At 61.3% G+C, this 114,867-nt stretch carries 109 protein-coding genes and 3 pseudogenes (2 of these 112 cut by a window edge); 74 read left to right on the forward strand and 38 right to left on the reverse strand.

Annotated elements, in window-relative coordinates; genetic code table 11:
- Both B5527_RS10250 and B5527_RS47585 read right to left on the reverse strand, forming a co-directional pair.
- Positions 1-1,002 carry the 5' end (the start) of an efflux RND transporter permease subunit gene (locus B5527_RS10250; protein ID WP_079601180.1) on the reverse strand. Its footprint begins 2,196 nt before the window's first position, so only the first 1,002 of its 3,198 coding nucleotides appear in the window; it begins with the start codon at positions 1,000-1,002; its stop codon lies beyond the left edge, outside the window.
- 1,223 nt (positions 1,003-2,225) lie between these two features.
- Positions 2,226-2,564, reverse strand: a complete 339-nt coding sequence (locus B5527_RS47585; protein WP_079601181.1) for a DUF3551 domain-containing protein — start codon at positions 2,562-2,564, stop codon at positions 2,226-2,228.
- 436 nt (positions 2,565-3,000) lie between these two features.
- On the opposite strand from B5527_RS47585, the pseudogene B5527_RS45270 reads away from it, so the two are divergent.
- Positions 3,001-3,418, forward strand: a pseudogene (locus B5527_RS45270) (hypothetical protein); the annotation flags it as partial.
- Between the two features lie 248 nt (positions 3,419-3,666).
- On the opposite strand, the gene B5527_RS10265 reads toward B5527_RS45270, so the two are convergent.
- Complete coding sequence (locus tag B5527_RS10265) at positions 3,667-3,906, reverse strand: hypothetical protein (protein ID WP_154072139.1); 240 nt, start codon at positions 3,904-3,906, stop codon at positions 3,667-3,669.
- 313 nt (positions 3,907-4,219) lie between these two features.
- Entirely contained in the window at positions 4,220-4,492 is a 273-nt protein-coding gene (locus B5527_RS43680) for a hypothetical protein (RefSeq protein ID WP_154072140.1), read from the reverse strand.
- A gap of 347 nt (positions 4,493-4,839) precedes the next feature.
- On the opposite strand from B5527_RS43680, the gene B5527_RS10270 reads away from it, so the two are divergent.
- Positions 4,840-6,432 carry a porin gene (locus B5527_RS10270; protein ID WP_079601184.1) on the forward strand — a complete coding sequence of 531 codons (1,593 nt, stop codon included), beginning with the start codon at positions 4,840-4,842 and terminating at the stop codon, positions 6,430-6,432.
- 1,693 nt (positions 6,433-8,125) lie between these two features.
- Here B5527_RS10270 and B5527_RS10275 read toward each other — a convergent pair.
- On the reverse strand, positions 8,126-8,500 hold the full coding sequence (locus B5527_RS10275) for a hypothetical protein (protein ID WP_154072141.1): 375 nt from the start codon (positions 8,498-8,500) through the stop codon (positions 8,126-8,128).
- A 325-nt stretch (positions 8,501-8,825) separates the two neighbouring features.
- On the opposite strand from B5527_RS10275, the gene B5527_RS10280 reads away from it, so the two are divergent.
- The 7 genes from B5527_RS10280 to B5527_RS43685 all read left to right on the forward strand — a co-directional run bounded on the left by B5527_RS10280 (position 8,826) and on the right by B5527_RS43685 (position 18,546).
- Positions 8,826-9,416 (forward strand): sigma-70 family RNA polymerase sigma factor, encoded by a 591-nt coding sequence (locus tag B5527_RS10280; RefSeq protein WP_245332568.1) that lies wholly within the window; start codon positions 8,826-8,828, stop codon positions 9,414-9,416.
- A gap of 458 nt (positions 9,417-9,874) precedes the next feature.
- Complete coding sequence (locus B5527_RS10285) at positions 9,875-10,861, forward strand: winged helix-turn-helix domain-containing protein (protein WP_079601187.1); 987 nt, start codon at positions 9,875-9,877, stop codon at positions 10,859-10,861.
- Positions 10,862-11,287: 426 nt separating this feature from the next.
- The gene (locus B5527_RS10290; RefSeq protein WP_079601188.1) at positions 11,288-14,470 is read left to right on the forward strand and encodes an efflux RND transporter permease subunit; all 3,183 of its coding nucleotides are present in this window, start codon (positions 11,288-11,290) and stop codon (positions 14,468-14,470) included.
- A complete protein-coding gene (locus B5527_RS10295) occupies positions 14,467-15,741 on the forward strand; it encodes an efflux RND transporter periplasmic adaptor subunit (RefSeq protein ID WP_245332569.1) in 1,275 nt (424 codons plus the stop codon). The genes B5527_RS10290 and B5527_RS10295 overlap by 4 nt, the downstream gene beginning before the upstream one ends.
- 65 nt (positions 15,742-15,806) lie before the next feature.
- Positions 15,807-17,327 carry an efflux transporter outer membrane subunit gene (locus tag B5527_RS10300; protein ID WP_172842533.1) on the forward strand — a complete coding sequence of 507 codons (1,521 nt, stop codon included), beginning with the start codon at positions 15,807-15,809 and terminating at the stop codon, positions 17,325-17,327.
- A 63-nt stretch (positions 17,328-17,390) separates the two neighbouring features.
- Positions 17,391-17,873: a MarR family winged helix-turn-helix transcriptional regulator gene (locus tag B5527_RS10305; RefSeq protein WP_172842829.1), complete on the forward strand. Its 483-nt coding sequence runs from the start codon at positions 17,391-17,393 to the stop codon at positions 17,871-17,873.
- A 469-nt stretch (positions 17,874-18,342) separates the two neighbouring features.
- Complete coding sequence (locus B5527_RS43685; RefSeq protein WP_154072143.1) at positions 18,343-18,546, forward strand: hypothetical protein; 204 nt, start codon at positions 18,343-18,345, stop codon at positions 18,544-18,546.
- Between the two features lie 595 nt (positions 18,547-19,141).
- Here the strand turns inward: B5527_RS43685 and B5527_RS10310 are convergent.
- Positions 19,142-20,380, reverse strand: coding sequence for an FAD-binding oxidoreductase (locus tag B5527_RS10310; RefSeq protein WP_425305094.1), 1,239 nt, complete (start codon positions 20,378-20,380; stop codon positions 19,142-19,144).
- 211 nt (positions 20,381-20,591) lie between these two features.
- On the opposite strand from B5527_RS10310, the gene B5527_RS10315 reads away from it, so the two are divergent.
- The 3 genes from B5527_RS10315 to B5527_RS10325 all read left to right on the forward strand — a co-directional run bounded on the left by B5527_RS10315 (position 20,592) and on the right by B5527_RS10325 (position 23,707).
- Positions 20,592-20,777, forward strand: coding sequence for a DUF4242 domain-containing protein (locus B5527_RS10315; protein WP_245332570.1), 186 nt, complete (start codon positions 20,592-20,594; stop codon positions 20,775-20,777).
- Between the two features lie 301 nt (positions 20,778-21,078).
- Entirely contained in the window at positions 21,079-21,969 is an 891-nt protein-coding gene (locus tag B5527_RS10320) for an MBL fold metallo-hydrolase (protein ID WP_079601191.1), read from the forward strand.
- 373 nt (positions 21,970-22,342) lie between these two features.
- Complete coding sequence (locus tag B5527_RS10325) at positions 22,343-23,707, forward strand: MFS transporter (RefSeq protein WP_172842534.1); 1,365 nt, start codon at positions 22,343-22,345, stop codon at positions 23,705-23,707.
- A gap of 177 nt (positions 23,708-23,884) precedes the next feature.
- On the opposite strand, the gene B5527_RS10330 is transcribed toward B5527_RS10325, so the two are convergent.
- A complete protein-coding gene (locus B5527_RS10330) occupies positions 23,885-24,634 on the reverse strand; it encodes a thermonuclease family protein (RefSeq protein WP_079607197.1) in 750 nt (249 codons plus the stop codon).
- A gap of 121 nt (positions 24,635-24,755) precedes the next feature.
- Positions 24,756-25,637, reverse strand: a complete 882-nt coding sequence (locus B5527_RS10335) for a LysR family transcriptional regulator (RefSeq protein WP_079601193.1) — start codon at positions 25,635-25,637, stop codon at positions 24,756-24,758.
- 612 nt (positions 25,638-26,249) lie between these two features.
- Here B5527_RS10335 and B5527_RS10340 point away from each other — a divergent pair.
- From B5527_RS10340 to B5527_RS10455, 24 genes are all read left to right on the forward strand, one after another.
- On the forward strand, positions 26,250-27,080 hold the full coding sequence (locus B5527_RS10340) for an aspartate dehydrogenase (protein ID WP_079601194.1): 831 nt from the start codon (positions 26,250-26,252) through the stop codon (positions 27,078-27,080).
- A 234-nt stretch (positions 27,081-27,314) separates the two neighbouring features.
- Positions 27,315-28,487, forward strand: a complete 1,173-nt coding sequence (locus B5527_RS10345; protein ID WP_154072852.1) for an ABC transporter substrate-binding protein — start codon at positions 27,315-27,317, stop codon at positions 28,485-28,487.
- A 34-nt stretch (positions 28,488-28,521) separates the two neighbouring features.
- Positions 28,522-29,388, forward strand: coding sequence for a branched-chain amino acid ABC transporter permease (locus B5527_RS10350; RefSeq protein ID WP_079607198.1), 867 nt, complete (start codon positions 28,522-28,524; stop codon positions 29,386-29,388).
- Entirely contained in the window at positions 29,385-30,320 is a 936-nt protein-coding gene (locus tag B5527_RS10355) for a branched-chain amino acid ABC transporter permease (RefSeq protein ID WP_079601196.1), read from the forward strand. Before B5527_RS10350 ends, B5527_RS10355 begins: the two co-directional genes overlap by 4 nt.
- A complete protein-coding gene (locus tag B5527_RS10360) occupies positions 30,313-31,062 on the forward strand; it encodes an ABC transporter ATP-binding protein (RefSeq protein WP_079601197.1) in 750 nt (249 codons plus the stop codon). The genes B5527_RS10355 and B5527_RS10360 overlap by 8 nt, the downstream gene beginning before the upstream one ends.
- Positions 31,034-31,786 (forward strand): ABC transporter ATP-binding protein, encoded by a 753-nt coding sequence (locus B5527_RS10365; protein ID WP_079601198.1) that lies wholly within the window; start codon positions 31,034-31,036, stop codon positions 31,784-31,786. The genes B5527_RS10360 and B5527_RS10365 overlap by 29 nt, the downstream gene beginning before the upstream one ends.
- A gap of 38 nt (positions 31,787-31,824) precedes the next feature.
- Positions 31,825-32,580, forward strand: a complete 756-nt coding sequence (gene cnbZ / locus B5527_RS10370) for a 2-amino-5-chloromuconate deaminase CnbZ (protein WP_079601199.1) — start codon at positions 31,825-31,827, stop codon at positions 32,578-32,580.
- Between the two features lie 178 nt (positions 32,581-32,758).
- Positions 32,759-33,706, forward strand: coding sequence for a metallophosphoesterase family protein (locus B5527_RS10375; protein ID WP_079601200.1), 948 nt, complete (start codon positions 32,759-32,761; stop codon positions 33,704-33,706).
- Between the two features lie 114 nt (positions 33,707-33,820).
- Complete coding sequence (locus B5527_RS10380) at positions 33,821-34,102, forward strand: cupredoxin domain-containing protein (RefSeq protein WP_154072853.1); 282 nt, start codon at positions 33,821-33,823, stop codon at positions 34,100-34,102.
- Between the two features lie 177 nt (positions 34,103-34,279).
- Positions 34,280-34,798, forward strand: a complete 519-nt coding sequence (locus B5527_RS10385; RefSeq protein WP_276329324.1) for a sigma-70 family RNA polymerase sigma factor — start codon at positions 34,280-34,282, stop codon at positions 34,796-34,798.
- Between the two features lie 3 nt (positions 34,799-34,801).
- Positions 34,802-35,611 (forward strand): anti-sigma factor family protein, encoded by an 810-nt coding sequence (locus B5527_RS10390; RefSeq protein WP_079601203.1) that lies wholly within the window; start codon positions 34,802-34,804, stop codon positions 35,609-35,611.
- Between the two features lie 279 nt (positions 35,612-35,890).
- Positions 35,891-36,547: an HAD family hydrolase gene (locus B5527_RS10395; protein ID WP_079601204.1), complete on the forward strand. Its 657-nt coding sequence runs from the start codon at positions 35,891-35,893 to the stop codon at positions 36,545-36,547.
- Positions 36,548-36,553: 6 nt separating this feature from the next.
- Entirely contained in the window at positions 36,554-37,507 is a 954-nt protein-coding gene (locus tag B5527_RS10400; RefSeq protein WP_079601205.1) for a sugar-binding transcriptional regulator, read from the forward strand.
- A gap of 181 nt (positions 37,508-37,688) precedes the next feature.
- Positions 37,689-39,002, forward strand: a complete 1,314-nt coding sequence (locus B5527_RS10405; RefSeq protein WP_079601206.1) for an ABC transporter substrate-binding protein — start codon at positions 37,689-37,691, stop codon at positions 39,000-39,002.
- A gap of 124 nt (positions 39,003-39,126) precedes the next feature.
- On the forward strand, positions 39,127-39,999 hold the full coding sequence (locus tag B5527_RS10410) for a carbohydrate ABC transporter permease (RefSeq protein ID WP_079601207.1): 873 nt from the start codon (positions 39,127-39,129) through the stop codon (positions 39,997-39,999).
- Positions 40,000-40,002: 3 nt separating this feature from the next.
- Positions 40,003-40,833, forward strand: coding sequence for a carbohydrate ABC transporter permease (locus tag B5527_RS10415; protein ID WP_079601208.1), 831 nt, complete (start codon positions 40,003-40,005; stop codon positions 40,831-40,833).
- Between the two features lie 22 nt (positions 40,834-40,855).
- On the forward strand, positions 40,856-41,860 hold the full coding sequence (locus tag B5527_RS10420) for an ABC transporter ATP-binding protein (RefSeq protein WP_079601209.1): 1,005 nt from the start codon (positions 40,856-40,858) through the stop codon (positions 41,858-41,860).
- Positions 41,861-41,929: 69 nt separating this feature from the next.
- Positions 41,930-42,703 carry an SDR family NAD(P)-dependent oxidoreductase gene (locus tag B5527_RS10425; RefSeq protein ID WP_079601210.1) on the forward strand — a complete coding sequence of 258 codons (774 nt, stop codon included), beginning with the start codon at positions 41,930-41,932 and terminating at the stop codon, positions 42,701-42,703.
- Between the two features lie 28 nt (positions 42,704-42,731).
- A complete protein-coding gene (locus tag B5527_RS10430; protein ID WP_079601211.1) occupies positions 42,732-44,369 on the forward strand; it encodes an FGGY-family carbohydrate kinase in 1,638 nt (545 codons plus the stop codon).
- A gap of 29 nt (positions 44,370-44,398) precedes the next feature.
- Positions 44,399-45,352: a carbohydrate kinase family protein gene (locus tag B5527_RS10435; RefSeq protein ID WP_079601212.1), complete on the forward strand. Its 954-nt coding sequence runs from the start codon at positions 44,399-44,401 to the stop codon at positions 45,350-45,352.
- A gap of 172 nt (positions 45,353-45,524) precedes the next feature.
- Positions 45,525-46,592: a quinone oxidoreductase family protein gene (locus B5527_RS10440; RefSeq protein WP_079601213.1), complete on the forward strand. Its 1,068-nt coding sequence runs from the start codon at positions 45,525-45,527 to the stop codon at positions 46,590-46,592.
- Positions 46,593-46,728: 136 nt separating this feature from the next.
- Positions 46,729-47,766, forward strand: coding sequence for a S1C family serine protease (locus B5527_RS10445; protein ID WP_079601214.1), 1,038 nt, complete (start codon positions 46,729-46,731; stop codon positions 47,764-47,766).
- A 194-nt stretch (positions 47,767-47,960) separates the two neighbouring features.
- Entirely contained in the window at positions 47,961-48,278 is a 318-nt protein-coding gene (locus tag B5527_RS10450; RefSeq protein WP_154072144.1) for a hypothetical protein, read from the forward strand.
- A gap of 54 nt (positions 48,279-48,332) precedes the next feature.
- Entirely contained in the window at positions 48,333-48,785 is a 453-nt protein-coding gene (locus tag B5527_RS10455) for a helix-turn-helix domain-containing protein (protein ID WP_079601216.1), read from the forward strand.
- Between the two features lie 47 nt (positions 48,786-48,832).
- On the opposite strand, the gene B5527_RS10460 is transcribed toward B5527_RS10455, so the two are convergent.
- Positions 48,833-49,381, reverse strand: a complete 549-nt coding sequence (locus tag B5527_RS10460) for a hypothetical protein (protein WP_079601217.1) — start codon at positions 49,379-49,381, stop codon at positions 48,833-48,835.
- 303 nt (positions 49,382-49,684) lie between these two features.
- The gene (locus B5527_RS10465; protein ID WP_079601218.1) at positions 49,685-50,239 is read right to left on the reverse strand and encodes a hypothetical protein; all 555 of its coding nucleotides are present in this window, start codon (positions 50,237-50,239) and stop codon (positions 49,685-49,687) included.
- Positions 50,240-50,320: 81 nt separating this feature from the next.
- Here B5527_RS10465 and B5527_RS10470 point away from each other — a divergent pair, with 81 nt between their 5' ends.
- The 4 genes from B5527_RS10470 (at position 50,321) to B5527_RS10485 (ending at position 55,385) form a co-directional block, all read left to right on the forward strand.
- On the forward strand, positions 50,321-51,346 hold the full coding sequence (locus B5527_RS10470) for a YcaO-like family protein (protein WP_079601219.1): 1,026 nt from the start codon (positions 50,321-50,323) through the stop codon (positions 51,344-51,346).
- A gap of 51 nt (positions 51,347-51,397) precedes the next feature.
- A complete protein-coding gene (locus B5527_RS10475) occupies positions 51,398-52,522 on the forward strand; it encodes an IS110 family transposase (protein WP_079601220.1) in 1,125 nt (374 codons plus the stop codon).
- 300 nt (positions 52,523-52,822) lie between these two features.
- Entirely contained in the window at positions 52,823-53,209 is a 387-nt protein-coding gene (locus B5527_RS10480) for a YcaO-like family protein (protein WP_276329325.1), read from the forward strand.
- Between the two features lie 37 nt (positions 53,210-53,246).
- Positions 53,247-55,385 carry a BTAD domain-containing putative transcriptional regulator gene (locus B5527_RS10485; RefSeq protein ID WP_172842535.1) on the forward strand — a complete coding sequence of 713 codons (2,139 nt, stop codon included), beginning with the start codon at positions 53,247-53,249 and terminating at the stop codon, positions 55,383-55,385.
- Here B5527_RS10485 and B5527_RS10490 read toward each other — a convergent pair.
- Both B5527_RS10490 and B5527_RS10495 read right to left on the reverse strand, forming a co-directional pair.
- The gene (locus B5527_RS10490; protein WP_154072145.1) at positions 55,369-55,779 is read right to left on the reverse strand and encodes a hypothetical protein; all 411 of its coding nucleotides are present in this window, start codon (positions 55,777-55,779) and stop codon (positions 55,369-55,371) included. The genes B5527_RS10485 and B5527_RS10490 overlap by 17 nt on opposite strands.
- 42 nt (positions 55,780-55,821) lie before the next feature.
- Positions 55,822-56,922, reverse strand: a complete 1,101-nt coding sequence (locus tag B5527_RS10495; RefSeq protein WP_210199311.1) for a hypothetical protein — start codon at positions 56,920-56,922, stop codon at positions 55,822-55,824.
- On the opposite strand from B5527_RS10495, the gene B5527_RS45905 reads away from it, so the two are divergent.
- Entirely contained in the window at positions 56,896-57,345 is a 450-nt protein-coding gene (locus B5527_RS45905; protein WP_210199312.1) for a hypothetical protein, read from the forward strand. The two genes, B5527_RS10495 and B5527_RS45905, sit on opposite strands and share 27 nt — an antisense overlap.
- A gap of 540 nt (positions 57,346-57,885) precedes the next feature.
- Here B5527_RS45905 and B5527_RS10500 read toward each other — a convergent pair.
- Positions 57,886-59,369: pseudogene (locus B5527_RS10500) on the reverse strand (amino acid permease).
- Positions 59,370-59,637: 268 nt separating this feature from the next.
- Here B5527_RS10500 and B5527_RS10505 point away from each other — a divergent pair.
- Positions 59,638-60,270 (forward strand): NUDIX hydrolase, encoded by a 633-nt coding sequence (locus B5527_RS10505; RefSeq protein ID WP_079601225.1) that lies wholly within the window; start codon positions 59,638-59,640, stop codon positions 60,268-60,270.
- 9 nt (positions 60,271-60,279) lie between these two features.
- On the opposite strand, the gene B5527_RS10510 is transcribed toward B5527_RS10505, so the two are convergent.
- Together B5527_RS10510 and B5527_RS10515 are read right to left on the reverse strand one after the other, a co-directional pair.
- A complete protein-coding gene (locus B5527_RS10510; RefSeq protein ID WP_079601226.1) occupies positions 60,280-61,902 on the reverse strand; it encodes an MDR family MFS transporter in 1,623 nt (540 codons plus the stop codon).
- 4 nt (positions 61,903-61,906) lie between these two features.
- Positions 61,907-63,127, reverse strand: a complete 1,221-nt coding sequence (locus tag B5527_RS10515; protein ID WP_079601227.1) for an HlyD family secretion protein — start codon at positions 63,125-63,127, stop codon at positions 61,907-61,909.
- A gap of 99 nt (positions 63,128-63,226) precedes the next feature.
- On the opposite strand from B5527_RS10515, the gene B5527_RS10520 reads away from it, so the two are divergent.
- Complete coding sequence (locus tag B5527_RS10520) at positions 63,227-63,907, forward strand: TetR/AcrR family transcriptional regulator (protein ID WP_079601228.1); 681 nt, start codon at positions 63,227-63,229, stop codon at positions 63,905-63,907.
- Positions 63,908-63,913: 6 nt separating this feature from the next.
- Here B5527_RS10520 and B5527_RS10525 read toward each other — a convergent pair whose 3' ends face one another.
- From B5527_RS10525 to B5527_RS10535, 3 genes are read right to left on the reverse strand one after another with little or no spacing between them, the layout of a single operon-like run.
- Positions 63,914-64,630 (reverse strand): DUF1045 domain-containing protein, encoded by a 717-nt coding sequence (locus B5527_RS10525; RefSeq protein WP_079601229.1) that lies wholly within the window; start codon positions 64,628-64,630, stop codon positions 63,914-63,916.
- A gap of 20 nt (positions 64,631-64,650) precedes the next feature.
- A complete protein-coding gene (locus B5527_RS10530) occupies positions 64,651-65,844 on the reverse strand; it encodes an alpha-D-ribose 1-methylphosphonate 5-triphosphate diphosphatase (RefSeq protein ID WP_079601230.1) in 1,194 nt (397 codons plus the stop codon).
- On the reverse strand, positions 65,841-66,506 hold the full coding sequence (locus B5527_RS10535) for a chloramphenicol acetyltransferase (protein WP_079607199.1): 666 nt from the start codon (positions 66,504-66,506) through the stop codon (positions 65,841-65,843). The genes B5527_RS10530 and B5527_RS10535 overlap by 4 nt, the downstream gene beginning before the upstream one ends.
- A 188-nt stretch (positions 66,507-66,694) precedes the next feature.
- Here B5527_RS10535 and phnC point away from each other — a divergent pair, with 188 nt between their 5' ends.
- The 4 genes from phnC (at position 66,695) to phnE (B5527_RS10555) (ending at position 70,287) form a co-directional block, all read left to right on the forward strand.
- Positions 66,695-67,510: a phosphonate ABC transporter ATP-binding protein gene (gene phnC / locus B5527_RS10540; RefSeq protein ID WP_079601231.1), complete on the forward strand. Its 816-nt coding sequence runs from the start codon at positions 66,695-66,697 to the stop codon at positions 67,508-67,510.
- Positions 67,511-67,575: 65 nt separating this feature from the next.
- Positions 67,576-68,487 (forward strand): phosphonate ABC transporter substrate-binding protein, encoded by a 912-nt coding sequence (gene phnD, locus B5527_RS10545; RefSeq protein WP_079601232.1) that lies wholly within the window; start codon positions 67,576-67,578, stop codon positions 68,485-68,487.
- A 61-nt stretch (positions 68,488-68,548) separates the two neighbouring features.
- Positions 68,549-69,433: a phosphonate ABC transporter, permease protein PhnE gene (phnE, locus tag B5527_RS10550; RefSeq protein WP_079601233.1), complete on the forward strand. Its 885-nt coding sequence runs from the start codon at positions 68,549-68,551 to the stop codon at positions 69,431-69,433.
- Positions 69,430-70,287, forward strand: a complete 858-nt coding sequence (gene phnE, locus B5527_RS10555; RefSeq protein ID WP_425305067.1) for a phosphonate ABC transporter, permease protein PhnE — start codon at positions 69,430-69,432, stop codon at positions 70,285-70,287. The genes phnE (B5527_RS10550) and phnE (B5527_RS10555) overlap by 4 nt, the downstream gene beginning before the upstream one ends.
- A gap of 7 nt (positions 70,288-70,294) precedes the next feature.
- On the opposite strand, the gene phnF is transcribed toward phnE (B5527_RS10555), so the two are convergent.
- On the reverse strand, positions 70,295-71,023 hold the full coding sequence (gene phnF, locus B5527_RS10560; protein WP_079601234.1) for a phosphonate metabolism transcriptional regulator PhnF: 729 nt from the start codon (positions 71,021-71,023) through the stop codon (positions 70,295-70,297).
- A 118-nt stretch (positions 71,024-71,141) separates the two neighbouring features.
- Between phnF and phnG the strand changes: the two genes are divergently transcribed.
- Genes phnG through B5527_RS10605 form a run of 9 tightly spaced genes read left to right on the forward strand, consistent with a single transcriptional unit; the run spans position 71,142 to position 78,110 of the window.
- Entirely contained in the window at positions 71,142-71,600 is a 459-nt protein-coding gene (gene phnG, locus B5527_RS10565; RefSeq protein WP_245332714.1) for a phosphonate C-P lyase system protein PhnG, read from the forward strand.
- A 3-nt stretch (positions 71,601-71,603) separates the two neighbouring features.
- Positions 71,604-72,212, forward strand: a complete 609-nt coding sequence (gene phnH, locus B5527_RS10570; RefSeq protein ID WP_079601236.1) for a phosphonate C-P lyase system protein PhnH — start codon at positions 71,604-71,606, stop codon at positions 72,210-72,212.
- A 2-nt stretch (positions 72,213-72,214) separates the two neighbouring features.
- Positions 72,215-73,321, forward strand: coding sequence for a carbon-phosphorus lyase complex subunit PhnI (locus tag B5527_RS10575; protein WP_079601237.1), 1,107 nt, complete (start codon positions 72,215-72,217; stop codon positions 73,319-73,321).
- On the forward strand, positions 73,318-74,202 hold the full coding sequence (locus B5527_RS10580) for an alpha-D-ribose 1-methylphosphonate 5-phosphate C-P-lyase PhnJ (protein WP_079601238.1): 885 nt from the start codon (positions 73,318-73,320) through the stop codon (positions 74,200-74,202). The genes B5527_RS10575 and B5527_RS10580 overlap by 4 nt, the downstream gene beginning before the upstream one ends.
- The gene (gene phnK / locus B5527_RS10585) at positions 74,195-74,995 is read left to right on the forward strand and encodes a phosphonate C-P lyase system protein PhnK (protein WP_079601239.1); all 801 of its coding nucleotides are present in this window, start codon (positions 74,195-74,197) and stop codon (positions 74,993-74,995) included. The genes B5527_RS10580 and phnK overlap by 8 nt, the downstream gene beginning before the upstream one ends.
- 8 nt (positions 74,996-75,003) lie before the next feature.
- The gene (phnL, locus tag B5527_RS10590; protein ID WP_079607201.1) at positions 75,004-75,702 is read left to right on the forward strand and encodes a phosphonate C-P lyase system protein PhnL; all 699 of its coding nucleotides are present in this window, start codon (positions 75,004-75,006) and stop codon (positions 75,700-75,702) included.
- A 15-nt stretch (positions 75,703-75,717) separates the two neighbouring features.
- Positions 75,718-76,875, forward strand: coding sequence for an alpha-D-ribose 1-methylphosphonate 5-triphosphate diphosphatase (locus tag B5527_RS10595; protein ID WP_079601240.1), 1,158 nt, complete (start codon positions 75,718-75,720; stop codon positions 76,873-76,875).
- Complete coding sequence (phnN, locus tag B5527_RS10600) at positions 76,872-77,450, forward strand: phosphonate metabolism protein/1,5-bisphosphokinase (PRPP-forming) PhnN (RefSeq protein WP_079601241.1); 579 nt, start codon at positions 76,872-76,874, stop codon at positions 77,448-77,450. The genes B5527_RS10595 and phnN overlap by 4 nt, the downstream gene beginning before the upstream one ends.
- 48 nt (positions 77,451-77,498) lie before the next feature.
- Positions 77,499-78,110 (forward strand): pyridoxamine 5'-phosphate oxidase family protein, encoded by a 612-nt coding sequence (locus B5527_RS10605; protein ID WP_079601242.1) that lies wholly within the window; start codon positions 77,499-77,501, stop codon positions 78,108-78,110.
- 25 nt (positions 78,111-78,135) lie between these two features.
- On the opposite strand, the gene B5527_RS10610 is transcribed toward B5527_RS10605, so the two are convergent.
- Positions 78,136-78,357 carry a hypothetical protein gene (locus B5527_RS10610; protein WP_079601243.1) on the reverse strand — a complete coding sequence of 74 codons (222 nt, stop codon included), beginning with the start codon at positions 78,355-78,357 and terminating at the stop codon, positions 78,136-78,138.
- Between the two features lie 227 nt (positions 78,358-78,584).
- On the opposite strand from B5527_RS10610, the gene B5527_RS10615 reads away from it, so the two are divergent.
- A complete protein-coding gene (locus tag B5527_RS10615; protein ID WP_154072148.1) occupies positions 78,585-79,568 on the forward strand; it encodes a lysylphosphatidylglycerol synthase domain-containing protein in 984 nt (327 codons plus the stop codon).
- A gap of 14 nt (positions 79,569-79,582) precedes the next feature.
- Here B5527_RS10615 and sugE read toward each other — a convergent pair whose 3' ends face one another.
- A complete protein-coding gene (gene sugE / locus B5527_RS10620) occupies positions 79,583-79,906 on the reverse strand; it encodes a quaternary ammonium compound efflux SMR transporter SugE (protein WP_079601244.1) in 324 nt (107 codons plus the stop codon).
- Complete coding sequence (locus B5527_RS10625) at positions 79,903-80,607, reverse strand: class I SAM-dependent methyltransferase (RefSeq protein WP_079601245.1); 705 nt, start codon at positions 80,605-80,607, stop codon at positions 79,903-79,905. Before B5527_RS10625 ends, sugE begins: the two co-directional genes overlap by 4 nt.
- 201 nt (positions 80,608-80,808) lie before the next feature.
- Here B5527_RS10625 and B5527_RS10630 point away from each other — a divergent pair, with 201 nt between their 5' ends.
- The 3 genes from B5527_RS10630 to B5527_RS10640 all read left to right on the forward strand — a co-directional run bounded on the left by B5527_RS10630 (position 80,809) and on the right by B5527_RS10640 (position 82,767).
- Positions 80,809-82,014 carry a DUF3419 family protein gene (locus B5527_RS10630; RefSeq protein WP_079601246.1) on the forward strand — a complete coding sequence of 402 codons (1,206 nt, stop codon included), beginning with the start codon at positions 80,809-80,811 and terminating at the stop codon, positions 82,012-82,014.
- A 127-nt stretch (positions 82,015-82,141) separates the two neighbouring features.
- Entirely contained in the window at positions 82,142-82,369 is a 228-nt protein-coding gene (locus B5527_RS10635; protein WP_154072149.1) for a hypothetical protein, read from the forward strand.
- Between the two features lie 101 nt (positions 82,370-82,470).
- On the forward strand, positions 82,471-82,767 hold the full coding sequence (locus tag B5527_RS10640) for a hypothetical protein (protein WP_079607203.1): 297 nt from the start codon (positions 82,471-82,473) through the stop codon (positions 82,765-82,767).
- A 9-nt stretch (positions 82,768-82,776) separates the two neighbouring features.
- On the opposite strand, the pseudogene B5527_RS10645 reads toward B5527_RS10640, so the two are convergent.
- The 3 genes and pseudogenes from B5527_RS10645 to kynU all read right to left on the reverse strand — a co-directional run bounded on the left by B5527_RS10645 (position 82,777) and on the right by kynU (position 85,833).
- Positions 82,777-83,501 (reverse strand): annotated as a pseudogene (locus B5527_RS10645) (DUF72 domain-containing protein).
- Positions 83,502-83,552: 51 nt separating this feature from the next.
- Positions 83,553-84,443, reverse strand: coding sequence for an SDR family oxidoreductase (locus B5527_RS10650; protein ID WP_079601248.1), 891 nt, complete (start codon positions 84,441-84,443; stop codon positions 83,553-83,555).
- A 139-nt stretch (positions 84,444-84,582) separates the two neighbouring features.
- Positions 84,583-85,833: a kynureninase gene (kynU, locus tag B5527_RS10655; protein ID WP_079601249.1), complete on the reverse strand. Its 1,251-nt coding sequence runs from the start codon at positions 85,831-85,833 to the stop codon at positions 84,583-84,585.
- 221 nt (positions 85,834-86,054) lie between these two features.
- Between kynU and kynA the strand changes: the two genes are divergently transcribed.
- Positions 86,055-86,852: a tryptophan 2,3-dioxygenase gene (gene kynA, locus B5527_RS10660; protein WP_079601250.1), complete on the forward strand. Its 798-nt coding sequence runs from the start codon at positions 86,055-86,057 to the stop codon at positions 86,850-86,852.
- Entirely contained in the window at positions 86,852-87,472 is a 621-nt protein-coding gene (gene kynB / locus B5527_RS10665) for an arylformamidase (RefSeq protein ID WP_079601251.1), read from the forward strand. Before kynA ends, kynB begins: the two co-directional genes overlap by 1 nt.
- A 30-nt stretch (positions 87,473-87,502) precedes the next feature.
- Here kynB and B5527_RS10670 read toward each other — a convergent pair whose 3' ends face one another.
- From B5527_RS10670 to B5527_RS10685, 4 genes are all read right to left on the reverse strand, one after another.
- The gene (locus B5527_RS10670; RefSeq protein ID WP_079601252.1) at positions 87,503-88,840 is read right to left on the reverse strand and encodes an amidase; all 1,338 of its coding nucleotides are present in this window, start codon (positions 88,838-88,840) and stop codon (positions 87,503-87,505) included.
- 81 nt (positions 88,841-88,921) lie between these two features.
- Positions 88,922-89,890 (reverse strand): ABC transporter substrate-binding protein, encoded by a 969-nt coding sequence (locus tag B5527_RS10675; protein ID WP_079601253.1) that lies wholly within the window; start codon positions 89,888-89,890, stop codon positions 88,922-88,924.
- A gap of 30 nt (positions 89,891-89,920) precedes the next feature.
- Positions 89,921-90,775 (reverse strand): ABC transporter permease, encoded by an 855-nt coding sequence (locus B5527_RS10680; protein ID WP_245332571.1) that lies wholly within the window; start codon positions 90,773-90,775, stop codon positions 89,921-89,923.
- Positions 90,772-91,554, reverse strand: a complete 783-nt coding sequence (locus tag B5527_RS10685; RefSeq protein WP_079601254.1) for an ABC transporter ATP-binding protein — start codon at positions 91,552-91,554, stop codon at positions 90,772-90,774. Before B5527_RS10685 ends, B5527_RS10680 begins: the two co-directional genes overlap by 4 nt.
- A 547-nt stretch (positions 91,555-92,101) precedes the next feature.
- On the opposite strand from B5527_RS10685, the gene B5527_RS10690 reads away from it, so the two are divergent.
- The 9 genes from B5527_RS10690 (at position 92,102) to B5527_RS10730 (ending at position 103,854) form a co-directional block, all read left to right on the forward strand.
- Positions 92,102-93,358, forward strand: coding sequence for an ABC transporter substrate-binding protein (locus B5527_RS10690; protein ID WP_079601255.1), 1,257 nt, complete (start codon positions 92,102-92,104; stop codon positions 93,356-93,358).
- Positions 93,359-93,451: 93 nt separating this feature from the next.
- A complete protein-coding gene (locus tag B5527_RS10695; protein WP_079601256.1) occupies positions 93,452-94,327 on the forward strand; it encodes a branched-chain amino acid ABC transporter permease in 876 nt (291 codons plus the stop codon).
- Positions 94,328-94,329: 2 nt separating this feature from the next.
- On the forward strand, positions 94,330-95,256 hold the full coding sequence (locus B5527_RS10700) for a branched-chain amino acid ABC transporter permease (protein ID WP_079601257.1): 927 nt from the start codon (positions 94,330-94,332) through the stop codon (positions 95,254-95,256).
- Positions 95,256-96,734: an ATP-binding cassette domain-containing protein gene (locus B5527_RS10705; protein ID WP_079601258.1), complete on the forward strand. Its 1,479-nt coding sequence runs from the start codon at positions 95,256-95,258 to the stop codon at positions 96,732-96,734. Before B5527_RS10700 ends, B5527_RS10705 begins: the two co-directional genes overlap by 1 nt.
- 134 nt (positions 96,735-96,868) lie before the next feature.
- Complete coding sequence (locus B5527_RS10710) at positions 96,869-98,464, forward strand: NAD(P)/FAD-dependent oxidoreductase (protein WP_079601259.1); 1,596 nt, start codon at positions 96,869-96,871, stop codon at positions 98,462-98,464.
- A gap of 43 nt (positions 98,465-98,507) precedes the next feature.
- Complete coding sequence (locus B5527_RS10715; RefSeq protein ID WP_172842536.1) at positions 98,508-98,942, forward strand: c-type cytochrome; 435 nt, start codon at positions 98,508-98,510, stop codon at positions 98,940-98,942.
- Between the two features lie 98 nt (positions 98,943-99,040).
- A complete protein-coding gene (locus B5527_RS10720; protein ID WP_079607206.1) occupies positions 99,041-100,495 on the forward strand; it encodes a M20/M25/M40 family metallo-hydrolase in 1,455 nt (484 codons plus the stop codon).
- A 967-nt stretch (positions 100,496-101,462) separates the two neighbouring features.
- Positions 101,463-102,179 (forward strand): cysteine hydrolase family protein, encoded by a 717-nt coding sequence (locus B5527_RS10725; RefSeq protein WP_079601260.1) that lies wholly within the window; start codon positions 101,463-101,465, stop codon positions 102,177-102,179.
- 16 nt (positions 102,180-102,195) lie between these two features.
- Complete coding sequence (locus B5527_RS10730) at positions 102,196-103,854, forward strand: regulator (RefSeq protein WP_079601261.1); 1,659 nt, start codon at positions 102,196-102,198, stop codon at positions 103,852-103,854.
- Between the two features lie 14 nt (positions 103,855-103,868).
- Here B5527_RS10730 and soxA read toward each other — a convergent pair whose 3' ends face one another.
- From soxA to B5527_RS10770, 8 genes are all read right to left on the reverse strand, one after another.
- Positions 103,869-104,660 carry a sulfur oxidation c-type cytochrome SoxA gene (gene soxA / locus B5527_RS10735; protein WP_245332573.1) on the reverse strand — a complete coding sequence of 264 codons (792 nt, stop codon included), beginning with the start codon at positions 104,658-104,660 and terminating at the stop codon, positions 103,869-103,871.
- The gene (gene soxZ, locus B5527_RS10740) at positions 104,657-104,977 is read right to left on the reverse strand and encodes a thiosulfate oxidation carrier complex protein SoxZ (protein ID WP_079601263.1); all 321 of its coding nucleotides are present in this window, start codon (positions 104,975-104,977) and stop codon (positions 104,657-104,659) included. Before soxZ ends, soxA begins: the two co-directional genes overlap by 4 nt.
- A complete protein-coding gene (locus tag B5527_RS10745; RefSeq protein ID WP_079601264.1) occupies positions 104,977-105,456 on the reverse strand; it encodes a SoxY-related AACIE arm protein in 480 nt (159 codons plus the stop codon). Before B5527_RS10745 ends, soxZ begins: the two co-directional genes overlap by 1 nt.
- A 15-nt stretch (positions 105,457-105,471) precedes the next feature.
- On the reverse strand, positions 105,472-105,909 hold the full coding sequence (soxX, locus tag B5527_RS10750) for a sulfur oxidation c-type cytochrome SoxX (protein ID WP_154072151.1): 438 nt from the start codon (positions 105,907-105,909) through the stop codon (positions 105,472-105,474).
- A gap of 13 nt (positions 105,910-105,922) precedes the next feature.
- Entirely contained in the window at positions 105,923-107,203 is a 1,281-nt protein-coding gene (locus tag B5527_RS10755) for an NAD(P)/FAD-dependent oxidoreductase (RefSeq protein ID WP_079601266.1), read from the reverse strand.
- Between the two features lie 50 nt (positions 107,204-107,253).
- The gene (locus B5527_RS10760) at positions 107,254-109,434 is read right to left on the reverse strand and encodes a xanthine dehydrogenase family protein molybdopterin-binding subunit (RefSeq protein ID WP_079601267.1); all 2,181 of its coding nucleotides are present in this window, start codon (positions 109,432-109,434) and stop codon (positions 107,254-107,256) included.
- Positions 109,435-109,444: 10 nt separating this feature from the next.
- Positions 109,445-109,894 (reverse strand): (2Fe-2S)-binding protein, encoded by a 450-nt coding sequence (locus B5527_RS10765; protein WP_079607207.1) that lies wholly within the window; start codon positions 109,892-109,894, stop codon positions 109,445-109,447.
- An 844-nt stretch (positions 109,895-110,738) separates the two neighbouring features.
- Positions 110,739-111,458, reverse strand: coding sequence for an alpha/beta hydrolase (locus tag B5527_RS10770; RefSeq protein ID WP_079601268.1), 720 nt, complete (start codon positions 111,456-111,458; stop codon positions 110,739-110,741).
- 132 nt (positions 111,459-111,590) lie between these two features.
- Here B5527_RS10770 and B5527_RS10775 point away from each other — a divergent pair, with 132 nt between their 5' ends.
- The 3 genes from B5527_RS10775 (at position 111,591) to B5527_RS10785 (ending at position 113,962) form a co-directional block, all read left to right on the forward strand.
- Entirely contained in the window at positions 111,591-112,079 is a 489-nt protein-coding gene (locus tag B5527_RS10775; RefSeq protein ID WP_079601269.1) for a LysR family transcriptional regulator, read from the forward strand.
- Positions 112,076-112,549 carry a LysR substrate-binding domain-containing protein gene (locus B5527_RS10780; protein ID WP_245332575.1) on the forward strand — a complete coding sequence of 158 codons (474 nt, stop codon included), beginning with the start codon at positions 112,076-112,078 and terminating at the stop codon, positions 112,547-112,549. Before B5527_RS10775 ends, B5527_RS10780 begins: the two co-directional genes overlap by 4 nt.
- A gap of 309 nt (positions 112,550-112,858) precedes the next feature.
- Positions 112,859-113,962, forward strand: a complete 1,104-nt coding sequence (locus B5527_RS10785; protein ID WP_079601271.1) for a class I SAM-dependent methyltransferase — start codon at positions 112,859-112,861, stop codon at positions 113,960-113,962.
- A 156-nt stretch (positions 113,963-114,118) separates the two neighbouring features.
- Here the strand turns inward: B5527_RS10785 and B5527_RS10790 are convergent, their stop codons facing one another.
- On the reverse strand, positions 114,119-114,867 hold the 3' end of the coding sequence (locus B5527_RS10790) for an adenylate/guanylate cyclase domain-containing protein (RefSeq protein ID WP_172842538.1). Its footprint extends 985 nt past the window's final position; the window shows 749 of its 1,734 coding nt (coding positions 986-1,734); its start codon lies beyond the right edge, outside the window; its stop codon occupies positions 114,119-114,121.

The raw sequence follows: 114,867 nt of genomic DNA on the forward strand, positions 1-114,867 counted from the left end.
CACGCCGGAGACGGCGGCCCTGATGAAGGGCGATTGATCTCCCACCATCTGCAGGTCAAGTCCGGGCGGCATGCCCGCCTCGATCCTGGGCAGTCGCGCCTTGATGCCGGCGATAATGTCCAGGGTCGAGGCCGACCCGGCATTCAGGATCGACATCAGCACGGCCCTCGCGCCATTGACGCGGACGATATTGGTCTGCGGCGGCGCGCCGTCATGCGCATAGGCGACATCGCGGATATGAATGACTGTGCCGTCGACCTTTTTCAGCGGGAGGTCGTTAATGTGATCCAGCAGGGTGGGACTTGCATTGAGATTGACGTTCCACTCGAACTTGCCGATTTTCTCGGTACCAGCCGGAAGAACCAGGTTCTGCGCGGAGATCGCGTTGACGACATCTTCGGCAGATACATTGTGCGTTTGCATCGCCTGCTGATCCAGGTCGACCTGCGCCTGGAGAATTTTGCCGCCATAGGGCGAAGGCAGGGCAGCGCCGTTGACAGTTGCGAGCTGCGGGCGAATGAAGTTTTGGCCAAGATCGAATAGCTTATCCTGGGGAAGTTTCTTGCTCGAGAGCGCAAGATTGAGGATCGGAACGCTCGATGCGTTGTAGCTGAGCACATAGGGTGGAGTGATGCCGGCCGGCAGAAGTTTCAGCACGGTCTGCGAGACGGCTGTCACCTGAGCGAGCGCGGCCCCGATGTCGACGCCTTTCTGGAAAAAGATCTTGACGACGCCGTAGCCGCTCAGAGACTGCGACTCCATGTGCTGGATGCCGTTGACCTGCGAGGTCAGCTGGCGCTCATAATAGTAGATGACCCGGTCGGACATGTCCTTCGGCAGCAGCCCGGAATAAGTCCAGACGACGCTGACGACAGGAATATTGATTTTGGGAAATATGTCAGTCGGCGTTCGCAGCGCCGACAAAGAACCGAAGATTGCAATGAGAAATGCCAACACGATGAACGTGTAGGGCCGCCTGAGGGCTAACTGAACAATCCACATTCGAAAAGCCCCCTCTGGACCGCGGAACGATTGCTCTTTCTGTATGGTATATTCTTGAGAGCGAAATTGCCCTGCAAAAAGTGCATTAAAGTGGGCAGTCCACCGTCCAACCGACGCCTGGATCGCGTGATGTCGCCTCGGTGGATGATCTAGATCACGGTTCTAGTTGCACCATTAAATAGTGGTTTAGGATTGCTCACGTTGTTCTTACTGGTCGTGGGACCAAGCCCGTTATTCTCGCTCCTGGCCATTTCTACCAGTCGGCGTTCGGGGTCATTTCTGCTCGTTGGTTGCCCCGGCGAACTGTGGATCGGTACGAAATGGAATCGCCGTCGACCCGGCACGATCGCACGTTGGGCATTGCGCAATGTCGGCACCATCCGCAAAGTTTGCTGTGGGAGCTCGCTTAAACGTTGTTAGGCCACGATGCTGCACGTGCGGCTCGACTCTGCGGGGAGGTAGCGCATGCAGAGCTTTCCCGGAGTCCAAACCGGCGTGAGGCAATGGTCCGTTTCGGCGCTGACATCCCTGCTGTGCCCGGCGCCATTGAGGCGATCGCTCTCGCCGGTCGAGACCGGCAATTTGGAGTGCTTAATCGTCGCTCTTCTCGAAGGCCAACGGACGGGCGGACTATACGTCGGGCCATTCAAGTTGGTTTTGGGATGTCTGTGTTAGTTCCCGGAGTCGGCAATAGAGCGAACGTCGCGATACTTCCCATTCGTGCCAGAAGCGGCCATCAGCAGCCTCGCTGGAAGGCGCGCCGTTTGTAGTGAAAGAGATCGTCAATCGAGGGGTCCCGGCAGCACGATCTTTTTCCGCAACACTCGATCGGAACAAGCGGCAGCCCTCAGATGGGGGTAGGGGAGGCCAGCAGGGAAGGATCCACGGCAGGATATCGATGCGCGGCAATCGATACCTGCGCGTCGTGGCCTCATCGACTTAAGGCGCTTAAATCGCCACCAATGGCGATGATGCCACCAACCGTAGCGATGGCCGCCGCCTCGGCCGCGTGGAGGTTTGGAACCTCATCAGCCCATCCGAGCAAACGCGGTTGAGCCGCCGCGATCGCCAGGCGAGCTGATATCTGCAACGCAGAACCGTCGAGTAGCTGTGTCGACGATGCCGCGTGCACGTAGGAGCAGTTTGCCCTCACAATTCCGCCGCGGGCCGCACTAGCGAGGCCCGCGGGTCGATAAACCGGAAGTGCTTCAGGATCACATTTTTTAGTACATCCTGCTCAACTGCTCTCCAGACTGATTGTTAGACTTCGCCTCGGGACGGCCTGGATTATTCGGGAAGAGTAAACGCGGATTCAATTCGCATCCGCCGATGCCCGATGCTGTCGACTGACATTGCTGATGCGTCGTATAGGCGCAATCGAGGGAGCCTTCCCGCGACATGCACCACGGAAACTCGCGAGCGGAAGCAGCGCCAGGGGACAAAGAGCCAGCGATACCCAATGAGAGCGCTGCAAGAGACGAAAGTCGCGCCTTCCTGCCGAAGCGATTTTGCGCCTGTAGATTGAATACGAGTTTGCCCCATGTTTCGCGCATCGATGGCATTACGTAGTTAAAGAGACGACTTGCTGGGAGACGGTGCTGTTTCAACTTTTGTCACTCCTGGTTTGACCTGCTTGACTCGCAACAGGCGGCTACGCGTCAGAATCCATTTGTGCTTCGCGCGTGCGCGTTGCCGTTACTGCTGCCATAGATCATGGGCTCGCCGCATTCGCTGGGCCCGTGGTCCGTCATGCAGGCGGCACTCCAGGGCGGAGCTACGCTCTCGTGGCCTTCGGTGCTGTATGCGTGTCCTCGGGTGGTGCCGCTTTTTGTGGGGGGATTGCTGAGTTGTCGTTGATGTCGCGAGTGACAGCACGAGCAATAGCGCGGCCGGATGGTATGTGATCGTCATCGTTCTGTTCCCCCGCGCCAGCGGAGGCGCCCCCAAATTCGCGTTAGGACGCATGTCCGTCTGTGATTGGAAGACTCAGGTTGAGGTCTGAATATTCCCGAGCATGCAAAGAGTGGCATCGAGCCGTTGCCACCGAGCAAGCCAAGGGGAGCGCTGCGACGGACGGGGCTGAACGAAATATTCCGGGTTTTGCGAGCAGGCGCCATGGCGGCCGCAGCGCTATGGCCCGTATACGACGGTCGGTTCAATCGCCGGCGCAGGCAGGCGCGTTTGGGGTCGCCCGATGGATGCGGTCACGGCGGCGCATGAGGCCCGTCGAAATCGGGCCGGGCCGACGATATTCCCTACGGCAGGGCCATTTACCGAAGTGCAACCTGATCGAACGCCTCTACAATAGGATCAAGGAATTTCGCCGCATCGCGACCCGATACGATGGCCGCGGAGAAACGCGCGTTGCCATGATAAAGCAACAAGGCGTTGGCTTCGTGCTTGTGAGTCAGCAGCCCAGCGCTTAAGCCCACCCACGACCCCAACACGGGCATCTTCACACCCATCGTCAAACAAATCCCGCCGAAAATCGGCGGGATTTGTCAGCGGTCCGAGACAAGCCATTTCTTACGTAGAATGGAGTCATGCTTATTAGTGCAATGGCGAATGCCATCATACCCGAAGAAAGCACGCATCCGCTTGCACGCATACGCTAAATTGCACCGCCCGTCCGCGCTGGACGCGATCGATCTAATTCCAGTCCTGTCACATCTTGTGATGCTTGACGCGCGGCTTCGCCAAGATGTGCTTTGCCGGCATCGCCGCGTACGAATCGCCGTGTGCCGACGCCATAGCACTCGTCGGCCCGTTATCATGGGATCCGACGCCCAAGCTCTGGTAAAAAGCCTGTGCGCCCGGTTCTTGGACAGCTTGCTGTGCAATTACAGGGGTTGCGACCGCCGATGACAAAATCGCGGCTACTGCAAGAAGTTTGAATTTGGTCATCTTCCAATCCTTCCAGGTTGTTGACCCCGTGCGCAGGTGCATGGGCCACCTGACCGAAGGACTCGCTTCTGATTGGCGATATTCCCGAGGATGCAAATAATTCTGGCGATATTCCCGCGGACGCCAATAATTTTATAAAAACGCGAGCCACGGGTTATGAGCGAACCGCTGCGTGGGTGCTCATAAATTATCTTCATACATTGTTAATCCTCGCGAGATCGGGAATTTTCGAAATCGCGCGCGAGTCTCCCCGGCAGGAGTCGTCATCCGAGGCTCCGTTATAGGCGCGCAGGTGCGGATGTCGCCGTCAGCACTAAACTCTCGAGACCTCTGGACTGGACCGCAAATTTTGAGGCGCCGTCCACCGGATGTTGACGCTCTGGCGCCAATCGTCAGGTTGAATTCCCGACGGCCAGGGATTGGCCGTGCCAAAGGGATTCTGATCTTTCGGCCAAAGAACATCCGGAACCCTTTTGATCGCGTACGTTTTGTGGTGTCGGGTGATGTGCTGGGCCGCCATGGCTGCATTTGCCATCGACGCGACAATCAAAGTCAAGCCAAGCAAGCCAAGGATTGTCTTTCGCATTATCTTTCTCCCTCGATCTCCGTCATTTGTCATGATGCCGCAAGCTCAGGCCACGCGAAGAAAATATGGCGACGTTCAAGTCGGGGCGTAAGGAAATAAAAGTAAATTTAGACTCCTTGGCCTAAGCCGATAGTCGACGATACACGTCCTCAAAACGCTTGCTGAAATTGATCTGTTGGCATCCCGCAGCAAGGACACTGCTGGCGCAAGCGCGTGTGTGAGCAGAAGCAGCGATCCCCAGTTTCAATTTTGTCGGTAGTTGCAGAACCATCACAGGATTTTGATGGTGCCGCGGATTACACGAGGGCCCGTCGGTCGACCGGCATTCATCCTAAGGGGTTTTTCTCATGCGCAAGAAGTATCTACCCGCGGCTCTGGTTGCTGCGGGATTCATGGCTTTGCCGATTGGTGCGGCATACGCCGACGAGGTTTCGAACCTCAAGGCCGAGGCCAAGACACTCCAGCAGCAAAATGACGCGCTAGCCAAGCGCCTCGCTGTCATCGAAAAGCGCCAGAAGGCCATCGAGACCAACACCACGCAGCGTTTCATGAACGCGCAGGCAGCCGACTTGCCGATGCCGGTCAAGGCCCATCCCGCCGCGGCGGTCGACGATGGGTTGTGCTGGAAACGCGTCTGCCTCTACGGCATCATCGATGGCGGCTTTGGCTGGCAGTCGCATGGTCAGCCGTTCAACGGCGCCTTCCCCACGGGTGCGCAGTATCTGGTGAGCGCGGGCAGCAACCGGGCGATGTGGACCGCCTCGCCCAACGCCATGTCGCAGTCGACTATCGGCTTGAGGGGTGCGTTCGAAGTACTTCCCGACCTGGATGCCATCTTCAAGGTTGAAACCGGCTTCAATCCGATGGCCGGCCAGCTCGCCAACGGCGAAGGATCAATGGTGCAGAACAACGGCATTCCGCTGAATTTACGCTCGGCGAACGGCGATTCGAGCCGCAACGGCCAGGCCCTCAACGGCCAGGCCTATGTCGGTCTGTCGTCTCCGACCTACGGCACCCTGACCATTGGCCGCAACAACGCGCTGACGCTCGATCAGATCCTTGGCTATGACCCGATGGGCGGGTCTTACGCGTTTTCGCCGATCGGATTCTCGGGTACGTGGGCGGGCGGCGGCTCGACCGAGGATGGTCGGCTCGACCAGTCGCTCAAATACACCTGGAGCCAGGGCCCGGTTCATGCCGGCGTGATCTACCAGGTCGGCAATTACGGCGGCGGCGACACGACGTCCTGGGTGCACGACGACCTCCAGGGCAACATCGGCTTCAACTACCTGGGGTTCAGCGTCGACGGCACGGCCGCCAAGATCCGCGGCATGGTGTCGGCGTCGCCTCTAAGCCCCAGCCCGCTGAATATCGGTGCGACTGGACTGGCGGCAACGATCTCCGACAACGTCGAGTGGATGCTTACCGCGAAGTACAAGTGGGACAGGTTCGAGGTGTTGGGCGGCTACGAGAACATCGACTTCGCCAATCCGTCCAATCCCGTGCCGGTGGGCTTCGCCAACAACTACGACTACACCTTCAGCACGGTGAGCAACACCGCGTTCCCGACGGACAAGGTCCTCCAGATGATGTGGATCGGCGGCAAGTGGCAGGCGACCGAGCATCTGACCCTGATCGCTGCTTACTATCATGAAATCCAGAATGCGTTCGGCACGGCACCTGCCGTCGCCGGATGCGCCACGACGATTTCGTCCATGTGCAGCGGAACGCTCGATGCCGTGTCGTTCGTGGCGGACTACGTCTTCAACAAGCACCTCGACGTCTATGCCGGCGTGGAGTACTCGCAGATGACGAACGGCCTGGCGGCTGGCTCCGTCCAGACCTCGGTCCTCAGCGCGACCGGTGCCGTGATTGGGACTAATGGCAAGTCGACAGCGTCGAACATCGATCCGACGTTCGGCGTGCGCTACTCCTTCTGAGCGCATCGGCGCGGTGATCCAGACACCGCGCCGAACTCATTAACTGTGCCCGGCACTGTTGCCGCAGTCCTGGGGCGCAATCCAAAAAGCCCCGTCCCCTCATAACGGACGGGGCTTTCCCTTGACCGCGATGACCGAGGCTACCCGCTGGTCCCAGCGATAAAGCAGAACACGCAAGATCGCCGTTCCCCATCCAGACCGGCGCTCGCATAGATGACTTCTACCCTCCGCACTATCGCGCTCGTGTTCTTCCCTCTGCTGTCAGGCTACCCTAGCGAAAGCTGTCTGTAGGCACCAATACCGACATGACGTGCTGATCTGCTAGACTAGGGCCTGTCCTCAATTGAGAATGACAGTAGCTGCCAAGTGGACCGCGGCGAGGAAATATCTAGCGTCCTGTCGTAACGGGATAGCGGCAACACCATCTCTCAACGACCTGAACATTGCATTTCAGATAGGAACTATTCGCTGCCGGACCGTCTATTTTATTCCCCGTGTTCGGATTACGTTTTGTTAAGGTGAGAGGCTAAATAGATTCCCGCATCAGGACCCCGATGTGGATGGCGCACACACACCGCGGCACCCCGAGTTGTGGCAGACATTGGTCTGGGCTTGCGGTCCGACGAGCGGGGCCAAGCCCTTAGAGTCGAAAAGATAGCGAACAATCCGATTCGATCAGGAGACTGAGCCGGGGATAGATTTATCTCCGTAAGCGTCAGCTCGTTGGGGTGCGGAAATAATACGGACAATCTAACCATTCACGAGAGATCACAATTCATCGACCGAATTGTTACTCTGTTCGTGAGTTTAGATGAGCACCCACGGCGCGCGTGAAGCCCTCATTTCAAACTGATGTTTATCTGTCCAGCATCGCTGCCGCGGTTTCCTTCCCGAAGCTGAGGCCGTTTTGTTTTGAGGGGATTCGCGGCCGCCGACGAACCGCACCTTCGGCCCATTTCTGTTCAAGAGTTATTTGTACGCTGGGCAGGGAAGTGCTGGGTCAGTCCTATTGCAACCAAAGTGATCGGGGGCTTGGGAATATCTGAAAAGACGGGCGAGTCTCTCTAACAGAAGGAAAGGAGGCGCCTCGCACCAATAGATCCCAGAGTTTTGAATCCGCCGGCGACCTTCGGCTGGCTTGACCTCCAAGAAGTGTCTCAGTCATGCCCGGCTGAGACACTATTTTGAGTTTTGACCGATGCCTACGCCCCTCTCAACAATCAAAATAATGTGCAGGAGTGCAGGAATTTGAATCACACCACTGTGAGGCGTCTGTGAGTGGCGGTGCGCGGATGCCAATCGCGGGAGAAGCAGATGCCTATCACCCGTTCTCTGTGCCGGGACAGCGATGATCCAACCGCTCCAGCAGATGGCTTCGACTGAAACAACGAGAGTAGCTTTGATGGTCTGCGACTGGGTTGAGAGCAATACTGCGTGTCGTACTGCACATCGGGAATAAACATCACTCAAACCGGAGTCTTTACTGTCAATGACCTTAAACGAGACGAGCTAGCAGGCAGGAGCTCTGGGAGCGATGAGCAACGAACTAGCAGGAACTCTGGGAGCGATGAGCAACGAAACACGGCGCTCAGCTGGTAGGTATGATTGGGGTACCCTCGCTGTAGACGCCCTGGAGCTTGCGCGCCTGATGCCTCCTGGTCCGGAACGCAACGAGGCACTCAAATTGGCAAGTCTACTTCGGTGCGTTGCCGACGCGCACGGGTTGGTCTTCGCAAAGCGGGGCAGGCCGCCAAAATAAACCTTCGGCGTTTGCGCGGTTGTAGAACGCATCCGTGTGAAGGTTATGCGCACGCAGCCAGGCATGCCGCCATTTGCAAGCCACGTGAGTCGAGTAGTTCATGCCGATGATCAGATAACGAGAGTGCGAAATGTATTCGTGCACGGAAGTTTTGTCGCGAGCCGCGCGCAGCGGTGCCTCGCGCCGAGCGGATGCACGTTTCAAGATTAAGAGAAGTTCATCTGAATCACTGGATCTTGCGCCCGCGTTTGGACCTTGCGTCGGGAAGAACGGCGCGTGGTTGAGAGGAGTAAACGCGGTGCAGCTCATCACGCTCGCCGGTCGAACATAGTCCCGACACCGAGTCGAAGTTCGACCACAAACACGCCACGATATTTTCAGTCCGAATCGAAACCGCACTCCGAGCATGTTGCAGCAGCGCAAGACGCAAAGTGTTTTGACGCGCATAAATCTCCGTGCGGTCTCTGCAAAGACCGCAGAATCGCAGAGGATGACCAATGGATAAATAATTGAGATGAGGCGATTTTTCAGGGTACTTGCTGTTCAGAACAATGGGAGCGGCGGTCCATTGAAGCGATAGGCATTCCAGCTATCAGAGCGAACGGTTTGGACTGGTCTATCGTTCGGAGGCTGCATGTCTTCCTTCTTCGCTCGCGCTGGGCGTTCGTCCGGTGCGCTACAAAAAAACACAATGGTGAGCAAACCGAGCCCACAGGATGACAATCACGCGCGGTTTTCCAAGCTGGTGTTGCCTCATCTCGCGGATGCCTACGCGCTAGCTTACCGGATCACGGGAAGTCACGCCGATGCCGACGACGCTTTGCAGGAAGCCTGCCTGCGTGCATTCCGTGCTGTCGGCGACGTTGCGGACAATAGCGCGCGCCCATGGGTAATGGCGATCATGCGCAATACCGCGTATACGTGGATACGCAAGAACCGTCCGACGGCCGTGTTCGGGGTTGATGATCTCGAAGGTATCGAGGTCGCGCAGACAGAGCCGGCCGCCCCGGATTCCGAGAAGACGGTGATCGCCAAATCCGACATGGAGACGGTTATTGCTGCTTTGCCCGATCCGTTCCGGGAGATGGTAATATTGCGCGATATCCACGGGCTGTCTTATCGCGAGATTTCTGCGCGAACGAAGGTGCCGATCGGCACTGTAATGTCGCGGCTCGCCCGAGCGCGTAGCCGTCTTACCACGATCTTGGCGAATGGTGCGGCATGACGAAATTGATGTCGCTCGACTCCCGAGCAATTGCCTGGCGCGAGATTACGGCGCGAACTCATAAAGGCCGCTTACAACGGCGTGCCAAAAGCAGCTTTGGAGCTGAAAGCGTTTGGCCTCGCTGGAGGATCGTTCCGAAATGGGGGGCGTCGACGCTGGCGTTTGTTGCGTCCCCGCTTGGTAAGAAGCTCATGATCGGGAGGAAATTGTTGAAATGCCGGCCTCGATTTACTGTGGCCTGCGTGTAACGGGATCTATGTGCGTCCTCCGATATATGATGAAGCGAAAGCTCATCATTCTGGGCTCCGTGTTCTGGGCTCCATGTGATCTCGGTGGACCTCGCGGATAGTTTGATTGTGATTTGCAGTGACTTCTGCTGAATGAACTATCCACCTGCGGTTCGAAGCTCGTGATCGTTACTCGCGCCGCGCCGAATCCATAGACGTTACTGAGCAATCATGCAGCAAACTGAACTACCTCTTCGAAATCTGAAGTTTGGAGTTTTCGAGGCTGATCTTCGAACTGGCGAACTGACAAAGCTTGGCAGGCGCGTCAGATTGCAAGAGCAACCATTTCAATTGCTGGCCATGCTGCTGGAAAAGCCAGGAGTGCTGGTAACTCGGGAGGAACTGCACGTTAAACTTTGGCCCGAAACGACGGTGGACTTCGATCACGGCGTCAACAAAGCAATAAGCAAGATCCGTGAAGCATTGGGAGATTCAGCTGAAAATCCCCGCTTCATCGAGACCGTCGCTCGCCGTGGCTACAGGTTTCTCGCCGACGTTACGGTCGCAGTCGGCGAGCAAACGGAAACTGTAACCGGCGATGACGCCGTGCAGGAGGACTCAGGTCCTGTAAGTCTCAGTGACGTCGGCACACCACCTCGGCGCAAGCTGCGTTCGTTTACCTGGCGGCTCTTTGGCATGGTGCCTGTGCTTGCCATCTCCCTTTCCTGGATTTTAGTCCCCTGGAAGCAGCCCGCACCCGCAATCCACTCGATCGTGGTGCTGCCACTGCAAAACCTTTCCAACGACGTGTCGCAGCAATACTTCGCTGACGGCATGACCGACGAAATAGTGACGAACCTGACGCAGATCAAACGGCTACGGGTAATCTCATCGGCCTTGTCGATTGGTTACAAGAATCCGCGCCAACCTCTCGGAGAGATCGCGCGAAACCTGCACGTTGACGCTGTTGTTAGAGGAAGCGTGCTGCTTTCCGGCGATCATGTTCGGATTAACGCGCGGCTGATCGAGATGCCGACAGAGAGGGACATCTGGGCTCAAAGCTATGAAGGAGATATTCACGACACGCTTAAGCTCCAAAGTGAGATAGCCCGCGTGATCGCTCAGCAGCTTCGGGGCATCCTGGATCGGCAGGAACAAGCGCCGCTCAATCGGGGCGTGGCCGAAGATCCGCACGCTTATCAGGCTTATCTCAAGTGACGTTATCTCCGTAGCGGGAAAACCGGAGCGGGATTGAGGGTGGACGTTATGGCACTGATACGGAGTGCGCCGAAGAATATTCCGGCTGTCTTACACCTGCGCTCACTCTGAACAGTCGCCTCGGCGAAGAGGCCCCGACGAACTCATCGAATTTGCTTCAGCGTGGTCTTCTCGCAAGTCCCCGCAGGCGTCTCTCCCGAGGTGTTGTAGAAGTCTCAATATCCAGGAGTTGGGGAATATCAGGAGCGTCAGCAGAGTCAAAGTCTTAGAAGCGCTTATGCGCAACGAGAACTGGACGGAGATGCGCGATGACTGGATCCATGCTTCTTGCGGCAATTATGTTGATGGGGATTTTCGTAGCATCCGATCTTCGCGTGGCGCTTCGGACGCGGTCAGCGTTGTAACCTTCAACGCCGAAAGTTCTCAATGTGGTTCGCAGCATTCGCGCTAAAGCGTCCCTATACAATCGTCGCATCTCTGATTCTCATCTGCCTCATGGGCGTTGGAGCTGCACTGCGCATGCCGATCGATATTTTTCCGGAAATCGACATCCCAGTTGTTAGCGTCGTCTGGACCTACAGCGGTATGAGCGCGCGGGATATCCGCGATCGCATTTTGACCTTGCATGAGCGACAACTCGCTTCGCTGGTTGATGACATCAGCCGGATCGAGGCGACCAGTTATGCGGGCGTCGGCGTCGAGAAAGTGTACCTCCACGAAGGCGCCAACGTGACGCGCGCCATCTCGCAATTGGCGAGCAGCGCGCTTGTCGTTCTTAAATATATGCCGCCCAATATCACGCCGCCGCTTGTGTTGCGCTACGGCGCTACGGACGTGCCGATCATACAGCTTAGCCTTTCCAGCAGTTCGCTTCCCGACTCCAAGTTGAACGATCTGGGTCAGAACATCATCCGCCCCGATCTTGCGGTCGTCCATGGAGCGGAAGTTCCCTATCCCTATGGTGGCAAGCCCCGCGTCATTATGGTCGATCTTGATCAGCACGCCCTTGCGTCGCGCGGATTGTCACCCGCGGACGTGGCCACAGCGATTCAGCAACAGAACGTCATCCTTCCCTCCGGCGACGTCAAAATCGGTCCTAAAGACTATGCGCTCGCGATGAACAACAGTCCGGACGCGATCGCCGCCATCAACCAATTTCCGGTCAAGCAGGTGACAGGCCAGACCGTGTTCGTGCGCGACGTCGCCCATGTTCATGATGGCTTTCAGGTCCAAACCAATTCGGTCACTGTCGACGGTCGGCCGGGCGCCCTGATGACGGTGCGCAAAACAGGCGGTGTCTCAACTCTCGCAGTGATCGACGGCGTCAAGCAAGCGCTGCCGGATGTCGCAAGGCTTATGCCGCGCGGGGTCAACATCAAGGCGATTTTCGATCAGTCTGTTTTCGTCAAGGCTTCGCTAAACAGCGTGCTGATGGGCGGCTTGATCGCGGCCGGATTGACGGGGTTGATGATTTTGCTGTTTCTCGGCAATTGGCGATTGACGCTCATTATTCTTGCCACGATTCCCATCGCGATCATCACCGCCATTCTCGTGATCTTTATAGATGGTCAGACCTTGAACACGATGACGCTCGGCGGCTTTGCGCTCGCTGTCGGTATCCTCGTCGACAACAGTACGGTCGTCATTGAAAATATCGAGCGCCACGTCAAAGACGGCGATTCGCTGCAACACGCCATCGTTCACGGCTCCGGAGAAGTCGCGCTTCCCACGGCGCTTTCGACGCTATGTATTTGCATTGTCTTCGTGCCGGTGTTCCTTCTGCAAGGCACGGCCAAATATCTGTTCTCTCCCTTGTCGCTGTCCGTCTGCGTGTCGCTGATCGCCAGCCTTGCGCTGTCCTTCACGCTGGTGCCTGTCCTGTTCGCGTTTCTCATGCGTTCTTCGCTTGAGGGTCATGCGGGGCATTCCCCGCAGGCCGCGTCACCACGCTCGCGGTTCAATGTGTTTGGCGCGATTCACCACGGATTCGAGGAGGGCTTCAACCGGCTGCGCGAAGGCTATCGTAACATCGTCGCCCTTTGCGTTCAGCGGGCGGGTGTCACCAGCGTTTTTTTCCTTCTGTTGATGGCATGCTCGTTAGTTCTTTTTCCGCAGCTTGGTAGAGACTTTTTCCCTCAAGTGGACGCCGGCCAGATGAGGCTTCACGTTCGCGCGCCGGCCGGCAGCCGCCTTGAGGAGACCCAGCGCTATTTCGCCGAAGTCGAGAACGCGATCTACGAGATTGTCGGTCGGGACCAGGTCAGCGTCATCCTGGATAATATTGGCCTGCCGTACAGCGGTATCAATATCGCGTTGAGCGATTCGGCGACCGTCGGTCCGATGGACGGGGAAATTCTGATTTCCTTAAAGCAGAAGCATAACCCGACGGCTGCTCATGTCGCCGCCTTACGGCATGATCTGCCGAGACGTTTTCCCGGATTGCAGTTTTTCTTCCAACCCGCAGATATCGTCAATCAGGTACTCAATTTCGGTCAGCCCGCGCCTATTGATGTCAGGATTTCCGGGCCAAAGAGCGGCGAGGCCTACGCGCTCGCGCAGAAGATTACGCGTAGCTTGGATGCCATTCCCGGTGTGGTGGACGCGCATGTGTTTCAGGTTCCCGACGCTCCCGGCTTGACCATCGACGTCGATCGCACACTAGCCGAGCAGGTTGGCGTGAATGACGACGAAATCGCGAAGAATGTCCTGGTAAGCGCCAATTCAAGCGCTCAAACCTCCCCCAATTTCTGGATCGACCCGAAGAATAGCGTGAGCTATCCGCTGGTTGTTCAGATGCCGACCTATCGCGTGAATTCGACGCAGGATTTGGCCGGTGTGCCGATCAGCGCGGGCGGTGGCAAGTCGAACCAAATGCTGATGAATGTCGCCCAATTCGGACGCAAGAACGTCCCGCTCGTGGCTTCACAGCTCAACATCCGGCCGGTTTTCGACGTCAATGCCGACGTTCAGGGCCGAGACCTCGCGTCCGCCGCGGACGCGATCGATAAGGTATTGGATGAAGAGCGCTCCGCCTCCGCTTCTCCCGCGACCATAACGCTTAGCGGACAGGTCGAAACCATGCGCGAAAGTTTTGACGGGCTGTTCTCCGGCATGGCCATGGCGGTGGTGCTCGTCTACCTCGTTCTCGTCATTAATTTTCAAAGCTGGGTGGATCCACTGATTGTCCTGGCGGCTGTCCCGTTCACATTGGGCGGAGTGATGTGGATGTTGTTTCTGACCCAAACGCATCTGAGCATCCCCGCCTTGATGGGCTCGTTGATGTGTATCGGCCTGACGGCTGCCAACAGCATTCTTGTCGTCACTTTCGCCAATCAGCGAATGGAAGCGGGCGACGACAAAGCGACCGCCGCGATCGTCGCGGGCTACACCCGGTTACGGCCCGTATTGATGACCGCCGCCGCCATGATTCTCGGCATGATCCCGATGGCTTTGGGCGTGGGCGAGGGAGGCGAGCAGAATGCGCCCTTGGCGCGCGCGGTCATTGGCGGACTTTTGTTCGCCACGGCGGCAACCATGATCTTCGTGCCCGTGGTTTACCGAATTCTTCGCCGGGATACCGAGCTATGCTTCAGACAGGAATTGAAATGACGCCTCTGACGAAAGACCTCAATCCAAACGCCTCAGAACCCGACGAAGTCAGCCAGATGACGCGCGTCACGCGTGGGACAGGGGCAAGGATCTTGCGCCTCATCGCTGTGATCGCGATGGTGTTGGGCGTCGGCTTTGTTCTCGTTTCTCGCGGGAAAAACGCGGCGGAAGCGCGATTGGCAGATGCGACTAGCAAGGACGAGGCAGAGGCGCCCGCCGTCGATGTGTTTACCGTCGGTCGGTCGCTTGGAAAGCAGCCACTTAAGCTTCCCGGAGAGACAGCCGCCTGGAACGAGACCGCGATCTATGCACGGGTGAACGGTTATGTCACCAAATGGTTTGTCGATATCGGCGACAACGTGACAGCGGGCCAGACGCTCGCGATAATCGATACGCCGGAACTTGACGCTGAACTCCTCGCCGCAAAGGCCAAGCTCAACGCCAGCATCGCACAAGTAGCGGTCAAGCAGGCCCGGGCCGATTTTGCAGCGACGACCGATGAGCGTTGGCGCGAATCCCCGAAAGGCGTCGTGTCCGATCAGGAGCGTGAGTCCAAGAAGGCTGGCAGCGCCGAAGCAATCGCCGAGCTGAATGCAGCGCGCGCGCAAGTGATGCTGGAACAAGCCGACATAGATCGTCTTTCGGCGCTCACCCAGTTCAAGGAGGTCAAGGCCCCCTTTGACGGCACCATCGTTCAGCGTCACATCGACATTGGAAATCTTGTAACGGCGGGAAGCGCCGCTAATACGACGTCGCTCTATCAGCTTTCCCAAAACAATCCGATGCGCATCTTCGTCCATGCCCCTCAGAGCGTCGCGGCGCAGCTCATGAGGCCGGGCGCGACCGCTGTGATCACCAGCAGTAGCCAGCCCAATTTGCATATTGAAGGTAAAGTTGCACGGACCGCGAAAGCGATTGATCCGGGATCACGAACGATTCGGGTCGAAATTGACATCCCGAATCCCGACCGTTCGCTCGTTCCCGGCATGTACGTGCAGGCAGATTTCGAACTCACGGGGGGCGCCTCGATCCAGATTCCCGCGGCCGCTCTGCTGTATCGATCCGGCGGCCCGCAAGTCGCCGTCGTCGACGAAACAGGCGCAGTGGCCTTCAGGGACGTCATGATCGCCAGCGACGATGGCAACGTCGTCGCCATTGATTCCGACCTCGCGGTTGGCGACAAAATCGCCCTCAATCTCAGCAGTCAGATTGCTGCCGGCGAAAAAGTTAAAACAAGCTCAGGCGATACAAAAAGCGCGTCGGTCCAATAAAGAAAATACTGATGTGCCTTCAGCCGCGCCGCCTTACGTTGGTCAGCTCTGCCGTGATTTATGGGATGAAAAATTGGATCCGCGTGGGTCCGCTGGCGATCGTCGCTTTAGCTGGCTGCTCCGTCGGACCCGATTATCAAACGCCTGCCACGCTCTTGCCAGTCCAGTATCTCCCGCATGCAAGGGAGACAGCGGCGCAATTGACTGCGAGCGTCGACCTTACCCAGTGGTGGCGGACCCTTCATGATCGGGAGCTGGATTCGCTTGTTGCTCGCGCTCGCGAATCCAATCTCGATCTCGCAGTCGCTCTGGACAGGCTCCAGGAAGCGCGAACGCTGGTGACGATCGCTGTCAGTCAGGGGCTTCCGGTTGTCGGGGCGACTGGCGGCGGTGGCGTCGGAACAGGGTCGGACGAAACCAAGGGCCGGGTGTCGCAGGCGCTGCGGTCGGCGGAGAACGCGCGAAATCTTAACAATATTAACGAAGCGGGTGGCCTCGACGCCAACTGGGAACTTGATCTTATAGGCAAGTTCCGGCGGGAGATCGAGGCGCAGACCGCTGATGCTGAGGCCTTTGAGGACGCACACGACTGGGCGCTCGTGACGGTCGCCGCCGACGTCGCGCAGTCCTATCTCGACATGCGCGCGCAGCAGAGCCAGCTGGTTGTCCTCGGTCAAAATATTGCTGCCGCGCGCGGCAACGTGGATCTCGCGCAAGGGCGCCTCGACCGCGGATTGACCAACGCGATCGACGTAAGCCTGGCACAGCGTGAATTGGCGACGCTGCAAGCCGATCAGGCGCCACTCGCCGCGCAAATCGATGCAAGTCGCCATGTAATTTCGGTCCTGCTGGGCCGCTTTCCCGAGGACCTCGCCGAAGAACTGGCAAAACCCGGTGCTATCCCGGCGCTGCCGACTAAAATGCCCGTCGGGCAGCCCGTCGACCTGTTGCGACGACGCCCGGATATCCGTGAGGCAGAGCGTCGCCTCGCCGCGGCGAATGCTCGCATTGGCGTGGCGACGGCGGATCTCTTTCCGACCGTGGTCCTCAGCGGCGCGGTTGGCGCTCAAGGCGGCGTACGTTCGTCATCTGCCGCTCCCATCACATGGATTGGATCGATTGGCCCGTCGCTCTATTTGCCCTTGCTCGATTTCGGGGCGCTCGATGCGCAAATAGAAATCGCCGACCTGCAAACGCACGAGGCTCTTGTCGCCTACAAGCAGGCGATATTGGTGGCGGTCCGGCAAGTGGACGACGCCAGCACTTCCTACCGGGCGCAACTCGAACGGCTCAAAAGCCTTGATCGCGCCCTGGTTGCGGCGCGCGAGGCAACGCAGATCGCTACGCAGCGATACGATCGCGGCCTTACAGATTTTCTGAACGTCCTTGACGCCGAGCGCCAGCAATTCGATCTCGAAGCACGCCATGTCGCGACGCGCCAATTGGCGGCCGACGACCTCGTCGCCCTCTACAAGGCGCTCGGAGGCGGCTGGTCGTTGAATGAACCTATTCCACCGATTCGTACTCCGCTGCCCGCCGCGATCGCCGCCGCGAAACTTATGCTGGCGCCGGCGCAAGTCCATTGAGGAGATACGATGTCCACGATGAAGGAATTTTCGATGGATGAACAGAAACCGAGCAGGGTCCCTATGAATGAGTCCGCCGAGAATAACTGGTATGGCATTCGACGATTTCCCTGGGAGATCGCATCGATCAGTGTGCACCTGGAGCAGCTAAGCCACTTCTGGGCCAAGACCCTCGGCATCAGCGGATCACAATGGAGGATGATCCTCGCCTTGGCCGATCTCGACCAGGGCGAGGGCGCAGCGGTCAACGCGGTTTCGAAGAGGCTGCACGTCGATCCGTCGTTCGTCACGACCCAATCGAAACTTCTCGAGAAAAAGGGCTTCATCCGCCGCCAGGCCTCGAGCGAGGACGCCCGGGTCGTCAAGATGTCGCTGACAGACAAGACCTATAAGCATTTGGCAAGCCTGGCTTCGCAACAGGAGAGCCTGAACGAATTCATCTTCGCGGAATTCAGCGCCGGCGAGATGGACGAACTGAACGGCAAACTCGCGTCGCTCAAAAAGCGGCTGGAGAAAGCCTGCCTTAAAGTCGCGGTCGATTTCTAGGCTTGTCGAATTTCCGGAACGCTTGAACTTCCAGAAAGATTAGCCTTCCAGTTGTCTTGGGGCTGATCAAAATAGTTTCGTGAACAGAAACTCGCGGGGCGCTATTTTCGCAAGCAACTCTTCACCACTACAGAAAATACTGCTGTCTTTTTCTCTCGGAATTCCGAGCGGCTGTTGAGCACGGTCGCCGCGTTCGACTCGGTGCTTGCTGCCGAAAAAGTCTTTTGTGCGGTTTGGATCACCGAGGGTCCGAGCGTTTCAACGCTTTTCCACCGCCTCTATTTCCGTCGGCTCGTGATCGGGTTCGACGTTCCTATTTGGCGAAATGCAAAGCCGATAAATCCGAGCACGACCAAGATAGCTCCACGCACACATTCGGGAAACATACTCCGGGAACCAAGTCGCGTTACAGCATCGTAAGTTGGCCTCGATGAGAAGGTGGGTAGACTGAGTAACGACTGGAAAGTGCATGTATTCAAGAAAACAATTCGCAGCGTTGGAGGCCATGTGCCGTGAGCAAGCTGCGCTTGCCAGAAAAGAAATGGAATACTCGCTGATGAAATATTGGTTGGCGGAAGCAGAGGAATGGAAGCAACTCAGGCAGTCTGCCCCAAAGAGAATTGCGTATCGCTCCAGCGAGCTGGCAAGGTCCAGCAAACAAAGAGTCAAATGACACGCGATGGAAGACGATTGCTGGAACATTGAGGCTCTACGAGATGTGAACTGCTTTGCGGCCTATCGCGCTAAAGAATCTTTTAATTGAATGATGAAACAGACTTACCATGTTCTTCTTTGTCTAAACGAGAAGGACAAGACCATGAAACTTACGACAATCGCACTGGCAATTGCATTCGCTCTACCGAGCTCCTTTGCATTTGCGCGAGGCGGAATCAGCATTGGTAGTCACGTCGATCGCCCCTACACAGGCGTCACGGTCGGCTCGTCACACCGGATCGCGACGAGGCCAAGGAACTTTTCCGGTAATACTCTCGGCCCCATCATGCATGATCCAAGCGGGTCAACACTGACTGGCTCGGCCATCAACCGAGGCGCTTAAGAAAGAAAAGCCCCGCATCTTCGCGGGGCTTCTTTTTACGCGCTCTTCTTGGGAAGCGCGGGTGATGACGATAGCTCTGGCTCCGCCGCCATACCCCGGGTGGGACGCCCGCAATTGCGAACGCTCTTCAGTGATTTCAGGTCGAGTAACTTAGCCGCCCGCCCGATGGAGCCGCGCGCTCCGCGCAAAATACTGCGCAGATCGCTCGGGGTCAGGCCATGGGGCGGACGTTCTGGTTCACCCGGAACAGGTTGCCCGGGTCGTATTTCTTTTTCAGCTTGCCGAGACGCTGGTAATTGTCGCCGTAGGTCGCTTTGATGCGTGCCTCGCCTTCGTCATCCTTCATGAAGTTCGGGTAGGCGCCGCCGAGGTCGAACGGATGAATCGCCTCCCAATAGTTCTTTGCCCATTGCTTCAAGGCCGGCGCCTGACCCGGATCGGAGCCGATTCCGGCGATCACCATCGACCAGGTGGCATCGCGGCAGTTCCATGCCGTTTCGCCTTCCGCCTTGCGATGGACCGAACCATCGATTGGATAGAGATGCATTAAAGAGGCGTCACTAGGTACCCTCGCAGCCTGCTCGATATGGACGTCGATCGCAGCGTCGGGCAGCGTCTTGACGAAGTCGCCCTTCCAGTACCAATGCAGGCCTTTCGGATAAAGTCCGTCGAACATGTCTTGCAGCGCCAAATAAGGGATCGGGCCCGCAAAATCGATGATCGGCTCAGGAAGTGCCGCGCGGACGGCGTTGACGGCCTTTTCGGCGTCAGCTGCCACCCCGTTGTGCGAGACGAGCAGCACGCAGATCTTTTTGCCCCAATGCTCCCTGGGGAAGGGATCGCCGGACGGAACCGTCTGCAGCCCTAGGAAGGCATAGAACTCGTCCGGCGCACTTGCCTGAAAGTCCCGGTACCATCGCATGATCCGCGCAGCGTCCTTCAACTCCCAGAAGATCGGGCCGGCGTAGACCGTGGTCGCGGGGTGCGCCTCGAAAAGGAAACTGGTGACGACGCCAAAATTGCCGCCGCCGCCGCGCAGCGCCCAGAGCAGATCGGGGCTGTCCGTCGTGTTCGCGACAACAAATGTGCCGTCCGTCAGAACCACATCGGCCTCTATCAGATTGTCGATGGCGAGTCCGTATTGACGGCCAAGATAACCGTGGCCGCCGCTGAGTGTCAGGCCGGCAACGCCTGTTGTCGAGACGACGCCAAAAGGGATAGCGAGACCGAAGGCATGGGTCGCGTGGTCAACATCGCCGGTCGTGCAACCGGCGCCCACCCGCACGGTCCGTTTCGCCGGATCGACGCGCACGCCCCTCATCATCGACAGATCAATGACCAGCCCATCATCAACGCTGCCGAATCCGGGTCCGTTATGGCCGCCGCCGCGGATGGCGATGGCCAACCTGTTGTCACGGCCAAAATTTACGGCGGCAATCACATCCGCCACATCGGCGCAGCGTGCGATCAACAGCGGCCGTTTGTCGATCGTGGCGTTGTAGAGCCGCTTGAAGAAGAGATTGCAGCCGACCTTGCATTAGGTTTGGCTCGTGCTTTGCGTCAACACGGTGAGAACAGAGTCTCCTCATGCCACGCTACGTTGTAGAAAGAGAGTTTGCGGAACAACTCGACCTCACCAAGGACGGGGTTGAAAAGTCAATTTGATCAATGATCAGCCAGGCGTGCAGTGGACCTTCTCTTTCCTCAGCGCCGACAAGAAAGAAACCTATTGCCTCTATGAGGCGCCTAATCCTGAAGCTATTCGGGCCGCGGCACGAAGAAACAACATTCCCGCCGATGTGATCATTGAAATTGGCGGGGAAATTGGGCCGAACATGTTCGCGTAGCCATTCGGCAGGCCGCGGGCGTCGGAATTCTCTCGCTCGAGCCAGGCAGCCCGGTGCGCAGAGCAACTGCTCCTGACACTCGCATAAAGGCCCGCTAATAGCGGGCTTTTGCGAATTGCCACCAGTCTCCAAGCTCCGATTTCCGGCATACGCGAGCGATAGCAGGGTTGCTGAGGGTCGTGTTAAACGATAGTGGTCCAGATTCATGATGCCGAGCGACAGGCTCGTTATTAAGAAGTTGTGACCTGTTCAACCAGCTTAAAATCGCTGAAAACGAATGAGGAAGAGAATGTCGGCTCCAATGCAAGGCGAGATGCAGCCGGCGATTTATCGCTTACGACTTGGCAGCTTCGAAGTTGCAAGCATTCTGGACAGCAAAATCATCCGTGAGGGATTAAGCCCGAGCCATGGCGGCGAAGCGTTATCCGCCGAAGTGCGAGCGCTGGCGCGTGCGAACAGGATTGACCCGCATCGTTACGAGCATCCGTTCATTCCCAGCCTGGTCAATACCGGTAAGGAGCTTGTCCTGTTCGACACCGGTAACGGTGCGTTGCAGCTCGAGCACGAACAGCTTCGAGGTAGGCTCCCGGAGGGGCTTCTGGTCGCGCGGGTGCGCCAGGCGGGCTATGAACCGCAGGACGTTGACGTGGTCGTAATTACGCACGGCCATCCCGACCATATCGGCGGGCTGATGACGGGCGGAGAACCGGTATTTCCCAATGCGCGGTATGTGTTCGGGGCAGCTGAATTCGATTTCTGGAGGCGCGGTAACGTGCGCGATGCACGAAAATTCAATCGCGAGCTATTCATGAAGATCGCGGTGCCGTTTGCCGATCGAGCCAGTTTCATCAAAGCGGGCGACGAGGTCGTGCCCGGGATCCGGGCCGTCGACGCGGCGGGTCATTCGCCGGGAATGATGGCTTACTTGATCGAGAGTGAAGGCAAGCGACTGCTCAACTGGGCCGACACCTGCGGTCATTATGTGGTGTCACTGCAGAGACCGGACATCCATCTCGACGTCGATGACGATAAGGAGATGGCGGCGGCAACCCGCAAGCGCATTCTGGACATGGTTGCGACCGACGAGATCTTCGTCCTTGGTTTTCATATGCCGTTTCCTGGCATTGGTTTTGTGGAGCCGGCGCATGGCGGTTACCGCTGGGTCCCTCATGGCTATCAGCTGAATTTGTGAATTGCTTTGCGTCGTTTCTACAGGGGTCGTGTATCGGTGGTCACTTTTGCGCACGATGCGTGCGCAAAAAGGTGCAGTTTCGGTGCCTTTCGCGCAAATGTTGCGTTTGTTCTCGGCTAAGGTGTTCAAAGGCTCAGTTCCATCAACGGGAGGGGCGTTGCCCTTTCCCGGCAACCCGTGCGGCGGAAACCATTCGTGAGGCTGAACGTAAACGATGTGCTGAAGTCATCCGACGTTTGGCGGAGCCGGAGACGGCTCAAATCGCTGGCAGGGGCGGGGACGCCGTAGAAGCTGGGAATGAAAGACTTGGATTAACAAGACATCTTGACGAACGCAGATTCGCTCAAGCCAAAAAAGTAAAATGGGGGGAGCCGTGACGGATCATACCAAGGTGGATGTCGCCGCCGTTATCAATGACAGTGAAATCAGTCGTTTTCAGTACATAATATTCACATTATGCATTTTGATCATGATGTGCGACGGCTTCGATACGCAGGCGCTCGCCTATGTGGCGCCGAGTATCGCATCTGAGTGGAAACTGTCTCCCGGTATCTTCGGTCCGGTATTCGCGGCGGTGCTGCTGGGGAGCATGGTGGGGGCGTTCGGTTTCGGATATCTGGCGGACAGGTTCGGCCGCAAGCGTACGCTGGTGCTCTGTATGATCTTGTTCGGCGCGCTGAACATCGGCTCCGCCTATGCGACCTCGATCGAATCCTTCACCCTTCTTCGATTTCTCTGCGGCATCGGGCTTGGCGGCGTCATTCCCAACGTGATGGCGCTGGTCTCGGAATATGCGCCGGCTCGAAGGCGCGCGACACTTGTCGCAATTACCTGGTGCGGATTCTCGCTTGGGGCCGTTCTCGGCGGATTGATTAGTGTGCCGCTGATCTCTCACTTCGGCTGGAAGTCGGTATTCGTCTTTGGCGGGATTCTTCCGCTATGCCTGGTCGCCATCGTTGTTTTTGCGCTTCCGGAATCGATCAAATTCCTGATTTTGGCGCGTGGTAAGGGTGTCGAACTGGTAGCCGTCCTCAGGAAGCTCAACCCCGGCCGGCACTTTGACGATAGCAGCGCGTTTGTGCTCGACGAACCTCGCCTCGGCAGAGGATCAATATCGGCGCTATTTCGGGACGGCCTCGCGATCGGCAGTGTGTTTCTCTGTCTCGCATTCTTCATGAGTCTGATGCTCGTCTACCTCTTCATTAACTGGATTCCATTGTTGCTGCGCCAGGCTGGATTGCCTCTCCAGGACGCGATGATGGGAACGATCATCTTTAATCTGTCGGGAATCTTCGGCAGCGTGTTCTGCACGCAGTTCATCGATCGGAAAATCCTGCCGCCTATGTTCATCCTGATTTTCGCATATTTTGTCGGTGCCGCGGCCGTGTTCGCCATCGGCTTCGCTGGGACCTCGTTCTGGCCGATCATGGGCACGATCTTTCTTGGCGGCTTCTTCATCATAGGTGCTCAGCTTTCGCTCAACGCGCTCATCACCAACTACTATCCGACTGCAATCCGGGGCACCGGGGTCGGCTGGTCGCAAGTGGTCGGGCGAACGGGGTCCCTGCTCGGACCGCTGATGGGCGGGGCATTGGTTTCGCAAGGCATGTCGCCCAGTCAGTTGTTCCAGGTCAGCAGCATCGCGCCGCTTCTTGCCTGTGCATGTTTGCTGGTTTTCATGAAATTCTCGTCCTCGGCAATGATGACCCGGTCCGTCACGGTGGACGTGACGCCATGATTTCTCGCGCCGAGAAGGGAGCTTGCTTCGGAGAACGGGGAATGCAGACTGACCGGGCCGGCTTCATCGCCGCAGGGCTGATCGATGACAATGCGTGATTGCTGGCTTGGCCAGGGAGGGCCGGCGTAGACATCCGCCGAGGCTAAAATTCATCTGTCCTCGACTTCGGTGCGGGTGTTACTTTCGAGCAGTACTTGCCCGGCAATTATAAGCCCTGCGGAAACCCGCAGCCTGCGCATCTTCTTCCGAGCAGAACCATCGGTCCGGCTTGGTCAGAGGCGCGTAACTGCGGCACCCCTGCATGTGGTAGATGCCCACCTTGCCGGTCAGACGTGCGCGTACCGCAAATTTCGCCTTGATGGCGCACCCGGGCGGCATGGCGGGTTCGTCCGGAAACAAGGCTGCGCGCAACTCGCGGTCTTTATCGCTTCTACAGGATGCGCCCAACAGAGGGGCCGTGTTTTCCCGGTGCCGAAACGCTTGCGGAGCCACGAAACAGCCCCGCCACAGGCCCAGACTTTTGTTCTTGGCATTGGACTCGTCGTCGTTGAAACGACCGTTGGCGGTGGGTTCGACATCCAGCGCATACCCTTGACGTACCAGCAGCTTGTTCAGACTGTCGGTTTCGCCGGCGGCGCTGCAAACTCCAACGTGCCATCGGCTGAACGTTTTGTCCGTCCCGAGATCCTTGCAATGGACCTCCCGGCCGCCGATCAGTTTTGCCAGCTGATCGCGCGCCTCCACGCCGCAAGCCCAGAGATCCGCATGCTCGTCAATGCACATCTGGTCAAACTCAGGAGCATCGATGCCGTCAAGCCGGTAGGTGACGCCGGCGACCTGCAAGGTATCTCCGTCCCTTACGATCGCGTCGGCGGCCCAACCCGAGCCCGCCGATAGAAACGCCAGAGCCGCTATCAAAAAACGCATCGATTTCACCCGAGGTCCGCTGCGAAACTACTTGCATCAATAGCGTTTGAGCAAGGGGCGAAGCCCATCCACCGAGCGACCGGACTGATGCTGACCGAAGGGATTGCGGGACGATCTTGGGTTACCGAACCCCAAGTTTCCCGAAAAACGCCTTTTCCACCTGGCTGGCGTAGCGTTCCTTGTGCCTCAAGGCGAAGAACGCGCGTTTCGGCAGATCGATCTTGACGTGGTGGAGCGTTTTGGCCGCGACCGAGTGGGCTACGACGAGATTTGAAATAGCAGTTGCCGACTGACCTGCTTCAACGGCGGCGCGAATGGCCTCGTTGGAGGGAAGCTCCAGCGTGATGCGCAACTCGGATAGTCGGATGCCGTACTTCCGCAGCGCGGCCTCGAAGATCGATCGCGTTCCGGACCCCGGCTCGCGCAGAACCCAGCCCGTGGTTCGGAAATCATCAGCGGTGATACGCGCATGTGTGGCCCAGCGGTGGTGTTTGCCGACCACGACGACGAGCGTGTCGCCGTCGATCTTGCGTATCGCCAGCGATGGATCGTCGACCTCGCCCTCGACCAGACCTACATCGGCGCTTCCTTCATGGACGGCCTGGGCGACCCGCTCGGTGTTGGCAATCATGATGTGAAGATCGATGTCGGGATAAGCCGCCTGAAATTCCTGGACGCGGGGCGGCAGCCAATAGTTTGCCACCGTCTGGCTGGCGGCGATCGTCAACGAGCCACGTTGGAGACCGGCCAGATCGCTGAGAACCTGCGCCGCCGCTTTGGCGCGGCCGACCACGCCGCGGGCTTCGCCGAGAAAATCGCGGCCGATCTGGGTCAGTTGAATGCCGCGGCCGACACGATCGAACAGCTTGATACCGTACCGCGATTCCAGCGCCGCGATGGCGGCACTGGTCGCCGATTGCGTCAGGTTCAACTCGGTGGCGGCCCGCGTCATGTGCTGTTTTTCCGCAACCGCGATGAAGATGCGAAGCTGTTCCAGCGTCATCGATTGTCATCCCATCAGTTTGATCAGCGTCGGGCTGAAGCCGGTATTGAACAGGCAGGCCGGCGCCCCGAGCATGGCCGGACGAAAGCCTTTCGCGGTCATTTTCGCATGTCGGTCTCGAGGCCCATCGCCGCAAGGGCTACCGACACTCAGCCGGAATCGCGAGGAGGCTGTTGGTCCCGGCCAGCGGCCACGACACCGGGTACGAACCACGGCATCGGCGGGCGTGCGGCCGCCGTACCGGAATCGTTCCGCCTGGAGTCGCGCGCCGACAGTGGCCCGAGCACGATCCCCCATCGGAGACGGCAACATGACGGGGACAGCTTTGGCGATTGAATGCTTCTTGGTGCTTCGAATTCGCTGGTTGATAAAGGGTCACGAGCAGCCTCCATTGGCAGGTCTACCCGATGTCAGTCGTCTCAATTAATCAATCCAATGGATAATAGCTTCACAATCAATCGATTTTGTAATTTAATAAACGAACCCGATCAAGCCCGAAAAGCAGGGCGCATCGTGATCGACGAGGCTTTGCCGGCGACCGAACCAGCTAATATGGTCCTCAGGGAATCCGCAGCCGTTACGGCGCAGTCACAGAGGATCGGCAAGCCATCAATGGGAAATTTAGTGAAGAGCCAACCAAGTGAATTGCGCGTTGCAATTGCCGGGCTGGGGTCCATCGGAACGAAAGTAGCGGAGGCGCTCGACCGGGGAATAGACGGACTGACCCTCGCGGCCGTCTCGGTGCAAAACCCTGACAAGCACCAAAGCTGGCTCGGCAATTTAACGAGAGCGCCGGCCGTCTTGCCGATCGAAGCGCTCTGCGATGCCGCCGATATCGTCATCGAGTGCGCACCCAGCAAGCTCCTGAGATCGATCGTTGCTCCCTTTGTAGCAAGCGGAAAAACCGCGATCGTTCTGAGCGCAGGCGCGCTTCTCGATAACGAGGACCTGATCGAGCTTGCCAGGCAAAACGGCGGTCAGATCGTGGTGCCGACCGGTGCGCTGATCGGCCTCGACGCCGTGACCGCGGCAGCGGCCGGCACGATCCATTCGGTCCGGATGGTGACGCGAAAGCCGGTCGGGGGGCTAGCCGGCGCGCCTTATATCGCCGAAAACAACATCGACATCGAGCGAATTACCGAACCGCTCAGGATATTCGACGGTACCGCCCGGGAGGCGGCCAGAGGATTTCCGGCCAATCTGAACGTCGCCGTCGCACTGTCGCTCGCCGGGATCGGTCCCGACCGGACCAAGCTGGAGATTTGGGCCGATCCCACGGTGACGCGCAACATGCATCGGATCGAGGTGGAATCCGACTCCGCCCGCTTTTCGATGTCGATCGAGAATATCCCGTCGGAAAATCCGAAGACGGGCCGCATCACCGCGCTATCCGTCATTGCGTACCTTCGCAAGCAGCGTGCGCCGCTTCGCGTCGGGACCTGAACGGTCGTCCCGGAAAAATTCGATCGCCTCGGCGCCCGGTGCGATGATGCAACCGCAGCCGGCGGGGCACGTTGGCGGACTGCTCAGGTATAAAGCAGCAGGCAGCTGATTTCCGTGCTTTTATTCGCGCTTCGGATTTGCCATGCTTCAGAAGGCCGCGACCAGGGTCCATGATGGGAGTTACGAATGTTGTATTCAAAGTTAGCGCGCTTCTCGACGATCGCCGGAGCGGCGATGGTCGCTGTCGTTTGCTGGGGCGCGTCCGGATCATTGGCCGTAGCTGACGACGTCGTGCGCTTCGGCGCGCCGCTGCCGCTGACGGGACCGTTGGCGCCGGAGGGAATCAAGCAGCAACAGGGCTACGACCTCTGGGCCGAGCAGGCCAACAAGGCGGGCGGAATTTCGGTCGGCGGCAAAAAGTACAAGGTCGAGATGGTCTATGCCGATTACCAATCCAACACCCCGCGCGCGGTACAGACCACCGAGCAGATGATCACCCAGGACAACATCAACTTCCTCTTTGGGGCGTTCGGCTCCGGCGCCGCGAAGGCGGCGAGCACGGTCTCGGAAAAATACAAGGTGCCTACGATTGCCGCCGCGGCATCCTCATCGCAGGTCTACGACCAGGGCTATAAATACCTGTTTGGTACATTTACGCCGAACGACACCCTGACGACGCCGTTGACCCAGATGATCAAATCGCAGGCCCCGGATGTGAAAAAGGTAGCGATTTTGGCGCGCAACGATTTGTTTCCGCTGGCGATCGCCCAGGAAATGGAGAAATCGGCCAAGGCGAACGGCTTTGAGGTGGTCTATTTCGAGAAGTATGCGATCGGCACGCTCGATCACTCGGCGACCTTGTCGCAAATGAAGTCGCTGGCGCCGCAATGGATATTCGTCACCGGCTACATCAACGATCTCCTGCTGGTGCGCAAGCAGATGGTCGATCAGCAGATGAAGGCCCCCGTGGTGACGATGATTGCCGGACCGGCCTATCAGGATTTCATCGAATCCGCCGGGCAGAGTGCGGAGAACATTACCAGCGCTTCGTGGTGGCACCCCGCTGAAGAGTATGCCGGCAAGGACATTTTCGGGTCGACCAGCAATTTCGTGAAATTGTTCAAGGACAAATACAAGAGCGAGCCGGACTACGGGCAGGCGTCAGCGGCTCTTTGCGGGGCGCTGTTCCAGATCGCGATCGAGCGCGCCGGTTCGCTGGATCGCGAAAAAGTACGCGACGAGTTGGCGAAGATGGACATCGTGACCTTCTTCGGCCCGGTGAAGTTCGGGCCAAATGGCCAGATCAATTCGCTCGAGCCGCCGGTGTTCCAGATTCAGGGCGCCAAGCCGATTGTGCTGTTCCCGCAAGCCATCAAGCAGGGCGAGCTCAAGCTTGGGGTAAACTGACGAAAACCGTCGCGACCACGAGCAGGTGTCGAGCGTGCTGGTAGCCCAGGTCCTGATCAACGCCCTGGTGCTGGGCTGCCTTTACGCGTGTATTGCGATCGGCTTCTCTCTGGTGTGGGGCGTTCTGAATGTCATCAACCTGATCCACGGATCGTTCATCGTTCTCGGCGCCTATCTTGCCTGGGGGATATATCAGTCGCTGGCGATCCCGCCCTGGTACGTGCTGGTCGTTGCGGCGCCGTTGTTTTTCATTCTCGGCTATCTGCTGCAGCGGCTGCTGCTCAATCGCGTCATATCGGCGCCGGTGCTGGTGACGCTGACGCTGACATTCGGGCTCGATCTGATCCTGAACAACGCGATGATCTATTTTTTCAAGGCGGACTACCGGAAGCTCACTCTGAGCCCGCCGATTGGTTCGATCTCGCTGTTCGACGTGGTGGTCCCGGTCGATCGGCTGATTGCCACGGCAGCCGCACTGGCGCTGACCGGGGTGCTTTATCTGGTACTGCGGCGCTCGCGGGTCGGCCGCGCCATCGTTGCCGTCAGACTCGATCGCGACGCCGCGGTGCTGATGGGCGTCGATGTCAAATCGATCTACGCCATCGCGTTCGGCCTCGGTGCCGCGCTGGCGGGATGCGCCGGTGTGTTGATGGCGCTGATTTTCCCGATCTCGCCGCTGACCTCGTCGACGTTTCTCGGCAAGGCCTTCGTGGTCTGCGTGCTCGGCGGTCTCGGCAGCGTTTCGGGCGCACTGGCCGGCGGCCTGCTGCTGGCGCTGGTCGAGGGCGTCGGTTCGGTAGCCATCGGACCATCGCATGCGACCACGCTTTCCTTTGTGCTGTTGATCGTGTTCCTGATCGTCAGACCGCAGGGGCTGCTCGGCCGGAAGGGTTTCGAATGACCCGGCTCAATCTGGCGCTTTTGCTGCTCATCGGCTGCATCGCGGCGCTGCCCTTGTTCGGCGGGCCTTACGCTCTGCGGCTCGGCACCATCGCCTGCATGTACGCCATCCTCGCGCTGTCCTGGAATGTCGTCGGCGGCTTCGCCGGCTATCCGTCGTTCGCGACCGCGGCGTTTTTTGGGTTCGGCGCCTATACGACCGGAGTGCTGCTCAATGATGGATTGTCGCTGACGCTGTCGATCATGGCGACGCTGGCCGCGTCGTTCCTGTTGGCGGGCCTGCTTGGCGTCGTGCTGTTGCGGTTGCGCGGCCACTACTTCGCGATCGCCAGCCTCTCGCTGGTCGAAGTGCTGCGCGAACTCGTCAACAACGCCACCGATCTCACCGGCGGGGGCATGGGCCTGAACATCCCGCTGGCCTCCGGTTCAGGTATTCTGGCAGACGCCACCTTCTTCTTCTATGCGATGTGGGGATTGCTGCTGGCGACCGCGCTGATGGTGATCGCCGTTTCGATGTCGAGGCTCGGATTCGGGCTTGCCTGCATCCGGCAGAACGAGACCGCCTCCGACATGGTCGGCCTGAACTCCACGCTCTACAAGAGCGTCGCGTTCGGCCTGTCGGCCTGCTTCGTCGGCGCCGCCGGCGGCCTCTATGCCGCCTGGGTCCATTACATCGATCCCTCCGACGTGTTCGACATTCTCTACTCGGTAAAGCCCATCGTGATGGCGCTGATGGGCGGGCTTGGATCGCCGCTCGGCGTGGTCAGCGGCGCCTTTCTTTATCTCGGGCTCGAGGAGGTGGTCTGGCGCAACTACATCCAGATCCACAGCGGCGTGCTCGGCGTGTTGATCGTCATGCTGTTGTTGTTCCTGCCCCGCGGCCTGATTTCGCTGCGCTGGAGCATGTTGTGGCGGAAGGCGAAGCATGTCTGAGATCCTTCGCCTCGACGCCGTATCCAAGCGCTTCAGCGGTTTGCAGGCGCTTCGCGACGTGACGCTTTGCATCAACAAAGGTGAGGTGCTGGGACTGATCGGCCCGAACGGCGCCGGCAAGACCACGCTGGTCAATACTGTCTGTGGCGTGACGCCTGCCAGCTCCGGCCGCGTCACCTTCATGGGAAAGGACATCACGGCGATCAAGACCTATCAGGCGGCGCGGCTCGGGTTGTCGCGCACATTCCAGATCGTGCAGCCATTCGCCGAATTCACCGCGCTCGACAATGTCGCGGCTGCGGCGCTGTTCTCGCAGCGAGGTGAGAGCGTGAAGTCCGCACGCGAGGAAGCTCGCGCGCATCTCGCATTCGTGGGGCTGGATGCCCAGGCCGGGCAATCGGCGGCGACGCTGACGCTGGCGATGCGCAAGCGGCTGGAACTGGCCAAGGCGCTGGCGATGAAGCCGAAGCTGCTGTTCCTTGACGAGGTCAATGCCGGACTGAACAGCGCCGAGGTGGAGCGGGCGACGAAACTCATTCATCAACTGGCGGCAGACGGCATCACCATCGTGATGATAGAACATCTCATGAAAGTCGTGCTCAACGTCTGCACCCGCATCGCCGTGCTGCACGACGGGCAATTGATCGCCGACGGTCAGCCGCGCGATGTCATCAAAAATCCCGCGGTGGTCGAGGCCTATCTCGGGCAGCAATATGCGCAAAGGAGTGCCGGTCGTGGCTAGCTCCCTGATCCTCGAACTGCAGGGTCTGCGCGCCGGCTATGGCGAGATCCAGGTGCTGTGGGGCATCGACATGGCCCTGCGGCGGGGCGAGATCACCGCACTGATCGGTTCAAACGGCGCGGGCAAGACCACCTTGATGCGCGCACTGTCGGGCCTCATTCCGATCCAGGGCGGCTATTATTCTTCCGAAGGCAGGGATCTCACCGGGGATACATCAGCTGAAATTCTTGGCCATGGCATCGTCCACGTCCCGGAGGGACGACGGCTGTTCGGCGCGATGAGCGTTGAGGACAATCTTCTGATGGGGGCCTATTCGAGAAAGGTAAGCCGCGGCGAACTCGGCCGAAACCTCGATTCCGTCTACGCCACATTCCCGAAATTGCGCGAGCGCCGCAATCAGGCGGCTGCGACGCTGTCCGGCGGCGAGCAGCAGATGTGTGCCATCGGCCGCGGCCTGATGAGCGCGCCGCGGCTTCTGATGATCGACGAATTGTCGCTTGGGTTATCGCCGCTGCTGGTCGAACAACTGGTCGCGGCATTGCGGGCGTTGAATGCCCAGGGGATGTCGATTTTGCTGGTCGAGCAGGACGTCACGACCGCGCTCGATCTTTGCCATTCGGCCTACGTCATGGACATGGGCCGCATCGTGCGCTCCGGGCTCGGCCAGGAATTGCTGGCCGATCCCATCATTCGCGACGCGTATCTCGGTGTCCTCCAAGATTAACCGCGCAAACGCTTCACTGCAAGTTGAAGGAGATTCCTATGATCGAGACCATCGAGGCTGACAACAGCGGATACCGATTCATACCGGGCGTCAGCCAGTATTCGTGCGGCATTGGTGCGCTTCCCGGCTTCACCATCGAGCGCGTGCGTTTCTCGAACGTGGTTCCGCTCAAGCGGGGCTTTGAAAAAATTGCAGAGATCATCAAGGCTGCCGGCCGGCCCCTGGCGGCGTTCGGCGCCTGCGAACTTCGCTCGCCCGCGCCGTTCACCGAAGAAGGTTTTAGGGCCTTCAACGAAGTCTATATCAAGACGTTGATCGAATGGGGGGTGATGAAGAACGGGGTCAATCCGGTCGCACGAAGCAATGTCTGTCCGAAGCTCGATCCGCCCCCGGAGCCGGGCTTTCACGCCTTCTGTTTTACGACCGCCGCGCCGAACGCGCCGGCGTCGTTCGTTATTGCCGGCAGCGGCGAGTCGGTCGAGGGCAAAGCCAACTATCGCGACTATACGGTTCGCCTCGGTGACACCAGCCCGGAAGCGATGCTGGAGAAGGCGAAATGGGTGCTCGACGAGATGGAGCGGCGCATGAGCGCGTTCGCCGGCGACTGGCGCCAGACCACCGCGGTGCAGCTCTACACGATTCGCGACGTGTTTCCGTTTTTGGAGCGCGAACTCGGCAAGCGCGGCGTGCTGCGCCCGGGTCTGACCTGGCACTTCAATCGTCCGCCCGTGGTCGATCTGGAATATGAGATGGATTGCCGTCGTGTCCATATTGAGCGCGTGATCGAAGTTTGAGCCGTCGTCGTCATAACCCGGCGAGCCAGGCGTTTAACCGGTTGCGATTGCAGCGGGAATTCCACGAAGGGAGGAATCCTGAATTTTTTGTGAATAAAGCCCGAGACGACCGAGTCTCCTGTTTAGCGGCGCAATTCGGCGCCGGTTGGAGCCGTTGGGCTCCCGCAGGAGATGTGACATGGGCAAAAAAGTCTTTGAGGATCGTGGACAGGGATTGGGCCGCCGGGAAGTGCTGGAGTGCATGGTCTGGGCCGGTACCGGCGTGTTGTGGGCGGTCAGCGGCGGTGTCCCCCATTCGGTGGGATTGATCGGCGATGCGCTCGCCGCGGAACCCACCGGCTTCACCTTTCTGCAGATGAGCGACAGCCATATCGGCTTCGACAAGGCGGCGAACCCGGATGCGCTGGGCACGCTGCGCGAAGCCGTCGCCAAGGTAAAGGCGATGCCGATCAAGCCGTCCTTCATCATTCACACCGGCGACATCACCCATCTTTCCAAGCCTGCCGAATTCGACAATGCCGACAAGGTGTTCGGTGAGACCGGTGTGCAAATTCACTATGTGCCGGGGGAACACGATCTTATCGATGAAGAACGCGGCAAGGCCTATCTGGAGCGCTACGGCAAGGGCTCCAAGGGGGCAGGCTGGTACAGCTACGACGATCACGGCATCCACTTCATCGGTCTCGTCAATGTCGTCGATCTCAAGGGCGGCGGTCTCGGCAACCTCGGCGCCGAGCAGCTCGCATGGCTGGAGGCCGACCTGAAGGACAAATCCAGCAGCACGCCGATCGTGGTGTTCGCACATATCCCGCTGCAGGTGATCTACCGGGAATGGGGTTGGGGTACCGAGGACGGCACGCAGGCGCTTAACCTGCTCAAGCGCTTTGGTTCGGTCACCGTGCTGAACGGACACATTCATCAGCTGGCCCAGAAGGTCGAAGGCAACATGACCTTCCACACCGCTCTGTCGACGGCTTTCCCTCAACCGGCGCCAGGCAGCGCGCCCTCGCCAGGCCCGATGCTTGTGCCCGCCGACAAGCTTCGCACCATGCTCGGGTTGTCCAGCGTCACGGTGGCGCAGGGTAACAAGCCGCTCGCGATCATCGACAAGACGCTGGCCGGCTAAACCTGAGGATTGAATATGCAAAGTCTGATCCGCCATCTCCGCTTCACCGCGGGCCGGCTTGCCATTGGCCGCGCCCTGGTCGTTGCAATCCTCCTGGGGCCGGTCGCCGGTGCGATGCTGGCATTTGCCGCGGTAGCGGCGCAGGACCCCACCAACGTTGTCACCATCGACAACTTCACCTTCTCGCCCAAGGACCTGACGGTCGCCGTGGGAACGACGGTGAAGTGGGTCAATCACGACGACATTCCGCACACGGTGGTCGAGAAGAGTACGACCTTCCGGTCGAAGGCGCTCGATACCGATGATTCTTATTCCTTTACGTTCACAACCGCCGGCAGCTTCGACTATTTCTGTGGCCTGCATCCGCATATGGTCGGAAAAGTCATCGTCCAGTGACGGCATGACGGTGCTTGTGTGCCAAATATGACGACACCCTCATCGGCAGGCCGGTCGAATTTCCGGCGTGCCGAACTTGACCCGGCTGTGCTAAGAGAACGGCCGGAAGGCTCAGATCGTTTTTCTGGCCAGCAGCAGGCGTCGGTCCCGATTGTGCAGAACAAGGACGAGCGCGCAGTGTTCGATGAAGTCTTTCTGCCGCACATGGCCGAAGCCTATCGTCTTGCGCAATGGCTCACCGGCAATGCCTCCGACGCCGAAGACGTTGTGCAGGACGCCGCGTTGCGCGCGTTTCGCGGCATCAAGAGATTCGGTGCCGTCAACGCTCGCGCGTGGTCCCTGACCATCGTGCGCAATACCGCCTACAGCTGGCTGATGAAGAACCGGCCAAAGGCGGTGGTTTTTACCGACGATCTAAGCGCCGCTGAGCAGCAGGAACTCGAGCATGGCGGCCTGCAGGCGACGAGGATCGAGACACCGGAGGAGATCGCTCTTTTCAAAGCCGATGCCGAAGACGTTCAGCGCGCCATGGCGCAGCTGCCGGCGCAGCTTCGCGAGGTGATTGTACTGCGGGAGATCAATCAATTGAATTATCGCGATATCGCTGAGATCACCAACATCCCGATCGGCACGGTAATGTCGCGTCTGTCCCGCGCCAGGCAACTTCTGATCGCTCTTCTCGGAGACCGAAAGTAAATCATGAGTGCATTGATCAGGGAAAACGACGAACTGCAGATGAACGCCTATTGCGACGGTGAGCTCGATCCGGCTTCCGCGATCGCGTTCGAGCGCCGGCTGGCGGATGATGCATCCTTGAAGTCCCGATATAACCGGTTGCTGTCGTTGCGTCGCGCCGTTCGTTCGCTTCCGCAATACGAACTGCCGCCGGGTCTGCAGGCCCGCATCAACTCGGCATTGGATGCCGATCGGTCGACCCAGGTGGGACTGCCAGATGAGCCGGCGCGTGTGATTCAGGCGAGGCGTCTGCGTCAACGCAGTTGGTCGCTTCAGGCGCTGGCCGCCGCAGCGGTGTTGGGCGCGGTGATCGCAAGCACCGTGATGCTGACGATCGAGCGCTACGATCTGCACGAGAATGTTGCTCGCGAAGTCGTCGCTGGTCATATCCGGGGCTTGATGGCGCCGCAGCCGTTCGACATTGCGTCTTCCGACCGTCATACGGTGAAACCATGGTTCACATCGCGCCTGCCGGAATCGCCGCAGGTGCCGGACCTCGCGGCGCAAGGCTTTGTGCTGGTGGGCGGCCGCGTCGATGTGATCGGCCACGATCCGGTGGCAACGATCGTCTACAAGCATGCCGCGCATACCGTTAGCCTGACGACGCTGCCATCAGGTCAACCCGTCTCCGATCAGGCGATCGCGGGCTACAACGTCCTGAGCTGGAGCGATGGCGAGTTCACCTACATTGCGGTTTCGGACTTGCCGAGCGCCGATCTCGCCGCATTCCAGCGCGCATTTGCGGCGGCGTCGCCGGCGCCGGAAGTCAAATAGACCAGTGAGACCGTCTGGTCCTCGGCCAGGAATTCCTGCACTGAACACCGTCGAGGCCTCTTGAGGGCCGTCACGCAAGTCGCGGCATCGCCTCTTCCCGGAAACTCCGTATCCCGACAGGTCTGGGCTCGCACTGCTCCTTCGAAAGAACCCGCTGCAGGGCGCGGACGCAGAGCAACATCGGGCCGTTCACCATGCCCGCAGCATATTATACCGCTTCCTTGGGTTATTGCTCATTTGGAGAGTATATGTTCTTATTCTATAGGCGGACCGAATGCGATGACCCATCCCGATCTCATCATTTTCGACTGCGATGGCGTGTTGATCGACAGCGAGGTACTGAGTTGCCGTTGCCTTTCGGAGGTTTTGGCAGGCTACGGCATCGACCTTGGTCTGGATCAGGCGCTCGAGCTGTTCCTTGGGCGAAGCACGACGGCGGTCCTCGATCACTACGAAGCGCTGGGGCGCCCGATCCCGAAGCAGTTCTCGGCCGAACTGAGCGCGGGGGTGCGTGCCGCGTTCCTTTCCGCGCTCTGCCCGATTGAAGGCGTGAGTGCGGTACTGGAGGGATTGCAGATCCCGCACTGCGTTGCCTCGTCCAGCGATTTCGACCGGGTATCCTTTTCCCTTTCCTTGACCGGTCTCGCGCCGCATTTCGACAGTCGGCTCTATACCGCGCAGATGGTGGAACGCGGCAAACCGGCGCCCGATCTCTTCCTTTACGCAGCCGAAAGGATGCAAGCCGATCCGCGCCGCACGCTCGTGATCGAGGACAGCATCAGTGGCGTACTGGCAGGCAAGGCGGCAGGCATGACGGTCTGGGGATTTGTCGGAGGCAGCCACTATCAATCGCGTGACGGCAAAGCCATCCTCTGTGACGCGGGCGCCGATCGCGTTTTCGGGCGAATGACGGACTTTTGGCCAACGGATCGGTAGAATTTGATGGCAGCATCCGACAACGAGAAATCGCGCCTGGACGAAGCCGCGCGCGCCGGCTGGCTCTATTTTATCGCCGGTCATACCCAGGATGAAATCGCCAGGATGCTCCAGATTTCGCGCGCCTCGGCCCAGCGTCTGGTTTCCCTGTGCCTCGCCGAGCGCCTGATCACCTTCCGGCTGGAGCACCCGATTGCGGCGTGCATGGAGTTGGCCGCGCGTTTGAAGGACTTGTTTCATCTGGTCTACTGCGAGGTGGTGCCAGCCGATCCCGCCGCGCCACTCGCGGCCGCCGGAATCGCCGAGCGCGCCGCGAATGTCCTGGAATCGATGTTGCGCACCGAGAAGCCCACGATCGTGGCCCTGGGCACCGGGCGAGCGGTGCGAGCCGCGGTCGAGCGCGTCTCGCCGATCGACTGTCCCACTCACCAGATCGTGTCGCTGGTCGGAAATATCTCGGCTGACGGTTCGGCGAGCTCCTTCGATACTGTCGGACGGCTCGCCGATCGGACCAAGGCGCGCCACTATCCGATGCCGTTGCCGTTTCTGATGTCGACTGCTGGCGAACGCGACCAGATGCTCAAGATTGATCCTATTGCCAAGGTGAGGGCCGTCGCAGCCAGGGCCGACTTGCGGCTTGTCGGGATCGGGCAGATGGATCAGCTCGCACAAGTCCATGTTGATGGCTTCGTCTCGCGCGAGGAACTGCTCGAAATGATGCGGCTGGGCGCGGTCGGCGAACTGACCGGTTGGGCGTTCGACGCCGACGGCCGCATCATCAGCGGCGGGACCAACGATCGCCTGACCAGCATCCCACCGCAGGTCCCCGCGGAGGCCCTCACCATCGGAGCCGCCGTCGGCCCTGCCAAGGTTTCGGCGATCAGGGCGGCGCTGAAGGGGCGCCTGATCAACGGGTTGATCACTGACGAGGCGACGGCAAGCGCCATCCTGAAGCAGTAGCGAAGTAACCACGCCGTAGGCCTCGGCCATCGCAAGGAACCGGCAGTAGTCGTAACGTCGTCGGCCGCTCGCCCCAAACTGGGGCCGATCAGCTCATCTTGTCCTTGACAAGCTTATTTCGCGGTGTGAACATAATTGCAATGCGTGGGCATATGCTCAAACGCAACATAGGGAGGTTACCGTGAAACACGTCCTCGGCGCCCTGCTGGGCGCGGTTACCCTGTTAGGCTCAGCCCCCTCGATTGCACAGACGACGCTGACGATCGCCACCGTGAACAACGGCGACATGATCCGCATGCAGGCGTTGACGAACGACTTTACCGCCAAGAATCCCGACGTGACCGTGAAATGGGTGACGCTCGAAGAGAACGTCCTGCGCCAGCGCGTCACCACCGATATCGCGACCAAGGGCGGTCAGTTCGACGTGCTGACCATTGGTACGTACGAGATCCCGATCTGGGCGAAGAAGAACTGGCTCATTCCGCTCGACAATCTCGGCGCCGACTATGACGCGGCCGATCTGCTTCCCAAAATCCGCGATGCGGTGTCGGTGTCGGGCAAACTGTACGCCGCGCCGTTCTATGGCGAGAGTTCGATGGTCATGTATCGCACCGACCTTTTCCAGAAGGCCGGATTGACGATGCCTGAAAAGCCGACCTGGGATTTCGTGGTCGATGCGGCGAAGAAGCTCACCGACAAAACGGCCGGCGTCTACGGCATCTGTCTGCGGGGCAAAGCGGGCTGGGGTGAAAACATGGCGTTGCTGACGGCAATGTCGAATTCCTTCGGCGCGCGCTGGTTCGACGAGAAATGGCAGCCGCAATTCGACAAGCCGGAATGGAAGAAGACCCTGTCGACCTATGTCGATCTGATGAAGGCTGCCGGCCCTCCCGGGGCAAGCTCGAACGGCTTCAATGAAAACTTGGCGCTGTTCGACGCCGGCAAATGCGCGATCTGGATCGACGCCACGGTTGCGGCGTCCTTTGTGACCAATCCGACGGATTCGAACGTTGCCGACAAGGTCGGCTTCGCGCTGGCGCCGAATGCGGGATTGGGCAAGAACGCCAACTGGCTCTGGGCGTGGAATCTTGCGATTCCGGCAGGCTCTAAAAAGGTCGCCGCCGCGGAGAAATTCATCGCCTGGGCAACCAGCAAGGATTACATCAAGCTCGTCGCCGCGAGAGAGGGGTGGGCCAACGTGCCGCCAGGCACGCGGACTTCGCTCTATCAGAATCCAGAGTATTTGAAGGTCGCTCCGTTCGCGAAGCTGACGCTGGCCTCGATCGACGCGGCCGATCCGAACAAGCCGACCGTGCAGCCGGTGCCTTACGTCGGGGTGCAATATGCCGCGATCCCGGAATTCCAGGGCATCGGCACCACCGTCGGCCAGCAATTTTCGGCGGCACTATCGGGGGCATCGACCGTCGATGCCGCGCTCGCAGCCGCGCAGTCGGCGACGGAGCGTGAAATGAAGCGCGCCGGTTACATCAAGTAGAGCGATTGCGTCGATCCCTGCGGCGATTCCTTCCGACGCACCGCAAAAACTGGCTGCCGTCCAAGCTGACACCGACCGGACGGCGGCCCTCATCGAGTTTCTCCGGATACAGGAGGCGGCGGCGATGGCAACTCAGCAAACGCAGGTTCTCGGACGGGCCCTGCTGACGCCCGCTGTCGCATTGTTGTTCATCTGGATGATCGTCCCGCTGGCGATGACGATCTACTTTTCAACGCTTCATTACAGCCTGCTGGACCCGGACACGGAGAGCTTCGTCGGGCTGGAGAATTTTCGATATTTTCTGACCGATCCCGCCTTTCTGACGTCGCTGCGGAACACGCTGGTGCTGGTCGGTTCGGTCCTGGCGATGACGATCCTTCTCGGCACCCCGCTGGCGCTGCTTCTCGACCAGCCGGTGATCGGGCGCAGCATCGTCCGGTTGATGGTGATAGCGCCGTTTTTCGTGATGCCGACCGTCAGCGCCCTGGTCTGGAAAAACCTCCTCATGCATCCGGTGTCGGGGCTGTTTGCCTGGGTCGCGAGGTTATTTGGCGCGACGCCGATCGATTGGTTCAACGATGCGCCGTTGCTGGCGGTGATCCTGATCGTCGCCTGGCAATGGCTGCCCTTTGCCACGCTCATCCTGCTCACGGCGCTGCAATCCCAGGACGAGGAGCAGAAGGAAGCAGCCGAGATGGACGGCGCGAGCGCCCTTTCGACGTTCATCTACCTCACGCTGCCGCACCTCGCGCGGCCGATCACGGTGGTCATCCTGATTGAAACGATATTCCTGCTGACCGTGTTCGCCGAGATCTTCGTGACGACCGGCGGCGGCCCGGGCCTGCAGACCACCAATATCGCGTTCCTGATCTACTCGCAGGCGCTGATCCAGTTCGACGTCGGAAACGCTTCCGCCGGCGGACTGGTCGCGGTCGTGATCGCCAATATCGTGGCCTTCTTCCTGGTGCGGATCATCGGACGGAATCTGGAGGCGTAAGCGATGGCACGCAAGGTAACTTCAGAACGCGTGTGGGTATCGACCGTCGCGGCGTGGTTCTTCGGATTTTTGATTTTTCTGCCGATCCTGTGGATGTTCCTGACGAGCTTCAAGACTGAGCTTGAGGCGTTCGCCATGCCGCCCACGTTCCTGTTTTTCCACTGGACCACCGAGAACTATGCGACGGTGCAGGGCCGCAGCGACTACGTTCATCACGCGCTCAATTCGATCATCATTGCGGGCGGATCGACGCTGATCGCCATGCTCATCGCTGTTCCGGCGGCCTGGTCGATGGCGTTTGCGCCGACCAAGCGGACCAAGGATATGCTTCTCTGGATGCTCTCGACCAAGATGATGCCGCCCGTCGGCGTGCTTGTTCCGATTTATCTGATCTACCGGGATTTCGGGCTGCTCGACACGCGCGCCGGTCTCATCCTGATCCTGTGCCTCGGCAATTTGCCGATCGTGATCTGGATGCTCTTCACTTATTTCAAGGAAATCCCGAAGGATATCCTCGAGGCGGCGCGGATGGACGGGGCGACCATCGGGCGCGAACTCGTCTATGTGCTGACGCCGATGGCCATTCCCGGCCTTGCCTCGACGCTTCTTCTCAACCTCATTCTGGCCTGGAACGAGGCATTCTGGACGCTGAACCTTTCGACATCGGACGCAGCGCCGCTCACGGTGTTTATCGCATCCTATTCAAGTCCCGAGGGCCTGTTCTGGGCGAGGCTGTCGGCTGCGTCGACGCTCGCGATTGCCCCGATCATCATACTCGGATGGTTCAGCCAGCGGCAGCTGGTCCGCGGGCTGACGTTCGGCGCCGTCAAGTAGGTCACGGAAAGGGCTAGATATCATGGGCCAGATCACGCTGCAGAGAGTCCGCAAGTCGTTCGGGCCGGTCAACATCATCAAGAATGCGAATCTGGATATCGAGAACGGATCCTTCGTTGTTTTCGTGGGGCCTTCGGGTTGCGGCAAGACCACGCTGCTGCGCCTGATCGCCGGACTTGAGGACGTCACCGGCGGCCAAATCCTGATCGACGGCCACAACGTGGTGGACGTGCCGCCAGCCAAGCGCGGTCTGTCGATGGTGTTCCAGTCATATGCGCTCTATCCGCACATGAGCGTTCGCGGCAACATCGCGTTCGGCCTGAAGATGGCGGGCCTGCCGCGCCCGGAGATCGACCGCAAGGTGGAAGCCGCCGCCGCCACGCTGAACCTCACGCCCTATCTCGACCGAAAACCACGCGAACTTTCAGGCGGACAGCGACAGCGCGTCGCGATCGGCCGGGCTATCGTGCGCGAGCCGAAGGCATTTCTGTTCGACGAGCCCTTGTCGAATCTCGATGCCGCACTCCGCGTCCAGATGCGTCTGGAAGTCACCAAGCTGCAAAAACAGCTCGGGACCACGGCGGTCTACGTCACGCACGATCAGGTCGAAGCCATGACGATGGCCGACAAGATCGTGGTGCTCAACGCCGGCCAGATCGAACAATATGGCACGCCGCTCGAATTGTATGAACGGCCGGCTAACCTTTTCGTGGCCGGCTTCATCGGTTCGCCGAAGATGAACTTCGTGTCCGGAGAGGAAGCGGGCCGGCACGGCGCTGCCACCATCGGCATCAGGCCCGAGCACCTGAAAATCGGCAAGGACGCAGAAGGCTGGCCCGGGACGGTATCGGTCGCCGAGCACCTGGGCAGCGACACCTTCCTCTATGTCGACGCCGGGAAGCTCGGAATGCTCACGGCGCGCGGCATCGGAGAGTTCGATCTGAAAGCCGGCGATCACGTGTGGCTTTCGCCGGATCCGGCGCGCCTGCACCGCTTTGACAAGGACGGTGGGATCGTTCGGACGTGAGCGATGGCCAGGCCTTCTGCCGGTGGTCGACCTGTAAATAGGAACAGGAAAGCAAGCAGGACAAGAGAGATGTATCTGGAAAAATTCAAACTTGATGGCCGCACCGCTGTGGTCACGGGCGCCGGGCAGGGAATCGGGTTAGCATGCGCGGAGGCGCTCGCGGAGGCCGGGGCGAAAGTCATCATTGCCGATCACGATCCGAAAGCGGCCGAGACCGGTTGCGCCAGGCTGAGGGCGGGCGGTTATTCTGCCGAAATCGCCATCATGGATGTGACGGATTCCGTGCGCGTCGCCGAAATTGCGGATCAACTCGCGGCACGGCACGGAAAGATCGATATCCTTGTCAATAATGCCGGTATCGCGCGAAGTGAAACACCGGCGGAAAAGGTCACCGACGAACACTGGCTCAACGTCGTTGACGTCAACCTCAATGGCACCTTCTGGTGTTGCCGCGCCTTCGGCAAGCACATGCTGGACGCGAAGTCAGGTTCCATCGTTAACATCGGCTCGATGTCCGGCTTCATCGTCAACAAACCGCAGGAACAATGCTACTACAACGCCTCGAAGGCCGCGGTGCACCACCTCACCAGGTCGCTCGCAGCCGAGTGGGGCGCCCGCGGCGTGCGCGTCAACGCCGTGGCGCCGACTTACATCACCACCCCGCTCAACGCATTCGTCAAGAGCAACAAGCAGATGTATGATGCCTGGATCGGCGGTACGCCGATGGCCCGGATGGGGGAGGTCGACGAAGTTGCATCCGTCGTCCTGTTTCTGGCATCTGATGCCGCAAGCCTGATGACCGGGAGTGTCGTTCTGGTCGATGGAGGCTATACGTGCTGGTAGGCTCGCGCGGACCTTGAACGGAATTGGAATGAGGCAGGCCTTCATCGGTGTCGACGTTGGAACATCGAGCGCGCGCGCCGGCGTGTTCGACGAAAACGGGACCCTGTTGGCGACAGCCAGGCATCCGATCACCGTTTGGCATGAAGCAGGCGGCGTCGTCGAACAGTCGTCGTCCGAAATTTGGGCAGCCTGCGCCGCCGCTGTCCGAACCGCTGTCGTGGAGGCGGCAATTGCGCCTTCGGCCGTCAAGGGCCTGGGTTTCGATGCCACTTGTTCGCTCGTGGTGCTCGACGGCGCCGCCAATCCGCTGACGGTCAGTTCGTCGGGCGACGACCGACGAAATGTCATCGTCTGGATGGACCATCGCGCGCTGGCTGAAGCCCGTCTGGTCAATGATACGCATGACGACGTACTGCGCTATGTCGGCGGCTCGATCTCGCCCGAGATGGAAATTCCCAAGCTTCTTTGGCTGAAGCGGCATCTGCCGTCGACGTATCGATCGGCGGGTCACTTCTTCGATCTCGCCGACTATTTGTCGTTTCGCGCGACCGGATCGACAACACGTTCAATCTGCACGCTTGCCTGCAAATGGAATTTTCTGGCCCACGAACTCCGCTGGAGCGGCAGCTATTTCGAGCGCGTCGGTCTCGGAGATCTCGCCTCGGATAATTACGCGAAAATCGGAAAGGAGATCGTTCCGCCCGGGACGCCGCTGGGTGCCGGCCTGACCGAATCTGCCGCGCGCGATTTCGGCCTGCACGCGGGGACGCCGGTCGGCGCGTCGTTGATCGACGCCCATGCCGGGGGCGTTGGTACGATCGGAGGCCGCGAGAAATCAGGTCGGTCGGTCGATGTGTGCCGTCGTCTGGCCTACATCATGGGAACCTCCGCCTGTATCATGGCGACAACATCCGAACCCTGCTTCGTCCCGGGCGTCTGGGGCCCGTACTATTCGGGAATGGTTCCTGGATTCTGGCTCAACGAGGGCGGTCAGTCTGCCGCGGGCGCGGCCATCGATCATCTCATAAGGTCACACCCGGCCTATAGCGAGGCCGTCGGGACGGCGCATGCCGGCGGTACGGAAATTCTGGAATTTCTCGAGCGGCGCATTCTCTCGCGCTCGCAAAATCCGGGCGAGGCGGCTTTGCTTGCCCGCGACATCCATGTTCTACCCGAGTTTCTCGGCAACCGTTCGCCGTTCGCCGATCCGGATTCGCGGGCGATCGTCGCAGGAATGGATCTCGACGTCGACATCGGCTCGATGGAGCGGCTGTTCGTGGCGGGACTGTGCGGCCTCGCCTACGGCCTTGCGGATGTCGTCGATGCCTTTCGTTCGCACGGTGTCGACAGCGACCTGATGGTGATCGGCGGCGGTGCCGGTCGGAGTTCGCTTGTCCGCCAGATCATGGCGGATACCACGGGGCTGACCGTCGCGCTTCCAGAGACGCAGGAACCGGTGCTGCTCGGAGCGGCCATGCTGGGCGCCGTCGCGGGCGGATCTTGCGGATCGATCAGCAAGGCGATGACCTCGATGTCGGCGATTGGCTGGTTGAGCGAACCGACGACGTCGGGGATGGCCGACTTCCACCGGTCGAAGCGGCGGGTCCATGGATTGATGCGAAAAATGGACCGGGAAAGTCGCGACGCGATGCGTGGATCGAATTAATCGCAGATCCTGGTACGAGTACCCAGAAAATGCTGCTGAGTTGCGGAGACGCCTTAATCGATTTCCTGCCCGTCAAATCCGTGGACGGGCGCGACGCCTTGGTCCCGGTGGTCGGCGGTGCTTGCCTCAATATCGCGGTCGGCATGGCGCGTCTTGGCGCGCCGACAGGGTTCGTGGGTGGCATCTCGACCGATCTGTTCGGTCGCATGATCGTCGACCACGCTCTCGCCTCCCAGGTTGAACTTCGCCATGCGACGCGCAGCGATCACCAGACTACGCTGGCGTTCGTGCGTACCGTCGCCGGCGAGCCCCAATACGCCTTCTATGACGAGCAGACCGCGTCGCGAAACTGGACCTATCGGCGCGGCTCCATTCCCTTCGGCGAAATCGAAGCAATCCATGTCGGATCGACGACGCTCGCCGGCGACGACGGGGCGGCCCAGGCGCTTGCCATGGTCGAGGATGCGCGCGGATCAGTCACCATCTCCTTTGATCCGAATTGCAGGCCCAATCTGGTCAAGCACAAGGCTCGCTACGTCGATCGGATGAATGCGTTTGCCGCGGCCGCCGGGATCGTGCGGATGTCGGATGTCGACTTTGAATTTCTGTACGGCGGTAGCGATTATCCGGGAAGGGCCAAGTCGCTCATTGAGGAGGGTGCAAGCCTGGTCGTCGTGACGCGCGGAGTTCGAGGCGCACTGGCGTGGCATCGAGAAGCGGGGGCCGTGGAGGTCCAAGCGCCGGCGGTACGTGTTGTGGATACCGTCGGGGCTGGCGATAGTTTTCAAGCCGCCCTGCTGTTTGCTTTGCGCGCCATCGGTAGGATCGGACCGGAAGCGCTGGCGCGGATGAATTCCGAGGAGCTTGGTCGCACGCTGTCATTTGCAGCAAGCTGCGCGGCCTTCACATGCGGGCGCGCAGGTGCCGATCCTCCGCGACAATCTGACGTCGGCGCTGAATTGTCCCGACTTTTCGCACAATAGCCCGGCGAAGCGCATCGTAACGCCGAAAATGACGTGTGCGGGCGGCAGTTTTGGGGGGATGACCACCTGTCCGAATACGAACGGGTCTGTTCGTGCAGTCGTGCATGGCCGGTATCGCGCACGACCCGGCGCCGGTGTGATAACAATCGAATCTCAATCACAGGAAGCTCACATGAAAGCCTGGCAGCTCGAACGGCTCGGCGGAGAACTCCGCTTCGCTGATGTGCGCGTGCCAGAGCCGCGGCCCGGCAGCGTGCTGGTGAGGATCGAGGCTTCATCTCTGATGTCCTATTTGAAGCCATATGTGGAGGGCAAATTGCCGTTCTATGACCCGCCCCCGGGCCCGTTCACCATCGGGACCAATGGAGTGGGTGTCGTCGAGGCGGTTGGCCGCGATGTCTGGCATCTCAAGCCGGGGCAGCGCGTGGTGCTGTCATCGCACTTCGTTGCGCCGGAGAATGTCGACGACCCCGCGCAGATTCTCATCGGCCTGACGGCCGGCGCCGGCGCAGAGGCGGTCATGGCGGACTGGCCTGACGGAACCCTCGCTGAGTACGCGCTGATGCCTGTCGAAGCCGTCACACCTGTCGAGGGTCTGGATCATATCGAGGCGGCACAGCTTGCGGCCATCGGGCGCTGCATCATCCCGTACGGCGGCCTGCTGCGAGGCCGGCTCGCCGCGGGTGAGACCCTGGTCGTGAACGGAGCCACGGGCGCCTACGGCACGGCGGCGGTATTGCTCGGGGTCGCCATGGGAGCCGCGCGCGTGATCGCCGCGGGCCGCAATTCGGCGGCGCTGGAGGCGGTGGCACGCGCAAGCGGCCCGCGGGTTTCGACCGTCACGCTGGCAGGCGATGTGCAAGCTGACGCCGGCGCGCTCCGCTCTGCCTCCGGCGGCGGTGCGCATATCGCATTCGATATGGTGGGGCAGGCGCGCGATCCCAACTCGACGCTGGCGGCACTTCACAGCCTGCGTCGCGGCGGCAGGCTGGTGCTGATGGGAAGCATGACGACGGAGCTGCCGATTCCCTACACCACCGTGATGATGAACAGTTGGGAGATCCTCGGCCAGTTCATGTACCCGGCCAGCGCGTATCGGCGGCTGCTCGATCTGTTGCGGTGCGGGCTGCTCGACATCAAACCTATTCGTCCGCGCGTGTACCCGCTGGCCGCATTGCCGGAAGCCATGGATGCCGCGGCCGAGGCAGGCAATCTCGAGTATATCGTCATGCGGCCCTAGCGCTTCCTTGCCGGCCTCGGCAGCCGAAACGCCTGCGTTTTTCGCAAGCCTGGCAGCCACTTGGCCGGTGACCGCCGTTTCGGGCTCTTGCGGGGGCCGAACGGGGTCACCATCTGGCATGCGAAGGAATTCCCCCATGTTGAATTTGACCCACGAAACGTTCGATGAGGTCCCCTCATCGCAGACGGCTAAACCAACCGCCAGCAACGACGACGCCCTGCTCGACGCCTATTCCAATGCCGTGATCGGCGTGACAGAGCGGGTCGGACCCGCCGTGGTCCGCGTTGAAACGGGCTCGAAAGTGCGGGATGCACGCGAGCGCGGCGGCCTTGGCTCCGGAATCGTCATCTCTCCGGACGGGCTGGTCCTGACCAACAATCACGTGGTTGGGTCGTCGAAGCAGATCAGGCTGCGGGACAATGAGGGCATTGTCACCGACGCGCGGGTGCTCGGCGTCGATCCCGACACCGATCTGGCACTGCTGCGTGCCGACGGCGTACGGGATCTGCGCTACGCCTCACTCGGCAATTCCAGGAGCTTGCGCCGCGGGCAGTTGGTGGTTGCGATCGGCAATCCCCTGGGCTTTGAGTCGACCGTGACGGCGGGCGTGGTGTCGGCGCTCGGCCGCTCGATCCGCTCGGTGAGCGGCCGGACCATCGAAGACGTCATTCAGACCGACGCCGCGCTCAATCCGGGCAACTCCGGCGGCCCCCTGGTGTCCTCTGGCGCCGAGGTGATTGGCATCAACACAGCGATCATCAGCGGCGCACAGGGTATTTGCTTCGCGGTCGCCAGCAACACCGCGCAGTTTGTTTTGTCGGAAATCATCCGGCATGGCTATGTCAGGCGCGCTTATATCGGCGTGTCCGGCCAGACTGCGCCAATCCCGAGACGGCATGCCGTGGTCGCGGGTGTCGAAAACAAGATGGGCGCCCTGCTGGCCCAGATCGAACCGGACGGTCCGGCGGCACGAGCCGGGTTATTGCCCGGCGACGTCGTGATCAAGCTCGACGGCGTTGATGTGAACGGCGTCGACGATCTGATCCGTGTGCTCGATCGCGACCGGATCGATCGCGCGCTTGAGATGGATGTACTGCGCATGGGCCGGTTGCGGGCCATCGACATTCACCCGATCGAACGCAAGCCATCGGCTCGGCAGGGTTCAGCCCCGTAGAGTTGCGGCTTGTGGTCGTGTTTGCGGCCCCGACCGTGCCCTGATGCCCTAAAAAAGCTGCGAAATCCCCGACAACGCGATCGAAACAGTCGGTTCCAAACCGGTTCCCTTGCGATCACGCTGAAATCACGGTGCCGCGGGCAGATTCCCAGGTGGCGGGGTTGAGCGAGCATCTTCGACGCATCGGGGGGAAAATGAGCGCGATCATTTACAACTTTGATCGCTCAACTGAGAGTAACTCGGTTGACGAAACCGAAAGACTTTTCTCGGCTTTGGGACGGTACACAATCGCCGAACTTCTCGAATTGCTGTACGTCGGGGAGGAGCCGGGGTTCTTTGAACTGATGCGCGGGCTTTTTGGACTCTCCGATGAGAGCAGGCTGATCCTTCAAAAATTTCTTGCGGCTGCGCCCAGCCAGACAATCACTGTTGCGATCGATCCGGAGGGAAGGTGCGTGCTGACGCAAGGGACTTTCGAACGGGAAAAACCGATCAAGGGGATTGCACATTAGCTCGGCCAACGCCTATAGTTGTGGTGAGGTCTGCCAGCAATTGGAGGTCTTGCCATGTTGGCCAAAACGCCCGACCCACTCGACCTTATGGTGGGCGCCAAAATTCGCATCTTTCGTACCCATTGCGGAATGAGCCAGGGTGACCTCGCCGGGAAAATCGGGGTCGCTTTTCAGCAAGTGCAGAAATACGAGAAGGGAATCAACCGGGTAGGCGCCAGCCGGCTATCGCGGATCGCTTCTGTGCTGGGCATTTCGATCGGCGAACTATTTGAATCCTCCGAGGAAAAATCCGCCGGACCGAAATCGCCTTTTCGACTGCTTGCCGAGCGGGATGCATTGCGGGTTCTCACGGCTTTTGCGCGGACGACCGATCCCCGTGTGCGGCGTGCTATCGCCCGGCTGGTTAAAAGTGTCGCCGACCAACAGCCTCGAGTGAAATCTTCAATCCCGCGTCCCGCCGCCGCCAAACGTCGCGAGCGCCGGCGCCGAATTCAGCCGCGGGCATAGACCCGACGCAACCTGTGGCGGGCCGCGCCCGCATGCCGCGATGAGGGTCACCCGGCCGCACGAATGGCATGCTTTTCCTGCAACAAGGATTCCGAGATGAACTCGCCGATCCAGCTGCAGCGCTTCGCCTCGATGTGCCATGCCATCGCCTCCGTGGAGGAAGGCGCGGGATCGGGAACGTCCTTGCGTATCTCTCTGCCATCGAGCCACCCGCGGCTGTGCGAATAGCGGGCTTTGGCGACCAGGCTGATGGTCTCGCGCTGCTGCAGCAACGCGTATCCGTCTGCCGGAAAGAAAGTGCCGGCCAGCTCGATCTGAATGGGCAACTGGCGTACCAGCAAAAAAGTGCTGGCGACGTCCGTCTCCGACACCAGCACGCCAAACAGGCTGTGGATGGGGGCAATGGCGTCAGGCGCCATCAGCCCACCGGGATCCAAAATCGCGCCAGCGGTCGCGATCGAAAGGTACTCGCCGTCGGGTCCCCAGCGGCAGGCGATCAGCCATTCCCGGCTGTGGCTGCGGATAAGGGTCGGCTTAGCGTAATCCGACCGGGCAATATCGGCAGCCATGGCGACGACAAAGGATCTCGCGAGCATATTTTCCTCCGAAGCAAGAATCCAAATGCCCCCGTTCGCCCGACTGTGTCCGTCAGGCGTGAGGCCACCGTGAACCGCAAGGGCGCGATACCGAAGCCGCTGGCGCGTGCGGCTTCGTTGTTACGGGGTGAACGACCGGCAGACAGCGGTGATCGCCACGTCCGGCCTCTGCTGGAGGCGCCTGGCTAATTTGGCGGTTTGTCTGGCATCAGATGAAGCCGCATCAATGACGTGCCGAAGCATCGTGCTGGACGCTGCATTTGTCGTCGCGGAAAACCCGGTGCACCGATGATTCCGCGATGGTCATCCGGTAGCGCGTATCGCCCGCCGTGCCTGCACCAGTGGCCTGGAGATGAACTCGCCGATCCAATTGCAGCGCTTTGCCTCGATATGCCATGCCATCGCCTCCGCTGAGGACGGCGCCGGGTCGGGAATATCCTTGCGGATCTCTTTGCCATCCAGCCAGCCGCAGCTGTGCGAATAGCGGGTTTTGGAGATCAGGCTGATAGTGTCGCGCTGCTGCAGCAACACGTAGCCGTCGGCAGGAAAGAAAGTGCCCGCAAGCTCGATCGGACCGGGCAATTGGCGCACCAGCAGAAAAGTGCTGGCGGCTTCCGTTTCGGATTCTGAGACCAGCACGCCGACAAGGCTGTGGATGGGGGCAATCGCATCGGGCGCTGCAAGCCCACGGGGATCCAAAATGGCGCCAGCTGTCGCAATCGACAGGTATTCGCCATCGGGCCCCCAGCGGCAGGCGATCAGCCATTCACGGCTGCGGCTGCGGATGACCGCTGGCTTTGCGTAGTCCGAGCGGGCAATATCGGCCGCCATGGCGACGACAAAGGATTTCGCGAGCATGGGTTTCTCCGGAGCGACGCTGAGTCTCCACGCGCCCGACTGTAGGGAGCAGGCGTGAGGCCATCGTGAACAGGAGATCGGATGTCGAATTTGTTTGCGCGTGCCGCTTTATTGTTGCTCGGCGACGACTCGGAAAAAACCGATAACCCGGAAGCCCGGCTGCTGCTGGAGTCGCTTGGATATGCGGCAGCCGAATTCAAGGGAGCCGAATCCTGTTCGGAGACGCACCACCGGTCTGCCCTGCTCAAAGCGGCGTCGCGGTTTGTGCGCGTATTCGAGTTGGCCGCGCCCGACGCTCCCGGTTTGGTTTGCTTCGGAGCCGAATTCGATCCTGGCCTTGCCGACTCCTTGCAAGCGGGCAGTCCCATCGTCGGTGTTTCCGGCGTCGGTGTCTCGCTGCAGGAAGCGTTTCAGGGATGTATCGGGGAAGGTATCGAATATCTTTCCCAATTGCAGACCGGAAATGACGAACTCGAGCGGGCTCGTCTTGGCGACCCGACCGCGAAGCTCGGTGCGCAAGGAAGGGATTTCCTTGCCGCTTTCTCGGCGCGCCGCCTGCGCCTCGACGCTGCGCTTTCGTGGCACCGCGCGACGCGGCTGATCGACGGCCAAGAGGTCTTGTTGCCGGCGGATCTGTGTCTGCGGCGGCCACCGGCCCAGCAAGAGGTGAAGCCGTCATTTCCACTGAGCACCGGATCGGCCGCCGGCAAATCCTGGGACGCCGCCGCCTTGCACGGCCTGCTCGAACTGATCGAGCGCGACGCAGCCAGCCTTTGGTGGCAGGGCGGCAACCGCGGCAAATCGATCCCGCCCGGGCATGAGGCCCAGATCATGGCCGCGACCCTGTTGGCGCAGTTGCGGCAAAACGCTTCGGCGCGGCATAGCTGGTTGCTCGATATCACGACGGATATCGGGGTGCCCTGCGTTGCGGCGGTTTCCTGCCGCGCGGACGGCTTCGGTTTTGCGCTCGGCCTTGCTGCCCGGCCAACACTGAAGGCCGCGGCCCGATCTGCCATTCTGGAAATGTGTCAGATCGAACTCGCCCACGCTGTGGTCGAAGACCGTATGTCCTTCCCTGACCGAGGCAACTCGCCCTCAATGCTGTAGCGAGGGTTACCCGGATAGGCCGGGTAGAGCCTCAGGCAAGGAGGACGAGTCATGGCGGATTGTAGCGAAGTTTTCGTTGGTCTTGATACCTCGAAGTTGCGCAATGCAGTGGCAATTGCGGAGGGCGGGCGGAACGGCGAGGTGCGGTATCTCGGCGAGATTGAGAACACGGAGGCGGCGACGTGCAAGCTGGTGAAGAAGCTTGCGGCGCAGCATCGGCGACTGACGTTCTGCTATGAGGCCGGGCCGACCGGGTATGATCTGCACCGGTTGATCAAAACCCTCGGCCACGAGTGTGTGGTAGTGGCGCCATCGCTGATCCCGAAGAAGCCGGGCGATCGGGTGAAGACCAATCGGCGTGACGCGCTCAATCTGGCCAAGCTGTTGCGCGCGGGCGAACTGACCGCGGTCTGGGTTCCGGATGCGCGGCACGAGGCGATGCGGGACCTGGTGCGGGCGCGCGAGGCTGCTGTCGCCGACCTCAAATCCAAACGCCAGCAGGTTTTGTCGTTGCTGCTGCGGCTCGGCCGGCATTATACGGGCAAGAGAACCTGGACTAGGGCCCATATGAACTGGCTGGTGAGCCAGAAGCTCGCCCACCGCGAACAACGCATCGCATTCGAGGAGATGCTGTTGGCGGTCCGGCAAGCCGACGAGCGCGTGATCCGGCTCGAGCGGGCGATCGCCGCAGCAGTGACGGACTGGTCGCTTGCAGAGGTGGTGAGGGCACTGATGGCCGTGCGCGGTCTCGATCTCATTTCGGCTACGATTTTTCTCGCCGAGATCGGCGACCTGTCGCGCTTTGCAACCCCGCGCCAATTGATGGCCTATCTTGGCTTGGTGCCGGGCGAAGAGTCGACTGGTGACAGGGTCTGGCGCGGCGGCATCACCAAGGCCGGCAACCACCGGGCGCGGCGCATTCTGGTGGAGTGCTCCTGGAGCTACCGCCATCCCCCACGCGTCGGCAAGAAGAAGCTTGGCAAGGTGGAAGCCGCACCGCCCGCCGTCCAGGAGATCGCTTGGAAGGCGCAGGCGCGCCTGACCGCGCGCTACCGCGCATTGGCACGGCGTGGCAAACGGCCGACCCTCGTGGTGACCGCGATTGCGCGTGAGCTGTCGGGCTTCATTTGGGCAGTCAGTCGCGCCATCGGCGCGCCGACGACGCCGGCGATGTGAGCGCAGCGACAGACCTGACAAGGAGCCAGCGCCGGGCGCAATCCGGACAAATATCGTGCAACGGCGGGGGCGAAGCCACGGCAGGGGAATTCCCGATTTCGCTTTGTGGCCGATCAAACGATCGACGCCCGCGCGTAGACAAGGGACAGCCCCGGACGAAATCTCGGAACTGCGGTTTAAACCCGCGTATCAGAGCTTGATCACCGACGTCTTCAGGCTTCGCCTCCACCCTTGCACGATCATCATTATCGCGCACTCCAGCGAAAATCGCAGGGAGACGATATCTCGCGTTCAAACCACTTGACGAAGGACATCAGAGCGAAATGCAGCGAGCGTGGGGAAGCCGCGCTCAACGAGCGGGACCGGGTTCATCGACGGCGCGCTACCATGGTCGACGCCGGTCGATGTCTGTTGCTGCAGCCGCTGCCGGAGCCTGCCGAACACTTCGCGGTCGACAGCACCGATCCGAACACGGTGCTGCGGATCATTGTCCGCCGCCTCGGCCAATTCGGCATCGAAACCTTCGGCCTCGACCTGACCCGCCCGCGCTTTGGAATTCCGGTGGCCCGGGTTATCGCGCCCGGCCTCCAGCTTAACCCGTCCGAAATCACTACGTCGCGGTTGGCAGATATGATTGCGCGAACAGGCGGGGGGGTGACCTATACCGACGGCATCGCCTTGATATAGGCTTCCGAAACGGCAACCCGGAATGGAAAATCTTCGGATGCGACAGAGTGCGGTCACTCACCGGTTGGCGGCAAGGGAATCCGAAGCGAACCCCGAAACCGCCGCGCGTCTTTCGATCTCGCTGGTGGGACGCCCCACCATCATGTTTGCAGGCCGCCTGGTCGAACTCCGAACCCAGAAGGCAAGTGCCGTTCTCAGCTATCTCGCCCTTACCGAGGCCAAACACGAAAGCCGCGAGCGGCTTGTCGGCTTGTTGTGGAGCCGTTCGGACGAAGAAAAAGCCCGCGCTTCGCTGCGCCAGGTCGTGCGCGAACTACGCGCCGCGTTTGAGGATGCGGGATATGGCGGATTTTCTGCGGGAAGACTCTCGATCCATCTCAGCCCCGAGAAGGTCGAGGTCGATATCGAAAGCGTCATCCGGCTGGCGGAAAGCGGCAGCGTCCATCCCCTGCTGCTCAATACCCCAGATCTCGGCGAGCGGATTCTCGAGGGCATGGACGACCTCGACCCGTCATTCCGGATCTGGGTTCTTGCGAAGCGTCAGACCATCAATGACAGGCTGATGCGAAGCCTAGGTGCCGGTTTGGTCGCGAAGGATATCGACGCCGACGTCAAGACCGAAATCGCAACAGCCATCGTCAATCTCGACCCTACCCACGAAGAGGCCTGCTGCCATCTCATGCGCGTGCATGCGGAGCAGGGCGACCTGGCGGGTGCGCTGCGCATTTACAAAGCGCTCTGGGACTTGCTGGATCGCGATTACGGCATGGAGCCGTCGGCGATAACGGAAGAACTCGTCGCCGACATCAAGCTCGGCGCCTTCGCACGGCCGGCAGGCCGGTCTGACGTTCGGCTCGAATCAGGCGGAAGCGCGGTACGTACAAGTCACGGACCGTCTGACCGCCTGATCGTGCCGGCCGCCAGGCACTCCGGGGCCGCGGCCAAAATTCTCCTTGTCCTGCAACCTTTTCAAATGCATGGCATCGACAGCGACCATGCCCACCTGGTGCAGGGGTTCAGCCTGCATCTTGCGGCGTGCCTGGTGCGTTTCCGCGAATGGAGCGTCATCGATCGCCCGCCGGCCGCGGCGGCCTTTCCGCCGCCGGATTCGGCGCCGCAATACTGCATCGAAACGACGGCGTATCAGGCGGGTACGGAAATCAACATGGTGATGGTGCTGCGCGATGAAGCGACCGGCATCTACATTTGGAGCGAAAGCCTCCGGCTCAGCCTCGACAACTGGTTCGAGACGCAGCAGCGCATCATCCGCCGGATCGCGACCTCGCTGAATGTGCAGCTATCAGCCGAACGGCTGAAGCGGCTTGCAGGCGAACCCGACGTTTCGCTCGATGCCCACGATCGCTGGCTGCGCGGGCAGAGTTTGCATTTCAAATACGATGCGGAAAGCTGGCAGCGCGCGGTCACCATCTTCCGCGATACCATCCGGGAAAATCCCACGTTCTCGCCTTGCTACAGCAGCCTCGTGCAAATGAACAATAACGAGCTTTTTGTTCACCCTGGCTTGTTCCGCGAACTCGGCAAGGCACAGGCAACGCTTGAACTCGCCAAGCGTGCCGTTCAACTGGATCCGGTGGATTCCAGAGCGCATCTGTGCTGCGGCTGGTCTTATGTGATGGCGTTCCGGGAGGCCGAGGCGGCGCCGCACATGGAACTCGCCTGCGAGCTGAACGACAACGACCCGTGGACCTTATTGTCCTCTGCGCACTATTACGCTTTCTGCGGATCGATCGAGCAGGCTCGGCTGCGGGCCGAGCAGTCGCTGGCCCTTTCGCCAGCGCCCCCATATCTCGGATGGGGTTACCATGGCATCATCCGGTTCCTGTGCGGCGATTACGCCGGCGCTGTCGAGGCCATCGATCGCGCGCAGGGTGTTGTAAAGATACTGCCCGCGTGGCGCACGGCGGCGCTGATTCATCTCGGGCAACCGGATATGGCGCGGGAAGAGGCTCAACGCTACCTCAACGGAATACGTTCGTTTTGGGTTGGATCACTAGCCCCGACCGACGAGGCCGTGGTCCGCTGGACGCTGCAAGCCCATCCGATCAGTGTAAGGGCGCGATGGGAAGCCCTGCGCGACGGATTGCGTGGCGCAGGACTTCCAGTCGAAGGTATTGCCCAGCCGTTCCAATCAGGTAGTTTCAGGAACAGAGGCTAATCGTATAATCGCCGATACGCTCGGCATGCACGCGGAATTTCTCATTCTCGGGAATCACCGGATCCATGCCGTTGAACAGGCGCTTGTAGAACGGCGGAAGCGGATAAGTTGCGCCGGGCTGGCTCAGCCGTTCCTCCGAATCCGCGATCATCACCTTTGGCGGCAATCGTACCACGATCGTATCCTGTTCCTGTGTCACGAACTTGATCTGCTTGAAGCGATCCGGCACGGTCATGAACACCTGTGCCTTGGCGAGCTGCTCCTTGAATGCTTCGACGGTTTCCGGGATCGGATACTCGTTGTCGTCGTCGAGATAGTTTTTGCCGGTCGACCAAGTCTTGACCAGGTTGCCCCAACGCTCATGGTTCGTCACCACCATTCTTTCGATAGCCATCTGTTCAGTCCTCCGGGTTGCGTGAGGCGGAAGGAGTCCGACTCACAGAAATGCGGGTACGGCCTGTCGCAGACCAGCGATCTCGGCGATAAACTCCGCCAGCTGATCCATGCGTTCAATTTCGGGTACTTCTTCAAAGACATTTGTCGGGTAATATTCAGCGGAAACTTCAGCGAGCGCTTCGGTCAGCGAAGCTGAACTGTTGCCGGCAGGAAGCTCATCGTTCGCGAGGGCGCCGAAGATCACTTCCGACACGATGATCGAACCCAGCGGTCCAAGATGCATGCCCTCCGAGTGCGGCTGCTGCATCGCCTCGAACAAGATGAAGAAAGGCAGCGGCGGGTCGTTCGCAAGGGTCTCGATGTCCTCGGTAGTGAGCCCGCCATAGTTCGGTACAGAGGGCAGCCAATTGCGGAGTTCGCGGACCCGGTACGGACGATCGGCGAGCAACCGTGAAATGCCGATGAAGTGCGGTCGCCGGACGGCAATCTCGGCAATCAGCGCATCCACCGACCATAGGCCGGCGAGCGCTGAGCCCAGAAGATCCCGATAGAGCAGGCCGACCCTATTGGTTTGATCGACAGCGGGAAAGAACTGGTCATTGCCGAGCCCGTCGCTGAGAAACGGGCCGATACGCCGGCTGAAATTGGGCCTCGATCCCTTGATTTCGAAGAAGTACGACCAGCGCACGATCCATGTCGCATCGAGCGGCATGTTGACGGGGTCGTTCGCCGAGTTCTTTTCCAGGGTGTTGTTCAGATCGTGGGTGGCGAGATCATTGATGACGTATTCGGGCCGCACCATGGCGTGGCCGAACCGGAATGCGCCGTGGGAGAATTCAAGGGGGATTTGCCAGCCGCCATGCTCTCGGATGCCGCGACTTGTCGCTCCACTGTTGGAAGGTGCAGGCCGATCGATGAAGTCTGGATTCGTACCGGCGTAGGCCGCGTAGATCTCCGGGTGGATCACTCGCCGCATCAAGTCCTTCCGGACGATGTTGCGATAGATCAGCGTCAATGCGTCGCGCGCGCACAGGAACCGTTTGTAGGCGGCACCCAGGCTGGCATTGGGGCCGGTGGCGGGCTCGCCGCGGCGAACGACGTCGACCAGGCCGTTGTGCAGCAGCGCGAACAGCGCGGTCAATTGCGACATGATGGCGTGGTCGTCGTTGCGGGGATCGGCGATCAGCGCTTCCGTGAGAGCAACGCGCTTTCCCGCAATGCTGCGGTCTATCCCGGTGACGTTTTCCGCCGGAGTCCGCGCGATATCACGGAACGGGCAGCCGGCCTCCACGCCCTTATCTTTCCAGCGCATCCGGCCAAGCCGCAGCTTGGTGCGTCGCTCGTCGTTCGGCGCGTCGAGCGCATACACGGAAGGAGATCCGACGGGGCCGCCGCCAAACAGCGTTTCGAGCTTGAGGGCGGAGCGGCGGGCATTCGCGGTATCGGCATCAAGGACCCCCGCAACCGAAAGCGGTATGGCGGAGTGGACGAGATCATGGGCTACAAACTGCAGCAGATAAGTGTAGCCCGACGGGATACCGGGATTTTCCCAGCGCTCGATTGACGTATCGCTGTGAGCGGGCCAAGGCAATTCGGCATCCATCCGCCGCGACAATCGGTTCATCAGCCCTCGTACCCTTGGCAGATGTGCCGGCGTCGCCAACGGGTCGATCCCATACACCGTGAACCGCTGCGACGGCCGGGGCGAGCCAAGAAAATGTCGGAAGCCGCGAGGCGTTCCAGAAGTGGGAACAAGATCATCGGCCGCAGTAGTTTCCGAAATCCGGAGCGCAGATGCCTCGATCCCCTCATGCACCGCCATTGAAACGTTCTCCGTTCAGGGCGCGAGACTGTCGGCGTGGCCGTGAAATTATCGTGATCTGGAGATCGAGCAGCGTGGCGTCTGTTGCCAGCGCAGTGTGCGGCAGGGCCAAGAGATCGCCTGACGCCATGTGTGCCCACAGGGCTAACGTCTCGCGCGCACACGGGAATTGATCCCGCGCGAATGCCAAGCCGGCACGAAAATAATTCGACTCTTGACGAGGGAAGCAGCAGCGAAAACATCCGGTGATGATGTAGCCGCGGCGAAGCGAAACTGCTCCGGCTATGTGTGGGCCGTGATCCGGCTGTGCCGCGCCCCATAGGCAAAGTAGATCACCAGTCCGATCGCGAGCCAGACCGCCAGCCTGATCCACGTGTCGACCGGGAGACCGAACATCAGAAATATCGAGGTCGCGGCGCCGGCGGGTGCGACGATCCAGATCGCCGGCGCTTTGAACGGGCGACTGAGCTTCGGCTGGGTGATGCGCAACGCCAGGACTCCGATCGATACGACGGCGAATGCAAACAGCGTCCCTATACTGACGAGCTCGCCGACGAGGCCGATCGGCAACAGCGCTGCGAGAACGGCCACCACTGCGCCCGTCGCGATGGTCGACACGTAGGGGGTGCGAAGGCGCGGATGTATCTTCGCGGCCATCGGGGGAAGCAAACCGTCATGCGCCATCGCCCGAAAAATCCTCGGCTGCGCCAGCAGCATCACGAGAATGACCGAGGTCAGGCCGAAGATGATTCCGAGCTTTATAAACGGAGAAAGCCAGCCGACCCCGGCCGCATCGATACCAACCGCGATCGGGTCGGGAACGTTCAGCCTGTCGAAAGGCACGATTCCCGTGAGAATAAAACCAACCACGACGTAAAGCACCGTGCAGATCACCAGCGAGCCCAGAATGCCGATCGGCATGTCCGCTTCGGATTTTTGGCCTCCTGTGCTGCGGTCGAGACGGCATCGAATCCGATATAGGCGAAAAACACCACAGCCGCGCCGCGCAGCAGGCCCGACCAGCCATAAATCCCGACACCTGCGTTGGGCGGGATAAAAGCCCCGGCAGGATTGCCCGGCGCAATCCAGTTCGTTGTGCTGAAGGCGGGTACGGCGCACACGATAAACAGCGCGATCACGATAAGCTTGACCGCCACAATAAAATTGTTGAACCGCGCCGTCTCCCGTATGCCTGCGACCAGCAGCGCTGTGATGACGACAACTATCACTGCCGCCGGGATGTTCAGAACAGCGCCGGTCAGCGACCACGCGTGTTTGGCGGCGTCGTAGGTAAGCGGAGACGATACATATCGTGCCGGGAGATTCAGACCGAGATCCCTGGCCAGGCTGACGACATATCCTGACCAGCCTATGGCGACCGTGATCGCACCCACGGCGTATTCGAGGATCAGGTCCCAGCCGATAATCCACGCCATCAGCTCACCAAGGGTGGCATAGGCGTAAGTATAGGCGCTGCCGCTGATCGGCACCGTCGACGACATTTCGGCGTAGCACAGTCCGGCGAACGCGCACGCAACCGCGCCAAGGAGGAATGAGAGCGAGACCGCGGGCCCCGCATTTGCTGCGGCAGCGTGTCCGGTCAGGACGAAAATTCCCGCGCCGATGATGCCGCCGACCCCGATTGCGACCAGGTTAAGCGCGGACAATGTCCGCCGCAAAGGCCGCGTCTGTCCGTCCGCACCGTCGCTTTCGGCGGCCTCGTTCAACAACACCGCAGCGGATTTGCGAGCCCAGATATTTGCCATTGAGGGCTGACGACCTGTGCAGGAAATGATGTCTCGAACTATAGCGTGCAAGATGCGCTTGTCAGCGATCGAGTTTAATCCGGCTATGTACCGGGAAGTTCCGAGCCGGATCGAAGTCGACGCGCTCGGGGGCGGTCTCGATGCTGCCCCAGGCCGTCCGCTCAGTTTTCGCTCCCCACCACCGGCGTCAATCTCGATTTCGCCATCGGACGGCGGTATGCAACGGCGATCGAACCGCGATTGAAAATCGCAAACCTTGGGACGTGAGATGACGCGAGTGCCTGTTCTGGCGGCGGGAGGCATCGTGCTGCGGCAGGAGGAAACTCCGCTGATCGCGGTGGTGCGGCTGCGCAAGCGCAACGAATGGGTGCTTCCCAAGGGCAAGCTCGATGATGGCGAAACACCGCGCGGCGCCGCCGAGCGCGAAGTCATGGAGGAAACCGGGCATGACGTCGCCGTGCACGATTTTCTGGGAACGCTGGTCTATGAGTCCGGCGGACGGTCCAAGGTCGTCCACTACTGGCGAATGGAGGCTAGCGGCGAGCAGGCTTACGAGCTGATGTATGATGTGAGGGCCGTCGATTGGCTGCCGCTCGATGCCGCAATCGAGCGGCTGTCGCGCGGCTATGAACGCGCTTTTCTCGCCAATGTGGGTCCGCTCGCGGTTGAAGCGGCAGCACTTGCCCAACTCGCGCGGCGACCGAAGGCACCGATATCGAGTCCGCCGCAGCGAGATCTGCCTTCTATGCAATTTGTCGAACCAGGTTCCAGAGCGCCAAAAACGGCGCCTGAATCCGGTGAAGAGACGGGTATAACAGCTCGTATTCCCCGCAGAAACCTGCCGCGGAAGCTGTGGGATTGGCTGCGGCGTGCCACAGCACCAATCGACACGTCCATTTGAACTGCGATCTTAGTGCGCTCCGGCCCCGCTTGCTTTCACCTTGCGGGTGAATGCCACCGCGGTGGCGGCGAGCACCAGTACAAAGCCGATCACTGCAAAGGTATCGCTGAAGCCCATTACCAGCGCCTGGCGCTTCACCGCGTTGCCGAGCGCGATGATGGCCTGCTGATGCGCCGCCGCCGGGTCAGGCACGCCGTGGGCCATGAAGAAGTCCGTCATCTGCGCAATCCGGTTGCGCACTTCCTCGCGGCCGAGCGTCACCGACTGGCCGATGATGTTGGAGTGGAACTGCTCGCGCTTGGTGATCACGGTGGCAAGCACCGCGGTGCCGATCGCGCCGCCGAGGTTGCGGAACATGTTGCTGATGCCGGACGCCGCCGCCGCATCCTGCGGAGCGGTATCGCCTGTTGTCACCGAGGTCAGCGGGGTCAGCACCATGGCCTGGCCGATGGCGCGCACGATGTTGGGAATCCAGAGCTGGTCGCCGGCATAGTCCGGCGACATCGCCGTATTCATGAAGCAGCTATAGGCGAAGATCATCAGCCCGGTGAAGGCGATATAGCGGGCATCGAAGCGCTGCATCAGCTTCGGCACCAGCGGAATCAGGAGGAGCTGGGGCAGGCCAGTCCATGCCAGCACCTCGCCGATCTGTTCCGCATTGTAGCCTTGCGCCTGACCGAGATAGGCCGGCAGGATGTAGACCGATCCGAACAGCGCGAAGCCGAGCAGCGTCATGGCGATGGTGCCGACGCCGAAGTTGCGGCGGGTCAAGAGCCGCAGCCGGATCAGCGGCTTTTCGATCGAAAGCTCGATCCAGGCGAACAGCGACAGGCTCACCAGCGCGACGACCGCGAGGCGCAGGATGAAGGGTGAGGCGAACCAGTCATCCTTGTTGCCCTCCTCGAGCACGGTCTGGAAGGCCGACAGCCCGATCGCCATGGTGGCGATGCCGGCCCAGTCGCCTTCTTTCAAGAGCTTGAGCTGCATCGGTTGGCGCTCGAGCGTCAGATAAAGCGCCGTTACCATCACGATGGTCGGCAGCACGTTGACGAAGAAAATGGTCCGCCAGCCGTAATTTTCGGTGAGATAGCCGCCGATGGTGGGGCCGATCGCCGGGGCGAAGGTGACGGAAAGCGCAAACACGGCGAGCCCGATCGGCTGTTGCGGCTTAGGCAGCTTGGTCAGCACCAGCGTGAACGCCATCGGGATCAGCACGCCGCCGGCAAAGCCCTGCAGGCCGCGCATCGCGATCATGGAGGGCAGATCGTGGGTGAAGGCACAGGCGACCGAGAACGCCGCGAAAAGCGTCGCGCTTGCGAGCATGTAGCGGCGGAACGAGAACACCCGGCTGAGATAGTCGGTGAGCGGAATCACCACGATCTCGCCGATCAGGTATGAGGTCGAGATCCACGATCCGTTGTCGACGCCGGTGCCGATGCCGCCTTCGATGTTGAGCAGCGAGGCGTTGGTGATCTGGATGTTGAGGATCGCCATGAACGAGCCGATCATGGCGGCGAGGACGGCGATCCAGGTCGTGACGCTGGCGCGGTTCGGATCGATGGTTGCGCGCCCGGATCCTGCGTAAGAGGAAGGAAGCGAGGGTAGCGCGGCTGACAGGACAGGATTTGACATGGCACTATCCTCCGGAAACCTTGCCTGACAATTTGGATGCGGCAACCGCCCGACGATCGCGGGCTTGCGACTTGGTCTCGATGGTCGGAATCACCGACATGCCCGGACGTAGTTCGACCAAGGAGTCATTGTCGCGGTCGAGTGCGATCTTGACCGGTATGCGCTGCACCACCTTGGTGAAGTTGCCGGTGGCGTTGTCCGGCGGCAGCAGCGCGAATTCCTGGCCGCTGGCGGGCGCAATGCTGTCGACGCGGCCGTGCACGATGTGGCCGGGGAACATGTCGACGGCGATATCGACCGCCTGTCCCTGGCGCACATCCGTGAGCTGGGTTTCCTTGTAATTCGCGACCACATAGGCGCCGGTGGCGGGTACCACCGACATCAGTTGCGTCCCGGCCTGCACGAACTGGCCGACGCGCAAGCTGCGGTTGCCGACGATGCCGTCGATCGGCGCGACGACGGAGGTGTAACCGAGATTGAGTTCGGCCTGGTTCTGCGCCGCATTTGCCCGAGCCAGCGACGCGGTCGCCTGGGCGATTTCGGCCTTGAGCAGATCGACCTGTTTCAGGGCCGATGCGAGATTGGCGGTGTCGCGCTGAACCGCGGCCTGTGCGCCCGCGATGCGCGATTGCGCCTGCTGTGCGTTCTGCACGCTGCCATAACCGGTGCTGGCCAGATCGGTGTAGCGCTTGTTCTCCTGGGCGGCGAAGGTAACGGTCGCCTTGTCGACGTCGACGGTTGCCCTTGCGGCGTCGATCACCGTCTGTTGAACGCCGAGCTGGGCCTGTTTGCTCGCGATGGCGGCTTGCGCCGCACCGACGTCGGATCTGGCCTGGTCGAGCGCCACCTGGAAATCGCGCTCGTCGATCCGCGCCAGCACCTGGCCGGCCCTGACCCGTTCATTGTCGCCCACCAGCACCTCCCGCAGATATCCGGAGACTTTTGGGGCTATGGTGGTGTTGTCGGCCTTCACATAGGCGTCGTCGGTCGAAACCAGATATTGGCCGACGGTCCAGTAATCCCAGCCGTACCAGGCCGCGCCGGCAAGCGCCGCCAACGCAACGCCGGTCATTAATGCCTTGCGAAAATTGAACTTTTTCCGAGGTGCGGGAACGGGAGCTTCACTGGCGCGGCCCACACCATATGAGCCTGGCAGCAGATCCTCGGCGGCCTGACTGGCTGGAACCGGACGCTCGATCTCGAATGCGGTGGTATGGCGGGTCATGGCGGTCGCTCCCGGGTGGCTTATTTAGGAAACTTGATATTTTCCAAAATAGACCCTATATTGGGACTGTCAATGGAATGACAGGCATCATGTAAAAGCATGGCTGAGATCGACACCACCCAGGCCAAGACCCAGGACAAGCGCTGCCGCGGTCGTCCACAGGTCCGTCCCGACGATGAAACACGCGGGGTCATCTACGAGGCCGCGCGACATGAATTCGCCGCCAGCGGCTACGCCGCGACCAGCATGGAGACCGTGGCGCGCCGCGCCGGGGTGTCCACCAAGACGCTGTATCGCCTGATTCCCAACAAGGCGTCGCTGTTCGAGGGCATGGTGTCGGACCGGCTCGACCGCTTCCTCTCTGTCGTCAACCTCCACGCCGCGGATCACACCGACATCGAACAGGCCCTGTTTGCGGCGCTGATGGCGTGCGCGGATCTTGCGCTCGACGAGGAAGTGATCGCGGTTCAGCGCATGGTGCTGCAGGAGGCCGGCAAGTTCTGCGGTATCGCGGGGACGTTCTACAAGAACGCGATCGAGCGTACTGCCATGGCGCTGGCGGACTGGTTGCGGGTGCAGCAGGCGCGCGGCTTGATTGCGCTCGACGACGTCGACGAGGCCGCCGGCATGCTGCTCGGCATGGTTACCTCGGCGCCGCGGCGCGCCGCGATGTTCGGCGGCGTGCCGCTGCCGTCGCGTCCGCAGATCGAAGCGCGGGTAGGCAATTGCGTGGCGCTGTTCTTGCGGGGTTGCCAGGTGCAGGGCGTTCGCAGCCGCTGACGCAGATCAATTTTGGCGGCCGTCAGCGGCGCGCAGCTTCCAATGATTGACGATGCGGAATCGGCAATCGGTATTGTCCTGACGGAACAGCGCCATCCTGTCGATCGCGAGCGTGTTCAGACCGAGCGCGGAAAAACGATTTCGCAGCATCCTCAACACGGGTTCGCGCCGCTCGGCACCAAGCCGGCCTGTCAGCGTCATGTGGAAGCGGAATTCTTCGAAGACGTAAGGATACCCCCAGCGATCGAGATATTCGCGTTGCCTCGGCGTCAGCTGTGATGGATTTCGTCGTTCACGATCATCTGCTGTCAGCGGGGCTCTGAACGAATCGAGCGCGCTGACGCAATCCGCCGCAAGCCGTTCCAGTTCTGCTACCGGTTCGCGCGGCACCACCGCGATAAAGCCGCTGATCGAATCGACGACCGGCGCGATGATCGGAATTGCCCGGGACGCGCCGGCGAACGATTCGCAGGCGGTCAGCAGCTCAGCCTCGGTCCTCCCTTGTGCCAGTGACAGCGGCGCCTTCAGCGTGGCATGAAAACCGTATTTGCGCGGATCCCGCGTCAGGTCATGCCAGTCCGGCACTAACGGCAAAATCCCGTCCGGGAAGGGCAGGTCCTCGCCGCTGAAGGCGTCATAGCCGAGCAGTTGCGCACCGAAGCGATCGAGATCGCTGCCGGGCGCAGACACGTAATAGATCGCATAACGGGGAAAGGTCGCCATCTCAGCAGAATAGAGCGGCGTCAGGCGGCTGCAACCGCCTTGCCTTGGGCGTGAGACGAATGGATCAGGCGGCTCGCGTCCGTCAGATGAACCAAGCGCCCGGCGGCGATGACAGCGATGATGCGCGGCCGCAGCGGCACATCATCGTCGACCAGGATGAGGTCGGCCCGGCGCCCTTCCGCCAGAATGCCGCGATCGGTGAGACCTGCGGCCCGGGCCGGGGCCGCCGAAATCAAATTCCACGCTTCGGCAAGCGGCAACACGCCATCGGCAACAAGGCGGAACGCGGCCAGCAACGGCGCCGGATAGTAATAGTCGGAGGCCAAGACCGAGCATAAGCCCTTGGCGATCATGTCGGCCGCCTTGGTCCATCCGGTATGGCTGCCGCCGCGCACCACATTGGGCGCGCCGAACACGATGGCATCGCCGGCCCCGGCCGCCTCGCGCGCGGTTTCCTCGTTGACCGGAAATTCAGCGATGCCGACACCTTGCGCGCGAAATTCCTTTCGCGCGGCGGGGCTTTCATCGTCGTGCGAGAGCATCCGCACCCCGGCTGAACGCGCTGTTTCAGCCAGCCCCGCGATCGAGCCTGGGACTTCGGAGCCGCGCGCCACCACGCGCGTGACCAGCCGATCGAACTCCTCGCTGGAAAGGCCGCAACGCTCCACCATACGCGCCCGCTTCTGCGGCTTGGCGAGGCTGGCGACCGTGGAATCCATGTGGTCGTTGAACGCGAACAGGTCGATACGTCCGTCGGATAGCCACTGCTTGATCTCGGATTCGGCCTCGAGATTGTAGGTCTCATGGCGCAGGTGGAAGCGGGTGTCGGCGGCGAGTTGCGGCCGCAAGGTCTCGATTGCCTCGAGTAACTGCCTCGCATTGTCGCCGCTGCGAAGGCCGGGCTCCCAGGACCAGGTCGTGGCGTGATAGACGGTGGTGATTCCATTGGCGATCGCCTGCCGGTCGCTGTCGGCCAGCGCCACGTCGATCGGAAAATCGACGCCGGGGCGGGGCATCATTTGCCGCTCGAACGCGTCGCCATGCAGATCGACGATCCCAGGCAGCACCAGGAGATCCCGGGCATCGAGCCCAAATGAGCCGCGTCTGCGGTCCGAATCAACTTCGCTGATCTTGCCTCCGGCGATCTGCAGCGAGGATTCAGAAAATTCTCTGCCGAACAGGGTCCGGCCGCGGTCGATGAAAATGTCGGTCACGATGCTGCACTTCGTTTGGGGTTACGCGGGCGACTGGAACTGACCGCCGCCTCGTATTTTGCGAGAAAGTCCTCGACAGCGAGTTTTCGAAAATCGGGCAGGGCCCTGCGCAGGGTTTCGTGGTCCCAGTCCCACCACGCAAGCGCCGCCAGCCGGTTGGTAGTCTCTTCCGGAAACCGCAGTCTGATCGTCCGCGCCGGATTTCCGGCGACGATGGTGTAGGCCGGCACGTCCTTGGTCACGATGGCGCCGGCCGCGACAACGGCGCCGGTGCCGACGCTGCGGCCCGGCAACACGATCGCGCCATGCCCGATCCAGACGTCATGACCGATGTGAACGCGATGGCCGCGCCGCCATTCGAAAAACTCCGGCTCGTCGCTCTCGCCCGGGAAATAAGCGCTGGCGCGATAGGTGAAGTGCGCCTGCGAAGCCCGCTGCATCGGATGATTCCCGGGGTTGATTCGCGTCATCGCCGCGATCGAGCAGAACCTTCCGATCGTGGCATAGGTGATCTGCGCGTCGTTCACGACGTAGGAATAATCGTCCATGACGACGTCGTGCAGGATAGTTCGGGCGCCGACCTCGCAATAGGCGCCAAGCCTGGCATCGTGCAGTTTCGCCGACGGATCGACGGTCGGTTCCGAAAGTATTTTGCCGGCCATGCGAATTTCCACGAGTGATGCGTAACGACCCAAGGCTGCACGTCATCGATGCGCATGATGACAGTATCATGACAGATGGATGACGCCCCACTGGGGTGTGGACCGCGGGTGCCGCGTAGCGCGACTGTCACACAACTGTCGAATCCAGACGCTAGCGATGGTCAAGGCTTGGGGGTCTGGAGCAATGCATGCTGGTGGTTGAAGGTTTGACGTGCCGTTTCGGCACAAAGGCCGCTGTCGACAATGCATCGTTCTCGATAGCTCCCGGTGGCTTTGTCGGTGTGATCGGCCGTTCCGGCGCCGGCAAGTCGACGCTGCTGCGGATGATCAATCGTCTCGCGGAGCCGAGCTCCGGACGCATTGTTTTCGACGGCGTTGACGTCACCGCGCTGAAGGGTCGCGAGCTGCGGAAGTGGCGCGCCCGTTCGGCCATGATCTTCCAGCAGTTCAATTTGATCGGCCGTCTCGATGTCCTGACTAACGTGCTGATGGGCCGTTTGGCGACGGTCTCGCCGGCGAGGGCATTGCTGAAACTATGGCCGGATGCCGACAAGGCGATCGCATTGGCCGCACTCGAGGAGTTTGATATCGCATCGCTTGCGGTGCAGCGCGCGGATCAGCTTTCCGGCGGTCAGCAGCAGCGCGTCGCGATCGCTCGCGCATTGGTCCAGGAACCGGACATTATTCTCGCGGACGAGCCGATCGCCTCGCTCGATCCGCACAACACCAAAGTGGTGATGGACTCGCTGCAGCGTATCAACAGGGATTTTGGGATCACCGTGATCTGCAACCTTCATTCCCTCGAACTGGCGCGCGGCTATTGCGATCGCTTGATCGGCATGGCGGCCGGTCAGGTGGTGTTCGACGGGACGCCTGAACAACTGACGGAATTGGAAGCGCAGCGTCTTTATGGCCTCGAATCCGACGCAAGGGCCACCTCGTCGGCAAGACCGAACGCCTTCCCCGTTGAAGGCTCCATTCTAGGCGTACCTGCTATCGCGTAGCCGCTGACTGCCGCGACCCTCGCGCCGACAAGAAACTGCCTCACCCACCCGACAGGAGAAGACATATGCTGAACCGCCGCCATTTTGTATCCGCAGGCGCGATTGCGCTGGCCTTTACCACGAGCGTTGCTCATGCCGATGACTGGAAATCGAAATACAAGGAACTGACCTTCGCCGTAATACCGGCCGAAAATGCGTCGGGCGTCAACGACCGCTACGCTCCCTTCATGGCCTATCTCTCGAAAGAACTCGGCGTTCCTGTCAAGCTGCGCATCGCCAACGACTATGCTGCTGTCATCGAGGGCCAGCGCGCCGGCAATATTCAGGTGGCCTATTACGGCCCAGCCTCGTATTCGACGGCCTATATGACCGGCGTCAAGATCGAACCATTCGTCACCACCAGGAACAATGACGGCACGGTCGGCTACTATTCGGTGATCTACGTCAAGGCCAACAGTCCTTACAAGGATATCAAGGATCTCAAGGGCAAGACCATTGGCTTCGTCGATCCGAATTCGACCTCCGGCTACAATGCGCCGCGATTCTTCCTGCACAAGAACGGTATCGATGCTGATGCCTTCTTCAGCAAGTCGATCATCACCGGAAGCCACGAGAACGGCGTGATTGCGCTCGACAAGGGCACGGTCGATTGCGCCGCTGACTGGTGGAATTCGGATACCGACTCGAACCTCACGCGCATGGTCGCGAAAGGAATGGCCAAGAAGGAAGATTTCCGGGTCATCTTCAAGTCCGGACTCCTGGCCGGTTCGCCCTATGCGTACCTCTCCGATCTCCCAACCGATCTCAAGCAGAGCATCGTAAAGGCTTTCATGGAGGCTCCCACCAAGGACAAGGCCGCCTTCGACCGCTTGTCCGACGGCAAGGACAAGGAGTTTGTGCCGGTGACCCACAAAGACTATCAGGACACCGTGGACATGATTCAGTACGTCAACGACATGCGCAAAAAGCGCTCCTGAAGAGCCCGGGGAGCGGCGAGCTTTCGCCGCTCCCCTTTTTTCTGATCCACGCGGGCCGGTCATGACCTCCAGCATCCTGAGCGTACCGCAGGCGCGCCTCGAGGTGCTGCTCGCCGACTACCAGCGTGAAGTCGGACGCCGCCGCCGGCAATCATTGCTGGTACTGGGGATCCTGGCCATCCTGATAGCCATCGCCGGGCGTTTCGGCGAAGTCGATGTCAACTATCTTTTCCAGCACATATCGAACTTCACCAGTTATTTTGGCCGGATTGTTCCCAAGCTCGGCATTGCGCATTTTGATGCGGACGTCGCGGACTGGTACTGGAATTTCACGGGCTGGCTGAAGCTCCTGCTCGATACCGTACTGATCGCCTATCTCGGCACATTGATCGGCGCCAGCGGTGCATTCACGATTGCCTTCTTCGCCGCGGCCAATCTTGCTCCAAGCAATGTGCTGCGATGGAGCATCAAGCGCATTTTCGAATTCTGCCGCACGGTTCCTGACCTGGTATTCGCATTGATGTTTGTCAGCGCCTTCGGCCTCGGACCCCTGGCAGGAATCCTCGCGATCGCAATTCATACCTTCGGGACGCTCGGCAAGCTGTTCACCGAGGCCATCGAAAACATCGATATGAAGCCGGTCGAAGGTGTGCGCAGCACTGGAAGCCGATTTATCGAAATGGTGCGGTTCGGTGCGCTGCCGCAGGTCGTGTCGAGTTTCGCCAGCTACACCCTGCTGCGCTTTGAGATCAACGTGCGGTCAGGCTCGGTGGTTGGCATGGTTGGGGCAGGAGGGATCGGTCAGGATCTTTTCGTGGCTATCCGAAAATTCTACTATACCGACGTCAGCGCCATCCTGCTGATGATCATCGTTTCGGTAGCGGTCATCGATCTGGTGACTGAACGGATCCGGCATCGGTTGTCCGGTCAGGATACGGGCCGATGAGCGCGCGCCGCATGACGCTTTTGGACGATCCAAATACGGTGCTGGACCGGCACCGCGATCTTTTCAACGAATCGCCGCTTCGGCGCGCGTCCGCGCTTGCTGCGCCGCTGGGAATCGCGGGCGTCGCGATTTTCGCGGGGTGGTGGCTCGCCATTCCGTTTGACCAGATCGGACCGGGGCTGGCGTCGCTCGCAAAGTTCGTCGCGCTGATGTTTCCTCCGTCGGCTGGCGGTCACCTCCATCTGTTGATCAAGGCGATGGGCGAGACCCTCGCCATCGCGTTTCTCGGAACCCTGATTGCGACCGTCTTCGCATTTCCGGTCAGCTTTCTCGCCGCCAAGAATACGGCGCCTCACTCCCTTATTCGTTTCGCAATCCGCCGCGGCCTGGACACGATCCGCGGTGTCGATGCCCTGATCTGGGCGCTGGTCTTCGTTGGTGTTGTTGGCCTTGGTCCGTTCGCGGGGGTTCTTGCGATCGCAGTTTCCGATACAGGCGCGCTCGGCAAGCTGTTTTCGGAAGCGATCGAATCCACTGAGGAGCGCGCGCGAGAATCCATATTGGCAAGCGGCGGGACTGGCTTGCTGGCCGTGCGGTTCGGCCTGCTGCCGCAGGTACTCCCGATCATCGCGGGACAGATACTTTATTACTTCGAATCGAACGTGCGATCGGCGACGATCATCGGGATCGTGGGAGCCGGCGGCATCGGCTTGCAACTGTCCGAGCAGATCAGAACCTATGATTTTGACCAGGTCGCATTCGCGGTGATCATGATCCTGATAACGGTGGCCATCATCGACTGGATCTCGAGCAAACTGCGCTTCGCGATCATCGGCCGGCGCGCTGTCGTATGAAGCGCGGTTAGCTATTCTCGACCACGAATTCGACGCGTTCGGCGGCAAAGCGCGCCCGGGTGGTCAGCAGCGGTTTGCCACCGCCGTCGACGTCGGTGCTGTCGACCACCAGAATCGGGCGGCCGAGTGCGAGATCGAGCCGCGTAGCGTCGGTGGCGTCGACGATCCCAGCCGTGACGCGGGTCGAAGCCCGGCGATAGTCGCGGATCCCGTAATGCGCAAGCACCTTGGTCATCGATCGGGCACTCTCGTAAATCCGCCCGGCATCGGGAAACCGCTCCGCCGCGAGCCAGGTGGTGCCGACGCAGATCGGCGTGCGGTCGGCGAGCCGCAGCGCTTCGATCCGGACCAGCGGCGCGCCGGTCTTGAGGCCAAGCTGCCGCGCCAGTTCGCGCGTCGCGGGCTCTTCGGAGGCGCCGATCAACTGGCCGCGCGGCTCGCGGCCGCCGGCGCCGACGATCTCGGAAAACCGCGTGCGTGAGCGCAAGGGATAGGCGAGGCGCGGCGCTTCCACATAGGTGCCGCTGCCGCGTTCGGCGCGCACCAGGCCGCGCTCGGCCAGCGTCGCCAGCGCCCGGCGCACGGTGTGGCGGTTGACGCGGTAGGTCTCGGCGATTTCGATCTCGCCGGGCAGCCGTTCGCCCGCGGCAAAGCTGCCGTCGGCGATGCCACGCTCGATCCCGTCGGCGACCTGCCGCCATAGCGCGACGCCCGAAACTGCGTCCTGCAGGGTCATGACGCAGAAAGGCCGGAGAAGGACATCGGAAAAATCATCATGGTGTCACGAAACAGTCATGGCGTTTCATTATCAAGTTGTCTATTATCATAGACAACTTGATTCCGGCAAGGCCGATATGATCGTGAACGAAAACAGTAAACAGGCGCGGCGCAAGGCGGCCATGGCGGTGCTGGCGCATGCCGATGCGGCCGAGATTGCCAGACATCTCGCCGCCATCGCGTCGCCGCCATATGAAAATCTGCGCGAGGCGGAAAACGGCCTGGTGATGGTGCGCGGCCGCGTCGGCGGCGATGGCGCGCCGTTCAATCTCGGCGAGGCCACGGTCTCGCGCGCCGCCGTGCGGCTTGCGGGCGGCGAGGTCGGCTTCGGCTACACCCTCGGCCGCGATCGGGAAAAGGCGCACATGATCGCGCTGTGCGACGCCCTGGTGCAGTCGCATGAATTCGCGGACGCGGTAGAGACAAAGGTTCTGGCGCCGTTGCGCGAGGCCGCGATCTCGGTGCGAAACCGAAAGGGTGCGGAGACCGCGGCGACGCGGGTCGATTTCTATACGCTGGTGCGCGGTGAGGGTTGAGCGATGACGACGGTTGCCGAACTGCCTGCGGGGTTTGCGGACAAGGTGTTGTCGGCGCAGTCGACGTTCCGTTCAGTGATGGATGCGATGGCGCGCCCCGGCAGCGTGCAGCGCATTGTTGCCGCCGCCGGCGCTCCTGCTGCCATGATGAGCGGCACCGCGGCCATCGCGCTGACATTGTTCGATCACGATACGCCGGTCTGGCTCGATCCACGGATGTCAGAGACATCGGATGTGACAAAATGGCTCAAATTCCACACCGGCGCGCCGGTGGTTTTGGATTCCTCGATCTGCAGTTTTGCGCTGATCGGCGCCGCCAGCGCGCTTACCGCGCTCGATCGGTTTTCGCTCGGCAGCAATGAATACCCCGACCGTTCAAGCACGCTGATCCTGCAGGTCGAAAGCCTGACGCAAGGCGAAAGTCTCGAGTTGCGGGGTCCCGGCATCGACGGCACGGCGGTCTTGCGGGCCGCGATCGAGCCCCGGGACCTGTTCGAGCGGCTTGCCGTCAATGCCGCGCTGTTTCCGCGCGGTATCGATGTCGTGCTGGTCCATGGCGATAGCATTGTCGCGATACCGCGCACCACGCGGCTGGTCGCGAAGGGAGGCTGAACATGTATGTCGCCGTCAAGGGAGGCGAACGCGCCATCGAGAACGCCCATCGGCTGCTGGCGCATGAGCGCCGCGGCGATCTCGGCGTTCCGGAAGTGTCGCTCGATCAGATATCCGGGCAACTCAGTCTCGCGGTCGACCGCGTAATGGCGGAAGGCTCGCTGTACGATTGCGAACTCGCAGCACTCGCCATCAAGCAGGCGCGCGGCGACATGATCGAGGCGATCTTTCTGGTCCGGGCGTTCCGCGCCACCTTGCCGCGTTTCGGCGCGACCGAACCGGTCGATACCGGCACGATGCAGGTGCACCGCCGGATTTCCTCGACATTCAAGGATATTCCAGGGGGCCAGGTGCTCGGGCCCACCTTCGACTACACCCACCGTCTGCTGGACCCGCAACTCGCCGACGGTCTCGTTCCGGAGCCGCCCGCAACGTCGGTTGCATCGCCCGCGGCGATGCCACGCGTTACCGACATACTCGGCCGTGACGGTCTGATCGAGCCATCGCCCACGGCGGACGCCGACTCTCCCGTTGGCGATCTCACGCGTGAGCCGCTCAGCTTCCCCGCCGATCGCGATCTGCGGCTGCAGAACCTGGCGCGCGCCGACGAAGGCTTTCTGCTGGCGCTGGGTTATTCGTCGCAGCGGGGTTATGGCCGCAGCCACCCGTTCGCCGGCGAGATTCGCTTCGGCGAGGTCGAGGTGGAATTTTTTGCCGAAGATGTCGGATTCGCGGTGCCGCTCGGCGGAATCGCGCTGACCGAATGCCAGATGGTCAATCAGTTCAAGGGTTCGGCGACGGAAGCGCCGTGCTTTACCCGCGGTTACGGTCTGGCGTTCGGGCAAAGCGAGCGCAAGACGATGTCGATGGCGCTGGTGGACCGCGCATTGCGCGCGCGCGAACTAGGCGAAGAAGCTGTCGCGCCTGCGCAGGATGAAGAGTTCGTGATGTCGCATTCCGACAATGTGCAGGCGACCGGCTTCGTCGAGCACCTCAAGCTGCCGCATTATGTCGACTTCCAGTCCGAACTAGGTCTGCTGCGCAAGCTGCGCAAGGAATTTTTCGAGGCGGCCGACGCTTCGGCCGGCATGCAGGAGGCCGCGGAATGAACGCGCCGACCTACAACTTCGCCTATCTCGACGAACAGACCAAACGGATGATTCGCCGCGCCATCCTGAAGGCGATCGCGATCCCCGGCTACCAGGTGCCGTTCGCCAGCCGCGAAATGCCGATGCCCTACGGCTGGGGCACCGGCGGCGTGCAGGTCACGGCGGCGATTCTCGGCCCCGACGACGTGCTGAAGGTGATCGACCAGGGCTCCGACGACACCACCAACGCGATCTCGATCCGCAAGTTTTTCGCCAAGACCGCCGGCGTCGCGACCACGACTTCGACGGTGGATGCCACCGTGATCCAGACCCGGCACCGAATTCCCGAAGCAGCGCTGCATGGCGGGCAAGTCTTGGTCTATCAGGTGCCGATCCCGGAGCCGCTGCGTTTTCTCGAGCCACGCGAGACCGAAACGCGGCGCATGCATGCGCTCGGTGAATACGGGCTGATGCACGTCAAGCTATACGAGGACATTGCCCGCTTCGGGCATATCGCGACCTCATACGCCTACCCGGTGAAGGTCAATGCCCGCTACGTGATGGATCCGTCGCCGACGCCGAAATTCGACAATCCGAAGATGGATGATTGTCCGGCGCTGCAGCTGTTCGGCGCCGGCCGCGAGAAGCGCATCTACGCGATACCGCCGCATACGTCGGTGGTGTCGCTCGACTTCGAGGATCATCCGTTCACGCGCTACCGCTTCGATGCGCCCTGCGCGCTGTGCGGCGCGGATGATTCCTACCTCGACGAAATCGTCACCGACGACCGGGGCGGCCGGATGTTCGTCTGTTCCGACACCGATTACTGCGAGACCCGCCAGACCCAGGGTCATCGCGGCAGCGAGAGCGCGGCTCCGCACAAGGAGAGGCCGCATGGCTGAACATCAACGCGCCGGCGATGGCGATCAACCCCTGCTGGTTGCGGACCGGTTGGGCAAGAACTATGGCCGGCTGACCGCCTGCCGCGACGTGTCCTTTGCGCTCTATCCCGGCGAAGTGCTGGCAATCGTCGGCGAATCCGGATCGGGCAAAACCACGCTGCTGCAATTGCTGTCGGCGCAGCTTGCGCCGAGCGCGGGTCAGGTGTCGTACCGGATGCGCGATGGGGTGATGCGCGACCTCGCCGCGCTTGGCGAAGCCGAACGACGATTTTTGTTTCGCACCGACTGGGGCTACGTGCACCAGGACCCCGCGCTGGGATTGCGAATGGCGGTGTCGGCCGGCGCCAATGTCGGCGAGCGGCTGATGGCGGTGGGCTGGAATCACTATGGCCGGATCAGAGACACCGCGTCATCCTGGCTGGAGCGGGTCGAGATCGACATCGGACGCATCGACGATGCGCCGCGGACCTATTCCGGCGGGATGCGGCAGCGGTTGCAGATTGCGCGCAATCTGGTCACCGAGCCCCGTCTGGTGTTCATGGATGAGCCGACCGGCGGGCTCGACGTATCGGTGCAGGCGCGGCTGCTCGACCTGATGCGTAACCTCGTGAGCGAGTTGAACCTCGCCGCCATCGTCGTCACCCATGACCTCGCGGTGGCGCGGCTGTTGTCGCATCGTGTCATGGTGATGAAGGGCGGCCGGGTCATCGAGACCGGGCTGACCGACCAGGTGCTCGACGATCCCCGCGAGCCCTACACCCAATTGCTCGTCTCCTCGATTTTGCCGGCATGAGCGCGCCAATGACTGCGATGATCGAAATCACCAACGCGGAAAAGACCTTCACCATGCATCTGCAGGGTGGCGTGCAGCTTCCTGTGGTGCGCGGCGTGTCGTTTCAGGTCAAAGCGGGCGAGTGCGTGGTGCTGGCCGGCCCGTCGGGCGCCGGTAAATCGTCGATCCTGAAAATGATCTTCGGCAATTACCGCTGCGATGGCGGCCGTATCGGCATCCGTCACCAGGGCACAGAGATCGATCTCGCGAAGGCCGAACCGCGGCAGATCCTCAGCGTGCGCCGCGCCACCATTGGTTATGTCAGCCAGTTCCTCCGCGCGGTGCCGCGGGTCGCGACATCGGACGTGGTGGCCGAACCCTTGATCGCGAACGGGGTGGCGCGCGCCGAGGCGCGCGCTCGCGCCGGCGCCTTGCTGCGCCGTCTCAATATCCCTGAGCGCCTGTGGGCGCTGCCGCCTTCGACCTTCTCGGGAGGCGAGCAACAGCGCGTCAACATCGCGCGCGGCTTTATTTCCGAGCTGCCGATCCTGCTGCTCGACGAGCCGACCGCGTCGCTGGATGCCGCCAATCGCGCCGTGGTGGTGGATCTGATCGAAGAAAAGAAGCGCGCGGGCGTTGCCATGGTCGCCATCGTCCACGACGATGAGATACGCCACCTGATCGCCGACCGAATCGTCGACGTGACATCGTTTGCGTCAGCGGCATGAAGGAAGAGACGTGAGATGACTGCGACCGGATCTGAAACCGTATTTGGCAACGCCAGGATTGTGCTGGCGGATCGGGTAATCGAGCGCGGCTGGATCGCTTTTGTGGATGGCCGCATTGCGGAGTTCGGCGAGGGTAACGCTCCCGGAAGGAGCGAGGACGCCGGCGGCGACCTGATCATGCCGGGCCTGATCGAACTGCACACCGATCATCTCGAGGCGCATTACGTGCCGCGCCCAAAGGTATTCTGGGACCCGATCGCCGCCGTGGTTTCCTATGACGGGCAGTTGGCGACCTCGGGCATCACCACGGTGCTGGATTCGCTGCGGGTCTGGCGCGAGGACGGCGCCGAGGAGGTCGATGGCAGGGCGGTCGTGCTGGCCAAGGCGATCGCATCGGCGCGCGATGCCGACCTGCTGCGGGCAGATCATTTCTTGCACCTGCGCTGCGAAATTCCGATGCCTGATGTGGTCGAAGACGCCAAGGAACTGATCGGACGGCCGGATGTGCGGCTGATGTCGCTGATGGACCACACGCCGGGGCAACGCCAGTTTCGCGACGAGGGTAAGCTGCGTGACTATTATCGCGGCAAGGGCGCCGGCATGACCGACGCCGAACTCAACACGCTGTTTGAACGGCGTTTTGCCTATCAGAAGGCCTATGCGGCGACCAATATGCGCGCGATCGTGGCGCTGGCGCAGCAATACGAAATACCACTGGCCAGTCACGACGACACCACCGACGAGAATGTCACCGACGCTATCCGGGACCGCGTTTCGGTGGCGGAATTTCCGACCACGATCGAAGCCGCGCGCGGGCTGCATCAGGCCGGCATCGGCATTCTGATGGGAGCGCCGAATGTGGTGCGCGGGGGCTCGCATTCCGGCAACATCGCCGCGGTCGATCTCGCCCGCGAGGGACTGCTCGATATCCTGTCGTCCGACTACATTCCTTCCAGCCTGCTGATGGCGGCGCTGCAACTGCCGCAGCGCGTGCCGGGCATCGATCTGGCGTCCGCCATCCGCACCGTCACCAAGACGCCCGCCGAAGCGGTCGGTCTCGCGGACCGCGGCGAAATCGCGGCCGGCAAGCGTGCCGACCTGATTCGCGTGCATGTGGCCCGGGACATTCCGGTGGTGCGAAGCGTCTGGCGCGAAGGACATCGGGTGGCATGACGGACGCGCCGACCGAATCCGATCATCGGTCGGCCACAATCGGGCGCGGCCGGCTGATCCTGGTGATCGGTCCGAGTGGTGCCGGCAAGGACACGCTGATCGGGCTTGCTCGGGACGCCTGCGCCGATGACGACCGGGTCGTTTTTCCCCGTCGCGTGGTGACGCGCGAAGCGTCGGCCTTCGAGGATAACGAGCAGATGAGCCTGGAGGCCTTCCGGCAGGCGCTGGCACGGGGCGATTTCGCCGTGCACTGGGAAGCGCATGGCCATTGCTACGCACTGCCGCGCGCCATCGATGACGATATCAGCGCCGGGCGTACGGTGGTCGCCAATGTATCACGCACCGTGGTTGGCACGATGCGCCGCGCCTACGCCGATGTCGTGGTGGTTTCGATCACGGCGCCGCCTGAAATTCTTGGCCAACGCCTCGCCGCGCGGGCGCGAGGCAGCGACGGCGAACTGGCGGGCAGGCTTCATCGCGCCGTCGACGATGCCGTGCCCGATGTCACCATTGTCAATGTCGGCAGCGCCGAACACCATGCCCGCGAATTTGTCCGCGTCATCAAGCCGCAGTGACGGAAGCGCGGCGCCGTGCCGGCCGGTGCGGAGATCAGGGGAGCGGCAATGTCTGTCATCGCAACGATTGCGGAATTGGAGACGATCTACGGTCATCCGAACGAGGCTTCCACCGTCAAGGTCGCGAACAGGATCACGCCGCAATATCGAGTGCTGATCGACAAGTCGCCATTCGCGGCTCTGGCAACCTGTGCCCCGGAGGGGCTGGATTGTTCGCCGCGCGGCGATTTGCCCGGCTTCGTCCGTGTTCACGATGAGAAGACGCTGATGATGCCCGATCGTCGCGGCAACAACCGCGTCGATTCGCTGCGCAACATCGTGCGCGATCCCCGCGTTGCGCTGCTGTTCCTGATTCCGGGCTCCGGCAGCACGCTGCGCGTCAATGGCCGCGCGCAGGTGTCGGCTGACGCGGATTTGCTGGCGTCGTTTCGGATCGACGGCAAGGCGCCGCGCACAGTCATCGTCATGACCGTGGAGGAGATTTATTTTCAGTGCGCCCGCGCCATCGTCCGGTCCGACTTGTGGAATCCGGACAAGCGCGTCGACCCCAGAAGTCTGCCGACGCCGGGCCAGATTCTCGCCGACATGAGTGAGAACCGCGTCGGCGGCGAGGACTACGACAGAGCGTGGCCGGAGAGGGCGCGGCAGTCGCTGTGGTGAAGGATTGTTACGAACGAGCCAATGCTCAGGCCGCGACGTCCCACAGTCGCGGCGAGCCGCGCAACAGCACGCTGCGGCCTTTGCGCGTAATCGCCGGGCCATCGTCGCTCATCGCCGCCAGTTGAAGCGCGATGAGTCGCTCGAGGACCGATCGGTTCACGGCTCGGGAATTCCGTGCGGGCGCGCGCAGCGCCTTTAACCCTTCCCATTGATCGGGCGTGAGATCGTAGTCGAATTCCGCGTTCATGCTGCCTCGAAACGGTTGGGTCTTTCGCCTGTGTCTTACAAAGACAGCGTGAACGGGGTGCGACCATAATGCGTCCGGACTTCGATTTAACGAGACAACCTGTTTCCAGACTGGATCGCCGGTGCCCGAATTGACCGATGCCGGTAACGCGACTGTCACATCAACGTGTCAATGGGGTGTGTCGGCCACCCGAATCGGGCGGCACGTTAATTGACGCTGCCGAATGGATGAACACCCTGGAAGTCACCGTGCTGCAAAAGACGCCTGGCAGCAGTGCCCGAGTGAAGGGCCTCGGTGTCGCTATCAGCATCGCCATCGCCGGGATGGCCATATTCGCGCTGACGCATGCGCTCAAGCACGTCGACTACGGCGAAGTGCTGGCGGTCGTTCGCCATACCAGCACGGGGCTGATCGCAGTGGCGTCGCTGCTCGTGGTCGCCTCCTACGGCAGTTTGACCCTTTACGATCTGCTGGCGTTGCGCACCATCGGGCGTACCGACGTTCCCTACCGGATCGCCGCTCTCGCCAGTTTCACCAGCTATCCGATCGCGCATGGAATAGGTGCGGTCGCGCTGGTCTCGCCGGTCATCCGCTATCGAATCTATTCGTGCAACGGCCTCGGCGCCGTCGACGTGGCGAATATCTGTTTTCTGACCGGACTCACATTCTGGCTGGGCAACCTCACGGCACTCGGCCTCAGCCTGCTCAGCGATCCCGGCGCCATCAGCCTGTTCGACTACCTGCCGCGGACGGTCAATAGCGGGCTTGCGGCGGCGCTGCTGCTCGCCATCGTCGCCTTCCTGATCTGGAGCTGGCTTTCACCCAGAAGCATCGGGACCCGGCGTTGGCCGGTCCGGCTTCCATCCGGGCCGATGGTCCTGCTGCAGATCGCGATCGGGGTTTTCGATCTCGGCGCCGCGGCGCTTGCGATGTACGTGCTGATTCCGGCCGGGATGAATATCGATATCTTCCGGCTGACCACCGTGTTTATCGCCGCGACATTGCTGGGCTTCGCGAGCCATACGCCGGCAGGACTTGGCGTGTTTGACGCGGCGATCTTGCTCGGACTGGGCGGCGAGGACAAGGAGCCGCTGATTGCGGCGCTCCTGATGTTCCGATTCCTCTACCACTTCCTGCCCTTTGTGATGGCGCTTGGCCTGTTCGGAGCAGTGGAAGCGTGGAGAGGTTTGCGCACCAAGCGCGAGCCGTGAACCGATGCGGCAGCTTACACCGGCGAATTGAGCTTCAGCCCCACCATCCCCGCCACGATCAGCGTCAGGCAAAGGATCCGGACCGGATCCGCCGGCTCGCTGTAGACAAGCATTCCGACGATGATACTTCCGACGGCTCCAATTCCGGTCCACACCGCATAGGCCGTGCCGAACGGCAGCGACTTGAGGGCGAGGGCCATCAATCCGAAGCTGAGCGCGATCGCGGCGAGGGTCGCAGCGGTCGGCCAGAACCGGGTCAGCCCATCGGAATATTTCAGGCCGAACGCCCAGGCGACCTCGAACAGTCCGGCCGCCAGCAATGCGAGCCATCCGTTCACGGCGTCAATGGTCCCGGCGTAAACGTCAGCACGGCGCACTGCGCGTAACCGCGGAATGGGCGCTCGAACTTCAGGCTGGCGCCGCTGCTGTCAGCCATCGCCGACAGCACGGGCTCGAGATCGTCACGCGGCGTGACGTCGAACATTGCAAGCCACCGCCGCAGCAGCGCGCGGGCAACACCAGGCAATCGTTCCTGATGGCCGAAATCGACGATGTGCAGACGGCCGCCGGGCTTGAGGTTGCTCGCGGCTGCCTGGAGGACACCACGCCAGTCCGGGATCATCGACAGGCTGTAGGAAATCAAAACGTGATCGAAAGCGGGGATGCCGAACAAGGCGGACGGGTCGAACGTCGTTCCGTCGCCATGCGCGACGCGAATCCGTTTGGTCAGGCCGCGGCGCAAAATGGCTGAAATCGCGGTCGTCAGCATTTCGGTCGAAACATCGATGCCAAAAAACCGCGCCTCGGGATGCAGCCCGGCGGCCAACACCAGGTTCCTGCCGGTTCCGCAGCCGATTTCCAGCACGGTGGCGCCGGCGGCGGGATTGAGCGTGGCGATCAACTGGTCGCGACCGAGCAGATAGTATCGCCGTGTTCCGTCGTAGATGTGGCGTTGCCGGCGATACATCCGGTTCATGCGGCGGGTCGCCTCGGCCCGCCACGTGGTGTCGGCGCCGATATCGGAGGAACATGCTGACATCGCTGTACCCTCATATGCCTGTGTTGCTTATTCCCATCGGATGTTCGCGCGACAGGGGTGTGACAACTGGCCATGCCCCGCGAGGGATCGCGAAATATCGGCTGACGATACGACCTCGCACGCTGTCATCGTTCTCGCCCGCTGTCGCAAAACTGCAGCGCGCGCGCGATACCCTTGTCGGATTGCTGATTCGAGGGATGGATGAACACGCAACTTATCGCGGACGCGGTCCGCAACAGCCGAGCCGAAGGCGAAGCGAGCGTTTGGGACCGGCTGTTCGCGTTCTGGTTTCGCCGCCTGGTTTATACCCAGATCTGGGAAGACCCGGAAGCGGATCTTGCGGCGCTCCGGCTGCCGGTTGGATCGACCATCGTCACCATTTCATCCGGCGGCTGCAACGCGCTGTCCTATCTCACCGCGCAACCGGCCCAGGTATATGCGGTCGACCTCAACGAAGCCCACCTGTCGCTGCTCAAACTCAAGCTTGCCGGACTGCGTGCCTGTTCCAACTACGCCGAGTTCTGGCAGTTCTTCGGCGAGGCCGCCTCGCCCTCCAACTCCGACCTCTATCGCGAGCGGCTATGGCTCCTGCTCGACGCCGACGCGCGCGCATACTGGGACAAGCGCAACCTGATCGGGCGCCCGCGGCATGCTTACTTCACAGACGGCTTCTACCGCCACGGCATGCTCGGCCGCTTCATCGGTCTCGCTCATCTGCTGGCGAAGTTCGCCCGCATCGATCTGGCAGCGTTGCTGACCGGTAAACCCGACGCCCCCGAACGCATTCAGGCACTGGATCGTCTGCACCGGCTGTTCCATTCGCCGTTGGCTCGCCTGATCACGGGAACCCCGGCGTTGCTGTTCAGCCTGGGTATTCCGCCGCAGCAGCGGGCCCTGCTGGGCGGCGGTGCACCGCTCAACGAAGTATTGCATCAGCGGTTGTTGCGGCTGATCAACGGCCATCCCAACGAGAACAATTATTTCGCGTGGCAGGCGCTGCATCGCGGCTATCCCGGTCCCGGTGACAGCTGCCTGCCGCCTTATCTGCAGCGCAGCCAGTTCGGGCGCATGCGCGACGGCGCGGGATTGATCATTCCGGTGCATGCCAATCTTCGGCTGTTCCTGGAAAGCCTTCCGGCCCGCGAGGTCGATGCGGTGGTGCTTTTGGACTCGCAGGACTGGATGTCGCCGGAGGAGATCGGCGCGCTTTGGAATGCGATCGACCGCACCGGCACCGACCATGTTCGCGTGATCTTTCGCACCGCCGGCGCGGAATCCCCGCTCGAAAGCGCGGAGCTTGCGCCGCTCCGGCAAATCTGGGTCCGGGATGAGGAGCGTAGTGCGGATGGTTTCGAGCAGGACCGGTCCGGAATTTACGGCGGGTTCCACTGCTACATCAGGCGCTGAGGGGAGCCGGTCGGCTGGTCGTACAACCGGGTCCCTAAGACTTCTGGCGGACTCGCGCCAGAATCGTAATGACACCGTCTTGAAAATCCGCTTTAGATGGTTGCGGGTAGGGAGCCTGGAGGCGAAGATGAAGGACCTCGTTCGCTACCGCGCAATGGAATCCCTCTGCCGTCAGAGCGCGGTGTTTCACCCCCTTGAGAGCTGGCGGCTGCTCGCGCAAGCCGAGATGTGGCACCACAAGGCGCTGCAAGAAATCGAGTCCCACTCCCTGGCATGCGGCAACCCGCCGACGGCCACGCTCGCTCCAACAGAAAACTCCGACGCGCCTGATCGACGCGAATTGCTGGCGGGTTGAGCCGTCGCGACATCCGTTCGGCCTGGTGTTTGCATCGGCCGAAGAAGAACGGAACCCGGCTTTCCCTGGCGAATTATCGTGGTCAACCGAAAGGGACGGCCATGAAATTCACCACAATCCTTCTCGCGGCTACGCTGACGCTCTGCGGCGCCTTCGCGCACGCACAGAATGGCGTGCCGAGCGGCCGGGGGTCCACAACCGGCGACCCCGCCGCGAGTTCCGCCACCCCCGGCACCTCGCCGACCACGGGAAGTTCGATGAAACCGAGCCGGAGCGGAAGCGGCATGTCCACCTCGGGCGGCAGCGATGCCAATGGCGACCAGGGCCGGGACAAGATGCCCGACAGCAGTCAAGGCGTCAGGCCGCTGAACGAGCAGAACAAACCCGGCAAGATGTAAGAGAAAGCCTCAATCCAGCGATTGGCGCAGCTTCAGTGCGTCCGCAGGCGCAGCGCTCTTCTGGTCGTTGTCGAAATGGACGAACACGTCGCAGCCTTGCTTCTTCCAGGACCGGATACGTCTGCCCCAACCCGCAAGCGCCTCGGGGCGATAGTGGCCTTTGTAGCGGCCCCGCGGCCCATGCCCCCTGATATAGACGAAATCGGCGGTGCGCTTCCAGGGCGCCGGCGCATCATGATGATCGGACAGGCACAGCGAGATATTCTGTTCGGATAGCAGCCTTAGTATGCGCGGTGCGTACCAACTCGGGTGGCGAAATTCGAAACTGTAGCGGCGCTTGTTCGAGAGTAACTTGAAGAATGAGGCAAGCCGATCGGCGTCCGCCTCAAAATTCGGCGGCAACTGAAACAGGATCGGTCCGGCCTTGTCGCCCAGCAGCGACAAGCGATCTTCAAGCAGTTCGAGGCTGTTCGCGGAATTTTGCGACAGCCGCTTCCAATGGGTAATGAATTTGGATGCCTTCCAGGCAAAAACAAAGCATTTCCAGTCTGCTCGCGCCAGCTTCTCACCGCTTCCGGTGTTGGTGTCCGATAGAACACACCATTAAGCTCCGCCGTCGAGAACTGGCTGGCATAATACTGAAGCTGGCTCTTGATAGGCAAACCTTTGGGAAAGAACGGTCCGCGCCAGGAATCGTAATGCCACCCCGACGTGCCGATCAAAACCTTCGCCATGGCGTCACGATTTTTATAACGGCCTGATCGCAGCCGTTACGCGTTGCGAGATCAGGGCTGCCCCGAGCCACCCGCGGCGCCATAGACCTGGCCGGTGGCATAGCTGGCGTCGGCTGCTGCGAGTTGAACATAGATCGAGCCGAGTTCGGCGGGCTGGCCGGCGCGGCCGAGCGGCGTCTGACCGCCGAACTTTTCCAGCTTCTCCTGCGTCGCGCCGCCGGAAACCTGCAGCGGAGTCCAGATCGGTCCGGGCGCGACCGCGTTGACGCGGATGCCTTTTGGCGCAAGCTGTTTAGCCAGCGACTTCACGTAGTTCATGGTGGCGGCTTTGGTCTGCGCGTAATCGTATAGGTCGGGCGAGGGGTCGTAGGCCTGCTCCGAGGCGGTTCCGATGATGACCGAGCCGGGCTTCAGATGCGGAAGCGCCGCCTTGATGATCCAGAACGGCGCATAGATGTTGGTCTTCATGGTCGCATCGAAATCTTCCGTCGTGATATCGAGGATGGACGCGCGGGTCTGTTGCCGGCCGGCATTGCTGACCACGATATCCAGGCCGCCCAGCCCCTTGACCGCGCGATCGACCAGTTGCTTGCAGAAGGCCTCATCCCGGAGATCGCCGGGGATGGCCACGCCAACTCTTCCTTCGGCCCTGATCAGGTCGATGACTTCTTTCGCATCGGGCTCTTCGCTGGGGAAGTAGTTGATCGCGACATCAGCGCCTTCGCGCGCATAGGCAATGGCCGCTGCCCGGCCCATGCCGGAGTCGCCGCCGGTGATCAGGGCCCTGCGGCCCAAAAGGCGACCCGAACCCTTGTAACTCGTCTCACCGTGGTCGGGCCTCGGATCCATCTTGCTCGCAAGGCCGGGCCATGGCTGCGACTGCTTCTTGAAGGGCGGCCTAGGATATTTATCGACCGGGTTCTGCAATTCCTGCTGGCTCATTATTTCATTCCCTTGCGCAATCGAGATCGCGAGTGCTGGTGACCGAGATCAACGGCGATCGCGTGGTTTGGTTGCGTCCAGGACTTTTCCGCGGCCGGCAGGCGCCGCAGGACTTTCAATGCTGCGTGATCGCGAAGGCCTAGGTCACGGCAAGTCGCTGGCTATAGCGCGGATCCCGCCACACCTCGTCGCGGATGCACCCGGCGAGGATCTCGGCGGCATCCCAGACATCCCTGAAGCGGAGATAAAGCGGCGCAAAACCAAAGCGCATGATATCGGGCGCGCGGAAATCGCCGATCACGCCACGCTCGATCATGGCCTGCACGACCGAATAGCCATGCTCGAAAGCAAGCGAGACCTGGCTGCCGCGCAGCGAGCCTTCCCGAGGGGTTACGATGTCGAGACCGGGCCGCAGCGCGGTGATGCGGGCCATGAAGAGTTCGGTAAGCGACAGACTCTTTTCTCTCAGCGCCGCCACTTCGACACCCGCCAGCGCGTCGAGAGCCGCATCGACGCCGCGCAGCGAAATAATCGGTGGAGTTCCACAAAGAAAGCGTTTGATGCCGGCATCGGGCCGGAAATCACGGTCGAAGGCAAAAGGCGCCGCATGCCCCCACCAGCCCGACAGCGGATGCGTCGCCGCGCCGTGATGGGCCGTTGCAACCGAAATGAACGCGGGCGATCCCGGACCTCCGTTGAGGTATTTGTAGGTACAGCCGACCGCGAAATCGATCGCATGGCGGTCGAATTCAATTTCAATCACGCTGGCGGAATGACAGAGATCCCAGACCACCAGCGCGCCGGCCTTGTGAATTTGTTCGGTGACGGCGGCGACGTCGAGCAACGCGCCGGTGCGATAGTCGACCTGCGACAGCACGACGACCGCAACCCGTTCGTCCAGCAGAACTTCGACCGTTGGGCCGTCCGCGCCCACCAGGCGCCGCTGCATCGGCCGGCCGGCGGACTTCATGGCACCTTCGATGATGTAGAGATCGGTGGGGAAGGAAGCCGCCTCCGCGATCACCACGTCGCGGGCGGGGCGCAGCGCCATCGCGGCATGCACGGCCTTGTAGAGATTGATCGACGTAGTGTCGCAAACAACGGTCTGCCCGGGAGCAGCACCTATCAGCGCGCCGATGCGGTCGCCGAGCCGCAGCGGCATCTCGAACCATCCGGCGGAATTCCAGCTCCTGATCAGGTCGTGACCCCATTCCTGCTCGATCGTGCGGCGGAGGGTGTTCGCTGCCGCGCGCGGCATCGGTCCCAGCGAATTGCCGTCGAGGTAGATCACGCCGTCAGGAATGACGAAGCGATCGCGGAACGCGCCGATCGGATCGGTTGCGTCGCGCGCAATGCAGGCGTCGCGCGAGACGGGGCTGGCGACAGTCATTCAGAACCTCAAAACCCGAATAGGACGATCCGCAAAGCATAGGACGCCGTCGCGCATTGGCAACATGTGTTGCAGCTACCACGCCGGAGATCGCGATTGACAGCAAAAATCCATTCTTTTACGCTTAAAACAATCATTAATCGGCCAACCGAGCGAAGCGTTCAAGAGTCTGACAGGTTGCGTTCGGTATTCAGCCGCGATGCGCGAAGGGCAACAGGCAAATGAGCTTTCGCGAGGGCATGTCTTATTCGGACTATCTTGGGCTCGACCAGATTCTGAATGCGCAGCATCCGCTCTCGACGGCCCATGACGAGATGCTGTTCATCATCCAGCACCAGACGTCCGAATTATGGATGAAGCTTGCCATCCATGAGTTGAGCGCCACCTGCCGGCTGATCGCGGCGGACGATCTGCAGCCGGCGTTCAAGACGCTGTCGCGGGTATCGCGGATTCTTGAACAGCTCAATTCCGCCTGGGACGTGCTGCGCACGATGACTCCCAGCGAATACACCCAGTTTCGCGAATCGCTCGGCAGCTCCTCCGGCCTTCAGTCGTATCAATACCGCCTGATCGAGTTCCTGGCCGGCAACAAGAATGCCGCGATGATGCGCTCCCACGCCGACGACAAGCCGGCCCTGCAGCGTCTGGAAGCGGCCCGTCAGGCCCCCAGCATTTACGATCTGACGATCCAGGTTCTGCACCGTCGTGGCCTCGGCATCGATCGTGATGTCATCGAACGCGATGTCTCGGTATCCCATGCCGCCAATGACAGCGTCCGAACCGCATGGCAGTCGGTGTATCGCGATCCCGCCCGTTTTTGGGAGCTCTATGAGCTCGCGGAAAAGCTGGTGGATTTCGAGGATTACTTCCGCCGCTGGCGCTTCAATCATGTGACGACGGTCGAACGGGTCATCGGCTTCAAGCGCGGCACTGGCGGAACGTCGGGCGTTTCCTATTTGCGGAGCATGCTGGACGTGGTGCTGTTTCCCGAGCTTTGGCAGGTCAGGACCGAACTGTAATGGCTCTGATTGATATTTCACCATCGCTGCGCATCGGCATGGGCGTGTTTCCCGGCGACGCCGCTTTCAAGACGGCGCGGACCTTCACGCTTGGGCCGGGCTGTCCCGTCAACGTCGCCGAGATCGCGATGTCGACGCATTGCGGCGCTCACGCCGACGCGCCTCTGCACTACGATCCGAACGGTGCCAGTATCGACCAGCTGGACCTTGCCGACTTCATCGGGCCGGCAAGGGTGGTCGACGCCCGCGGCCCACATCCGCTTTGCGGTTTCGACGAAATCGCGGCTGCTCTTGACGGCGCTCCGCCGCGGCTGCTGTTCAGGCTGATGGACCGGCTCGATCCGATGGTGTGGCCGACGGGATTTCGCGCGCTGGCGCCGGATGCGGTGGAGCGTCTGGCCGCTGAGGGGACACGCCTGATTGGCGTCGATGTTCCCTCGGTCGATCCGGAGACCTCGAAGGACCTTCCGTCGCACATGGTCTGCCGCGCGTATGATCTCCGAATCCTCGAAAATCTTGTGCTGGCCGGTGTCGCGCCCGGTGATTACGAACTGATCGCGCTTCCCTTGAAACTTGCGGGCCTCGACGCCGCACCGGTGCGTGCCGTGCTGCGGCGGTAACGGTAAGAAGCCGCCAGCGATTGCTGTCGATTAGATCGTGGGAATGGCGGGCTCGAACTTCAAAACGCTTTCGATCCATTTCGCCACCCGAAGCAGTCGAAGGTCCTGACGATACGGGGCGACGATCTGGGCGCCGAGGGGCAGGCCGTTCCTGCCAAACCCGGCCGGGAGCGTCACGGCGGGTACACCGAGCAAGGTCCACGGCGCACAATATTCGGCATCGCCGGTATAGCTCAGGCCTGCCGGCGCTTCGCCGAAGGCCGGCAGCGTCAGCACGGCGTCGAAGCCGGAGATATCGGTTGTGAAACGCGACCGCAGTTTTTCCTGCAAAGCTTTGGCGGCAAGAAACGCGTAAGCAGAACAAGCCTTCCCCGTATGGACCAGTTCTTTCAGCCTGGCGCTGGTGCGGTCGGGATAACGTTCGACGAGATCGCCGAATATCAGCGCACCCTCGCTGGCGAGGATGGTGTTGATAGTGTTCCAGTTGGCGTGATCGAGTTCGCCGAGCTCGAGTTCTTCCAGAACGGCGCCCGCGTCGCTTAATCTTGCGATCGCCGCCTCGAACACTTTCTGCTGTTCGGGCTCGACCTTCGACCATTTTTCGAAACGCACGATCGCGAGGCGCGGCTTTTTCAGAGGTTGAACACCCCCTTCGGTATCGATCTGAAAGTTGGGCAGGAGCCGGCCATGCGGATCGCTTTCGCTTGAGGCGGCAAGCAGCGACAGCGCAAAGGCCACATCGTTGACCCGCCGGGCGAAGAAGCCGACATGATCGAGCGAGGGGCTTAGAGGATGCACGCCCGTGCGCGGGATCGCGCCGAAGCTCGGCTTGAGCCCGACCACGCCATTGAATGCCGCGGGTCTGATCACCGAGCCAAGTGTCTGCGTGCCCAACGCCAGCGGGACAATTCCCGCCGCGACCGCCGCCGCGGAGCCCGATGACGAACCGCCCGGCGTATGCCCGGAATTCCAGGGGTTGACCGTCGGCCCGGGATGACGCCAGGCGAATTCCGTGGATACCGTTTTGCCGAAGATGGTCGCGCCAAGATGGCGCAGCCGTTCGACCACCCAGGCGTCCGCGGTGGGAATGTGATCGCGGTAGATCGGGGATCCGTTCGTGGTCGGCATGTCCGATGTCGCGATGATATCCTTGATCGCTACCGGAATGCCCGACAACGGCCCAGGCCGGCGCGCGGTGTTCTGGGGAAGATATTCGAACGCTTTGAGTCGAGGCTCTATCGCCTTCGCCTGCTCAAGACGGTCCGCCGCGTAGCGATCGGCGGCGGCCTGATCGTCCTTGAACAGCCGCAGAAGCTCAAGGACCCCCGCGCCGGGTTTAGGCGCGGAGCGCGCAGTCGGATTGGTCATGTCAGCAATTCCCAGACAAACAAGTCGAGGGATGATTCGCATAGAACCCGATGACGCGCCAGAGGGGCCGGGCGGTTCGCGCTATTTCATCGCGACAGCGGAATCGATGAATTTCCTGACCACGAACGCCTTGTAGTCGGGTTGAGTCGCCAGATTGCCGAGCGCGATCTGGGTGTCCATCGACACTTTCAGCGCATCGGCGGTGATGTCCACGCTCGGGGGATAGACGCCGTCGGCGAGCATCCGCTTCACGGCGGCTTCCACCACGACGGGATCGAGCGTCGGAAATTCCTTCTTGGCAATTTCGACGGTCTTGGCTTCGTTCCCTGTCATGAAGCGCATCGCCATTTCCATGCCGTTGACCACGCGTTGCGCGGTGTCGGGATCGACGTCGTTGCGCGCGGTGACCGCCGAGAAGGCATAAGCGCCATATAATTTCGGAAATCCGAGAACGACCTTCATGCCCTTGGCCACGGCCTGATCGAGGCCCGGCTCATACATCACGGCGATATCGGCTTGCCTGGCGACGAACGGTCCGGGTTCGCTGCCGATCGCAACCGGGATCATGTCGACGTCGGTCTTGGCGTCCATGCCGTTCTCCTTCAGCAGCTTGATGAACAGCGACGTGCTGGTGGTCGGCATCAGGCCGGTGACGACCTTCTGGCCCTTGACGTCCTTGATGTCATTGAATTTGAAGTCGGGCGCGGTCGCGATCCATACCGCGGCGCCGTTCACGACATTGGCGATGACGTCGACCGGGGCACCCTTGGAGGCGGCGATCGCGGTCCATTCCGGTCCGTGGATCGAAAACTGCGCGCTTCCGGAAATCACCGCCGAGAGCGCCACGGTCGGCGCGCCGGCGGTCTCCTTGGTGAGGTCGAGGCCCTGCTGGGTGAAGAAGCCCTCGTCGATCGCCACATAGAGCGGCAGATACAGCATCGACTGGAACGCCTGCGACAGCGTGACCTTCTTGTTTTCCGCGAGCGCCGGTGTGGCGAGCAGGCTGGCGGTGAGCGCGGCGGCGCCGATGATACGCGCGAGCAACGTCATGGGATGTCTCCGTGTGTTCGACATTGAATCTTAGACCTGAACCTGATGCGTGGTGTTCGACTGCTTCCAGGGCAAACTCGTCCGCTCGATAATGTCGATCACGTAATAGAGGACGAACCCCATGATCATCAGCGTGAACAGTCCGACCCAGACCGTGTCGAGATCGTATAGGCTGGACGCGGTATAGATCATGTGACCAAGCCCGCGCTGCGATGAAATGAATTCGCCCACGACAGCGCCGACCAGTCCGAAGCCGATATTGATTCGGAACGTCGCGATGATCGACGGCAAGGTCGACGGCACCACCGCCTTGAAGAACACCTGATGCTTGTCCGCGCCCATCGAGATCAGCAGCGATTGCAGGTCGACGTCGGCGTCCTTGGCTGCCTGATAGGCCGCGATCAGCGCGACGATGGCGGTCAGTGACACCGACAATGCGACTTTGGAAACGAGCCCGGTGCCGAACCACAGCACCACGATCGGCGCCAGCGCGATCTTCGGCACGCTGTTGATGGCGACGATGAAGGGCTCGACCAGCCGCGCCACGAACACGGAGTACCACAGCGCCAGTCCCAGCAGGGATCCGAAGATGGTGCCAATGACGAAACCGAGAATGGCCTCGAACAGGGTGTACCAGGTGTCCGACAGTAGTTCGCCGCTGGCGATCATCTTGAATCCAAGAGAGAAGATTCCAGACGGCGAGCCGACCAGGAAGGCGGAGATCCAGCCGGCGCGCACGCCTGTTTCCCACAGTGCAAAAAAGGCGATCACCGCCGCCGCCTGCAGCATCGCGCGGCCGAGCGTGGTGTCGAAGGTGGCGCGGCGGCGCGCACGGCGGGTCTTCCGCTTTGGCATCGGGGCGGAGCCGGGCATCGTCAGGGTCACGCGGTTTTCTCGGTCTGGATGTCAAGCTCGGCGCAGAGCGCGTGGAAGTAACCCGAAAACCTGGTATCGCTGCGGGCGGCGATCGGCGAGGCCGCGCGGATATCGATGTCGTGCACGATCTTCACACGGGCGGGACGCCCGCTGAGCACGACGACGCGCTTCGACAGCGCCACCGCCTCATCGATGTCGTGCGTCACCAGAATGACGGTCTTGTGGTAGGTTTCGACGGCGTCCTTCAGCACCCCCTCCAGATAGAGGCGGGTCTGGTAGTCCAGCGCGGAAAACGGCTCATCGAGCAGCAGAATGTCGGGATCCATGATGAGCGTGCGGATCAGCGCCACGCGCTGGCGCATCCCGCCGGACAGTGTTTTCGGATACGCGTTCTCAAAACCGGAAAGGCCGAAGCCTTTGAGATACTCGCGCGCCTTGGCTTCGGCCTCATCGCGCTGCACGCCGCGGGTTTCCAGTCCCAGCAGCACGTTGCCGAACACGGTGCGCCACGGAAACAGCAGATCCTTCTGCATCATGTAGCCGACGCGGCCGCGCAGGCTTTCGATCTCCTCGCCGCGATACTGCATCGAGCCGGAATCGGGTTCGAGCAGGCCGGCGATGATGTTGAAGATCGTGGTCTTGCCGCAGCCGCTCGGCCCGATGATGCTGACGAAGTCGCGTTCGTTGATGTGGAAGCTGAGGTCCTCGAGCACGCGAACCTCGCCGGCCTTTCCGTGAAAGGACTTGCGGACGTTTCGAACACTCAACTGGACGGGAATTGGCTGCATTGCTCGGTAACAGGCAACTTACATGCCAAAAAGGGTGGCAGGAAAATCTTTTCCTATCAGCATGTTAGATTGGCGGGCCAATGCGGCTGTGACGTCGTGCCGCTTGTTTGGGCAGCGTCTCGATCCGTGTGCAGGGATTCCTAGTCGGGAGCGCCGCCTTGTCGTGTCGCCGCGCGGTGAACGCGCGTTTCCGTTCTGTTGAGGAGATCCAGCGCCGGCGCCAAGCCATGGACGTCAAGCCATGGGCGTCAAGGTCTCCGACTGCGGCTTTCGCTCCTACCGGACGGCCCAGGACGCGGAAACGATGCGCCGGACAATTTTCTGAACGACCTTTCCAGCAAGACCGAAACAAAACTTTGAGCGGCGGCCTGCTCCCCGATCCGGCCCCGTCGGCCCCAGGGCCTTATTGGAGCCTCGATTGGGCCCAAACCCTACTTTAGTCGGCTATCGCGGAGGAATTTGCGGTGCAGTTTCGCTTGCTGCATGCCCACGCACCGTTAGAATGGAGCTAAGGCAGTAATAAGCTGTACATCTGGAGAGAAACGATATGACAAAAACATTGCACCCGCCTGTTTCCTGGTCTTTGCGGAGCCTTCTCGGGGCGACCGCTCTAGGCCTGTTGGCGGCGGCCGGTCCGGCCTTTGCGGCAGATCCGATCAAGATCGGCGTCATCGCGGAGGCGCAGGCCATCGCCGGGGCGTCGATCCCGCAGGCGGCCCAGATGGCCGCCGATGAAATCAACGCCCAGGGCGGCGTCGACGGACGCAAGATTGAAATCGTCACCTACGACAACCACTCTTCGTCGGCGGATTCGGTTCGCGCGTTCCAGCGCGCGGTCAATGAGGACAAGGTCAATGTCGTTATCGCCAGCTACATCAGCGAAGTCGTGCTGGCGCTGGAACCCTGGGCCTCGCGCCTGAAGACACCCTTCGTTACGCCGGGTGCTGCGTCCAACGAGATCAGCAAGAGCGTCCACAATGACTATGAAAAGAACAAATATACCTTCCACGGCTATCTGACCTCGGCCGCGCTGGCGCTATCGGTCTGCGACGCCGCCAAGGAGTTGCTGGTCGAACAGAAGCACATGAAGACCGCCGTCATCATGAGCGAGGACGCCGCCTGGACCACGCCGCTCGACGTCGGATATGAGGAATGCCTGCCCAAGATCGGGCTGAAGGTGCTCGACCACATCCGCTTCTCTCCCGACACCACCGACTTCACGCCGATCTTCAACAAGATCGAGGGTTCCAAGCCCGACGTGATCATCACCGGCATTTCGCATGTCGGTGTGCAGCCGACCGTGCAGTGGAAGAACCAGCAGGTTCCGATCCCGATGCTGGGCATCAGCTCGCAGGCAACCAACGAAACCTTCGGCAAGGACACCAACAACGCGTCCGACGGCGTGCTCTATCAGGGCGTCTCCGGTCCCGACGTCGCGGTAACCCCGAAGTCGATTCCCTTCGCCGAAGGATTCAAGAAGAAGTTCGGCAACTACCCTTCCTATGCCGGCTATACCTCGTATGACGAAGTCTATTACATCGCCGACGCCGTGAAGCGGGGAGGCTCGACCGATGCCGACAAGCTGGTCGCGGCGCTGGAAAAAACCGACTGGGAAGGCACCATCGGCCGTGTCCAGTTCTACGGCAAGGAAGACCAGTTCACCCATTCGATCAAATACGGCAAGGGTCTGATCACCGGCCTGATGCTGCAGTGGCAGGATGGCAAGCAGGTCAGCGTGTGGCCGAAGGAAGTCGCCAAGGGGACGTTGAAGTTCCCGAGCTTCATCAAGGTCACGTCGAACTGATAATCCAATGACGATGCTCCCGGGTTCGGCCCGGGAGCATTTTCACATTTGTAATCTTCTTAGAGAGGCAGCGGTGCTGCGCGGCCATTATAAATGCTTGCGTTTCAGATTCTGATCGACGGCTTTGCCATCAGCGCGTTGTACGCTTTGGGGGCAACCGGCTTCACCCTGATTTTCGGCGTCTCCGGCGTGCTCAATCTCTCGCACGGCGCCATCATGGTGCTGGCGGCGGTGGCAGCATGGGCTGCCGCAAGCGTGCTGCACATGAACACCTATGAGGGCGCGCTGGTCGGCGTCGCGACCGCGCTGGTCGCAGCGCTCGTCACCTATTTCGCGGTGGTGCAGCCGATCCAGAAATCGAGGCGAATTCCCAACGAGGAGAAGGAAATTTTCGTTCTCACCGGCACGCTGCTGTGGGGAATCATGATTCAGGAGCTGATCGCGTATTTCTTTACCAACAACGCCAAGACCGTGCTGCCGATCGTCGAGGGCGTCGTCAACATCTTCGGCGTACGCACCCCTCAAAACGAAATCTTCACCGCGGTCGTCTGCTGCTGGGTGATCGGCCTGCTCTGGCTGATGGTGAACCGCACCCGCACCGGCAAGGCGGTGCTGGCGGCATCGATGAACCCGCGCGGCGTCACCCTGCTCGGGCTTGAGCTGACCAACATCTATATCGTGGTCTGGGCGATCTACGGCATTCTCGCCGGCATCGCCGGCGTATTGCTCGGAATGTTTCTCGGCGTCAGCTCCTACAGCGTCGGGCCGCTGACCGCGAGCGCGTTCTCGATCGTGGTGCTGGGCGGTCTCGGCAGCGTCTCTGGCTCGCTGATCGCCGCCTTCGTGGTCGGCTACCTCGAAACCTTCACGGCCTATCTGGTCTCGCCCGCCTACCGGACCATTCCGGCACTGCTGCTGTTGGTCATCGTCATGTACATACGGCCGCAAGGCCTGCTCGGGAGGCGATGAGCATGGCCGAATTTTTCAAATCGCGGCTGTTCTTTATCTCGCTCGGCGTCGTCATCGTCGCCTCGACGCTGCCGCTCTATGTCTCCGGCTATATTCTTGGCCTGCTCACGGTCGCCTATTATTTCGGCGTGTTCGCGATGGCCTGGGATCTGCTGTTCGGCTTTGCCGGCGAAGTGAATTTCGGTCCGACCTTCCTGATCGGCGTCGGCGCCTACACCGCCGGGATCCTCAACAGCGAGTATGGGTGGTCGGTGTATCTGTGCATCTTCCTCGGCGCGATGGCCTCGGTGATCGCCGGATTCGTGCTGGCGCTGCCGGCGCTGCGCGTGCGCGGACCCTATTTCGGGCTGACCACGCTGGTCGCCGTGTTGATGCTGCAGAATTTCATCGTCGTGTTCGCCGGCCTCACCGGCGGCGAAATCGGCCTGACCATTCCCGACGTGATCACGATCAACGCCGGCGCCAACTACTGGATCGCGCTCGGGTTCATGACCATCAGCGCCATCATCCTGTACGGGCTTTCGCAGTCGCCGGTCGGTCTGGTGCTGCAGGCCAGCGGACAGGATCCGGTGCAGGCCGGCGCGCTCGGCTTCAACATCGTCAAGCATAAGCTCGCTGCCTTCGTGGTCAGCGCATTTTTCTCCGGGCTGTCGGGTGCGCTCTTGGTGTTCTACTTCGGTACCGCGTCGGTCGGAACGGTGGTCGATATCGCCGTCGGTGTGCAGGTGATCGTCGCCGCCGTGCTCGGCGGACGACGCACCGTGCTGGGCGCCGCGCTCGGCGCGATCTTCCTGATCGTCGCCGGCGAGTTCCTGCGGCCGACCGGCGAACTGGCGACCTTCATCGTCTCAACCGTCGCATTGCTGGTGATCCTGTTCTTCCCGAACGGTTTCCTCGGAGCGGCCCTGTCGCATGGGGCTCGCCAATAATGGACGCCACCAACAACACTCCGGTTCTCGAAGTCCGCGGCCTGACCAAACGCTTCGGCGGCCTCACCGCCGTCAAGGATCTCAAGCTCGAACTGCGCGCCGGCGAGATTTTCGGCCTGATCGGCCCGAACGGCTCCGGCAAGTCGACCGCGATGAAGACGATCATGGGGATCGAACGCCCGACCGCGGGCGACGTCATTTTCCTGGGAGAAAATATCGCCGGACTGCCCGCGCACAAGATCGCGCGCAAGGGCTTTGGCATGGTGTTTCAGCATTCACGGCCGCTGAACCGGCAGACCGTGCTTGAAAACATCATGGTCGCGCTGCTGCCGGACAGCCTGTTGATGCTGTTTGCGGACAAGGCTCTGACCGAACGGGCGAAGTGGATCGCCAACCGTGTCGGCCTCGGCGCCGTGATGGATCGGCGGCCGCCAACCCTGCCGTTCGCCGATCTGCGTCGGCTTGAACTGGCCAAGGCCATCGCGCGCGACCCCAAGGTGGTGCTGGTCGACGAACCCTTCGCCGGGTTGACGCTGGGCGAAGTCGGTACCTTCTCCGAACTGATCCGCAGTTTTCGCGACGAGGGCCGTGCCGTCCTGCTGGTGGATCACAACGTCAAGAGCGTCGCGGCGCTGGTCGACCGGGTGCTGGCGATGTATCTCGGCGAGGAAATCGTCACCGGCCGCGCCGACGAGGTGATGCGCAACGAGACGGTGCGCCGGGTCTATCTCGGCGGCGCCATCGAAACGTCGGCTCGCCCCGAGACCAGCTTCAAGGACAAGGTGCCCTTGCTGCAGGTCGAGAACGTCAGCGTGCATTACGGCAAGGCGCAGGCGCTGGAGAATGTCTCGATCCATGTTCATCAGGGCGAATTCGTCTCGGTGGTCGGGTTGAACGGCGCCGGCAAGACCACGCTGTTCAACACCATTTCGGGCTTCCTGCCCTACACCGGTGAAATCGTCCGCGACGGCGAAAAACTGCGCGGCACCAGTCCGGCGCGTATCGCCCGCAGCGGCATCGTGCAGTGCCCGGAATCACGCGAGTTGTTCGGCGAGATGAGCGTGCGCGAAAATCTCGACCTCGGCGGGCAACACCTGACGGATGCTGCCAAAGACAAGCAGATGGCGTGGCTGTTCGATCTGTTTCCGATCCTGAAAGAGCGTCAAAACCAGATGGCGCAGACGCTGTCCGGCGGCGAACAGCAGATGCTGGCGATCGGACGGGCGCTGATGATGCAGCCGAAAATCCTGATCCTGGATGAGCCGACATTGGGGCTGGCGCCGGTCATTCTCGAACAATTGTCGAAGGCGCTGGAAAAATTGCGCCAGACCACGCCGATCACGGTATTGCTCGGCGAGCAAAACGTCACCTTCGCGCTTCCGCACGCCGACCGGGTCTATGTGCTGGAACATGCGCGGATCGTCTGGGAAGGCGACCCCGGCCGTTTTGCCGAGGAAGCCGGCGAAGGCTATCTCTGAAAGCCGGCCGGAGCCGGAATATCAAGATCAAGTTACTGTTCTGAGATCTCGGGCCCTGCCGCGATCCGCGCGCCGGTCATCGTGATAGAACTATCTCCTCACTATTGGCGAAACCGTCTGCTTGTCGAGATACGATGCAAGGCGAGCCCGCAACCGTTAGTCGGCGCGATCTGCTGTCCCTGATCGGAGCGGTTTCCGGCAGCGCGGCGATGTACCACGCGATGACCTCACTGGGGTTTGCGTCCGACAGCGGATACAAGGGTCCGATCAGGCTGGACGGCGATCCGAAGGGGGCTTCCGTCCTTGTCCTCGGCGCCGGGCTGGCCGGCATGACGGCCGCATTGGAATTGCGCAAGGCCGGATACGATGTCCGGATTCTGGAGTTCAACAGCCGGGCCGGGGGCCGCAACTGGACCTTGCGGGGCGGGGATTCCTTCACCGAACTCGGCGGCTTCAAACAGACCTGCGAATTCGAGCAGGGCCTCTACATCAATCCCGGCCCATGGCGGATTCCCTATCACCACCGCGCGCTGCTCGATTACTGCAGGCGATTGGGTGTCGCGCTCGAGCCCTTCGTCCAGCTCAATCACAACGCCTTTCTGCATTCGGCCAGGGCATTCGGCGGCGTTCCGCAGCGCATTCGCGACATCAAGACCGATTTCCAGGGCCAGATTTCCGAGTTGCTCGCCAAGGCAACGCAGCAGGGCAAGCTCGACGAAGCCGTGTCGAAGGAGGACCGCGAGATCCTGATGCAGGCGTTGCGGTCGTGGGGCGCGCTGGACGGCAATTACGCCTACAAGGCCAATCTCGTTTCGGCTGACTTTCGCGGCTACGCCAGGTATCCGGGCGGCGGCCTTGGTGCGGCGCCGATCCCGGGCGAACCGATCAATCTGTCCGAAATCCTGAAGTCGCGGCTGTGGCGCTATCTGCAGAACTTCGCGCTGCACACCTTCCAGACCACGATGTTACAGCCGGTCGGCGGCATGGACATGATCGGCAAGGCGTTTGCCAGGGAAGTCGGCGACGTCATTCGTTACGACGCCAAGGTGACGCGGATACAGCAGGACGACCATGGCGTCACCGTCACCTATACCGACCTCAAGGCCCCGGCGACGCTGCAACAGGCCAGGGCCGATTGGTGCGTCTGCACCATACCGCTTTCCATTCTGAGTCAGCTTCCGCTCGACGTCGGCGACCGCATGAAGGCGGCCATCGACGCCGTGCCCTACGCGTCAGCCGTCAAGATCGGCCTTCAGTTCAAGCGCCGATTCTGGGAGCAGGACGAGGCGATCTACGGCGGCATCAGTTACACCGACCTGCCGATCCGGCAGATCGCCTATCCCAACACCGGCTTCAACAGCGCCGGCAGGGGCGTGCTGCTGGGCGCCTATGTGTTCGAAGGCGCCAACGCCTACGAATTCACGTCGATGCCGCCGGCCGAACGGGTGGCTCGCGCTGTCGAATTCGGCGCCCGCATTCATCCGCAATACGGCGCCGAATTCGAGAATGGCGTCGCCGTTACGTGGCATCGCATGCCCTTTACCCTGGGATGCGCGGGCTGGTGGACCGACAGGACGAGGGCGGAACATTACGATGATCTCTGCCGGATCGATGGCAGGATCGTGCTGGCCGGCGAACACGCGTCCTACATTCCGGCATGGCAGGAGGGCGCCATTCTGTCGTCGCTCGATGCCATCACCCGGCTGCACGAGCGCGTGGTCAAAACATAGGGTGATCTCTTAAAGGCGCGTGAATCCCGCAGGTGTGGTCCGGATGATGCAGAGAAACTTTGGCCTTCGCATAGCCTTTGCCCTGGCGATGACAGCGCTGCTCCTGCCATTAACATCGCCGGCGTCAGCGCAAAACACCGGCCCGGCGGCGTCGGCGCCTCCGCTGAGCACAGGCTTCAGCTTTGTCGAAATGAGCGGCGAGGAGTTGTACGCCAATGTTTGTCAGGGCTGCCACATGTCCGACGGCAAGGGTGCGACAGGCGCCGGGACATATCCCTCCCTAGCGAGAGATAGAAATCTCGAAGCCAGCGGTTACCCCCTAGGCATCGTCGTCAACGGACGGCGCGGCATGCCGGCATTCGGCGACATGATGAGCGACGATCAGGTCGCCGCCGTCGTGAATTATCTGCGGAGCCATTTTGGCAATGATTACCTGGACGAGGTGACAGCCGAGGACGTCAAGGTCGTTCGCCGATAGAAGAATTCGACTGACGGCAGGTATCCGGTCCGATACCTTGAGGGCAAGCGGGCGGCCGATCTGAAGTCATGCCGCTCGGCGTTGTCTGGGAGAGCAAGATGTTTGGAACAATCAGGCGGAGCGGCTTCGCGCCGCGGAAGCGTTTCGGGATCGCTATCTTCGCCGTTTTGGCCGCGATCCTGCCGGTAGCGTCAAATCTTGCGGCCGCCGAAGCACTGAGCCCGCAGCAGCAGCTTGCCTTCGACATCTACAAGGAACTGGTCGAAATCAACACGGTGACCGCGACCGGCGATACCGCGCGTGCCGCCAAGGCGATGGCGGCGCGGCTGCGGGCGGCCGGTTTTGCAGACACCGACGTTCAGGTGTTCTCGCCGGCGCCGCATAAGGGCAATCTGGTCGCCCGGCTGCGCGGCACCGGCGCGCGCAAGCCGATCCTGCTGGTGGCGCATCTCGACGTCGTCCCCGCCAACCCCGAGGACTGGACCGTCGATCCGTTCAAGCTGACCGAGAAGGACGGTTATTTCTACGGGCGCGGCAGCGGCGACGACAAATATATGGCGGCGGCCTTTGTCAACAATCTCATTCGCTACAAGCAGGAAGGCTACAAGCCCGACCGCGATATCATCGTGGCGCTCGAGACCGATGAGGAAATCCTGGACCGCGATGGTCTCGGCATCCAGTGGCTGATCAAGAACCATCGCGACCTGATCGATGCCGAATTCGCGTTGAACGAGGGCGGCGGCGTCGGACTCAAGGACGGCAAGCCGATCCGGAACAGCGTCCAGACCAGCGAGAAGGTTTCGCTGACCTATCAGCTCGACGTGAAAAACAAGGGCGGCCACAGCTCGGTCCCGACGAAGGATAATGCGATCTATCATCTGGCAGAGGGACTGGTGCGTCTGTCCAAATTCAGCTTTCCGCTGAAGCTCAACGAAACCACGCGCGCCTATTTCGAGCGCACGGCGCAGTTCGAGGGTGAGCAGACCGCCGCCGACATGCGCGCGGTGCTGTCAGACAAGCCGGATGCGGCCGCGATGTCGTTTGTCCGGCTCGCCGCCAATCCGGTCTATAACGCCCAGCTGCGCACCACCTGTGTCGCGACCATGCTGCAGGGCGGCCACGCCGTCAACGCGTTGCCGCAACTGGCAAGCGCCAAGGTCAATTGCCGGATCATGCCCGGCGAGCCCGTCGATGAGGTCAAGGCGACGCTGGAGCGGGTGCTGGCGGACGATCAGATCACCGTCACCCAACTCGATAAGCCGGTGCTGAGCGCGCCGTCGGCTTTGCATGAAGAGATCATGGGATCGATCGAGAAACTGTCGCAGCAGTTCTGGCCCGGCGCCGTCGTGCTTCCCGTCATGAGCGCCGGCGCCACCGACGGCAGCTACCTGCGCAACGCCGGCATTCCCACCTATGGCCACTCCGGGCTCGCGGGCGACATTTACGACATCCGCGCCCACGGCAAGGACGAACGGATTCTCGTGAAATCGTTCTACGAGGGCGAGGATTATTTGTACCGGCTGGTCAAGATGCTGTCCGGGGGAGGATCGTAGGCCGGTCGCAAATTGCGGCGGGAGCAATGGTGGGTGATGCCTTCCGCGTTCGCTTCTACGGCGGACAGGTCGACTGATTTGCCCGACGGGCGTGCTTCGCGAAAACCTGTCCAGTCCTTTTTGAAAAAATATTCTGGTTTTCCGAAGACCCAAATCACTCTATATCCCCAGTCGTCCTGTCCCACAGAGGGGCGTTTCGCGAACGTCACGAACGCGGGGCGGGATGCGGTGGACGCGGCGGCGCGCTTGACGGGCGTTGCTTGCAGCGGACGGCGAAGACGTGTGGTCCTGACACCCCGACGCTGGTGTCAAGTTTGCGGAGCGATCCGCGTAACGACGGTGGCAAGAAAGCCGATCACCGGGGAGAGCACGGTATAAGCCGTAAACCATTGCGTGCGGGAATGTCGGGTGTTTTCCGATGGCTCGCTGTGAATACTCGTGTGCATACTTGCTACCAATAGCGCACACGAGGCTGCGGGTGCATCGGGCGCCCGGCATTCCCCACGCCCTCTGTTTTCAGGGCGGAAAATCCATGCACACCTCGGGCGCATCACGCCGCGAGATCGCGAAGGTGTGTCATACCGTCATTGCGAGCGCAGCGAAGCAATCCATGCTGCAACACAAAGAAAGAGTGGATTGCTTCGCTCCGCTCGCAATGACGATCGCAGAACGAACGCGTCACACTCCAATCGTCATCACCCGCGATAAGCCGCGGCGTACTGGATACCCCGCATGCGCGGAGTATGACGACCGCAGAGTGGGACGAGCGCGCCCTGCGCCCAACGAATAAGCAAATGCAAGTCATAAAAGCTGCGCTCAGAGATTAAGCGGCTGTCGGCGTTCGGTTCAACAAATTGAAAACACGAGAGATTCTCAAACGCGGCGGTGCCCACGCGCATTGTACACAATGGCATGGGCTTTGCTTAGTTCACCTCGGAGGGTTCTCTCGCCTGGGGTGCGGAAGGTCATGGCGAACTCACAGCAGCTATCCCGCGGCACGGTCGCCGCGGAGCCCGAGCCGATCGATCTGGACTGGTCGACCACGGCCCTTCTCATCATCGACATGCAGCGCGACTTCATGGAGCCCGGCGGCTTCGGCGAAACGCTCGGCAATGATGTCTCGCAGCTGGCGCGCGCGGTGAAGCCGATCGCGGCGGTGCTGGGCGCGGCGCGCGCGCACGACATGCTCGTGGTGCACACCCGCGAAGGTCATTTGCCGGATCTGTCCGACGCGCCGGCGGCGAAGACCGAGCGCGGCGCGCCGTCCTTGCGCATCGGTGATCCCGGTCCGATGGGACGGATCCTGATCCGCGGCGAAGCCGGCCACGACATCATCCCCGCGCTGTATCCGCTCGACAGCGAGATTGTCATCGACAAGCCCGGCAAGGGCGCGTTCTACGCCACCGAACTCAGCGACGTGCTGCAGAAATACGGCATCGAGAATTTGCTGGTGTGCGGCGTGACCACCGAAGTTTGCGTCAACAGCACCGTGCGCGAGGCCAACGACCGCGGCTACCGCTGCGTCGTGGTGGCCGACGGCTGCGCATCCTATTTCCCAGAATTCCACGAGATGGGCCTGAAGATGATCAAGGCCCAGGGTGGCATCTTCGGCTGGGTCAGCGACTCCGCCGCGGTTCTCAAGGCAATGACACCAGCACCGATACCGGAGACTTCAAGCATTTAGGAAGCGGAGGATCGCGATGAGCACGAACATGACGGGGACCGCCGGAAAGCCCTATTTCAAGCCGGTATTGTGGACGCCAGGCGACTGGAACGCCTTCTTCGGATTCGGCACCAATATCCTCGTCAACATGTTGGTGCTGACGGGCCTGCTGCGTTTCGTGCTGAAGATGCCGGACACGCTGGTATTCGGCCGCATCCTGCCGGCGCTCGGCCTGATGATGTGCCTCTCCACGTTTTACTATGCGTGGCTCGCTTATCGGCTGGCGCAAAAGACCGGCCGCACCGATGTCTGCGCGCTGCCTTCCGGCGTCAGCGTGCCTCACATGTTCATCGTGACGTTCGTGATCATGCTGCCGATCGCGATCAAGACCGGCGATCCCGTGAAGGCCTGGTCCGCCGGCCTGGTCTGGGTGTTCTTCCAGAGTTTCATTCTGATGATCGGCGGATTCATCGCGCCCTACATCCGGAAAATCACGCCGCGTGCGGCGCTGCTCGGCACGCTCGCCGGCGTTTCCGTGACCTTCATCTCGATGCGGCCGGCGCTGGAAATGTACATGACGCCGCAGATCGGGCTGGTCTGCTTTGCCATCATCCTGTTGAGCTGGTTCGGCGGCGTGAAGTATTTCAGGGGAATTCCCGCCGGGCTGGTGGCCATCGCGGTCGGCATGATCATCGCGTGGGGATCGAACCTGTTCGGCCTCGGGCTCGGCTGTTTGAGCGTCAAGGGCGTCGGCGACGCCTTTGCGAATTTCGGCTTCTCGGTACCGATCCCCGCTGTCGGTCAGATATTCTCCGGCTTCGAATTCCTCGGCGTCATCCTGGTGACCGCGATCCCGTTCGGCATCTACGACCTCGTCGAGGCGATGGACAACGTCGAGAGCGCCGAGGCCGCGGGCGACGAATATCCGACCACGCGTGTGCTGACCGCCGACGGCGTCGTCAGCCTGATCGGCTGCCTGATGGGAAATCCGTTCATCAACGCGGTCTATATCGGCCATCCCGGATGGAAGGCGATGGGCGGGCGGATCGGCTATTCGGCCGCCACCGGGATCATGGTGGTTCTGCTGGCATGGTTCGGCATCATCTCGGTGCTGCTGGCGCTGGTGCCGGTGGTCGCGATTTCGCCGATCCTGCTTTACATCGGCATGCTGATCTGCGCCCAGGCGTTCCAGACCACGCCGATCAAGCACGCCCCGGCCATCGTGCTCGCCTTGACGCCGCATCTGGCGGCGTGGGCCAAGCTGCAGATCGACACCATGCTCGGCTCGACCCTGAACGCGGCTCAGAGCGTCGGGGGCCTTGCCGCCGACAAGGTCGGTGAAGTCAAGGCCGCGGCCATCGCCGCGCTGCCTCAACAGGGCGTGCTGTACCATGGACTGGAAGTGATGGGCGGCGGCTCGATCCTCGCCGGCCTTGTGCTCGGCGCGATCGGCGTCTTCGTGATCGAGCGCGAATTCGTCAAAGCTTCCGCGTTCGCCTTTTCCGGCGCGGTCCTCACCTATTTCGGCTTCATGCACGGCGAGGCCGTGGGCATCGGCGGCGGCCTCGGCGTAACGCCCGGCGTCGCGCTGGCCTACGCGGTCGTGGCCGCCGGTTTCCTGGCGGTCGGCAAGCTCGGCACCAGCACCGACTCGATCTCGCATCCGGAAATGCCGCTTGCGGCGCCGGCCGAATGATAGATTGCGATAGCTCACGGCCGCACCGCCGGTGTCTCGATCGGCATTCCCCGCGCGCGCGACATCAAATAAAGCTCGAGGTCGACCAGCTCCGGCGCCCCGTAGTCGTAAGGCTGGGCGCGCGTGCCGATCATGCAGTTGCGCATGCGGCGCTGCAGCGAGCCGAGCGACTGCCACTCCAGCCGGTACAGCGGATAACCGGTCGGGTGTGCTTGCGTAATCGCGGACCCCGCCAGGTGCTTGTCCCAATTGTCGTCGTGGCAATTGCTGCAGCCGAGATTGAGCTGCCCCTGCCGGCGCATGAACAGGTCGCGGCCGCTCGCGACGAACGGTGCGAGTTGCGGGTCGGAGGCGGCGTCGATGGCGACGCCGCGCGTCTGCCGCGCAACGTAGGCGGTGAGCGCCAGCAGGTCGTGGCTTTCGTAAGCGAGCGGCGTCGCCTGCTGGTGCCGCGCGCGGCACAGATTGATGCGCTGCTCCAGATTGACGGGTCGGCCAAGCTCCCTGTCGAAAGCGGGATAGCGCGCCGCCACGCCCTTCATGCTGGCGCGGGCGTCATCATGGCAATCGGCGCAGGCCTTGCCCGTCGCGCCGGTTTTGCTCTTCCACAGTTTTTCGCCGTCGAGCACCCACAGCATGCCGGGATTGGCGGTATCGTCGTTCTGCATCGCCTGGCTATCCGGCGACATGAAGCTGTAACCGGAACGGCGCGCCGCTGGCGGGATTTCAGTAGCGAGGAGGGCAGGGGCGGCGATACCGGCCGCGACCAGCAGCGCCGCGACGGCTATCGTGCGTGCTGTCCTCACTCGACAACAATCGACGCCGAGGCCGACTCGGCAAAACCGTCGTCGCCGACCCAATCGAAATCGAATTTGCCGCTCTCGGTCGCGACGGTGAAGAAGGTGATGAAGGGATTTGCCGCGATCGCCGGAAACAGGTCGGCGCGGAAAACCTCGACGCCGTTGTAGCGGCAGGTAAAGCTGGTGATGATGTCGCGCGGAACGACCTCGCCGGCCGCGGTACGGCGGTAGCCGGTCTCCATGATGTGCGACATCAGCGTCTTGATCTCGATGATCTCGCCGCGCTTGGCCTTCGCCGGGACGTTGATCAGGGCCGATGCCATCAGCTCGCCTCCTCGGTGCAGGCGGCGAGCGTCACGATGACGTCGGCACTGGCGGACCAGAACGAGCCGTCGGACAGCCGCGCGATGGCGACGATCTTCTGGCTGTCGGCGAGGCGAATGCGGGTCGAGATCTGCGCGCGGCCGGCATGCGGACCGAGATAGAAATTGCCGATATTCGGCTGCGGGTTCTTCTCGTTGAAGACGTGGATGCTTTTGACGAAGTCGTCAGATGTCATCGGGCTCGTGACGCTGACGGTCATCGGCACGGTATTGCCGTTCTCGACCAGCGGGGGAATGTCGAGTTTGACCTTGCCGGTGTGTACCACGGCCGCGCCGACCACGTTGCGGATGGCGGCGGCGAGCATCGCGGGGGTCGCCCCGGCGGGCCGCAACGTCACGATCGGGACAGCGCCGATTACGGCAGCGCCGCTGGCGAGGCCCAAGAAATGACGGCGTGTGGAATGCTCCGGTTGGTGCATCGCTGTTCTGCTTTCCTAGTCGCGTAAGCTTGCAAGATACGCCACGATATCCTCGATTTGTTCCGCCGACAGGATCGGCTTGCCGCGCCACGCCGGTCCGACGCGCAGGAGTCCGTCGATCCGATAATAGGACGGCATGATCGTCGCGGGATTGAGGCGCGAGGCATCGACCAGCCGGAGCCGGAGCTGGCCTTCGGACCAGCGGCTGCCGGCACCCGCGAGACTGGGGGCGAGGTCGCCCTGAAATGTCGCCTCCGGAAACGGCCCGCTGTGGCAAAGGATGCAGGTGCTGGTGCGCTCGAGAACGAGCGCGCGGCCTCGCGCGGCATCCCCCGGCGTCCCCGTCAGCGACTCCGCGATCCCATCGCCGGTCACGACATAGCTGCGCAACGCCTGCGCGCCGGCGGAGCAGGGTAGCGCGAATGCCGCCGCCGCGAGCCACGCGCTGGCCATTTGAATAGCTACCCTAGCCAAAGGTTTCCACCGTGATGGTCTTGTACCAGGCTTGCGCGTTGTCGGCTTCGCGCTGGCGAACCTCGCGCGGCGCATCGAGCGGGCTGGCGCCGCCGCCTTCGGTTTCCGCGAACGTGCTGTCCCGGGGCTGATAGACGCCCGACAGCGAGAATGCATAGCCGGGCGCGACCGTGTTGTAGCAGGCGCCGATCAGCCTGGGTGCGGCCGGAGCCACGCCCGAGTGCAGGTTCGCTATCGCCTGCGCGCACGCCTTGGCTTCCGCGTTCGCGGCCGAGGCGGATTTTGGAATGCCGCCGCCGATACAGGCGTCGCCGATAACGTGAACGTCGGGCACGAGCTTTGAAGCGAACGTAACGGGATCGATCGGGCACCAGCCGGTATGATCAGCTGCGCCGGCGAGTTGGGCGATGCGGCCGGCCTGCTGCGGCGGAATGACGTTGGCTACCTGCGCCGTGTAGTTGCCGAAATCGGTGACGATCGTATTCGTCCTGGCATCGACCGATACCACGCGCCCGCCCTGCGACAGCGATGTCCGCTCGATCATGCCGGGATAAAGCTCCTTCCAGGCGTTCTCGAACAGCCGCTGCTGCGGAAAGGCATCCTTGGCGTCGAGAATGAGTACCTTGGAGCGCGGCTTGTTGGTTTTCAGGTAATGCGCGATCAGGCTGGCGCGTTCGTAAGGCGCCGGCGGACAGCGCGAGGGGGCCGCGGGCACGGCCAGGACAACCAGGCCACCATCATCCATCGCTTCGATCTGTTTGCGCAACAGCAGGGTCTGTTCGCCGGCCTTCCAGGCATGGGGCATTTTCAGTGAGGCCGCCTCGTCATAGCCGGGCAGGGCGTCGAGCCGCAGGTCGATGCCGGGCGCCAGCACCAGGCGGTCATAGCCGAGTGAGGTGCCGTCGGCGAGCATGACGGTGTGCTTGTGTGCATCGACCTGCGTCGCGGCCTGCGCGATGACACGCACGCCTTCGCCGGCAATCCTGTCATAGCCGAATTGCTGCGATTCGATTTCGCGCAAGCCCGCGATCACCTCGTTGCTGAACGGACAGGCGGTGAACGTCCCGGCCGGTTCGATCAAGGTTACCTGTAGCTTCGCATCGATCCGTTTCAGCGCCCGCGCGCAGCCGGCGCCGCCAAAGCCGCCGCCGATCACGACGACGCGCGCGGCGGCCTGCGCGTGCGAAGGACAAGGGAACGTCAGCGATGCCGCCGACGCCGCGGCGAGGCCACGAACGACGTTTCTTCGCGTCATCAGGCGCGGCGCATCCATCAGCACTATCCGTATGGAGCGGCGGCCATTGAAGGCCGCCGCTTGCAGGGTCAGGCGAAGGTGATGTTTTGATCACGCAGCGGCACCGAGCGGATGCGTTTGCCTGTCGCCGCGAAGTAGGCGTTGAGCACGGCGGGTGCCGCGACACAGATCGTCGGCTCGCCGACGCCGCCCCAGAACCCGCCGCTCGGCATCACGATCGATTCCACCTTCGGCATCTCGTTGATGCGCATCGAATTGTAGGTGTCGAAGTTGGTCTGTTCGATGTAGCCGTCCTTGACCGTGCATCCGCCGTAGACGAGGCCCGTCAGGCCGAAGACGAACGAGCCGGCGATCTGGCGCTCGATCTGCGCCGGATTGACGGCATAGCCGGGGTCGGTGGCGGCGACGATGCGATGCACCTTGATCTTGTTGCCGTCGGTCACCGAGATCTCGGTCGCGGCGGCGACATAGCTGTTGTAGCTCATACACTGCGCGATGCCGCGAGAGATACCCTTCGGCGCCGGCTTGTCCCAGCCGATCTTCTCAGCCACGGCATTGAGCACGGCAAGATGTTTGGGATGGTTCCCCATCAGCTTGCGCCGGAACGCGAGCGGATCCTGGCCAGCCGCATGCGCCAGTTCGTCCATGAAACATTCGAGGTAGAGCGCGGTGTGGTTGATGTTGACGCCGCGCCAGAACCCGGGCGGGACGTGCGGATTGCGCATCGCGTGTTGGATCAGGATATTGGGAATCGAATATCCGATCGCGGCCTCGCCGGTCGCATTGAGGCCGGTGAATGCGCCGGGATCCATGCCGTTGACCAGGGCCGCCGGACGAAGGGCAAACTGGATCGACTGACCCGACAGCCGCAGCTGTAACGCGGTCAAATTGTTGTCGGCATCGAGGGCGCCGACCAATCTGCAATGCGTGATCGGATGATAGGTGCCGTGCTGCATGTCTTCTTCGCGCGACCACAACAGCTTGACCGGGGTGCCCGGCATCTGTTTGGCGATGGCCACCGCCTGGCGGACATAGTCGGTCTGGCCCCTGCGGCCGAAGCCGCCGCCGAGCATCTGCTTGTGGACGTCGCATTTGTCGGCCGGAAGGCCGGAGACTTCCAGCGTTGCGGCGAAGGCGGCCTCGCCGTTTTGCGTTCCGCACCAGACCTCGCATTTATCGGGCGTGTAGAGCGCCGTGGCATTCAGCGGCTCCATCGCGGCGTGGTTCTGGTAGGGATAATTGTAGACCGCCTCGATCTTTTTGGCGGCGCCGGCGAAGGCGGCCTTGGCGTCGCCGCTCTGGTTGCCGACGAATGCCGGCTGGCTGTCGTCGAGGCCCTCATCGAGCCATTTGGCGATCGAAGCACTCGAGACCTTGGCGTTGTCGCCTTCGTCCCAGACGATCGGCAACGCTTCCAGCGCGGTCTTGGCGTGCCACCAGGTGTCGGCGACGACGGCGACGGCATTGTCGCCGACCTTCACCACCTTCCTGACGCCTTTCATGCCGGTGATTTTGGCTTCGTCGTAGCTTTTCAATTTGCCGCCAAACACCGGGCAGGCCTTGATCGCGGCGTTGAGCATGCCCGGCAGCTTGATGTCGATGCCGTAGGTCATCTTGCCGGTGGTCTTGTCTGATGTGTCGAGCCGCTTGACGCCCTTGCCGACCAGCTTCCAGTCCTTCGGATCCTTGAGTTTGACGTCGCTGGGCGGTTCGACTTTGGCGGCGGCTTCGGCCACCTTGCCATAGGTCGTGGTGCGGCCCGACGGCGTATGGGTGATGACGCTGTTGGCGGCGGTGCATTCCGAAGCCGGCACTTTCCAGTCGCTGGCTGCGGCCTGGATCAGCATCATCCGCGCGGTGGCGCCGCCTTTGCGCACATATTCCTGCGAGGTCCGGATGCCGCGGCTGCCGCCGGTCGAGAAATCGCCCCAGACGCGCTTGCGGGCGACGTTCTGCCCCGGAGTCGGGAATTCGGTTGTCACCTTCGACCAGTCGCATTCGAGTTCTTCGGCGACCAGCTGGCCAAGCCCGGTGAGCGTCCCCTGGCCCATTTCCGAGCGTGCAATGCGGATCACGACGGTGTCGTCGGGGTGGATCACCACCCAGGCGTTGACCTCGGGCGAGCCATCGGCGGCGCGCGCCGCGGTCGGACCGCCAAAGGGAAGTTCCAGGCCGAGCGCGAGGCCGCCGCCGAGCGCGGCGGCGCCGATGACGAAGGCGCGGCGGTTGAATTGGGGCATATGGTTCATGGCTGCCTCCTCAAGTGTTCGCGGCGGCGTGGATCGCCTCGCGCACCTGCTGGAAGGTGCCGCAGCGGCAGATATTGGTGATGGCGTCGTCGATGTCGGAATCGGTCGGATTCGGCTTCTCCTTGAGCAATGCCGCCACCGCCATGATCATTCCGCTCTGGCAATAGCCGCATTGCGGAACGTCGTTGTCGATCCAGGCCTGCTGCACCTTGTGCAGCGCGCCGCTGGTCGCCAGACCCTCAATGGTGGTGATTTGCTTGCCGGCGGCGTCGCTGACCTGCACGCCGCAGGAGCGCACCGCGTCGCCGTCGATATGCACGGTGCAGGCCCCGCATTGTGCAATGCCGCAACCGTATTTGGTGCCGGTGAGACCGACATTCTCCCGGATCACCCACAGCAGCGGCGTGTCGGGCTCGACGTCGACGTCGAATGTTTTTCCATTGATTGTGAGGTTTGCCATCGCGATCCCCTGATTGGTCCAATCCATCGATTGAACTTCGCGGGGGTGTGTGGCCCGAAACCTGGAATTCTTCAAATCAAGATTTCGCGTTTGCGGGAAGGAAGATAATTGATTTGCCGGTGTTGCATGCGAGGTTCCGGCTTTCTTACCTCTCCCCGCAAGCGGGGCGAGGTGAAGGGAAGCGCCGTTCGTTCGACACAGCTTCGCGATCTCGCGGCGTGATTCGCCCGAGGTTTGCCAGAAAATTCCTTACCCTCCAATCAGAGGGCGCAGGGAATGCCGGATGCCCGATGCACCCGCAGCCTCGTGTGCGCTATGGGTAGTAAGTATGCACACGAGTATTCACAGCGAGTCACCGGAATCACCCGGCATTCCCCGCGCAATGGTTTACGGGTTATACCGTGCTCTCCCCGGTGATCGGCTTTCTTGCCACCGTCGCCGGCGGAGTTGCCTCCACCGACTTGACACCAGCGTCGGGGTGTCAGGACCACACGTCTTCGCCGTCCGCCTCAAGCACCCTCGTCAGGAGCACCATCCGCGTCCACCGCATCCCGCCCCGCGCTGGTGACGTTGCGCAACGCCCCTCTGAGTGGGACTGGATGGCGGTGAATATAGAAGTGATTTGGGTCTTCGGAAAACCAGAATATTTTTGCCAACAGGGCTGGACAAGCAGGTGACAAGGCCGGTCGCTGATTTGCCCGCCAGGCAACAGATCGCAGGATGGGTTGAGTCTTCGCGAAAGCCATCGCGGTCGTCCCGCAACAGGATGGACATCGCTTCGTTTCTTCAAGGCGGAAATGCCGCCGGCCTCCACCGTGAAGGCCGGCGGCGAAATCCGGATGCGTCAGGCGACGGCCATTTTGGGGCTCACGCTCTTCGCCGCCTTGGCAATGAGCGCCGCCACGGCCTCCGGCTTCGAAATATAGATTGCGTGGCTGCCGGCGGCCTCCGCGATATCAGCGCCGGCGCGCGCTGCCATCTGGCGCTGAGCGGGCGGGGGAATCATCTTGTCCTCGGTCGCAACCAAGTACCAGCTTGGCTTGCTCCTCCAGGCCGGCTCGCTGATCGAACCGGAGAGAGCATTGACGCTCCACGGCACCTGAGAGTCGGCCAGGAACGCAGCCTTGGCTTCACTGACGTCGGCTGCGAATGAAGCGCGGAACTTCGCCCTGTCGAGGAACAGGTAGCCGTTCATCGGCGGCAAGATCGGCGGGACCGGTGCGCCGGGGGGCGGGTTCTTGATGAGGGTTTCAACAGACTCGCCCTTGTCCGGAGCAAACGCCGTAATGTAGACGAGCCCGGCGACCTTCGGGTCTGTGCCGGCTTCGGTGATGACGGCGCCTCCGTAGGAATGCCCCACCAGGACAACCGGCCCCTGCACCGGAGCGATAGCGAGCCGGGTGGCGGCCACATCGTCGGCCAAAGATGTCGTCGGGTTTTGAACCACGCTGACGTTGTAGCCGTCCTTCTTCAAACTGTTGTAGACGCCTTCCCAACCTGCGCCGTCGACAAAGCCGCCGTGGACGAGGACGATGCTTGGCGGTGATGCGGAAATTTCAGCCATGACGATTCTCCCTTCGAGGTTGCCGTGCGTGCGATGCGCACTTGGAATGCGCAGTCTTGTCTTGCCAGATCTTGATGTAGCTGATTAGTTCCATTTAATGCCCATACCCCTAACCATTCGGCTAGGCCTCGGATGAAATGGACGGATCGCATCGGTCGCCGCGTCAAGCTGCGCGACCTTCATATTGTGCTCGCGGTCGCGGAGGCGGGCAGCATGACTCGGGCGGCGGAAGAATTGGCCGTGTCCTATCCCGTCGTGTCCAAGACGATTTCGGAACTGGAGCACACGCTTGGGGTCAGGCTTTTTGACCGCAGCATCTCGGGGGTCCAGCCGACGCACTACGGCCGAGCATTGCTTAACTCCGGAGCTGCGGTTTTCGACGAAATGCGGAAGGGCCTCCAGCAAATAGAATTCATCAAACGGCCGGACGCCGGCGACCTGCGGATTGGCTCGTCCATCGTGGTGGATGCCGGATTACTTCCAGCAATCCTCGAACAGTTCTCTCGGGATTTTCCGCGGGCGGTGCTTCACGTGATGCATGAAGACATCGCGACCCAACAATACGACAATTTGCGCAATCGAGAGTCGAGCTTGTACTGGGCCGTCTTCCAGCGACGATGAACGAACCTGATTTGGTGGCGGAGCCGCTGTTCGATGAGCCGAATGTGGTCGTCGCCGGGTCCGCAAGCCATTGGGCAAAGCGGCGCAACCTGACGCTCGCGGACTTGATCGGAGAGCCCTGGGTATTGGCGCAACCGGGTAGCCTGGCGCGATCGCTGCAAGACGAAGTGTTCCGAAACAGCGGCCTTGAATCTCCGCCGGCAACGGTAGTGACGGTTTCGCTCCATCTTTACATGCGCGTGATCGAAACCGGACGTTGGATTGGTCTCGTTCCCGCCTCCGTCATGCGCTTTGGCGGCCGGCAAATGCAAATCAAGGTTCTGCCGGTCAAAATCCTGCCGCCTCCGGCGCCGGTCGGGTTCATTACGGTCAGGGACCGCACGCTGACTCCGCTGGCGGAGCGTTTTATTGAATGCACCCGCAAAGTCGCCAATTCGGGTACCGGTCGCGCGTCGACGCGGCGCCGCTAATGTCCGCTTCCGGGCACTTTCCGGACCTCCCAGCGTTGTGCGATGTGAGCGCGCAGGATGGCTTGAGCGCTTCGCGAAACCGATCGCGGTCGTCCACAACATGAAGGGTATCGCTTGCGCCTTCGCGCTGCGAACTCAGCGGACACGTCGGTCCGGCGGAACGTCATCCGCCATGAGCCACCTCTATCGGGCTCCCCAAAAAGAGCATAAAATCCCATCATAGCGCACGGTGCTGCTTGACCGTGACGCCTCATCGACGGGAGAATCTCGATCGCTTTCAGAGCGTTTTAACGGTCACAGGAGCCAATCTTGGACATTGTTCTGACGTTTCAGTTGGTCGTGGCGATCGCCATCGCGTTGTTCATCGCATACAACGTTTTTCATTACGTACTTTTTTCCCTGGTGACCCGGCCGAAGGACGCGAGCAAAATCGGCCACGAGTTGAATCAATTCGAGCAGCGCCAGCTGATCGAATGGGCACCGCAGCCGAGCGACTTTCTCAAGCACGACGACGAGAAACGTACATACGATGACGTGTTCGGCACGTATCGCGACGAGCAAGCGAACTACAGCACATGCGTTTTCCCCCGCGTCGCATTTTCGCATCCGTACGAAGCCGAATACGTTCTTCTGAAGCTGGAGGACGGCATGCGGCTGTTGGACCTCGGGTGCGGGTCCGGCGCGGCGGCCTGCTACCTCGCCAGCCGGCGAGATATCGAAATCGTGTGCGTGACCAATTCATCCGTGCAAGCGGACATCTGCCGGCGGAAATTTGCAAAACTGGGCAGGAATGGGCAGGTGATCGTCACCGACTTCGACTGCCTCGATCTCGCGAGTGAAAGTTTTGACGCCATCTATGCGCTGGAATCGATCGGCTACACCAAGAACCTGGATGCCTGGCTGGCGCGCTGCTGGCGGATGCTCAAGCCGGGAGGAAGCCTGTTGATCCGCTCACCGGGGTCGTTGGATCATTGTCGGCACAAGGAGGATTACCTGAGCGTCACCGCCTTCTTCGACAACTGGCGCTACAATTTTGTCGGTGCCAATCTTCTCGTCTACAAGATGCGCCGACTCGGCTTCGACCCTATCCGTTATCGGCGATTGCCGTTCTGGGCCTGGGGCCTCACGTGGAACTTCATTCAACACCTGGTGCTGTGGAAGTATCAGCTAAAGATGCGCACATTCGTGGAATTGGAACGGATCATTTGGCGCACTTCGAAGGTATTTGTCTTCGGCAACCCATACAACACGGTGCTGGCTACCAAGCCCGAGACATCATCTTGCTCCCGGCAGGACCAACGCAAGATCATTATTATACTATCAGACCGCTCGCGCGAGATTATCCGCCTGTTTAAAGAGCTTCACCGGAAACGTCACGGCACCGCCCGAGGTCCGGAGACCGCTGCTCGGTAGACGCTCCGCCGGGGATGCGCTCAGGAACCACTTCTTTCGGGAGCGAAGCGGAAAACATTTGGGGGTGTTCGAGTTCGGCGATGTCGGCTGGCCACACCGGACATTCGCCTGTAAATCACAGGCCGTCCGGATCAGGCGGCGGACTTCAACGCTGCCTCAACCCTTCCAGCCGGCCTTGCGCAAACCCTCGACGAGATGGGCGTGGTCTTCCGGCCGAAACCACGGCGCTCTGTTGCGGACATACATGTCGAATGCCGCCGGTGCGCGGGAGACGGCCTTCTCCAATGCTTCCTTCGCTTCCGCCGGGCGCTCAAGCTGGCCCAGCGCTGCCGCGTACCAGCGGTAGATCATCGGAAAATCGGGATACGACCGGATCACCCGTTTCGCGGCCACGATCGAAGCCTCGTATTCGCCGCAGAAATATAGACCGCCCGCAATGTGCAACAGACGTACTGCGAGATACGGATCGCGGGGATCGAGCCTGATACACGTTTCGAGAGCCGTGAGCCCTTCCTTCGGCCGTCCCGCGAATATCAGCGTCGCGCCTCGGTGGCCATGCGCGATCGCTAGATTTGGACTCACTGAGAGAGCTCGCTCGATCTCCGCCAACGCACCGTCAGCCTCGCCGCGCGCTTGCAAGGCCCAGCCGAGGCATGAACGGGCTTCTGCATCGGAGCCGTCGAGCGCGACCGCCTGACGGGCCAAGGCTTCGGCAGAGCGTTGCGCGGTTGACAGGTCCAGCTTTTGGTAGAGTGCAGCCGTTTGCAGCTGGTACAAGGCGAGGGCGCTGTAGCCGCCGCCGAAGGTCGGGTCGAGATCGATTGCCTGCTTGAAAAATTTTTCCGCGGTCGCATCGTCGTCTTCGGTGGCTTTGCTCAGATGCCACAGACCGCGTTGATAGGCCG

The sequence above is a fragment of the Bradyrhizobium erythrophlei genome, from assembly GCF_900129425.1.
Classification (GTDB): domain Bacteria; phylum Pseudomonadota; class Alphaproteobacteria; order Rhizobiales; family Xanthobacteraceae; genus Bradyrhizobium; species Bradyrhizobium erythrophlei_C.

Coding starts and splice junctions, on each gene's coding strand:
- B5527_RS47585 (WP_079601181.1), bottom strand. CDS start 2,564: ATGCCATCGATGCGCGAAACATGGGGCAAACTCGTATTCAATCTACAG.
- B5527_RS10265 (WP_154072139.1), bottom strand. CDS start 3,906: ATGACCAAATTCAAACTTCTTGCAGTAGCCGCGATTTTGTCATCGGCG.
- B5527_RS43680 (WP_154072140.1), bottom strand. CDS start 4,492: ATGCGAAAGACAATCCTTGGCTTGCTTGGCTTGACTTTGATTGTCGCG.
- B5527_RS10270 (WP_079601184.1), top strand. CDS start 4,840: ATGCGCAAGAAGTATCTACCCGCGGCTCTGGTTGCTGCGGGATTCATG.
- B5527_RS10275 (WP_154072141.1), bottom strand. CDS start 8,500: ATGAGCTGCACCGCGTTTACTCCTCTCAACCACGCGCCGTTCTTCCCG.
- B5527_RS10280 (WP_245332568.1), top strand. CDS start 8,826: ATGTCTTCCTTCTTCGCTCGCGCTGGGCGTTCGTCCGGTGCGCTACAA.
- B5527_RS10285 (WP_079601187.1), top strand. CDS start 9,875: ATGCAGCAAACTGAACTACCTCTTCGAAATCTGAAGTTTGGAGTTTTC.
- B5527_RS10290 (WP_079601188.1), top strand. CDS start 11,288: ATGTGGTTCGCAGCATTCGCGCTAAAGCGTCCCTATACAATCGTCGCA.
- B5527_RS10295 (WP_245332569.1), top strand. CDS start 14,467: ATGACGCCTCTGACGAAAGACCTCAATCCAAACGCCTCAGAACCCGAC.
- B5527_RS10300 (WP_172842533.1), top strand. CDS start 15,807: ATGAAAAATTGGATCCGCGTGGGTCCGCTGGCGATCGTCGCTTTAGCT.
- B5527_RS10305 (WP_172842829.1), top strand. CDS start 17,391: ATGAATGAGTCCGCCGAGAATAACTGGTATGGCATTCGACGATTTCCC.
- B5527_RS43685 (WP_154072143.1), top strand. CDS start 18,343: ATGTATTCAAGAAAACAATTCGCAGCGTTGGAGGCCATGTGCCGTGAG.
- B5527_RS10320 (WP_079601191.1), top strand. CDS start 21,079: ATGCAAGGCGAGATGCAGCCGGCGATTTATCGCTTACGACTTGGCAGC.
- B5527_RS10330 (WP_079607197.1), bottom strand. CDS start 24,634: ATGCGTTTTTTGATAGCGGCTCTGGCGTTTCTATCGGCGGGCTCGGGT.
- B5527_RS10335 (WP_079601193.1), bottom strand. CDS start 25,637: ATGACGCTGGAACAGCTTCGCATCTTCATCGCGGTTGCGGAAAAACAG.
- B5527_RS10340 (WP_079601194.1), top strand. CDS start 26,250: ATGGGAAATTTAGTGAAGAGCCAACCAAGTGAATTGCGCGTTGCAATT.
- B5527_RS10345 (WP_154072852.1), top strand. CDS start 27,315: ATGGTCGCTGTCGTTTGCTGGGGCGCGTCCGGATCATTGGCCGTAGCT.
- B5527_RS10355 (WP_079601196.1), top strand. CDS start 29,385: ATGACCCGGCTCAATCTGGCGCTTTTGCTGCTCATCGGCTGCATCGCG.
- B5527_RS10360 (WP_079601197.1), top strand. CDS start 30,313: ATGTCTGAGATCCTTCGCCTCGACGCCGTATCCAAGCGCTTCAGCGGT.
- B5527_RS10365 (WP_079601198.1), top strand. CDS start 31,034: ATGCGCAAAGGAGTGCCGGTCGTGGCTAGCTCCCTGATCCTCGAACTG.
- cnbZ (WP_079601199.1), top strand. CDS start 31,825: ATGATCGAGACCATCGAGGCTGACAACAGCGGATACCGATTCATACCG.
- B5527_RS10375 (WP_079601200.1), top strand. CDS start 32,759: ATGGGCAAAAAAGTCTTTGAGGATCGTGGACAGGGATTGGGCCGCCGG.
- B5527_RS10380 (WP_154072853.1), top strand. CDS start 33,821: ATGCTGGCATTTGCCGCGGTAGCGGCGCAGGACCCCACCAACGTTGTC.
- B5527_RS10390 (WP_079601203.1), top strand. CDS start 34,802: ATGAGTGCATTGATCAGGGAAAACGACGAACTGCAGATGAACGCCTAT.
- B5527_RS10395 (WP_079601204.1), top strand. CDS start 35,891: ATGACCCATCCCGATCTCATCATTTTCGACTGCGATGGCGTGTTGATC.
- B5527_RS10400 (WP_079601205.1), top strand. CDS start 36,554: ATGGCAGCATCCGACAACGAGAAATCGCGCCTGGACGAAGCCGCGCGC.
- B5527_RS10410 (WP_079601207.1), top strand. CDS start 39,127: ATGGCAACTCAGCAAACGCAGGTTCTCGGACGGGCCCTGCTGACGCCC.
- B5527_RS10415 (WP_079601208.1), top strand. CDS start 40,003: ATGGCACGCAAGGTAACTTCAGAACGCGTGTGGGTATCGACCGTCGCG.
- B5527_RS10420 (WP_079601209.1), top strand. CDS start 40,856: ATGGGCCAGATCACGCTGCAGAGAGTCCGCAAGTCGTTCGGGCCGGTC.
- B5527_RS10425 (WP_079601210.1), top strand. CDS start 41,930: ATGTATCTGGAAAAATTCAAACTTGATGGCCGCACCGCTGTGGTCACG.
- B5527_RS10430 (WP_079601211.1), top strand. CDS start 42,732: ATGAGGCAGGCCTTCATCGGTGTCGACGTTGGAACATCGAGCGCGCGC.
- B5527_RS10435 (WP_079601212.1), top strand. CDS start 44,399: ATGCTGCTGAGTTGCGGAGACGCCTTAATCGATTTCCTGCCCGTCAAA.
- B5527_RS10440 (WP_079601213.1), top strand. CDS start 45,525: ATGAAAGCCTGGCAGCTCGAACGGCTCGGCGGAGAACTCCGCTTCGCT.
- B5527_RS10445 (WP_079601214.1), top strand. CDS start 46,729: ATGTTGAATTTGACCCACGAAACGTTCGATGAGGTCCCCTCATCGCAG.
- B5527_RS10450 (WP_154072144.1), top strand. CDS start 47,961: ATGAGCGCGATCATTTACAACTTTGATCGCTCAACTGAGAGTAACTCG.
- B5527_RS10455 (WP_079601216.1), top strand. CDS start 48,333: ATGTTGGCCAAAACGCCCGACCCACTCGACCTTATGGTGGGCGCCAAA.
- B5527_RS10460 (WP_079601217.1), bottom strand. CDS start 49,381: ATGCTCGCGAGATCCTTTGTCGTCGCCATGGCTGCCGATATTGCCCGG.
- B5527_RS10465 (WP_079601218.1), bottom strand. CDS start 50,239: ATGCTCGCGAAATCCTTTGTCGTCGCCATGGCGGCCGATATTGCCCGC.
- B5527_RS10470 (WP_079601219.1), top strand. CDS start 50,321: ATGTCGAATTTGTTTGCGCGTGCCGCTTTATTGTTGCTCGGCGACGAC.
- B5527_RS10475 (WP_079601220.1), top strand. CDS start 51,398: ATGGCGGATTGTAGCGAAGTTTTCGTTGGTCTTGATACCTCGAAGTTG.
- B5527_RS10485 (WP_172842535.1), top strand. CDS start 53,247: ATGCGACAGAGTGCGGTCACTCACCGGTTGGCGGCAAGGGAATCCGAA.
- B5527_RS10490 (WP_154072145.1), bottom strand. CDS start 55,779: ATGGCTATCGAAAGAATGGTGGTGACGAACCATGAGCGTTGGGGCAAC.
- B5527_RS10505 (WP_079601225.1), top strand. CDS start 59,638: ATGACGCGAGTGCCTGTTCTGGCGGCGGGAGGCATCGTGCTGCGGCAG.
- B5527_RS10510 (WP_079601226.1), bottom strand. CDS start 61,902: ATGTCAAATCCTGTCCTGTCAGCCGCGCTACCCTCGCTTCCTTCCTCT.
- B5527_RS10515 (WP_079601227.1), bottom strand. CDS start 63,127: ATGACCCGCCATACCACCGCATTCGAGATCGAGCGTCCGGTTCCAGCC.
- B5527_RS10520 (WP_079601228.1), top strand. CDS start 63,227: ATGGCTGAGATCGACACCACCCAGGCCAAGACCCAGGACAAGCGCTGC.
- B5527_RS10525 (WP_079601229.1), bottom strand. CDS start 64,630: ATGGCGACCTTTCCCCGTTATGCGATCTATTACGTGTCTGCGCCCGGC.
- B5527_RS10535 (WP_079607199.1), bottom strand. CDS start 66,506: ATGGCCGGCAAAATACTTTCGGAACCGACCGTCGATCCGTCGGCGAAA.
- phnC (WP_079601231.1), top strand. CDS start 66,695: ATGCTGGTGGTTGAAGGTTTGACGTGCCGTTTCGGCACAAAGGCCGCT.
- phnD (WP_079601232.1), top strand. CDS start 67,576: ATGCTGAACCGCCGCCATTTTGTATCCGCAGGCGCGATTGCGCTGGCC.
- phnE (WP_079601233.1), top strand. CDS start 68,549: ATGACCTCCAGCATCCTGAGCGTACCGCAGGCGCGCCTCGAGGTGCTG.
- phnE (WP_425305067.1), top strand. CDS start 69,430: ATGAGCGCGCGCCGCATGACGCTTTTGGACGATCCAAATACGGTGCTG.
- phnF (WP_079601234.1), bottom strand. CDS start 71,023: ATGACCCTGCAGGACGCAGTTTCGGGCGTCGCGCTATGGCGGCAGGTC.
- phnG (WP_245332714.1), top strand. CDS start 71,142: ATGATCGTGAACGAAAACAGTAAACAGGCGCGGCGCAAGGCGGCCATG.
- phnH (WP_079601236.1), top strand. CDS start 71,604: ATGACGACGGTTGCCGAACTGCCTGCGGGGTTTGCGGACAAGGTGTTG.
- B5527_RS10575 (WP_079601237.1), top strand. CDS start 72,215: ATGTATGTCGCCGTCAAGGGAGGCGAACGCGCCATCGAGAACGCCCAT.
- B5527_RS10580 (WP_079601238.1), top strand. CDS start 73,318: ATGAACGCGCCGACCTACAACTTCGCCTATCTCGACGAACAGACCAAA.
- phnK (WP_079601239.1), top strand. CDS start 74,195: ATGGCTGAACATCAACGCGCCGGCGATGGCGATCAACCCCTGCTGGTT.
- phnL (WP_079607201.1), top strand. CDS start 75,004: ATGACTGCGATGATCGAAATCACCAACGCGGAAAAGACCTTCACCATG.
- B5527_RS10595 (WP_079601240.1), top strand. CDS start 75,718: ATGACTGCGACCGGATCTGAAACCGTATTTGGCAACGCCAGGATTGTG.
- phnN (WP_079601241.1), top strand. CDS start 76,872: ATGACGGACGCGCCGACCGAATCCGATCATCGGTCGGCCACAATCGGG.
- B5527_RS10605 (WP_079601242.1), top strand. CDS start 77,499: ATGTCTGTCATCGCAACGATTGCGGAATTGGAGACGATCTACGGTCAT.
- B5527_RS10610 (WP_079601243.1), bottom strand. CDS start 78,357: ATGAACGCGGAATTCGACTACGATCTCACGCCCGATCAATGGGAAGGG.
- B5527_RS10615 (WP_154072148.1), top strand. CDS start 78,585: ATGAACACCCTGGAAGTCACCGTGCTGCAAAAGACGCCTGGCAGCAGT.
- B5527_RS10625 (WP_079601245.1), bottom strand. CDS start 80,607: ATGTCAGCATGTTCCTCCGATATCGGCGCCGACACCACGTGGCGGGCC.
- B5527_RS10630 (WP_079601246.1), top strand. CDS start 80,809: ATGAACACGCAACTTATCGCGGACGCGGTCCGCAACAGCCGAGCCGAA.
- B5527_RS10635 (WP_154072149.1), top strand. CDS start 82,142: ATGAAGGACCTCGTTCGCTACCGCGCAATGGAATCCCTCTGCCGTCAG.
- B5527_RS10640 (WP_079607203.1), top strand. CDS start 82,471: ATGAAATTCACCACAATCCTTCTCGCGGCTACGCTGACGCTCTGCGGC.
- B5527_RS10650 (WP_079601248.1), bottom strand. CDS start 84,443: ATGAGCCAGCAGGAATTGCAGAACCCGGTCGATAAATATCCTAGGCCG.
- kynU (WP_079601249.1), bottom strand. CDS start 85,833: ATGACTGTCGCCAGCCCCGTCTCGCGCGACGCCTGCATTGCGCGCGAC.
- kynA (WP_079601250.1), top strand. CDS start 86,055: ATGAGCTTTCGCGAGGGCATGTCTTATTCGGACTATCTTGGGCTCGAC.
- kynB (WP_079601251.1), top strand. CDS start 86,852: ATGGCTCTGATTGATATTTCACCATCGCTGCGCATCGGCATGGGCGTG.
- B5527_RS10670 (WP_079601252.1), bottom strand. CDS start 88,840: ATGACCAATCCGACTGCGCGCTCCGCGCCTAAACCCGGCGCGGGGGTC.
- B5527_RS10675 (WP_079601253.1), bottom strand. CDS start 89,890: ATGACGTTGCTCGCGCGTATCATCGGCGCCGCCGCGCTCACCGCCAGC.
- B5527_RS10685 (WP_079601254.1), bottom strand. CDS start 91,554: ATGCAGCCAATTCCCGTCCAGTTGAGTGTTCGAAACGTCCGCAAGTCC.
- B5527_RS10690 (WP_079601255.1), top strand. CDS start 92,102: ATGACAAAAACATTGCACCCGCCTGTTTCCTGGTCTTTGCGGAGCCTT.
- B5527_RS10695 (WP_079601256.1), top strand. CDS start 93,452: ATGCTTGCGTTTCAGATTCTGATCGACGGCTTTGCCATCAGCGCGTTG.
- B5527_RS10700 (WP_079601257.1), top strand. CDS start 94,330: ATGGCCGAATTTTTCAAATCGCGGCTGTTCTTTATCTCGCTCGGCGTC.
- B5527_RS10705 (WP_079601258.1), top strand. CDS start 95,256: ATGGACGCCACCAACAACACTCCGGTTCTCGAAGTCCGCGGCCTGACC.
- B5527_RS10710 (WP_079601259.1), top strand. CDS start 96,869: ATGCAAGGCGAGCCCGCAACCGTTAGTCGGCGCGATCTGCTGTCCCTG.
- B5527_RS10715 (WP_172842536.1), top strand. CDS start 98,508: ATGATGCAGAGAAACTTTGGCCTTCGCATAGCCTTTGCCCTGGCGATG.
- B5527_RS10720 (WP_079607206.1), top strand. CDS start 99,041: ATGTTTGGAACAATCAGGCGGAGCGGCTTCGCGCCGCGGAAGCGTTTC.
- B5527_RS10725 (WP_079601260.1), top strand. CDS start 101,463: ATGGCGAACTCACAGCAGCTATCCCGCGGCACGGTCGCCGCGGAGCCC.
- B5527_RS10730 (WP_079601261.1), top strand. CDS start 102,196: ATGAGCACGAACATGACGGGGACCGCCGGAAAGCCCTATTTCAAGCCG.
- soxZ (WP_079601263.1), bottom strand. CDS start 104,977: ATGGCATCGGCCCTGATCAACGTCCCGGCGAAGGCCAAGCGCGGCGAG.
- B5527_RS10745 (WP_079601264.1), bottom strand. CDS start 105,456: ATGCACCAACCGGAGCATTCCACACGCCGTCATTTCTTGGGCCTCGCC.
- soxX (WP_154072151.1), bottom strand. CDS start 105,909: ATGGCCAGCGCGTGGCTCGCGGCGGCGGCATTCGCGCTACCCTGCTCC.
- B5527_RS10755 (WP_079601266.1), bottom strand. CDS start 107,203: ATGGATGCGCCGCGCCTGATGACGCGAAGAAACGTCGTTCGTGGCCTC.
- B5527_RS10760 (WP_079601267.1), bottom strand. CDS start 109,434: ATGAACCATATGCCCCAATTCAACCGCCGCGCCTTCGTCATCGGCGCC.
- B5527_RS10765 (WP_079607207.1), bottom strand. CDS start 109,894: ATGGCAAACCTCACAATCAATGGAAAAACATTCGACGTCGACGTCGAG.
- B5527_RS10770 (WP_079601268.1), bottom strand. CDS start 111,458: ATGGCTGAAATTTCCGCATCACCGCCAAGCATCGTCCTCGTCCACGGC.
- B5527_RS10775 (WP_079601269.1), top strand. CDS start 111,591: ATGAAATGGACGGATCGCATCGGTCGCCGCGTCAAGCTGCGCGACCTT.
- B5527_RS10780 (WP_245332575.1), top strand. CDS start 112,076: ATGAACGAACCTGATTTGGTGGCGGAGCCGCTGTTCGATGAGCCGAAT.